This window comes from Streptomyces sp. P9-2B-2, assembly GCF_030406865.1.
In the GTDB taxonomy this organism is placed as follows: Bacteria; Actinomycetota; Actinomycetes; order Streptomycetales; family Streptomycetaceae; genus Streptomyces; species Streptomyces platensis.
This window is the reverse complement of record NZ_CP129126.1, coordinates 1-114295: the sequence shown is the minus strand read 5'-3', so window position 1 is coordinate 114295 and position 114295 is coordinate 1. Positions and strand designations below refer to the sequence as shown.

Here is a 114295-nt window from a genome sequence, read left to right as displayed (position 1 = left end):
TCCTGAACCGCCCCTCCCGCCCCGCCGTCAGCGCCGCGCGCTGTGCGTCGGCCCGGTGCCGCCCGTCGCGGACACCCACGCCGCGTACAGGTCCGCGTACACCCCCGGCCGCCCCGCCAGCTCCTCGTGCGTGCCCTGCTGCACGATGCGGCCCCGGTCGAAGACGAGGACCAGGTCGGCGTGTTGGGCCGTGGAGAGACGGTGCGCCACCGACACCGAGGTCCGGCCGCGTGTCGCACTCTCCAGCGCTTGCTGAAGCCGCACCTCCGTCGCCGGGTCCACCGCCGAGGTCGCCTCGTCGAGGATCAGTAGATCGGGGTCGGCCAGATAGGCGCGGGCGAGCGCGACCAACTGCCGTTCACCGGCCGACAGGGCATCACCGCGCTGCCCGACGCGGGTGCGCAGACCCTCCGGCAGGGACGCGAGCCAGTCGTCCAGCCCCAGATCGGCCAGTGCCCGGCCGATCTCCTCGTCCGAGGCGTCCCGGCGCGCGAAGCGGATGTTGTCGGCAACGGTGGCGTCGAAGAGGAATCCGTCCTGCGGCACCGTCACCACCCGGCGGCGCAGCGACGCGAACCGCACCGTCGTCAAGGGCGTACCGGAGAGCCGGACCTGCCCCGAGGACGGGTCCGACAGCCGCGCCAGCAACTTCACGAACGTCGACTTCCCCGACCCGGTCTCGCCCACGACCGCGACCCGGCTGCGCGGGGCCACCTCGGCCGACACCTCGTGCAGCACCTGGGGCCCGTCCGGATACGCGTAGCTCACCTTGTCGAACCGCACGGACACCGGCCCCTGGGGCAGGTCGGTGCCGCGCTCACCCGGGTCACGGACCTCCACCGGCGCATCCACCACCGACAGCACCCGGCGCCAGCCCGCCAGCGCGTTCTGCAACTCGTTGAGCACCTCATTGGTCATCTGCATCGGACCGATGAACAGCGTCACCAGGAACAGAAACGCCACCAGCTCACCGGCCGTCAGATGGCCGCCGACGCCCAGCAGCACACCCAGCACGACCACCCCGCCGATGGCCGCCGCTGCCGCCACCTCCCCGCCGGAGAGCGTCACCGCCACCAGCCGCTGGGCCCGGCTCTGCGCCCGCCGGTGGCGCTCCACCGCCGTGTCGATCCGCTCCCCGATCAGCTCCTGCGCGTGGTAGGCGTGGATCACCGTTGCGCCCACGACGGCCTCGCCGGTCACCGCCAGCATGTCCCCGGCCCGGTCCCGCACCCGCCCATAGGCGTGCGACAGACGGCGCTGAAGCCGCGGCAGCACCAGCAGCAACGGCAGGAACACCGCCCAGACCGTCAGCGCCAGCACCCACGAGAACGCGAACATCACCACGCTGCCGACCAGCAGCTGACCGAAGCTGATCACGAGCATCCCCGCGAACTGGAGAAAGGAGCTGAACTGGTCGACATCTCCGGTGACCCGCGCCACCAGCCCGCCACGGCGCTCCCCGTCCAGCGACGTCGGGGACAGATCGTGCACCCGCCGGAACGCCTTGGTGCGCAGCGTGGCCAGCCCTCGCTCGACGGTGCGGTACAGGCGGTGGTTCATCGCATAGGTGATCCCTGCGGTGGCCAGTACCGCCACCGCGCACACCGCCGCGGTGACCAGCACCTGCCCCAGCCGCGCCCCGCCCTGTGCCCGGAAACCCTGGTCGATGGTCTGCTGCACGGCGATCGGCACCACCACCCGCCCGGCCGCCGCGAGCAGCGCCAATACCGCCACCGTGCCCAGCCCTTGGCGGAGTTCGGGGGAAACCTGTACGGCTCTCCGCAGCACGGCGGCGCCGGACAACGGCGGGGTGACGGTGGCCTTCATGCGCTCTGTCCTTCCGTGGTGTCCGCGACGGTGATGGTCCCCGCCCGCGGGCCGTCGTCACCGTCGTCGCGACTGTCGTACGCGTTGACCAGCTCCCGGTAGCCGCGGCAGCGCACCAGCATCTCCTCGGGCCGGCCCCGGTCCAGCACCCGGCCGCGTTCGACGTAGACGACCTCGTCGGCCAGCGCGATCGTGGCCCGGCGGTACGCGACGACGAAGACGGTCGAGGGCCGCCGGGCCTCCCGGAGACCCCGCAGGATGCGGGCCTCCACCTGCGGATCCACGCTGGAGGTCGCATCGTCCAGGATCAGCAGTCGCGGCCGGCGTACCAGCGCCCGGGCAAGCGCGATGCGCTGCCGCTGCCCGCCCGACAGGGTCGCTCCCCGCTCCCCGACCCGCGCGTCCAGCTGCTGCGGCAGCCCCCGGACGACATCGTCGGCCTGAGCCAGTTCCAGGGCCTCCCACACCTCCTCGTCGCGGAAGTCGAGGCCCAGGCAGATGTTGCCACGCACCGTGTCGTCGAACAGCAGGGTCTGCTGCGGAACGAAGGCCAGGGCAGAAGCAAGTTCACCGGGGCGCATATGACGGGCGTCGATCCCGTCCATCTGCACGACGCCGGCGTACGGGTCGGCGAGCCGGACCAGCAGGGTGGCCAGTGTCGACTTCCCCGAGCCGGTGGGGCCGACGACGGCCACGGTGTGCCCCGGCGACGCCTCCAGGCTCACCCCGTGCAGCACATCGGTGCCGGAGTAGGCGTAGCTGACCTCCTGCACCCCCAGCCCGATCGGCCCGCCGTCGGCCAACCGCAGCTCACCGTGCGGGAGTTCCTCCCGGGCGTCCAGCACATCGTGCACCCGCTGCCAGCCGACGGCGCTGCGCGGCAGCTCGGCCAGCAGCCACCCGAAGGCCCGCACCGGAAAGGCGATCATGGTGAACAGATAGGCCACCTGCACGATGTCGCCCACGGTCAGAGCGCCGGTCGCCAGCCGCGCGCTGCCCACGGCCAGCACTGTGAGGATGCCCAGATTGGGCAGCGCGTCCAGCACCGGATCGAACGCGCCGCGGGTACGCCCCACCGCGATGTTCGCGTCCCGCAACCGCTGCGCGGCCTCCGCGAACCGCAGGGTCTCGGCATCCTCCTTCCCGAGCGTCTTGACGACCGTCGCCCCGTCGAAACTCTCGTGCGCGATCTCGCTCACCTCGGCGCGCAGCGCCTGCGCACGGGACGCCAACGGCGACAGCCGCCGCTGATAGACGACGTTCAGCAGGCCCACTGCGGGAAAGACACCCACACTGACCAGGGCGATGTACGGATCGACCGTCAGCATCGCGGTCATCGCGGCGAGCAGCATCGCCACCACACCCACCGCGGTCGGCAGCGGAATGACCGGCGCCCAGACCGCCTCCACATCCGCGTTGATGTTGGACAGCAACTGCCCGGCCGGGTGGCGCTGATGCCACGCCAGCGGCAGCCGCAGGTAGCGGTGTGCGACCTTCCGCCGGTAGGCGGCCTGAAGCCGGAACTGCATGATGCCGGCCCCGACGCGCCGCCCGATGACTCCGATGACGCGCAGCATCGCCACACCGAAGATCGCCAGACCGGCTGTGGCCAGCGCCGCGAACCCCGTACGGCCCGCCCGGAACGCCGGCATCACGACGTCTTCGGTCACCCACCCAAGAGTCCACGACGTCGCGACCGGGGCCACGCCGTACAGCAGGCTCGCTGTCAGGGCCCCGCAGAACACCCAGGGTTCCTCCCTGATGGCGACCCGCAGGATGTGCAGCCCTCTTCTCCGCAGGGACGCCCTGCTGCCGGTTGCGGACGTCACATCGGTTGCCACGTCGATCCTTTCGTACGAACAGCGGGCGCGGCTGCCGGCGGCGGCACCCTCACCCGCGGACTGCCAGACGGGTCACTGACGGGCTCCGACCGGCTCGGGCAGTCCGTCCAGCACCCGTAGGTCCTCCGGTGCCAGCCGCACTTCGGACGCCTGCACGTTCTCCTTGAGAAAGGCGGGGTTCTTCGTGCCGGGAATCGGCACCACATACCGCCCGCGCGTCATCACCCAGGCCAGTGCGATCTGCGCGGCGGACGCGCCATGCCGCTCCGCCACCCCCCGAATACGGTCGACCATGGGCAGATTCGCCGCGAACGCCGCATCCTCGAACCGCGGGTTGCCGCGCCGCCAGTCGCCCTCCGGCACATCCTGGGCGCTACGGAACCGGCCGGTGAGGAATCCGCGCCCCAGCGGTGCATACGCGATGCAGGCGATGCCCGACCGTTCCGTGAACGGCAGCAACTGCGTCAGCGCGTCCCGCGTCCACAGGGACAACTCGGTCTGTACCGCCGTCACCGGATGGACCTCGTGCGCGGTGCGCACCTGTTCCGCGGTCACGTCGGACAGCCCCAGCATCCGCACCTTCCCGGCCCGGACCGTCTCCGCCATCGCGCCCCAGGTCTCCGTCAGCGGGACCTCGGGGTCCACGCGGTGCAGCTGGTACAGGTCGATGTGGTCGGTACCCAGGCGTCGCAGGCTGGCGTCGACCGCGGCGCGGATGTGTTCGGGCCGGCCGTCGCGCCGCAGCCGCTGCTCCCCGGCCACAAATCCGACCTTGGTGGCCAGCACGGCTTGTGCACGCCGCCCGGCCAGCGCCTTGCCGACCAGTTCCTCGTTGGTGAACGGGCCGTAGACATCGGCCGTGTCGATCAGGTTCACCCCCAGATCGAGGGCCTGCCTGAGGACCCCGGCCGAGGTGTCCTCATCGCGTCCCGACGGATCGTAGGCCCAGGACATACCCATACAGCCCAGACCGACGGCGCCGACCGCGGGGCCATGGGAACCGAGAGTGACGGTGTGCAGCAAGACGAACCCTTTCGTCGGCGGACGCACCTGGCGTCGGTAAGAGCGGGGAAACAGGGACGGGCCAGGGCCCCGGGCCGGGCCGGTCCCCGCGCCGCCGCGGCGTACGCGGGAACCGGCCCGGGAGCCGCGGGGCACCCGTCAGGCGACAGCGCCCTCGGTCCAGGCCCGGCTGAGGATCTCGTCGACCGTCTCGTCCACGGTCTGCTTCGAGGTGTCCAGCCACAGTCCGATGTCCCGGGGCGTGTCGGCCCGCATCAGCTTGTCCAGGTCCCGCACGGTCCAGTCCGGCCCGTACGCCGTCTTGGGGCGGGACGCCTCGCGCGCCTCGACCGCCGCCGGATCGGGGAGCAGCACGACGACCGCGAGCGGCCTGGTCTTGATGAACCCGGTCATCTCGGCGAGGTACTCACCGATGAGGATGTCCTGCGCGATCACGGTGAAGCCGGCCTGTGCATACTCGTCGGCGCAGTGCGCCGTCAGCCGGTAGCGCAGTTTGAGCTGGGCGACGGCGTGCTTCTCCGCGTCGGGCGTCATATTGATCTGGCCCCGGACGATGTTGCGGCGGAAAGTGTCACCGCGCAGGTGGACGGAGCGGGGCAAGCGCTCGGCGAGCGCCTGGGCCACCGTGGACTTACCAGCTGCCTGGATGCCGGTGATCACCACGACGCCGCCGTCGTTCCACGGTCCCTGCGGTGTCACTCGTCCGGGAGCGTTTGCGGTCATAGTGCGGACTCTGCCTTTCTGCTGTGGGCTGGTCGGAACCGCCCGTGCCACCTCAGGCGCGCTCCAGGACCAGCAGGTCCATGGACGCCGGGCGGGCCGTCGAACTGCTCCAGGTGCCGAGCTGCGGCTCGCGTTCCAGCCGCAGCCCGTGCCGCGCGGCGACCTCCTGGATGTGATCGAGGCGGTAGGCGATGGCGTAGGTCGGTTCCTGTTCCGAGTGAATGAAGTGCGTCCCCCGGGAATGCGTGAAGGTGAAAGCGGTACGCCCTTCCCGCACTCGCTCAGCGACCATATCGTCCACCAGGTACGCCGTCGCAAAGCATTTGCCGCCGGGTCGTAGAACACGAGCAGATTCGGCCACATAGTTGTCCACTTCATCGGGCAGCAGATGGCTGATCAGCCCCACGAGAGCGACCATGTCGAACGCCTGGCCGTCGGCCGGAAAACGGAAGTCCGCAGAGGTGAGGGTCCCTTCCGGGTTATAGATTTCCTGTTTGATGTCGACGTGTGAGAAGCGGAAGTTCGGGTGGCGCGACGTGATGGCCGAATGACACCAGTCGATGGCGTGCGGCACGATGTCGAAGCCCAGATAGCTGCCCTCGGTCAGGTATGAGGTGAGCGGAACGGCGATCCGGCCCACGCCGCAGCCGGCGTCGAGTACGTCGTGCGAGGGCAGCAGCCCCAACTCCGCACGCATGTACTGGGTGATGGACGTGCCGACCTTGGTGAAGTCGCCGTTGCCGATGAAACGGCGGTAGCGGCGCGGGGGCACCATCTTCCGGTCCCGGCCCAGCGCCCGGTCCGCCAGGTCGAGCGCCCGCAGCCCACTGCGGTAGCCCAGCGCGCGTAACCGTTCGATCCCTCCTTCCGTGCGTGCCGAGGAGGTGTATTTCGTCGACCTGAGAGACTTCAGCTCGGACCTGCTTGCTCCCATGGACAATCCTGTTCCTGGAGGTTTCGTCGCGGACACATCGGGCCCGGCCGGTACCCGAATGCAAACGGAAAACGAGCCACAAAGAAATCCCAGCATGACAACCACGGCGGCAGCCGGTCAACGCACCGGACCCCGAACACGTACCCATGCGTTCGGGGTCCGGAATTCCCTTCCTGAACAACCTTGCAAAAGCCCGGAATCCCGTGCGTGATTTCTCCGGCCGCCATCCGGTCGGGCCCGGAACGCATCCGGGCCCGACCGGACAAGGCGAGAAAGGCCGCAGCCTGGCACCACCCGGAGCCCGGCTCAGTGGCCATCACGCCGGATCTCGCCTCGGAGAACGCCCGGGTTGCGTTGTACGGGCTGCCGGTGATCGCCCGGTCGGCCGCACGGATTGTTGGGCCGGGGCCGATCCGGGTACCTGGCCCTGGGGCCGGCCTTCCGGGTCCGCCCGAGCCCGCGATCACGGGGTGCACGACCCGGCGAACTGAAGAACCCAAACCCGCAACCCCCCGCTCCACCCCGCAAACTCCTCACCCCGAATCCCAGGGAGCCGCTGTGAAGTTCGGTGTGTCGACCTTCCTCACCGATCAGGGCATCGCGCCCGCCGCGCTGGGGCGCGCCGTCGAGGAGCGGGGGCTCGACTCCCTGCTCATCGCCGAGCACACCCACATCCCGGTGGACCGCCGCTCGCCCTACCCGGGCGGCGGCGAGCTGCCGAAGATCTACTACCGCACCCTCGACCCGTTCGTCGCGCTCAGCGCGGCCGCCGCGGTGACCGAGCGGATTCTGCTGGGCACCGGCATCGCCCTGGTGGCCCAGCGGGACCCGATCATCACGGCCAAGGAGGTGGCCTCGCTGGACCTTGTCTCCAACGGGCGGGCGGTCTTCGGGATCGGTGTCGGCTGGAACCGGGAGGAGATGGAGAACCACGGCACCGACCCCCGCACCCGCGGCCGTCTCGTGGACGAGCGGCTGCGGGCCATCCGCGAGCTGTGGACGCAGGACAAGGCCGAATTCCACGGGGAGTTCGTCGACTTCGACCCGGTCCACTCCTGGCCGAAGCCGGTCCAGCGGCCGTGGCCGCCGGTCTACGTGGGTGGTGGCGAGGCGGCCTTCGACCGGGTGGCCGCCCTGGGCGACGCCTGGCTCGCGAACAGCCTGCCGAACGGGCGGGTGCCGCAGTGCCGAGGATGACCGGCGAGCGGGCCCGGGAGTGCTTCAGCCGGGCCAGGATCGCCCGCCTCGCCACGCTCGACGACACCGGCCGCCCGCATCTCGTTCCCGCGGTCTTCGCGCTGACGGGTGACACCCTGGTCTTCGCCGTGGACCACAAACCGAAGCGCTCGGCCCACCTCAAGCGGCTGGCCAACATGCGTGCCCACCCCGAGGTCTGTCTCCTCGTCGACGGCTATGACGAGGACTGGGACCGCCTGTGGTGGGCACGCGCCGACGGCACGGCCACCGTCCTGCCACCGGCCGAGCGGGCGGCGGCGTCCGCGCACTACGTAGACCTGCTGACGCGCAAGTACCGGCAATACGCGGACCGCTCCCCGCACGGCCCCGTGGTGGAGATCCAGGTGGCCCGCTGGTCCGGCTGGCACGCCACCTGACCACTCAGGGCCGGTCCGGTGGGTCGGGGGAAGGCCCGCACCCACCCACCGGACGCAGACGGGTGTCAGGCGCCGACCACGCCGGACTTCGCGATGACGATCTTGGCCTTGGTGGCGCCGCCGTGCGAACCGAGGGACTCGATCTTCCGGACGAGGTCCATGCCTTCGGTGACCTCGCCGAACACGACGTGCTTGTTGTCGAGCCAGTCGGTGACGATGGTCGTGATGAAGAACTGCGAGCCGTTGGTGTTCGGACCGGCGTTGGCCATCGAGAGCTGACCGGGCTTGGTGTGCTTGAGCTGGAAGTTCTCGTCCGCGAACTTCTCACCGTAGATGCTCTTGCCACCGGTCCCGTTGCCGGCGGTGAAGTCGCCACCCTGGAGCATGAAGTCGGGGATCACACGGTGGAAGCCGGATCCCTCGTAACCGTAGCCGTTCTGGCCGGTCGCGAGCTCGCGGAAGTTCCTCGCGGTCTTGGGGACCACGTCGTCGAAGAGGGTGAAGACGATCCGGCCCGCCGGGTCGCCGTTGATGGTGATGTCGAAGTACACGTCGTTACTCATGACGGCAATCCTCACATCCGCCGATCACGGGTCGGCACCCAGCCCCGGTTTTCCGGTCACGCAGGGGAGCATCCCCCCTGCTCAAGCGCCTCACGCCTTGATCATTCCAGCCGGGTTCCGCTCCTCGGGCAGCACCGCCTCGCCGCCGCGCTCGGCAGCGCTCCGGTAGGCGGACCAGGGCAGGAAGAACTGGGTGACCGGGCCGACCGCGAGCGCGTACAGCACGGTGCCCACCCCCACGCTCCCGCCGAGCAGTCGGCCCACCACCAGCACGGCGATCTCGATCAGAGTGCGGACCAGCCGGATCGAACGCCCGGTCACGGCGGACGCACCGGTCATCAGCCCGTCCCGGGGCCCGGGGCCGAAGCGCGCGCCGACGTAGACGGCGACGGACAGTCCATTGAGGACGACGCCACCGACGAGCAGGCCGGCCCGGACGGGGAGCCCGAGGTGCTGGGGGAGGAGCCGCAGACCGAGGTCGGATGAGCACGCGAGAACGACGATGTTGGCGACGGTGCCGAGCGTCGGCCGCTGCTTGAGGGGGATCCACCACAGCAGCACGAGTACGCCGATAACGGCGCTGATCATGCCGAAGCTCAGCGAGGTGTGATGCTCCAGTCCCTCGTAGAGAACGCTCCAGGGGTTGACGCCCAACGACGCCCTGACCAGGACCGAGAGACTGAAGCCGTACAGAGCGAGACCGACGAGCAGTTGGGGAAGACGGCGCAGCGGACGTTCACCGACCGGGACGTAGGTGAGCGGGGGCGGCGACGGGCGCGTACGGGACATGCACCGGGCCGACCCGGTGCCCCCACCCGGCACAGCACCCTCGACGCGCTCCTCGCCGCGGCGCCGACGGTGACGCGCATGATGTTCCGTACGGTCCTGCTCCATACCGGTCCCCTCCACGGGTGCGCTCCATGCCTGCTCGCTGCGATGCTGCGCCGCGTGAGCCTCAAGGCCAATGCGGCGAGTCTGTAAGGTGATTGGTCTGGGAAACACGGCCAATCCGGGGAGGGTGGTATGGCGGACGCGCATCCGTTCCGGCCGGTGGACAGAGTGGATCGCACCCAACGGGCCCTGGGAGCACGGCAGTTCGCCGCGATGCTGCCCGACCCGTCGGGGACGCGGCCCGCCTACCGCCACCTGGCCCGGGCGATCAGCGCGCTCATCCTGGACGGCCGTATCGCGCTGCACGTCAGACTCCCCGCCGAACGGGAACTGGCCACGGCCCTCCACACCAGCAGGGCCACCATCACCGCCGTGTACGACCTGCTCCGCGAGAGCGGCTACGCCCACAGCCGCCAGGGCTCCGGCACCTGGACGGCCCTGCCCGACGGCCGCGCTCCCCGCGGCATCACCCGTCTCCTCGGACCCGAGGACACCGCGATCGACCTGGCCAGAGCCGCCCCCGGCCTCCCCGAACAGACGCTCACCGAAGCGCTCGCCCGGATCGCCCCGCAACTGGCCGAGCATGTGCACACACCCGGCTACCACCCCTACGGCCTGCCGGAACTGCGCGCCGCCGTCGCCGAACGCTTCACCCGGCGGGGGCTGGCCACCGTGCCCGAACAGATCCTGGTGACCTCCGGCGCCCAGCACGCACTCACCCTCGTCCTGGGGCTGCTGTGCCGGCCCGGCGACCGGGTCATGGCCGAGAACCCGTCCTACCCGAACGCTCTGGACGCGATGCGCCGCGGCCGGCTGCGCACGGTGTCGGTCCCGGTGACCGCCACCGGCTGGGACATCGAGATCATCGAATCGACCCTGCGTCAGGTGGTGCCTCAACTCGCCTACCTGATACCGGACTTCCACAACCCGACCGGCTGCCTGATGCCCGAGGATGAACGCGTCCGCGTCCTGCACGCCGCGCACCGCTCCGGCACCTGGCTGGTCATCGATGAGACCCTGGCCGACCTCGCGCTCGACGTCCCCGCCCCGCCGCCCTTCGCCACCCACGCCACGCCCGACCGAACCGGCCAGGTCATCACCATCGGCTCGATGAGCAAGACACACTGGGGCGGCCTGCGCATCGGCTGGCTGCGCGCCCCCGCGCGGCTCGTCACCGAACTCGCCGGTCAGCGGGTCGCCACCGACATGGGCGGCTCGGTCCTGGACCAACTGCTGGCCCTCACCCTGCTGACACAGGCCGCCGACCTGCTGCCGCCCCGCCTGGATCAGCTGCGCGGCCGGCGCACCGCCCTGGCCGCGGCGCTCACCGAACACCTGCCGCAGTGGACCTGGCACCTGCCGCCCGGCGGCCTGTCCCTCTGGGTCGACCTCGGCGAACCCATCGCCTCGGCGCTGGCCGAGCGGGTGCTGGACTACGGCGTACGCATCGAGGGCGGCACGCACTTCGCCACCGACCCGGGCCTCTTCGAACAGCGCCTCCGCATCCCGTACACCGTGCCGCCGGACACCCTGCACGAGGCCGTACGGCGCATGGCCACCGCCCTCGCCGACGGCCTGCCGCACCCGCCGACCACCCGACAACAACCGCACTGGGTCGCCTGAGACGGCCCGATTGCGGCTTGCACCTCCCGTAACGGGAGGTCCTACGGTCGAAGACATGAAGATTGTTGTGCATGACACGGCGTCCGCCATGCTCGATCTCCTCCGGCGTCCGCCGGCGGAGCGGCCCGACGCCTTACGGGGAATACTCAGTCCGCTCCAGAGCGCGATGTCCGTGATGGGAGACGTGGATCTGGTCCAGATGCACGAACAGGGCGGTAGTGGCCTCCGCCTCGACCGTGACGACCCGCGCTATGTCCCCGCCCTGCGTCAGATGCAGGACGCGGGCGTGTGGCACCGCATCGAGGAATCCCTCACCTCCGGGTGGGAGCGGATCAGCGGCGCGGTGCCCGGTATCAAGCACGCCGAGACCGTGCATGTCGTCCTGGTGCTCGGCAACCCCGACGACGATCACCTGACGGTCCGCAGCGCCGGCTACTTCGGTGCCGGCGGCTTCCCGGGTGCGATCCACCTGACGATGTGGCCCACCGAGACCTCCCTGGCCAAGATCGGCCACGCCGCCGCGCACGAGCTCCACCACAATGTGCGCTACGCGAATGTGGTCTGGAACCCGGCGACCGTCACGGTGGGGGAGCACGTCGTCGCCGAGGGCCTGGCCGAGGCGTTCGTACGGGAGCTGGCCGGCGAGCAGGCCATGGGCCCGTGGTCGAGGGCGCTGACCGGCGCCGGACTGGACCGCGCCTACGAAAAAATCACCGCCGACATCGACGTCGCCGGGATGCAGAACCTGACCGCGTATGTCCTGGGCGATGCCACCGCACAGCGCTTTGGCCAACAGCCCATTGGTCTGCCGGACTTCGCCGGATACGCCGTCGGACTGCGCATCGTGGACGCCCACTTGGCGGCCTCCGGCCTGACCGCCGCCGAGAGCATCGCTCTGCCGGTGCGCGAGATCCTCACCAACGCGGGCGTGGCGACCAGCGCGTAACGGACTCGGCGACATGACGGGGGCCGGGGCGCGGGAGGCTTGTCCAGGGCGCCCCGGCATGCCCTTTTAAATGGGCATTCGGCGGTCCCGGCCCCCGAAAGGGTTACTGGACGGAAACCTCAGATCTCGCGCAAACCTTGCGGTGCGGCGTTGATCCGCTGGTCGAGCGGTGCCAGGGTTTCGGAAATCACACGTATCCACACAGTGAAGACCTGGAGGCCGTATGGCTGTCCGTCGTGCCGCTGTCGCCGCTGCATCTGCGGCTGCGCTCAGTCTTTCCCTGCTGGCCACCTCCTGCGGTGTCAACGGCACCGCGTCCGCCGCCGAAGCCAAGGACCGGCCGCCGGCGAAGAAGGCCGTGGCCACCGGTAGCGACGGCGCGGTGTCCAGCGTCAATCCGTACGCCTCCCGGGCCGGGATCGAGGTGCTGCGCAAGGGAGGCAACGCCGTGGACGCGGCGGTGGCAACTGCCGCCGCACTAGGCGTGGTTGAGCCCTACTCCGCGGGCGTTGGTGGCGGCGGCTACATGGTCTACTACGACGCCAAGGCCAAGAAGGTGCGCACCATCGACGGCCGGGAGACCGCCCCGCGCCGTATGCGCTCGGACGCCTTCCTCGACCGTTCGACCGGCAAGCCCCTCCCCACCGATGAAGTGATCAACTCCGGTCTGTCGGTCGGCATTCCGGGCACGCCGGCGACGTGGGAGAAGGCACTCAAGAACTGGGGCACGGTCCCGCTGGCGAAGGCCCTGCGCCCGGCCACCCGGATCGCCCGCGACGGCTTCGTGGTCAACGACGAGTTCCGGGCGCAAACGGAGATGAACGAGAAGCGCTTCCGCGACATCAAGTCCACCACCGACCTGTTCCTGCCCAAGGGCAAGCTTCCGGTGGTCGGCTCGCGCTTCCGCAATCCCGATCTCGCCCGGACCTACCAGCAGCTCTCCCGTGAAGGCGTCGGCGCGCTCTACCACGGGGACCTCGGGCGCGATGTGGTGCGGACCGTCCAGAAGCCGCCGATGGCCTCCGGCGCCTCGCACAAGGCCCGCCCCGGACTCATGAAGGCGAAGGACCTCGCCGACTACAAGCCCCTGCACAGGGAGCCGACCCGGACCACGTATCACGGGCTGGACGTCTACTCCATGGCACCGTCCTCGTCCGGCGGCACCACCGTGGGCGAGGCGCTGAACATCCTGGAGAACTTCCATCTCTCCAAGGCCGACAAGGCCCAGGCCCTGCACCACTACCTGGAGGCCAGCCGGATCTCCTTCGCCGACCGCAACCGCTGGGTGGGCGACCCGGCGTTCTCGGACGTGCCCGCCAAGCAGCTGCTCGGCAAGGACTTCGCCAAGGACCGGTCCTGCCTGATCCGCTCCGACAAGGCGCTGACCAGCCCGCTCGCCCCCGCCGACCCACGGCGCCCCGGCTCGGGCTGTGCTCACAAGACCGGCAGCAAGCAGCCGCACGAAGGGCCCTCGACCACCCATCTGGTGACCGCGGACCGCTGGGGCAATGTCGTCTCCTACACCCTGACGATCGAGCAGACCGGCGGCTCGGCCATCACCGTGCCCGGACGCGGCTTCCTGCTCAACAACGAGCTGACCGACTTCGACTTCGCGCCCCTCACCAAGGGGACGCCGGACCCGAACCTGCCCGGCCCCGGCAAGCGCCCGCGCAGCAGCATGTCGCCGACGATCGTCCTGCGGGACGGCAAGCCGATGATCGCGGTGGGTTCACCGGGCGGTGCCACGATCATCACCACGGTGCTCCAGACCCTGGTCAACCGTCTGGATCTCGGTATGTCGCTCCCGGAGGCGGTCGCCGCACCGCGCCTCTCACAGCGCAACCAGACCGCGACCGAAGCCGAACCGGCCTTCCTCTCCTCGCCCGAACGGAAGAAGCTGGACGGCATGGGCCACCACTTCGTCCTCGCCCCGAAGGCCTTCACTCCGTCACCGGAGATCGGGGCGGCGGCCGCCCTGGAATTCCTGCCGGACGGCAAGCTCACGGCGGTGGCCGAGCCCAAGCGCCGTGGCGGGGGATCGGCCATGGTGCTGAAGGAATCCCGCTGAGACCGGGCCTGTGAAGGCCCAGTCGTTGACGGCCTGGCCGTTGAAGGGCCAGGTGTTGAAGGCCCAGCCGCTGAAGGGCCACGAATGATGCCCGTCCAGTAAGGCCGTCCCCCTCCGGGTCATGATCCGGAGGGGGACTGGTCGTTTACGGGGCGGGTGGTCACGAGGCCGCCGACCGCGCCCGTGCTGCCACGTAACCGCACTGCTATACGGTGCGCCGGGTTCGGTGTCTGTGATGCGGCCGGTGGAGGACGCGATGGGTGGCTCGGCGGGATCAGCGGGATCAGCAGGATCGGCGGGCGCGGGGGAGCTGCAACGGCGGCTGGGGGTGCCCGACGCCGTGGTGATCGGCTTGGGGTCGATGATCGGCGCGGGGGTCTTCGCGGCCCTCGCCCCCGCCGCCGCGGCAGCAGGCTCCGCCCTGCTCCTGGGGCTGGCGCTCGCGGCGGTGGTCGCCTTCTGCAACGCCACCTCCTCGGCCCGGCTCGCCGCCCGCTATCCGGCCTCCGGCGGTACCTATGTCTACGGCCGGGAGCGGCTCGGCGACTTCTGGGGCTACCTCGCGGGCTGGGCCTTCATCGTCGGCAAGACCGCCTCCTGCGCGGCGATGGCCCTGACCGTCGGCTCGTACGTCTGGCCCGGCCAGGCCCATGCGGTCGCCGTCGCGGCGGTGGTGGCGCTGACCGCCGTGAACTACGGCGGCGTGCAGAAGTCCGCCTGGCTCACCCGGACGATCGTGGCGGTGGTCCTCGCCGTCCTCGCCGCCGTGGTGCTAGCCGCCCTCACCTCCGGCCAGGCCGACCCCGTACGGCTGGACATCGGCGACGACGCCTCCTTCGCCGGCGTCCTCCAGGCCGCGGGCCTGCTGTTCTTCGCCTTCGCCGGATACGCGCGCATCGCCACCCTCGGCGAGGAGGTCCGCGACCCCGGCCGGACCATTCCCCGCGCCGTCCCGCTCGCCCTGGGAATTACGCTGGTCGTCTACGCGGCGGTCGCCGTCGCCACCCTGCTGGTGCTGGGCCCGCAGCAGTTGGCGCAGGCACCGGCCCCGCTGTCGGACGCCGTACGGGCCGCCGGCGCCGATTGGCTGGCGCCCGCCGTAAGGGCCGGCGCCGCGATCGCTGCCCTAGGTTCCCTCCTCGCCCTGATCCTCGGCGTCTCCCGCACCACCCTGGCCATGGCCCGCGACCGGCATCTGCCGCACGCGCTGGCGGCGGTCCACCCGAAGTTCAAGGTGCCCCATCGCGCCGAACTCGTCGTCGGCGCCGTCGTGGCGGCACTCGCGGCGACGACGGACGTCCGCGGCGCCATCGGCTTCTCCTCCTTCGGCGTGCTGGCCTACTACGCCCTCGCCAACGCCTCCGCCTGGACGCTTTCCCCCACCGAAGGCGCCCCACCCCGGCTCATCCCGGCGGTCGGACTGGCCGGTTGCCTCGTCCTGGCCTTCGCCCTCCCGCTGACGTCGGTGCTCTCGGGCGCCACGGTCCTGGCCTGCGGCGCCGCCGCGTACGGCCTCCGGCGCGCACTCTCCACCCGCAGGCAACGAGGCTCATGAGAAGGGGCGGCTCCGGCTCCACTTCCCCGGCCGGCTCTCCGCAGGCGAACCGCCGGTGGGATCTCGATGAGACCAGGCCATACGCCCCGGCTGCCCGGCAAGCACTCTCACAGCGCCCTCGTCATGAACGTACTGTTCGGGTCGGGCCGGTAGTCCGCGAAGGGCCCGCAGTACTGGAACCCGAACTTCTCGTACAGCCTTCGGGCGGGCAGAAAGAACGCAGCAGCACCGGTCTCCAGACTCAGCCGTGTGAAGCCCATGCCTTGAGCCTCGGCGATGATGTGCTCCAACAGCTGGGAGGCCACTCCACTCCGCTGCCGCGTAGGCCTGGTACGCATCGACTTCAGCTCCGCATGCCCCGCGTCCAGTCTCTTGACCGCGCCACATCCCACCAGTCCGGCACCGTCCGAGGCCGACCAGAACGTGATCTCGGGCTTCCGGAGACTGTCGAGGTCCAGGGCGTGCTTGCTCTCCAACGGCGTGAGCGACCGCATCTGCTGGACATGTTCATCGAGAAAACCGGCGATCTCCGGCCCGGAGAGATCGTCCACCACGACCTTCAACCTGCTCACCATTCCTCCACTCCTGCTCGTCATGGGCGCCACGTCACGTCGGCTGCTGTCGCATGTCTCTGCTGGCGTGCTGGCGTGCGTACTGCCTACCGACACTATGTGGATCTTGACGACCGGACCAGGCCATCGACCTCTCGCAGTGGGCACCACCGACCTGGGCGAACTACCTGAACTTGACCCACTTTCAGGTCTCCACGCCTACGATGTCGCGGATGAACTCTCTGTCCATAGACACCACGTCCGTGAGCTTTGCCCTGGGCGAGGTTTTCGGCGTTCTGCTTGTCGTCGGTGGCGTCCTGACGCTGATCTGGCGCCTGTCCGGCCCTTGGAGACGCGTCTCTGCGCCCCCGCGCCCGCTGCCCGCCTTACAGCTCGCCCAACTGCGCACCAGGCGACGCAACATCGTCGTGGGCGTGCTGGCTCTGATCGCCGCCGGGGGAGTGGTGGCGGCAGTCTCCTCGTACATGACGTGACCCGTTCCCAGCAGGCCGATGGGCGGCCGACTGAGCTGCGGCTATACGAACACCGATCACGGCGAGGCGACCGTCTGTGCATGGAGCGACGCCGCCGCCCTCGGCTTCCTGACTTTGGCAGACGTCGCACGCCTCGTCGATGCCGCCCCGATCGCCGTCGCGTTCCGGACGGCTGCCGAACGGCGGTCCTGAGGAGCCGGCACGGGGGAGCGCTCAAGTCCACCGCAGTCGACGTCGCGCGTCCGAGTCGGATTTTCCGGCCGACCTGACACACGGTCAGAACTCACCGCACCTGCGCAGCGGCAACCTCCGCATCAGGGTGGGATGTGAGCTGATTGCTTAGCCCACCTGGCCCCATGGGGGTGGCGGAGACGCCGTTGACACCACTTCGTCGTGCTTCCATCTCGCCATGGAGGTGCTCACGTGATGACCGCAGACTCATCGCAAGAAAGCTATCCGCAGAGGGGTGCGCCGCGGCGGCGCGTACTGGCCGCAGCTGCTCTGACTCCGATGCTGGCCGGTGCCGCAGCCCCCGCTCGTGCCCTGTCCAGCAGGACGGGCGAGACGAAGAGCCGCGGGCTGGTCCAGCCCGTTCCCACCGCCTTGTCGGACTGGGAGGAGGTGGCCCACGTGCTCGGGCGAAAAGGCGACATGAAGCGAAAGCTGATGTATCACACAGCGCTGCCACGTCACGACCTCCGGGTGCGCTCGCATGGCATCGACGTCAAACCGGCGCTCGCTCTCGGCTCGCATGTGTCCTTCGTCCGGTACGCCGACAAGAGCGCGCTGCTGATGGGTGATGTGGTGGTCACCGAGCAGGAAATGCAGGCGTTCTCCGATGCCCTGCACAAGCACAAGATCGCGCAGACCGCGATCCACAAGCATCTGCTGGCCCAGACTCCCGACATCTGGTGGATCCACGTCCATGCCCACAGCCATCACCCGGTGTCCCTGGCCCGCGGCCTGCGCGCGGCGTTCGACTGTACGGGCACCCCGCCCCCGCGGCCGTCGTCCCAGCGGAAGCCCGGCGACCTGGACACCGCCGGCATCGACGCCGCGCTGGGAGTCAAGGGCTCCGTCGACGACGGCATCTACAAGTGCGTCTTCGTGCGCCGCGAGACCATCACCGACGGTCATCTGGTACTGCCACCGGGCCTGGGCTCGACCAGCGCGTTGAACTTCCAGTCGCTGGGTGACGGGCGGGCCGCGATCAGCGGCGACTGCGCGATGATCGCAAGCGAGGTCCAGGACGTCCTGGTGGCGCTGCGGCGTGCCGGGGCTAGTCTCGTCGAACTGCACAACCACGGCTTGACGGACGAACCTCGCCTGTTCTTCGTCCACTTCTGGGCCGTAGGCGACGGCGTCAGACTCGCCCGCGCCCTGCGCCCGGCGGTGGCCGCCACCAACGTCGTACCGGCCGGCTGACCCCACACGGGCGGTGGGCCCAACGGACCATGACCCGCCTGCCTCAGCTGTGGGCCCACCCTTCCCAGCGCGCTCTCCTCCCGGAGGAGCCCGGCGCCACCTGGTGTCACAGGACGCCTCAAGACCTCAAGACCTCAAGTGTCTTGCCCTATCTCCTCGGCCACCTCGTACTCCTCCTCCAGCGCTTCGGTGACCTTCTCCCACAAGTCGGATTCCATGAGCGGGTCCAGGTCTTCGATCGCTGTGCGGAAGTCCGCCAGCGCCTTCAGCGGCTCCGACCCCTCCAAGCGCTGAGCGAACTGCGTAGCCAGCCCCAGGGCGCCCGCCAGCGTCTTCAGAGAGGAGTGCGCCTCGCCCGCGTAACCCGCCGCGTGGTCCCAGCCGTTGGGGTCGTACAGATCGACGCATCCCCCCACGCCGTCCACCATCAGCGAGAACTCCTGACACTGACCGAACTCGAACGCATACGAGCTGGGCGGCGAATCGTCGTCCGGGGTTCGCCGCCCGAACAGCTCATCCGGATCTTCCGCCCACGGCCCCTTGGTCTTCAGCCTGCTCGAGTCGAAGTCGATGAACTCGAGGAACCCGTCGATCCGCACGGCGGGGAAGCCGACCGTGGTGAGAAACTCCCTCGTCCCCGCATGCTCCAGCCGCTCGGGCAGCTCCGCCTCCGTAGGCCGCCACAGCGACCCCAGCCCGAAACAGGACTCCAGCCACTCCGCCGTGGGGTTCCTGGCTGCCGCCATCCACTCATTCATGCTCACGTGGCTCTCCCGGGCCGCTCTGCTGATCTGACAGCAACAGTGAACCCCAAGGCACTGACAATCGGGCCTGGCGGGTGGCGGGCGGCCCCTCCGCACCGTCTGTCCGTACGCCACTGCTCGGCGACTCGACTTCCGTACGGATGGGGGAGGTTGGGTACATCCCGGACACCGCGGCCGGGGAGGCTGGGGATGGCCACCAGATGGCTCAGTGGCCGGACTGCCGATCAGCGGGCGTCAGGCACTCCGCGAAGGGCGGGTCTCCAGACGCCAGATCACATCAATGCCCGTCTCACTCGGGGCCGCAGGCCCTTCCGGTGTCGGCACGCGCTCCACTTCGGTGAAACCCAAGCGCCGGGCGACGGCCCCGCTGGCGAGGTTCGCCTCGTCATGATGGATCTCGATGCGATCGATGCCATCCATCCGGCGTCCCGCCCGCACCAGGGTGGCAGCAGCCATCGTGGTCAGCCCCTTCCCCGTCCACGCATGGTGGAGCCAATAGCCGATCTCCAGTCCGCCCGGCCCGATCCGACGCATCAGACTGACGCTGCCGACCGCCACACCGTCCGTGGTGATCGCGTAGTAGTACGCCTGCCCCGAGGCCCACTCCTCCTCGCACCGGGCCAGAAAGGCTTCGTCCTGCTCCCGGTCATGGCGGGCCGCAAAGGACATCCAGGGAAGCAAGTGATCACGCGACTCGATCATCAACTGGTGCAGTATCTCGAGGTCTTGGCCACGCCAACGGCGCAGCTCGACCTGATCCGATCGGAGGACTTCAGCGGGATGCTCCATGGCCGAGATCCTGGTGGAGCCACGCCAGTTCGACAACGCAATTACCGGGGTTCAAGAGAGAGGTGGGAGCCCGCAGCGTGATTCAGCCGGTGGATGCTTCCGTGCCGCGTAGCCCTACACAGTCCAGCGCCCAGAAGGCGTCGGAGTAGACGAGGGTGCCGGTCATCCAGGGTTCGTGTGCTGCCAGCCGGACGACTTGGAAGGCGGCAGGCGGGATGCGCAGGGAGGGGGAGTGGAAGCCGAGGGTGTCGGAGCGTTCGAAGCCGCGCGGTGCGTAGTAGTGCGGCGAGCCGGCCGGCGCTCAGCAGCACGTGCCCCACCACTTGCCCGTCAACCGTGGCGACGACGACGGCGGGCCGGCGGGCTGACACTTCGGAAGCCCGCACCCGGGACCGTACGCCGTCAGTCACCTGCCGATGCGGGCAGTTGGCGAGAGGCGTGGGCGGTGGCCAGTCCGTGGATTTCGGTGGCGACGCGGTCCCACGCGCATGGGGGGAATTCGTGGCCGACGCGCGGCAGGAGGACCAGGCGCGAGTCGCGGATCCGTGCGGTGATCGCCTTGCCGGCGCTGGGCTTGATGAGGGGGTCGTCCTCACCGTGGAGGACGAGCGTGGGCCGGGTGATGGCGCTGATCGGCGGTCCGTGCCACTGGGCGCCGATCTGGCGGCTCTGCGCCTGCTGGTCGTGCATACCGCGGTCGGCGTTGCGCGCGGCGGCCTCCCGGGCGGCTCGTTCGTCGAAGGTGCGGTGGGGTGAGGCGAGGAGGCGGGAGACGGCGATGCCGGCTTCGACGGCCCCGTCGGGGGTATCGGGGAACCTCAGGCGGGCGAACTTCGCCAGCGTCCGCATGCGGATGTACCGCATGGTCCGTAGTCCCGAGATGTCTCCGGGGACGGCGGCCATGCAGGTGAGGGTGCGGACACGCCCCGGGTGCCGCAGCGCCACGCGTTGTGCGACGGCTCCGCCGAGGGAGACGCCCAGCAGATGGGCCGACCGCCACCCCAGAGCATTCATGACGGCGACGGCGTCATCTGCCATGTCCTCGGCCGTGTACGCCGTCTCGCGCTTGCCGAAGAGTGCGGAGATCGGGGTACGGGCGGGGGCGGGCGGCAGATGGGTCGACTCCCCGCTGTCGCGCTGGTCGTATCGGGCCACCGCGAAGCCGCGCGCGGCCAGCATCCGGCACAGCCCGTCCGGAATCCACAAACGGTTCACGCCCAGCCCCGTGGCCAGCAGAAGCGGCTCACCGTCGGCCCCTTCGGTCAGCGCATCGAAGGCCAGCCGCACCCCGCCGTTCTCCGCCCAGCGCACGGGGCTCCACAGCATTTCCGGGGCCAAGGACATACGTACCTCCCATAACTGCGACCAATATTAACTGCGACCGTTGTTCGCAGTTTAGAGTAGGGGAGGCATCAGGGGAACGAAGAGGGCAGGTGGGCGAGTGGCTCAGGAACCGGTGACGGTCTGGACGAGGGCTGAACGCGGTACCCGCGGCCCCCTGCCCGCACACAGCCGCGCGGACCTGACCGCGGTCGCCGTCGAGCTGGCGGACCGTGGCGGCCTGTCGGCGGTGTCCATGCGCCAGGTGGCCAAGGAGCTGGGCACCGGCCAGGCCTCCCTCTACCGCTACGTCTCCGGCCGTGAGGACCTCCTCGACCTGATGACGGACGCGGTGGTGGGGGAGATCGACCTCGACGTCCCGTTCCACGGCGATCCCGTTGCGGACCTGGTCGCCCTGGCGGCCCGGGCCAAGGCCGTCCATCTGCGGCACCCCTGGCTGCCCGACATCCCGCCGGAACCTCTGCGGCTGGGGCCGCGGAGCGTGGACTACCTCGAATACGCGCTGCGGGGGATGACGTCCGTACGGCTGCCGGGCCGGACCAAGATGGAAATCGTCGCCCTCATGAGTGCCCTGGTCGCGCAGTTCGCCCGGGCGGAAATCCAGGGCGGCCGCGCGACCACCGACCGTCAGGCGGCACAGGCCGCCTACCTGAGCCAGACGGCCTCACAGGGAGATCATCCCCATGTCGCGGCCGCCATGGCCGATCAGCCCGGAGCGGCCCCCACAGAGGATCCCCAGCAGATGTTCGAGCGGACGATGCACCGGGTGCTGACCGGCCTCGTCGTCGACGACATCACCACGGCCGACGTCGAGGAGGTAGCGCCAGGGGAGGGCGTAGCGACGGGATGGGACGTAGCGCCAGGAGAGGACGTAAAGCCGGTGGGCGGTGGCCACACTCGGTGAGCCGGCTTCTTTGATCGAGGCCCTGCGAGGACCCGCGAGGCCCCGGGCGAGGACCCCTGGCGACCGCCGCGGCCACACCGCCCACGACGCGCACGCCTCCTAGAACACCCGCGACACGCACGGACGCCCACGAAACCAACCGCCGCGACCTCCGCTGCCCGGACGAGCAGCCCCCTGCTGAGCAGGTGGAGGAGCGGTCTGAGCAGGCGGGGAGTCCCCCCCCAGGCCACCACCATCTCGGCTCGGCCCCGCAGGCATTTCTCGAAGCCGCTCCGCCTCGCACCGCCCCGCGCGATGTCGGCTGTTTGGCTGCGGCGGCGGTGTCGTCGCGGACACGTCCGGCGCCACGGGCACACCGAGAGGCATCATGGTCTGATGAGGGTGTTGCCGGTGTGGTCACGGGTGCGCCGTTGGGTTCCGGCCTTGGTGATCGCTCTTGCGGCGTTGGTGGACCTGCTGACGCCTACCTCCGTGTCGTCCGCTCCACTGCTGGCCGTGGCGCCGGTGACGGCGGTTTCACTATTCGGCCCCGTGGGGGTCGTCGGGGTCGGCGTTTCGGCGATGCTGGCGCAGGCAGGTCTGGCCTTCCTCGACGGCTCGTACGACTGGCAGGGCGACGCGGCCGTGCAGATCACGCTGGCGTCCGTCACCGCGCTGGCGGTCGGCCTGAACCGGTCCCTGCGCATGCAGCATGCGAGCGCCAGCCGGGCACGCTACGCGGCGGAGATGGCCCAGCGGGCCGTGCTCCCCAGCCCTCCCAGCCGGCTGGGGGATCTGCGGATCGCCGCCCGCTATGTGCCGGCCGAGGACATGGCGCTGATCGGCGGCGATCTCTATGTGATGCAGGAGACCCCGTTCGGGGTGCGCGCCATGGTCGGCGACGTACGGGGCAAGGGCTTGTCCGCCGTCACGGCCGTCAGCGTCGACATCGGGGTCTTCCGCTACGCCGCCGATCATGAACATGACCTGCCTGCCCTGGTGGCGTGCATGGAGGAGGCCCTGTTGCGCGAAAGCCAGCGGCGGGAGGGCCTGGACGCGACGGAGGGGTTCACCACTGCCCTGATCGTGCAGTTCGCCGATGATCTGAGCCAGATCCACATCGTCAACCGGGGCCATCCCGCCCCTGTGCTGCTGCATGCCGACGGCCGGGCGCGCGTCCTGGAGCCGGTGGAAGAGGCACCGCCCCTGGGCATCTCCGGCCTGGACACCTGGGCCTCCCCGGTGGAGACGCACCCCTTCCCGCCCGGGGCGATGCTGCTGTGCTTCACCGACGGTGTCACCGAGGCGCGCGATCCTGCAGGCGTCTTCTACGACCCCGCGGTCCGGGTGCCGCACATGGTGCAGTCCTACCTGCGCCAGACCAGCCACTTCCCGGAACCTTCGACGGTCCTCGACCTCCTGGCCCGCGACGTCAGCCGCCACAGCGGCGGCTCCCCCCAGGACGATCAGGCCCTCCTCGCGCTGCACCGACCGCTACCGCAACAGGACCTCCTCGCCCGACCGCGCCAGGGGCAGCCACCGGGGGCGGGCGCTCTGTGAAGGGGTCGTGCTAGCGGCCACTCCGCCCGCTCGGCTGTGCGTCCCTGCCTCACCCGATGGGTCTGCATCACGAAGGGACTGAATGTGGAAAGGGCTGAATGGCGAAGGGTCCCTGCCTCACCCGAGGCAGGGACCCTTGTGCGTGGAGCGCCCGGCAGGCCTTGCACCTGCATTTCCCGCCGGCTGGCGGACGTCTTTCCTTGGACCACAGACGCGTGACTCCGAAGTGGTGCGCCGGAGTTGCATCATGATCATAAAGGGTCCGCGGGTCCGCAGTGCAACTCGCTCGTTCCCGCCCCCGCTCCCGCCCCCGCCCTCGACCGCCTCCGGGGCACCGGCCGCTCGTCCTCGCCATCCCGGCGCTCTCCGCCCCGACGCCCAGGCGCTCTCCGCCCTGGCGGCCCGACGTTGACGCCGATGCCCCGGCACTCACCAAGTGCCACTCGTACTCATGCCTTTGGGTCGCTCCCGTCCGCCCCCTCCTCTCTCCCCCCCCCCCCGCGATGGCGGAAGTCCACACAAACTTGTCCGATTGGGAGGTGCCGATTGGCGGCTGTCCGGCTCGGGCATCCTCGCAGTGGCATATGCCGCAACGGTGCGTGCCACCCGTGCAGTGCCGCGCGCGGGCGGCCGTGCGAGCGAACCCGGCTCGCACGGCCACCCAAGCCCGCTCACCGTCGCCCCGGCACCCCGAAAGCAAGATCAGCACCCCGCGCCGCCTGCGTGATCTCTATGCTGACGACATGTTCGACATATCTCTTTCGGCGCTTGAAGTCGCGATGGTCCAAACAGGCGCCCGAGCCGCGGATACCTTGCGCGACACCGCGGCGTTCGCACAGGGACTGGAACGGCTCGGCTACCACCGGATCTGGTACGCCGAGCATCACCATTCACCCGCGATCGGCGCATTCCCGCCGGTGCTGCTGGCCGCGCACGCTGCCGCTCTGACCTCGGCGATCCGTCTCGGTTCGGGCGGAGTGCTGGCCCCCAACCACGCACCCCTCACGCTGGCCGAACAGTTCGGAACCCTGGCCGCCTTGCACCCGGACCGTATCGACCTGGGCATCGGCCGCGGCCCCGGCACCTTCGACGAGTCCATCGCACGGGCCCTGCGCCGCGGAGCCGGACCGACGACGGATGCGGAGTACGAGGACGACGTGTCCGCGACGCTGTCCTTCCTGGTCGACGAGGTCGCCCTCGGCCCGCTGCCGGAGCCGTGGCTGCTGGCCTCCAGTCCCGCAGGTGCCGCTCTCGCCGCGCGACTGGGCCTGCCGGTCGCGGTCGCACACCACATCCGGCCGGACAACACCCCAGCGGTGCTGGAGCGTTACCGGGCGGAGTTCACCCCGTCGCGCTGGTGCGAGCGGCCCCGGGTGCTGTTGTGCGTGGAGACGGTATGCGCCGAGACGTCAGACGAGGCGGCGTGGGGCATCGGCCCGATGGACGTCGTCAAGGCCGGCCTCCTGAAGGGCCTGAGCGAAATCCCCTTCCCCACGCCCGAGGAGGCAGCAGCCCACCCCTTCACGGAGGAGGAGCGCCGCGCACTGGCCGCCTTCCGCGCACAACAGGCCGTCGGCACGCCGGACACGGTCATTCGCCGGCTCACGGAACTGGCCAGCGAGACCGCGGCCGACGAACTGATGCTGACCACACCGGTCTACGACCTCGGTGACCGCATTCGTTCCTACGAGCTCATCAAGAAGTACTCCGGGGCAGCGGCAGCATCCTAGGGGTTGGGGGAGTGCCGGAGTCACTGAGCGCGCTGCCCGACGGCTCATCGAGCACCATCACCACACGGCACGCGGCGCCTCGGCCGCCGCCCGGGAGCGGGTGGAGCGCCTGACGCCGCGCGAGACCGATGTCCTCGGCCTGCTTGCCGGCGGCGCGTCCAACGCCGAGATCGCCACCGGTCTGGGCATGCGGGAGAGCACCGTCAAAGCACACGTCAGCCGCATCCTGGCCGCCCTCGAGGTGGACAACCGGGTGCAGGCGGCACTGTGCGCCAAGGACGCCGGTCTGACACGCTGAATGTGGAGAAGACCCCGCCAGTTGGTCCGGTCCGGCGGGGTTTTCAGAGCGTCAGATCATGAGCAGCAGCCGTGTGTGCGGTACCAGTTTGCGGTTCACGCTGGTGCTCTGCACAAAGATCGTGAAGTCGTCGTTGTGGTCCGGCTTGATACGGACTTCCGTGTCGGGCAGGCCCAGCAGCGCTCGGGCCTGCGGCCCCGTGTACACCCGGTCCGTTTTCTTCTCCAGCACCGCAATCTGCTTCCGCGCCTGGATTTTCTCCGACTTGCTCAGCTGATAGAACGCACAACCGGTCCGGTAAGTGTGCCCGCATTCGATGACCCAGTCCCGGATCGCCGCGTCGCGAGCCACCGGAATCAGCTGGTACTCCGACGCATCCACCGGGGTGAGGCCGGCTGCCTTTATGGTGTCCTTGTTGACGGCTTCGGCGCCCGTGGAGAACACCGCCCGTGATCCCCGGATTCCCTGGGCGCGACCCATCATAAAGTTCTCAGTTGCCTGCTGGATGACCTGCCCGGCTTCCTCCAGGCCCTGTGTGCTCGTGGCGTCCCAGATGGCGATGTTGTCCTTAGGGAAGCCGCACTGCATGGCCTCGCGCTTGCCCATCTGATCCGGCACAAGGACGGCCAGCGTCCAGTTGTCCTCCTGCGTCGCGATCATCTTGGACACAGCCTGCACCAGTTCACGCGGATCCCTTGCGGAAACATCCAGGCAGCGATGACTCGCGTTCTCCTGCCCATCAGTCAGAACGAACGTCAGGAAGCTGTGGTCACCGTAAAGTTGAGCGGTCTGCGCCAGCTCCCGCTGCGACTTCAGCGTGGCCGCCAGCAGAGCAGTCATTCCACCGACCCGATACAGCTGCTTCAAAGACGGCATCCGCAGCACGTCCTTGTCGTAGATGACGCACTCCACCTTGTCCGCGAAGACATACACGGTCACGCGGGTTTCCTGGTCCAGTTCCTTCGACCGGCGGGCCAGATAGGAAATCTGCTGGTCGGCGACTTCGACGACCTTGCGGCTCAGGTGTGACATGGACGAACTGGCATCCAGCACAAGAGCAACGTGATTGATGTAGTTCTGGTTTCCGGACATGACGCTCCCCCTCTTTCGGCCTTTCCGACTCGATGCTCCTACCTTCTCACCCACCACTGACAATCGATCTTGAAGACGAGGTGGGATGCATGCAGGAAGGCCTGCCGGAGCGTCAGCTGACCAGATGCCCTCGTTGGGGTGCTGGCGTGCCAGGCGCCGGCCCGCGTCACAGGCTGGCCTTGGCCAGGACGTATCGGAGACCTGACACCCGAAGCCGCCGGCGAGTGCCCGCACGAGCGAGTCGCCGACGCCGTAGCGGCGGTAGGCAGGCCGATGCCACGGGGCCGTCGTCGCCCTCAACGTCCTCACAGCACGGAACGTGAAGAACCCAGCCATCAATGCGGAACGCCAGCCGGTCGGCGAGCGCGTGGGGCCTGCTGGAGTCGCGGTTGAGTCGACTGCGCACGGCACTTCGACCGTGGCCTCGACGTGCGCGAACGGAACCTACAGGGTGGCCGCAACGCGGGCCGTTGCCCACGAGAAGCCACCCGGGCAGCCGTCGCACCAGACTTGGTCGACCAGCCGCGTCGCGCGCTCTGCCGACACTTCCATGCCGAAAGCGAGCAGCTCGAGGTCGTGTCCGAGCGCGGTCGCGTTCGACCGTGGCGTATCAGCGGAGGCCGGGACGCGGAGCTTCCGTGAGCGGCGACAGCGGCCGAGCATCCCTGGTGAAGAGCCAGAGCGGGCCTGCTCACGGCCGAAAGTCCACTCACCGTGCGATCCGTGCTTGTCCAGCTGCTGCCAAGTCCCGCTACTGGGTGAGGCACCAGAGTCCCGCCGGACGGGGAGGTATCACTGTGCGCGTCCGACTGGTGGGCGACCCGCTCGGTCGCCGTGAGCTGTCGACCGACCGGGCCCGTGGGCCGGGCCTGGCTCGCCGCTGGTGATGCCGATTAGGGTTGAACGTCCACGCGCACGCGAGCCCGTGACCGGCATCGTCCTGGCAATGGCCTGGCCCACCGCGCCACTGGTAGACGCTGACGGCTACGCGGTCCGCATGGCCCCGTCAATTGTCCGGCAGACACATCAGACCCCGGGCTTACGACGGCCCGGGGCCCGCGTGCACCGGCGTGTCCGGACGGCTCAACCACGGGCCGGACCGGGCAGCGTCAGCCCTTCATGGCTGCCCAGAACTCCTCGAAGGACATCTGGCGATCGCCGTTGGTGTCGAGCGAGTCGATCAGCTCCTGGGCCTGCGATTCGCTGATCTCCGAGCCCTCCAACTCCGCCACGACCTTGCGGTATTCGGCCGCGGTGACCAGGCCGTCCCCGTCGATGTCGTACCGCTCAAAGACCTTCCGCGCCGCCGTCTCCATGATGTCTGCCATGTGCTCCACCCTTGTGCGATCTTCGCTGACGGGCCCAGATTATCGTTCGTCCCAAGCAGCACGGGCGCTGCCCAACCTTCCTAGCAGTTGCGCGCCAAGCCCGCTCCAAGGCCCATGACCCCACCTGTCTGGTCGTCGGTGGTGGTCAGATGGGAATGGCTGGATTCGTCCTTTTGTTCTCGCTGTGGGGTGGGTTTCTTGCGGATGGAATGCCGACGTCACATCGGTTCACGCCACACGCCTTGCCCAACGCCGCGGCCGAAGACCTGCGCGCACTGTGCGAAACCCTCGTCACACCCCCCTGCCGCCGCTATCACCGGCTTCGTCACCGACCAGGTGCCCGAACCTCGCAGCGCACTGATCCTCGCCTGCGTCCTGCAATCGACCAACACCGACGACGGCGCGCGCTTTTGGTGGCAGTGCAGTACGTGGCTGGTGCCGGCCAAGGCGCCGCGGCCTACTGCCTCTACCTCCACCACCTCTCCCTCGGCGAGGACGACCCAGTGGTGGCACCACCAGACCGACGACGTCCAACCCCTACCTCACCCCGGCACCGGCACCGGCAAGCGTGAGCGCCTCACCAGCGCCTCCATCGCCAGCGCTCCCATCACCACGATCCTGCGCGTCTGCGCCACCTGGCCAAGCACACCAGCGGCCGCCGCTCCGCCGCGGTCACCGACCTCATGGCCTACATGCGCACCGCCGTAGCGGTCGGCTATCTTGGCGGGTCTGCCATGGAACTGCCCATGCCGGGACCCAGCTTCGCCCGCAGAATCTGCACCCTGCTCACCGCAGCCGACAACTGGCCTGACGTCCCCAGCCGGCTTCCCGCTCGCGTCATGTCTTCGACCCGAGCGAGGCGCGACGCCGCTCGTGACCTACGGCGGTAGCTGATCGACGGCATACGGTGGCGGACTCGGGCTGGGGCGCCGTGGCGGGATGTCCCGGAGAGGTATGGCCCCTGGGGCCGGGTGTACGACCTGTTCCGTCTTTGGCAGCGGGACGGGACCTGGCAGCGGATCTTCACCCAGCTCCAAGCCCAGGCCGACACGAAGAGCCTGATCACCTGGGATATCAATGTCGACTCCACTGTCTGCCGGGCCCACCAGCACGCCGCCGGGGCTAGGAAAAGGGGGACCTGCAAAAGGAACCGCCCGGCGGAATCGTCACCGGGCCGGATGACCATGGCCTTGGGCGCTCGCGCGGCGGCCTGACCACCAAGCTGCATGTGGCCGTCGAGCAGGGGCAGAAGGCCGTGTCGATTGTGATCACGGCCGGGCAGCGCGGAGACTCGCCGCAGTTCGAGCCTGTCCTAAAGGCGATCTGCGTGCCACGCATGGGGCAGGGAAGGCCCCGCACCCGGCCCGACCGCGTGTGCGCTGACAAGGCGTATGCCTCCCGGAAGAACCGTGCCTACCTGCGCCGGCGCGGGATCCGCTGCACCACCTGGACAAGGCCGACCAGGTCCGTAACCGCAAGAAACTCGGCTCTTACGGCGGTCGTCCGCCGAAATTCGACAAGACCGACTACCGCGAGCGCCACGCTGTCGAGTGCGGCATCAATCGCCTCAAGAGGCACTGGGTCGTGGCCACGAGGTACGACCAGCTCGCGGTCCGCTACGAGGCCACCGTCCTCGTAGCGGCCATCAATGAGTGGGTGACCACCGCGCTCGCCGATAATGCCGAGGATGGTGTGATGCGGTCGGCGCGGGCCATGTGATCAGGTGGTGGCCTCCTGTGGCCACGGTCTGTCCAGGCAGCAGTGGATGAAGTCCTGCACGACGGGGTTGGTGTCGTCGGCGCAGGCCCAGGCGACGCCGACCTGACTGGGGCTGACGCCGCTGACGGGGCGGTAGGTGATGCCGGGGCGGGCGTAGAAGCGGGCGGCGGATGCAGGGGCGAGGGCGATGCCGTAGCCGTTGGCGATGGTGCTGAGCCAGTCGTCCGGCTGGTCGGTGACGGCGCCGATGCGGACCGGATGGCCGTCGCGTTCGTCGGTGGCCAGCCAGTGGTCTCGCCACCAGCCTGTTTCACGCGGGGCGGCCACGAACGGCTCACCCCACAGCTCTCGGAAGGGGATCACGTCGCGCGCGGTGAGAGGGTGTTCCTCGGGGAGCGCGACCCAGCGGGGCTCGGTGAACAGCACTGCCGTCCGCAGTGCTTCGTGGCCGGGGAAGGGCAGGCGTAGCAGGGCGACGTCGACGTCCCCGTCAGCGAGCCCGGCACTCGGATTCGACCAGGTGGCCTGCCGCATATCCACCCGCCAGCCCGGCCGACGCCGGGTGAACTCCGCGATGATGCGTGGGGTGGCCTCGTTGGCGGCACTGGCAATGAAGCCGACCCGCAGAATGCGGGCTGCCCGGCTGGCGGCGCTCTTGGTCTCCTGCAGCACCTGGTCCCAGTCGGTCAGTAGGGCGGGCACCCGCTCTGCCAGGGTCAGGCCCGGCTCTGTGAGCGACATGCCGGTGCGGGACCGCGTGAACAGTTGCACTCCGAGCTGGGTCTCCAGTTGCTTGATCTGCTTGGTGAGCGCCGGCTGGGACACGAACAGACGTTCCGCGGCGCGGGTGAGAGTCCCCTCCTCCGCCACAGCGACGAAGTAGCGCAGCAGCCGAGTGTCCACATCCATGCTTTCAGGTTATAGGTGCAGGTATTGGCCGCCGCTCAAGGGCTCGGGGGAGGCTTGTCGAGGTGAGCGAGCTGGGCTCGCCGGACTCACAAATGCGCTCGACTGAAAGACGAGGCACATGTTCACCGCCTACGCGATCATCACCGTCATCGCAATCCTGGCCAACGCCGGAATCGCCATCGCGGACTTCTTGCGGGCCGAGTTCGTCCTCGCCAACTCGGCTGAAGTGGGTCTACCGCCGACCTGGCTCCCGTGGCTCGCTGGGCTCAAGGCCGCTGGGGCCGCCGGTCTCCTGCTCGGGCTTGTGGGTGTCCCGGTCATCGGCGTTGCTGCCGCGACAGGGCTCGTCCTGTTCTTCATCGGCGCCATAGCCGCACACGTCCGTGGTCGCGCCTATGACCACATCGCCTTTCCTGGGGGCTATCTGGCTCTGGCCGCTGCATCCCTCGTCCTCGCCGTAGCCCAATAGACATCAGAGCGCCGCACGAAAGCCATGGCCAACAGCGCCAGCTGAAGTCGCTGTTCCCACAGCACGTCCGTCGACCGATCTACACGGTTCAAGCCACAGTCGCGGGCCGGCCAGATCGCTCGGCCCGCGCTGCTTGACAACCCATGACTTGATCAGCTTTCGGTACCGGCCCTGGGACGGCGCAGTGTCAGGCTCTGGCGCTGTTGTACTCCGGCTCTCCGCTTTCGAGCACACGGAGCAGGAACGCGGTGACGACACGTGTACTACGGCGGATACGCAGCACACGGCATGGGAACTCCCCGCGACGAGCCAGGTCGTACCAAGTCGCACGCGAGAACCCCAACGCCCTGGAAGTATCCTCCGCGTTCCCTAACTTGATCTTTAACCTTGTGTGTCGAACGACCTGTCGTACTTGATCACTCGGACTGGCAACTGCCGTGCACGAGGGCGGCCTTCGGCTGAGCATGTGATCCGACCAAGGAACACACAAGCTCAGCGCGAAGGCCGTGGGGATGAGTCTGTTGGATCACGCTGTCCGGCAGGATCCGTTTGCGGAACTGTCACACTTCCGGGGTGGGGACTGTAAGACGTTCGGTGTAACTCCCGATCATGGAAGATGCATCGATGACGAGTGAGAACGTGTCCGAGTCTGAGGCTGTCGAGTCGGCAGAGGCTGTGTCGGCGAAGGCCGTGGACGACCAGTTGATCGACGAGCTGGTGGGCCGAGCCCGGGCCGAAGGGCTGCAGCTGACCGGGGAGAGCCGGCTTCTGCAGCAGCTGACCAAGCGGCTGCTGGAGTCCGCCCTGGAAGGCGAGATCACCGACCATCTCGGCTATGACAAGCACGACCCGGCCGGCAAGGACGGCGGCAACTCCCGCAACGGCAAACGCTCCAAGACCGTCCTGACCGACGTCGGCCCGGTGGAGATAACCGTGCCCCGCGATCGTGACGGCTCCTTCGAGCCGAAGATCGTCAAGAAGCGGCAGAAGCGTCTGACCGGCGTCGACGAGATGGTCATCTCGCTGGCCGCGAAGGGGCTGACCACCGGCGAAGTGCAGGCCCATCTGGCGGAGGTCTACGGGGCCGAGGTCTCCCAGCAGACCATTTCCACCATCACCGACAGCGATAGTGATACCCGGGTCCCCGGTGGTCGTGGCTCGATCACTGACTGACGTCCTGCTGGACTGTCTTCGCCTTGGTCTGTCCGGTCGCCGGGGCCCGTTCCCGAGGCCCCGGCCGGGTGGATCATGACCTCATAGGAGCCTGGCCAGAGGCCCCATCGCTGTCCTGTCTGCCCCACCCGGCTGGAGCCACCTCCGGTCAGGAAGGCATCTCCAGCATGACAGGAACGGACACCGCAGCAGTCGTCGAACACGTGGTGATCGGTGGGGTGGACTCTCATGCCGACACCGTCCACGTCGCGGTGGTAACCGACCGCGGTGGGCAGATGGCCGATGCCGAGTTCCCCACAACGGCCGCCGGATACACGGCTGCTCTGGCCTTCCTGACTGCTCATGGCACCGTTGCCGAAGTCGGCGTGGAGGGCACGTCGTCCTACGGGTCGGGGTTCACGCATGCGGCCCGCGAGGTCGGCCTGACCGTGGTCGAGGTCAACCGGCCGGACAAGGCCGAGCGCCGCAGGATCGGCAAGTCCGATCCTATCGACGCCTATGCCGCAGCTCGTGCGGTCGTATCCGGCCGGGCCACCAGTGCCCCCAAAGGCGACGCCGTCGCCGGGATCCGGGCTCTGCACAACGCGGCACGCTCCGCGATCAAGGCTCGTACGGCCGCGCTGAACCAGATCGGACACATCCTGATCACCGCGCCCGACAGTATCCGCGCGAAGTATGAAGTGCTGCGGGGCGACAAGCGTATTGAGGCCCTGGGCCGGCTCCGGGTCGGCAACGACCCCGTCCATGTCCCGATCCTGACCGCCCTGCGCACGCTCGCGCGACGCGTCCAGAATCTTACCACTGAACACGCCGCACTGACCGCTGAGTTGGACGCGTTGGTCACGCGGCTCAACCCCGGCCTGCGCGCCGCCTACGGCGTCGGACCCGACACCGCTACGCAACTGCTGATCACCGCTGGCGACAACCCCGCCCGCCTACGCACCGAAGCGTCCTTCGCCGCCCTGTGCGGTGTCGCCCCGGTTCCGGCCTCCAGCGGCAAGACCAACCGTCACCGGCTCTCGCGCGGCGGTGACCGCGCGGCGAACGGGGCCCTCTACCGCATCGCGCTCGTCCGCATGCGCCGTGACCAGCGCACCCGTGACTATGTGGAGCGTCAAACCAAGGCCGGCCGGACGAAGAAGGAGATCATCCGGCTGCTCAAACGCGCCATCGCCCGGGAGGTCTTCCGTCTCTTGACCACCGCAGTCGAAGTTCCCGCGATCGCGGACCTCAGGCCCACCCGCCAGGCCAAGAACATCACGCTCACCGCCGCAGCGAACCACTTCGGAGTCTGGCCCGCCGTCATCTCCAACATCGAACGGGGACTCCGCCGCGATGACCCTTTCGCCGACGCCTATCGCGGCTGGCTCGCTGCCGCTTGACCAACGATAGGAGCATCAAGGTCCTCGAGGGCATGGCCGAATGGCAGAGCCGCCCCCTCGACGCCGTCTATCCGGTGGTCTTCATCGACGCAATCCACGTGAAGATCCGCGACGGCGCGGTCGCCAACCGGCCTGTCTATGTGGCCCTGGCGGTCACCACGGAGGGCCGGCGGGAGATCCTGGGCCTGTGGGCCGGGGACGGCGGTGAGGGTGCCAAGCACTGGTTGCACATCCTCACCGAGATCAAGAACCGTGGTGTCAACGACGTGCTGATGCTGGTCTGCGATGGGCTCAAGGGCCTGCCCGAGGCAGTGGAGACGGTCTGGCCCAGGACGATCGTGCAGACGTGCGTGGTCCACCTGCTGCGGAACTCGTTCCGCTATGCCGCCCGCCAGGACTGGGACAAGATCGCCAAGCTCCTCAAGCCGGTCTACACGGCACCGACCGAGGAGGCCGCCCTGGACCGGTTCGCGGAGTTTGCCGATGCCTGGGGCAGGAAGTATCCGGCGATCGTGAAACTGTGGGAGAACGCCTGGGAGGAGTTCACTCCGTTTCTGCGGTTCGATACCGAGATCCGGCGCATCGTCTGCACGACGAATGCGATCGAGTCGGTCAACGCGCGGATCCGGCGAGCGGTCAAAGCCCGCGGACACTTCCCCAACGAGCAGGCCGCGTTGAAGTGCGTCTACATGGCGATCATGTCACTCGATCCCACCGGCAAGGGCCAGGCCCGCTGGACCATGCGCTGGAAGACCGCGCTGAACGCTTTCGACATCACCTTCGACGGCCGCCTCTCAGCAGCCCGTCAGTAACCAACAACCCCATTTACACCGCTCGTTTGACAGACCCTCAAGTAACACCCCGGCCCTCAGGAGCTGTCACAGGGGCGTGGCATCCTTCCCGCCACGCCCCTGTGGCGTTGAAGGGAGTACTGCATGGAGGGGAACATGAGCGGCCCGGTCCGTCACGAGACGAAGTTCTACGCCTGCTACAGCCAGTACTGGATGATCGGAACGCTCGACAGTGACGACGAGGTTCCTGAGCCGGAAGATGTGTCTGCCGAGCGTCGGGTCGATGTGACGCACAAGGGGCGCGCCGCGAAGGTCGAGACGCATGCCCAGCACGGCGATGTGAACCTCGTGTTCGAATTCCACGAGCAGGAGCCGGCGTGGGCGCCAGGGGAGTGGCAGGAGGTCGTCGAGAACAGCATGCGCCTGGCGAACGAGGTGTTCTTGCTGAACATGGATGAGGAATCCGGCACGATCCCTGTCCCGGGAGAGCCGGTGGAGCTCGCGTGGTGGCGGGTGCGGCTGCACGTCCGGCTGGAGAGGGATGCTGCGGGTGTTCACCCGGTGGGACATGACGAGGTTCGTGAGACGCATGTGGTTCAGTTGTGGCCCGCCGCGAAGAGCGACTCGGAGATCCTGGTTCAGGCGACGGAAAAGGTGGGGGACGTCTGGGAGGAGCTGGGGATTGTCGCCTTGGAGTCGATCGGGTTCGATGAGCCGTCGGAGAGCCTCGTGCTTCACCTGGGCGATTCGGTGCCGGAGTTCACCGGCGAGGGGGTCCAGGTGTCTGCAGACGGCCGCGGAGTGCGCGTCCTGACTTCTGGGTGGGGTGAGAAGGATCTGCGCGGGGTCGGGGTCTCCTTCAACCGGTCCTTCCCGCCTGAGGCGTCGGGGTGGGAGAAGGAAGCAGAGGTCACGCTGACCGGGCCGGGACAGGTTCTCCGGATGCTGCCGAACAGCGATAGCGAGTGGGCTGCCGAACTCCCCCTGCCCGAAGGCGAATCCGGGCCGTGGCATGTCGTCGTCTACGCGAGGGGTCGGAACCCGGAACGTGAGGAAGGCGAATACCACGTCACGGTGTGGCCTGAGGGCCGCTAGACGGCGACACGCGGTGCGGCGATAGAGGCCAGGACGTGCTGGGCTGACGAGGCGGCGGGCAGGTGAGGGGCAGATCCGGGTTGACGCCCGGGCGGCATCGACGTGACGTTCCTTCCTTGGTTCCGCTTTCCTTCATCCCATTGCGACGATCGCAGCTGCCTTTACGGCGCGCGATTGCACTGGGCCGCGGCACGCCCGAACGGGTTGGCCGAGGCGCGTGGCCCACGACCAGGCGCAGCATGACGAAGGGGCGGTCAGCCAGTAGCTGGCTGACCGCCCCTTCTGCCCCGCGGCTACACAGCCCACTCCAGTCCCAGGTCTGCCAGCTGCTGGAGCTTGTCCGTGGTGAGTTTGCCGCGCCTCGATTTTGCGTTCGAGAGGAATACGCCGAGCTTGATCGCGTGTTCCTGGTCGTCGATCACAACGGTCTCAGTGTGGGCCCGGGGGACCTTCACGTGCCCTTCGCGGGCCTTGTACTGCGCCAGAGCTCGGGAAACCCTGGCTCAGCTGGCTGGAAGTTTGGCGATGGCCGCTTCGATATGCCGGTCGACGAGGGCGGGCGCGCCCACGAGCATCAGCAGTACGTTGCTGCGGCGGACGGCGGCCGTCTTCAGCACCTGCGACCCTCCTGGGCCGGTGAGCGTGGTCGTGTAGGCGTAGGCGTCTGGCCCAGGGCTGGGTGCGTCGTCCTTGCGCACGGTCACGGTGAGAGGGGTGCTGCCGGAGGTCATGGTGTAGGTGGGGCAGGACGTCTGAGCATGCATGAGCCTGCGCAGCCCTGTGGAGAGTTTGGATGGTGCGTCGCTGTGCAGTTCCTCGCCCAGCGTTGAATCCGCGCCGAATGTGAAGCCGGCGGAGGTCTTCGCCGCGAACTGCACTTCGTCGCTGTGTTTGCCCAGCTCCTTCAGAGCGGGACAGCCGCTCACACCCATGTCGTCGTAGCGGTGAGGGTCGGCGGCCTTCTTGTCGTCGGGGGTCTCGGTCTGCGTGTATCCCGGTCCCAAGTCGTCAGCGGTCAGCAGGTAGTGACGCAACTGCTGGCCCTGGACGGGCTTGAGGTCTGCAGGGGAAGCAGAAGCGGAGGCAGATCCGGGAGCTGTTGCCCTGGAACCTGTTGGCTTGGCCTCGTGCTTTCCATCGGCGGGCGTGCTGCCGCAGCCGGCCGCCAGTGCCAGGATCCCGAAGGCAGCCACTGCCGCCACCCCGTTGGTTCGACGCTGCTTGCCCGGCATCAGTCAACCCCCGCTATCGGCAAAGGACATAACCCTATCGACAGCCGGTCATCCAAGGTCGCGAAGTCTCGCGGGTTGACGTGATCTTTTCCCTCTAGCTTGCCGAGGTCGAAGTCGAGACAGGCACGCACCGCGGCTACGCAGCCCAGTCCAGGCCGAGGTCTGCCAGCTGCTGGCGCTGGTCGGCGGTGAGCTTGTCGCGCCTGCTCTTGGTGTTCGACAGAAATACACCCAGTTTCACCGTGTGCTCCTGGTCGTCGACCACAACGGTCTCGACGTGGGCTCTTGCGACCTTCACGTGCCCCTCCCGGGCCTTGTACTGGGCCAGGGCCGTCACGCCGCGCTGGAAGGCCGCTGACGCCTTCCCTGAGGCCTTGCCGTCCTTGGTGGCCGGTGCCGGAGCGGGCCGTTCATCGGGCTTCACACCCAGCTCGGACAGCCGCCGCTGCTGTTCTTCCGACAGCTCCGCCCAGAAGTTCGCCTGCCGCTGGAGCCACCGCCCGAGGTCGTCGCCTTCGAAGAGCACGCCGGGCTGGATGTCGGGCAGGAAACCGTGGGGTTCGTCGGCGGCGAGGTCGCTCAGGATGCGGTAGTGGCGCTGCCAGTCCAACGGCCACGGGCAGTCCCAGTCCGGGTCGATCTGGGCGAGCTGAGCGGCACGGGCCGCGGCGCGCTCGGGATCCTTGCCGAGGCCGCCCTTGCGGCGGAGGTTGGCCATGTGCTGTCCGATGGGCACCATCGCCTCGCCCTCGCCCCACACCGCGTCCTGACGCGGCGCGAGGTGCCCGGTCGCCCGCCGGTACGAGCGCAGCGCGGCGAGTTTGTTCTCCCATGCCTCTTCACCCGGCTCCCAGACCATCCCGGCCTCCGGCGCGTCGAGCAGGGTCTTGCGCCGCTCCTCCAGCTCCCCAGCCCGCTGTGCCTTGCGCTGCTGGTGCACCCACCGCCCGAGGGGGAAGTCCTTGGTGACGCCGACCTCGACCTCAACGTCATAGGGCACGGCGTAGACACCGGTGATCTCGTTTTCCGCCCGCCACCGGATGAGGGCCTGGTAGCCCTCCAGCCACACCAGCGACTCCGGCCGGTACACCCGGGTCCGCAGAAACGCCGCGATCGTCGCCGCGTCGCGCGGGCTGGAGAAGTGCAGCAGCGCCGACTCGGCAGCCGCGTCGGTATCCTCCTGCTCCTGGTCCTCGCCGTCGCCCTCGCCGCCGGCCCCGACGATTCGCCCGTCCTGATCGCGCTGGATGTGGACCTTGCGCTTGCCGCTGGTGAGTGCGCGGGAGGCGAGCTGCTCGACCAGGCGCTCATCATGGCTGCGCAGGCCCTGGAGCACGGCCACGAGCGGCTTGAAGCTAGCGGAGGCGACCATGTCGGTCGGATCCTCGCCGGGCTCCAGAAAGACCGGCACGATGATCCTGGCGACCTTCGTGGAGCCGCCCTTGTTGAGCCGGAGCGCCCGGCCGATGTTCTGCACGATCTCGACCTGGGAGCCGCGGGTGTCGGCGAAGCACACGGCCTCCACGCCCACCTCGCCGGTGATGTCGACGCCTTCCCCGAGCACCCGTACGGAGGCGAGGAAGGCACGGTTGACCCGGTGCCCGGCCGCATCCAGGCCATTGGCGAACTGCCGCAGAACCTCGCGCCGTTCGCTGACGAGATGGTCGCCGCACAGCCACGCCGACCACACCCGGTGCGGCGGGACGTGGCGGCCGGCCTCCAACTCGTACGGCGTGGCGTCGATGGACGATGCCGGCATCTGTTCGGCCTGCGCCAGGGCCTCGTCGTCGGCCTCCGTGGCGTACAGCTCCGCCGCTGTCTGAGGCAGCTTCTCCGCGAACACCGCGGCTTCCTCGACCCGCTGGTGGAACGTCATGACGGTGCGCAGGTTCCACCTTGCGGAGTGCTCCAGCAGCGCCGTCTGCAACAACGCCAGGCGCCGGCCGCGCAACGCCTCCTCCGACAACCCCAGAGCGGGGGAGGGGTCGCGGATCTCCAGCACGTCGATCTCGAAACCGGCGAGGATGCCCCGCTCGATCGCCTCCGAAAGCCCGAGCTCGGCCCCAGGCAGCCAGGCACCGAATGTCCCGTCTGGATCGTCGGCCATGCTCGCGATCTCCACCTCGCGGCCGCCGCCCTTCTGCGGCTGAGCCGCGCCCAGGATGCGCGGGGTGGCGGTGAGGTAGAGCCGGAAGTCCGCCGGAATGCGCTCGTTGTCATGGATTGCCGCCCACGGCCGACCGAGATCACCGGCGGTTCCGCGCGCCTCGTCCGTTTTACCGGACGTTGAGCTGAGCGTATGGGGGCTGACATGGCGTTTTATGTGTCGGACATGTGCGTGATGCGTGGCATGGGTTCGATCTGTCGGTTGCAGCGGCTGGGTTAGCTGTCGATGTCGTCGAAGGTGCTCCGGTGACGCTCTCGCGCGCTGGCGCAGCACGCCGAAGCACAGAACGAAGCGATGCCATGGCTGACGGGACGGCAGAATACTGTTGGGAAGTCACCTGACAATGAGTCCGTTGTGCGGGGCCGCTCAGGGGAGATCGATGACGACACACAATGGCCTGGACGGTGAGGCACTGGAGCGGCTGCGCATCCTGACCGAGCAGAACGTCGTGGGCATCTGGGCTGGCGAGGCTTTCTGCGGGACCGGGTTTTTGGTGACGCCTGACACCGCTCTCACGTGTGCGCACGTGGTGGCCGGGCGCGAGGAGGGCAGCGTGACGGCGACGGTCGGGGGGCGCACCCTCGCGATCGAGGTCATGAGTCTTATGCCCGAGGCGAAGGGCGCAGGAAGCACCTACGGCTTTCCGGATCTCGCCGAAGTGCGGCTGAGCGAGCCCGCACACGATTTGCAGGGGGTGTGGCTTGGCAGCGCGGGTCCGACGCAGGCGGCGTCTGTGTCCATCCACGGATTCAGCGGGCACACGTTGGAACCGGGCGTCCAGCCCGACACCCTGCACCTCACGGTGGCCGGTCGGAGCGGGCGCTTCGTGCGGCTTCAGTGGGACCAGGTGGTCCAGGGATTCAGCGGCGGTCCGGTGCTCGATACGACGACGGGGCGTGTGTGCGGGGTGCTCAAGGCGTCACGCCACGAGAAGGGAATGTCGGGGGGATGGCTGATTCCCGTCGACGCCGTGGAGGAATGCTTGCCGGGGCTGCTGGAACGTAACCATGCCGCGCACCGGCCCGGGACCGTCTGGTTCGATCTCGCCCGCAACCGCAGGGGACGGCAGGCAGACCTCTTCGGTCCCGAGCCCGGCGGTCCGAGTTCGGGGAACACGCCAGCGCAGATGCTGGCACGCGGAGCAATGCCGTTCGTGGACCGCCCAGAACTGAGCGAGCTCCGGAACTGGTGCTATGAACTCGACGATCAGTTGCTGCGCCTGTTGTACGCGCCGGGCGGTTCGGGCAAGACCCGCCTGTCCGCCGAACTGTGCTACCGACTGCGGCACATGGGCTGGATCGCCGGATTCGCAGACAGGGAGTTGCTCGGCAACCCTCTGCGCCGACCCCAGTGGCTGGAAGGCCTCACCGCCGCGCTCGGCGCGGGTTTCCCCTGCTTGGTGGTGTTCGACTATGCCCAAGCACGGCTCGGCGACATCAGCGCTCTCATGGCGCATATCCACCGGCACCGACCTGATGGCATCACCCTGCGCGTGCTGCTGCTGGCACGTTCCGAGGAGCCGTTGTGGCATGCGCTGAAGGAGGAGTTCGAAGCACACTACATCGAGGACTGGGCTTTGCGGGGTGCGAGCTCACAGAGGCTGCCCAACACGCTGAGCGCCAAGGATCCCGGCACCCTGGTCACCGAGGCGTTCGGGGAGTTCGCGCGCCTGCTGGAATGCCCGTGGGTGTTCATGCCGCCGTCTCTCGCGCGCCGGGCCGGCCAGCAGGACTCGGTTCTGGGAGTTCTTGCGGCTGCCCTCGACGCCGTCCTTACCCTGCGCCAGGGCGAGGAGTGGAAGGAAAGCGACGATCCGCTGGCACGGATCTGTCGGCATGAGATCACGGGATGGTACACGCTGCTGGAGGACCGTCTCGGTACGGGCGGTGTCCTGGCGGGGCGTACCGGACGGCTGATGGCAGAAGGCCTGTTGCTGGTGCCGACCCTGGCCCAGCGGCGAGACTGGGGTGAGCTGACCGCGCTGCTGACGTCCGTGCGCAGGACTGCCTTCCCCGGGCAGCTGCCTGTCAACGCCCCTGCAGTGCATTCCTGCTTACGCGCGCTGTATCCCGCAACGGAAGTTGACCACGTCGCGCCCCTTGAGCCTGACCGGCTGGGCGAGATCCTGGTGCGGCGTGTGCTGGCGGAGCCCGAGAGTTCAGGCGACGTCGTCGCCTACCTCGGGGCTGTTCTGGATGCATCCGCGCTTCGGAACAAGCAGGCGCGGACCAGGGCCGTGTTGGAGACACTCGACGTCCTGGCTCGGGCCCGTGGCTGCACGACCGTGGGCCGGGTTGCGGACCATCCTGCCCACGCGGTCCTCGACCGGGCGCTTGCGCAGGTCGTGCGTGACAATCCCCGAGTCCTGGTGCCGGCCCTCGTGACCGTCGGTGCCCGCGTGCCGCACGCCGAGCCCCTGGTGGACCTGATCCAACCAGTGCTGGAGACCTGCGAGATCGACCTGCTCTGCCTTGTCGAACCCCGTCTTCCCGGCTATCCGTCCGGCCTTTCCGCCTTGTCGGCGCTCGTGCTCCAGCGGCTGCTCCAATTGCCTGACGCGGGGAGCGACGACACCAGTCGGCACGTCCGTCTGAGGCGTCTGCGTAGGTACAGCCTGCGGCTGGAGGAGAGCGGACACCGGGAGGATGCCGTGCGGGCAGCCGATGAGGCGGTCCTGCTCAGCCGCGATCTTGTCCGCAGGTCCGCGCAGTATCGGTCCGACTACGCCGCGGCGTTGCACAACCTGAGTCTGCTGCGGCACCGGTGTGGGGAGACGGAGTCGGCGTTGGGGCTCAGCGTCGAGGCTGTGTCCCTGTACCGGCAGCTCATCGGGAGCAGTCCTGAAATGCGGCATCGCACCCTCATGGACATGGCGGGTGCGCTGAGCACGCTGGCCTTGCTGCGGCTTGCAGATGCACAGGTCAACGGCGCGGCCCGCGATGCCGCCGAGGGCGTCATGCGGTGCGAACAGGTTCCGGAAGGAGCTCGTGATGACGAGGTGTACCTCGCCTGCCTGGAAACCCTGGCCGAGTGCCGCCATCGCATAGGCAAGACCGAGGAGGCCCTCACCTCCAGCATGCAGGCGGTCGAGCGGTTGGAGGAGCTGCTCAGGCTCCGGCCCGGCCGCTATCTCGCCCGGCTGCCCGAGACCCTGCAACGCCATGGCTTCGGGCTGATCCGGGCCGGGCGTTTCAGCGAGGCCTACCAGGCGCTGAGCCGGGCGGCGACGGAGCGCGCGGTGCTACCGTTGCGTACCTCGCCGCGACTGCGTGAGCAGCAGGCGCTGGTGCTGCAGGTGCTGCTCCAACTCAGTGACGAATTCGACGAATTCAGACACGAACGTTCATCATGGGTGCAGATGAAGACTGTGCTGGACGGTCGCACGAGCTGAGAGGAGTCCGGCGCCGATGGACAACGAAGCGTCTGCCCACGCCGAACCCCCACCCATTCTGCGGCAGCGGGCAGTGGAGGTCTTCCGTAACCGCTTCGGCGCGCTGTTCAACGATGAAGTGCTCTCGCCGTCGGGCAAGCAGGGTCGCTATTTGCGCTGGCAGTGGTCCCACTGCGGAGTGGTGATCGTCCCCATAGGGCCAGACGGCCTCGCGTTCGTTCCCACGTACCGCTACCCGATCGGCGAGGTCTCCCTGGAATTCCCCCGGGGCGGTTGCGAAACGGATGAGGATCCAGCAGTGGCGGCCGTACGGGAACTACGGGAGGAGACCGGCTTCGACTGCGCCCCGTCCGCACTGCGCCCACTGGGCGTCATTCACGCCGAGACAGGCCTGATCGAATCGGACGTGCACGTTTTCGCCGCCGAAGTCCACCCCACCGGATCGGCAGGCGCCCCGTCGGCCGCCGAGCCGGAGGCCATGGAGTCGGTGGCCGAGCCGCTCTGGGCCTCGCGTACGGAGGTGGTGAAGTGGCTGCAGAGCGGCAGCGTCACCTGTGGCGTGACGCTGGCTGCCCTGGCGCTTGCCATCGCAGATGGCTGCGGCACCGGCTCCGGGTCGCCGATGTGAGCGGCATTCGGCTCAGCCGACATACGCACCCGTGATCACGCGCTGCCGCATCTGCCGTGCGTCGAGTTCTCCGATGTCGGCCGCGCCGTCTGCAGCCGGCACACTCCGGTCGACGACCTGCAGGTCGAGGTAGTCTTCGTCCTCGTCGGCCGCCGGCACATCGAGTCCGGCGCCGAGTGCGCCGGTCAGCGAGTCCTGGGAGATGGCAAAGCGCATCAAGTTCTGGTTGCCGTCCAGGACCGCCCGCGCGCGTTCATCGGTATCGCGGAAGACACGGACGAAGGCCTCCTGCATCCACGTGCTGAACTCGGCCATGGCCTCCACCAACTGGGACAGGTCTGGTTGGCTGCCTCGACGCAGCAAGCCCAGTTGGCGAACGAGGACGCTGCGGGACGGCTGCTCGGTGGCCTCCAGGAACACCTCGACCGGCAGTCTGCCCAGCAAGAAACCGTCGAGAATGCCGGCGGATAGCGTGGTGCGCTCCAGGACCGTGCGGGCGGCAGTGGTGGCGGGTAGTTCGACGCTGCGCGGGGCAGCGGTCCCGGCTCCCAGCACATGGGGGAGTGCCTGGCGGTACGACTCGCCCGCGGCACGGTCCACGGCGGCCAGGGCGAGCACGACTGCCGTGCTTCCCGACGAGCCGGTCCGGAAGGACTCCTCCCAGTCTCTGAGGGTTTTGAAGTACAACGGCTCCTGCCCCCTCACGAACTCCAGCGCGGCTTCAACCGTTGCGCGCGTCTCTCCCCCGGCGTTTTGCGTCTGCTCCTCCAGCAGCCGGATCACTCCAGACTTGAAGGCAGCCGATACGGCGTCAAGGCGGTAGGTGACCGCGTGCGCATGCGTCATGAGGTCCAGCAGCTCCGCGTATGCGGCACTGGGCACGTGTTCGACTTGCCGCAGCTTTTGAGCATCTCGGACGGCCGTCAGCGTCTGCCCGTCCCGGCACGCGACCCGGATACGGCCGCTGTCCAGGAGCGGCGCGAGATCCGATCTTACGGCGTGGCCGACGGCTTCCTGAGAGGACACCAGAGCACGGAAGAGGGGCGTGTTGAGCGACTGCGAATCGCCAACGAGCAGAGTGTCGGACAGTAGAACGTGGAATAGCACGCGTGCCCGGAGATCCTCGGCGCTTGCGATAGGGGACTGCCGATGGATCTCTACGTCGGAGAGGTAGACCCTCTCTGACGACAACCAGGCATGCTGGTCGACCATGACCACTCCCCTCCGTAACCGTTAGGTGATTGTAGGTGACCTGTCGCCGGACGTCCTGGAAACGGGCATCCTCTCCCAAGAGAGTCGACGAGCCAAACAGGAGGAGGGCACGTGTCCGATGCGGTCCAGGCAGTCATGCCGGACGGAACCTCGATCTGGGTGCGCGTCAACGACGAAGACGAGGGACCCCGGGACACCGGCTTCGGTGACCGCCTATCACGGCAGCTCGGTGATCTCCCCCAGACCCTGGAGACCGTCACGCGCAGCGTCAGGTCCGGACTGCGGCGCGCGGCCCCGGACGAAGTGACGCTCGAATTCGGCATCGAAATCGCAGCCAAGAGCGGCCAGCTGGTGAGCGTCGTGACGGAGGCCGGAGGCAAGGCCACCCTCAAGGTGACAGTTACCTGGCGCAAAGGGCAGCCCGCAGTGAGCGCCGTGACGGAAACACCCCGCGGGGATCCCGATGAGGACCCCGAATAACAGGCCCGCGCTGCTCCTGCCCGTGCGGTACGCCGATGGCGCTCCGCGCCCGGCGTACCATCGACGCCCTCCTCCACCATCTCCGATGTGAAGAACGGTCCGGCGTCGCAGCCGCCAGCAAGCTGGCGCTGTCGCGGGCCATCCGATAGTCATTGCCGCCGCGCAGTTGCCCGTCTGCAACCTCGTCCAGAACCGGAGCCGCTGGTGTCCTCGGCTGATCTTTCACGGCCGCTCCCGGAGCGGCTGCACGCCCTCGTCGCCGATGCTCGAGGTGGATCTGCGGCGTTACTTCGGGATCGGTCTGCCGCCCGGCGCGGTGGCGTTTACCGGGAGCCGGTTCGAGCATCTGGCGGGTGGGGGAGACAGGTCGGAAGTCGCCGACCGGATCACGGCGCAGGACCTGGTCGCGGTGCAGACCTTGTCGGTCACCGTTCCCGCGCCTGTCGCGCTGGACATTCTGGAGGGCCCTCTCGGCGTGCGGCTGTCCGGCTGCTGCACGCCATTCCCAGGGACATCGATATGGCTGATGCCCAAGCGGCTGTTGTAGCCGACGGCCCCGACGACGCCACCGCCGACTACCTCCACACCGTCTTCTGGTGCAGACACCAAAAATCCTCTCGTCGCTTGAAAAGCGACGAGAGTGGACCGACTACAGTCTTCCGTGCCCCATCGCGTCGCTTCAGCCAGCCGCAGTAACAGGAAATGGGGAATACGTCTTCTGGGTGACCGAACCTAAAAGCAATCCAGACCTATGGAAAATCGCAATAAACGAGGCAAGAGGGAACGGTTGGTTCACATTTGACGGCACCATCACCGCATTCCTGAGAAGGCTCTGCGAGGGCACCCTCGACGTGCCGTTTTTCCCTGACGACCTTCTCGACAGCTCGCCCTCTTTCCATCCATCCAGATGCACCCCTGAAGACCGGCGACGCGCTCACGCGATCAATACTGCCCCAGCCAGCGAACCGACGAATTCGGAGGACGTCCGTGAATGGGCCCGGCGCCAGGGCTACGACGTAGCACCACGCGGGCGGATCCCCGGCGCCATCAGAGACGCCTACGAGCAGGCGCACGGATAAGTACATTGCCGAGGGACGCCCTGAATGAGGCGATTCACCAGGCGAATTCGCCGCGTTCCAATGCGGCCTCGCGTGAGTCGACAGCGAGCTGAAACAGGTCGTGCTGAACTCCAACATCCCTCACCGCACGGTGACAGTGCTGGCCGCCGCTGCGGTGACGGCGCTGTGCCTTTCCGGCTGCTCCCCTGCCTCCCTGCCGAAGCAATCGGAACGCCTGTAGGAGGTTGCTGGCTTTACCACGTTCTTCGCTGCTGAAGGCTTGCCATGTCGCCAGGGGTACAGCGCGACTTGATCGCTGCCGGGCCGGCTGTCCTCGCTCCCGCCTATCGAGCAATGGCCGCTACGAGGGCCCGCAACGGTCCAACGAGTTCGGAAAGGGTAAGTACCACATCTACGGAGAGATATCATGAGTGACGATCACCCGCCGAAAGACGGCGGGACTCCCCGGGGGCCGTTGTCGGAGGACGTGCACCTCACGCTTGTGGGCGGCCCCGAGGAATACGGCAGGAGTCCAGTCGGACCCGTTCGGTACATCGCGTACTGCAATCCCGCGGGCGCCATCGGTTACTTGTGGATGGCGGCGGACGGCTCTGACAACGCCGGTTGTATTCCGAGCCGCGAGCAGGGGTATCGCGCCATCAACGCGCTTGGCTTCTGGATCGAGCGGATGCGGGAGGCGAAGGCGCGCGGTTTGACGCCAGAGCAGGCACTGAACTGGCTGTTGGACTCCCAGGTGGGAGGTATGCCTTTCCCGGGCCGAGTTCTCCCCAGGTCGGGCGGAGAGGTGGAGAGCCTGGATACACTCCGTGCCCAGATCAAGGCGCTGCCGGAGGTCAAAGAGCCGCCGTATCTGTGCACTTACGCCTATTCGAGGCGGATTGTCGAATCGGACGGACGGCAAAGGCTGCTCGTACCGAAGATCACCGACGACATGCGGAAGTCGACCGTGCTCGCTCCGGGCAAGCGGATGATCGCCATCGATCCGGAGTACCCACTCTTCAGTAGCGTCCCCGTCCCCCGCGAAGGGATCGTCGGGGACTGGCAGATCGACCAGGACGGCGGGTTCGGCGACTTCGTCCGTAACCGGCACTACCGCCCCACCCCGACGGCGGTCGGAATGCTTCGGGCAGAGAACACGGTGGAGCGGGCCGTCCAGCTCAGGCTGCTCGGCCGCATTACGGAGGACGAACTTCTGAAGGAGCTGCGCTCCGCTCAGGTCCTGGTCCCCGTGGAGGACGACGGCAGTACGCCGCGCCTCCGGGAGCGCGGCTCCGGAGAGCGCCCATTCTTGCTGATGTACACCGGAGCGCGCCACGCACCGCAGGGCGGGGAGCATTGCCGCTGGATGAACGCCGCGGAGGTGGCGGGTCGCATGATTAATCTCGACATCGAGATCGACGAGGGGAGCGCGGCATGCCTCGACATTGCGGCTTCCAAGGTGGCGGTGAGCCCTTTCGGCTGACCCTGAGACGCTATCCGCTTACCGAACGTGATCCTTCGATTCGGCTTGGGCGGGCATGAACTCCGGCTGGCGGCGGGGGAGATAGGGCGGTTCGTCCCGACCGGGTTCCGTCCCAGTGTCCCGTCGTACCCGCACATCGCACACGCGAAGGCATAGGCGCGCAGTACTTCTTCGGCGAATCCTGACCTAGGGCATGGCACTGACAGTGGGGCCGACGCACCGGCTGAGTAAGGTGAGCGATCACGGGAGCAGCCGGAGTGGAGGGGGTGGTAGCGCCATGCTGGAGCAAGGACTGGGGACGCCGGATCCGTTCGTCTCGATGCCCGCGCCGAGTGTGAAAGGGCGTCTCTTCGGCGGCCTCTTCTTCTTTCTGGCGCTCCTCTGTGCCGGCTTCTCGCTGTACAACTCGACGCACGCAGCGGGCCTCGTCGGTCGTCACGGCACGCTCACGGTCGAGCGCTGCTGGATCGACCACGGAAGCCGTCACCACAGCGACAAGACGGTGTGCGCCGGCACCTTCCGCGCAGACGACGGAACGACCGTCGATCACGAGGCGACCATCACGGCAGACCGCGAACGGGGCGACCGCGTCCCCGTCCAGCAGACCGTGAGCGGCTACCTCGCCACCGGCTTCGGCGAGATCTGGCGCTGGTGCGCGCTGTTCTTCCTCGGCTGGATCGTCGCCGCGCTGGGGATCCCGTTCGCCGCGACCGGCATCATGCCGAGCAGGGGACGGGCCGTGGCCGTGGGCCGGTTGATCGCCGGAACCCGCGCGAGTGCCTGGATGAAGCGGCTGGTCCTGGGCGGCGCCGGTGGTGCGGCGCTCAGCCTCTACCTGGCCTGGATCTTCTGAGCCGGAAGGCTCCGACCACGCGACCGATCGACGCAATGACCATGAGTACAACCATCAAGTGAGGGAACCGGCTTGAACAGTCAGTCGTGGGGCGACATCGTCGCCCGCCGTGCCCGTGTCCGTGGCTGTCTTCTGGGCGGGGCGATAGGCGACGCCCTGGGATACCCGATCGAGTTCCAGCCGCTGGCCTCGATCCGCAACGGCTACGGGCCGTCCGGGGTCACCGGCTTCCTGCCGGTCGGCGGCGTCGTCCTCGGCCAGGTCTCCGATGACACCCAGATGACCCTCTTCACCGCGGAAGGCCTCATCCGCGCCTACGCCCGCTACGGCCCCGCCACCGGCAACGGCATCAGCTCCGCCGGGCCCGTCCTCGTGCGGAACGCCTATCTGCGCTGGCTCGACACCCAGAACCACCCCGCGCCCCCGCCGCCGGCCGAACTCGCCTACGACCGCACCGGCTGGCTGCGCCAGCAGACCTGGCTCTACGCCCGCCGTGCCCCCGGCAACGCCTGCGTCTCCGGCCTCCGCTACGAGCACATCCCCGACACGCTCGGCGAGCTCGGAGCGCCGGGGCCGGTCAACCCCGACTCCAAGGGCTGCGGCACGGTCATGCGCTCGGCTCCCTTCGGCCTCACCGGCATGCCCGTTCGCCGAGCCTTCGAATTCGCCGCCCGCTGCGCCCAGATCACCCATGGCCATCCCACCGGCTACTACGCGGCCGGTGCCTTCGCCGCCATGATCGGACACCTACTGGACGGCGACTCCCTCGAAGGCGCCGTGCTGCGCTCGATGGAACTCCTCGCCCGCTATCCCGGCCACGAGGAGACGACGGCCGCCCTCCGCAAGGCGGTCGACCTGGCTGCCGACGGCACAGCGACCCCCGAGAAGGTCGAAACCCTCGGCGGAGGCTGGATCGCCGAGGAGGCCCTGGCCATCGCCGTCTACTGTGCCCTCGCCCGCCCCGCCGACCCGGCACCCCGGCGCACGCGCGTTGAGTCAGCCTTCCTGCTCTCCGTCAACCACTCCGGTGACAGCGACTCCACGGGATCCATCTGCGGCAACCTCCTCGGCGCCCACCACGGCGACCTCGCCCTCCCCCCGTCCTGGCTCACCGCCGTCGAGGGCCGTGGCACGATCACCGAGCTGGCCGACGACTTCTCGGCGGCGTTCCACCCCCTCACCCACCAGCCGTACAACGAGTCGTTCTTCGCCCCCGGGCGCTACCCGCGCAGCTGACGCCGCTCGGCCACGGGCGCCCACCCGGCACCGTACGGCAGTGCCCGGGCATGATGGAGGGGTACGGCTGGAAGCGATCTCCTGGGAGCGGCTGACCGATGCGCGCGCTGACCGGATCGGAAAGCTGACGGCGGCGGACGGCGGTCCGTGGCTGCGCGTCGCGATCGACGGGGCGCCGACCGCCCATCCGGAAGGGCTGGCGGCGCGCTTGGCGGATGTCCTGCGGATCCGCGGACGCTCGGTGCAGACCGTCGGGACGGGCGGCTTCCTGCGACCCGCCTCGCTCCGGTACGAATTCGGGCCCGAGGACCCCGACGCGTACTACGACCAATGGCTCGATACGGGTGCGCTGTGGCGCGAGGTCTTCAACCCCCTGTAGGCGGACGGCAGCGGGCGCATCCTGCCCGACCTGTGGGACAGGCCCGCATCGAGATCGGATAGAAGCTCCGCGATCCAGCTGGCGAGCACGTCGTCTGCAACATCGAGCGGCTGCACACAGGGGGCCTCTGGGAAGAACAAAGCCACGGCCTCGCCCTCGGAGCAACTCTGCTGCCAGAGCAGTACAGATGGGAGTAAGACCGTGTCCTATGTGGTGAGGCGGAGGTATCGCTTGTAGCAGCAGATGGCGGCGGCGAGTCCGAGAAAGGCCAGGTAGTTGCGGTGGTCGCGTTCGTAGCGGGGGCTGAGTCTGCGGTAGCCCGACAGCCACGACATGGTGCGCTCGATCACCCATCTACGCTGCCCTAACCGTTCGCTGGACTCGATGCCTTTGCGGGCGATCCGCACTCCAATCCGCTTACCACGCAGCCATTTCCGCAGGTCGGGCCGGTCATATGCCTTGTCGGCGTGCAGGCGCTGAGGTTTGAAGTGCCGGCCGCGGTGAGGGTCGTGTCTCGTTTGGTGACCCTCGATCATCGGCTTCAGCCCTTGGCTGTCGTGGGTGTTCCCAGCTGAGACGCCGACGGCCAGGGGCAGTCCGTTCGCGTCCGACAGGACGTGCATTTTGGAACCCGGCTTGCCTCGGTCCACGGGGCTCGGACCTGTGTGTTCGCCCCCTTTTTAGCCCTCACGTGGGCGGAGTCGAGGACGACGCGGGTGACGTCGATGAGGCCGGCGTCGTCGAGCCGGTGCAGCACGGCCTCGTGCAAACGGCCCCAGACGCCGGCTCTGGACCAGATCAGAAACCGTCGGTGGGCGGTTGACTTCGAGATGCCGAAGCAGGGCGGCAGAGCCCGCCAGGCGCACCCGCTGACCAGGACGTAGATGATGGCCGCGAACAGCGTCTCATCAGGCGTGTCCTGCGTTCCCCCGCCCTGAGGCCGCACCTTCGACGGCGGAATCAGCGGTTTCGCGATCGCCCACAACCCGTCCGGAACAATCCAACTCCATGTACCCCGCCCCATACCGAGGTCAACGAAGCCTCACCACATAGGACACGGTCTTAGTCGTCAGGAGTGCTGTTGAGAGCACCGCACGACCAGCATTCCCACTCGCTGGGAAGTTCGTAGTGCGTTGGGGACGCACCCAAAGCCGTCATCGCATTAGTCCTGGATTTGGCGACTACGAAGCAGCACGCCCGCTGTCGAAGGACTCGGCAGGCTCCAGGGGTGCATTCAGCGGGCATCGGGGAGGCTTTGGCTGTGCTTGGCCACCTCGTCAAGCGCATTCCTGGCCATGCCAAGAAAGGCCCAGCGCTGCGCTATGAATTTCATGCCGGCCTCGTGCACGGCGTTGCCCCGATCTGTAAGGCCCTCGGCCGCGGCTTCCTCCGCGTACTCCCGAACGTCCTGGACCAGAGAAGCAAACTGAACGACGAGGTTGTGCGCTGCGTCCGCGACGGTCTCGGGACCTTCCAAGATCACCACGAGTCCCGAGCTCTCAGCGTCCTTGAACTTCAGCCTGATCGCGGCGATCCGCGCCTCGTCGAGCGGTGCCGGCGAGCGTCTGGCCTGCAGCTCGCGGAAGAACGCTTGGTTGTCTCGGTCAGCGGTCCCCAGCGCTTCGAGGAAGGAGAGGTAGGCAGCTTGTCGGCTTTCACGGACCCAGCGCTGGTGCTCGACCCGCAGTTCATTTAACTGCACCCGGTTCTGTGTCGCTTCTCTGCGCTGTTCCGCACGCGCTGCAACGAAGGCGGTGAGAGCGGCTCCCATGACGGTGCCCAGCACGCCCACGACTGATACGAGGATGGCGGTCATACCCTCGTGCCTTCCCCACGGAGTCCGCGTGCACCCTGGCATGGCTCAAGGTGCGCTTCGGCCGGCAGGTGAGGGGGATCCACAAACCCCGCCGGGGCGAAACTCAGCCGACCCAGACCAGCGTGTGCCCTTCCCGCCAACGAGCCTGGTCAACAGCCTTCTCAGGGAACTCTGCGCCTGCGCGAAGAACTCGGCAGATGACGGCCATCGCCTACGAAGAGCACCTCGCGTAGATGGGCGAGGTTTACCTCCACGGTGCGGGGAGCAGATGAGGTCGAGCATGCTCGCGAGGTCCCATGCGGGGCCGTCCCCGCGGGCGCGGGGAGCAGTCACCAGTTCGGGAGGCGGTCGAGCGCGAGCAAGGACCATCCCCGCGGGCGCGGGGAGCGGTTCGCGCGTCGTCCTCCCGCGGGAGGACCGTGGGGACCATCCCCGCGGGCGCGGGGAGCGGGCACCGGCAAGGGCGGATACCAAGCCGTACCAGGGACCATCCCCGCGGGCGCGGGGAGCGGCTCCCGGCAATACCGGCATTGACCACACCAAGGGGGACCATCCCCGCGGGCGCGGGGAGCGGACTTCGTGACCTGCATCGTTACACGCGCACGGCACAGTTTTGAACCACTTCCACCAACTCCGGCATTCACGACATCCATGCCTGTCCGGTCCAGTTGGGCGTCTGAAACTGTGGGCCGCCGACGCGCTGCTAGCCCGGCGGTACATCTACCGCCTCGGTGACTGCCGGCCATCCCTGCAGGGGCGAGGGAGAGGGTATCCCCCAACGTGCGGCGAGGCTCGCGCTCACCACCCTCCGGAACTTCCCAAACTGCGACAATCCTGTCACCATCGTCGCCCTGCTGGCCCCTCCCGAGGCCGCACGACCCACCATTCCAGCAGCAAGCCTGGATGTGATCCGCATGCGCAGAAACTGACACCACCCAAGGGGAATTGGCACGACACGATCACCCACCGTTCACTACTGTCACCGGGGAAAGGACGTGGACATGGCACTGGTCAAAAAGGGATCGCGGCTCATCACCGTTGATGGCACCACCTACCGATGGCGCCTACGCGGACGACCGACCTACGACCAGGGACTGGTGCAGTCACCCCTCACCTACGCGGTCGAACACGCCGACACCCCCGGCACCACACTGGTCATTACCACCGACCAACCGCACCCGAGCAACTGGCTCGGAACCCAAGGCAGCCCGGTCCTGCCCGCCCAGGTGGCTGACAGCATCCGCGCCTCCCTTACCGACGGCTGGACGCCAGCGAGCCCCGGCTCACCGTTCCACCTCGACCAATCAGAGGGCTCCGTCTCGTCCCACTGAACTCAGCCCGCGCACAAGGACTCACCGGCCAAGCGATCGATGAGTCCTTCTGATTTCCGCGCCCCCATCCCCCAGTTGGTTCGCTCCATGAACCAACTGGGGCGAAGAGCAGCAGTGAGGTAAATCCGAGATAGGCATCACCTGATGGGGACCGTTGAAAACGGCCGGGGCTGCTCTTCGCCCCACTTGCTTGGTCTTTGAACTGTCTGGGGAAGATGGGGAGCGGGGAGCGGTCCTTGATCACCAAAATGCCTGCACGGCCCCGGTAGTGAGTGTGGGATCCGAGCCGTTGGCTTGATCGGTCCGCGAACCTTGATCACTTCCGCGCCTGCTGATTAGTTGGTCGGCATGACTGAACTCGGACCCGTCGCCTGGCCACCTGCCCCGATCAAGACCGAGAGGCTCGTGCTCCGTGCGCCCGAGGCCCGGGACCGTGCGGCTTTCATCGAGCTGCTCGCCTCGCCAGAGGTGCACACCTACCTCGGCGGCCCCCGGCCGCGTGACGAGCTTGAGGGCGAGACGCCTGAGGTGCCCGAGCGGTGGCCCGGGAGCTTCGTCGTTGAACTCGACGGGGCGATGATCGGCCAGATCCTGCTCAGGAGAGCATCGGGGCACCATCGTCCGGCTGCCGCGGGGAAGGCCGATCTTGGCTACCTGTTCCTGCCTCGGGCGTGGGGATTCGGGTATGCCGCCGAGGCGTGCGCGGCGGCACTCGGCTGGTTCGACGGCGTCCTTCCCGGCGAGCCGGTGGTGCTCGCCACCCAGACCGCCAACGTCGCCTCGATGCGCCTCGCGGCAAAGCTTGGGTTCACCGAGGTAGAACGGTTCGAGGCATGGGACGCCGAGCAGTGGCTCGGCCTGCGGTCCCCGGTCACGCCGTCCGCTTGAGCTCGTGCTCGACGGCGCGGAGCCCCAACGCGACAGGCACTGCTAGGACGGAGCTCAACGCGGCCGAAACTTGTGGACGAAGCTGCGTTGTGGGCCCGCCGACCGTCAGGTCGGCGGGCCCGGTGATCGGTGGCGGTCAGCCGATGCTCACTGGAGGCGTCTGAGCGGGACGATGTCGGTGACGCGGTTGGTGATCGTGGGGCGGGCGGCTTCCTGGGTGGCGAGCAGGGCGACGATCGTGACGGGCTGGTCGCAGTGAGGACAGTTCCGGACGGCCGTCGGTGCCAGGGGGGCGATGGTTCCGGGGGCCGCCGGCTGCGGGGCGGGCGGAAGGGCTCGGGGGTGTTCGCCGAGGCGTCGTGCTCGTTCTTCGTCGCGGGTCCGGTTGCGTTGTCTTTCCGACTCGCGACGGCATTCCGGCGAGCAGTAGATCTGGCGGAGTCGGGGGTTCGCGGTGAAGATGCCCTCGCAGACCGGGCAGGTGTGGGCAGCCAGGCCGGCGGGAGCGCGTCGGTGGGCGGCGCTCTTGCAGCGGGGAGAGCAGTAGATCTGTCTCGGGCTCGGGATGAACTCGCCTTCGCAGACTGGGCAGTTGGCGGGTCTGGGGGCGAGTTGGTCGTCGTTGTGGGTGGGGTCAGGAGACACGTGCGTTGACTCCCTTGCGCATGGCGTCGGCCTGGTTCTGGTGGCCGCGAAGTCGGTAGGAGGGTCCGTCGATGCCGGCGACGGCAGCTCGGTGCAGGAGCCGGTCGAGCATGGTGGCGGCGACGGTGGCGTCGCCGAAGGCTCCGGCCCAGTCGGCGATCCCGACGTTGGTCGTGAGGATCGTGCTGGACTTGAGATACCTCTGATTGATCACCTGGAACAGGGCCGAGGCGCCGTCCTCGGGCAGTGGCAGGTAGCCGAGCTCGTCGATGATCAAAAGCTTCGGGCCTGCGAAGAGGCGCATGCAGGTCTTCCAGCGGCCTTCGAGGGCGGCCTTGTGGCACTTGGCGGCGAGTTCGGCGGCGGTGGTGAAGTAGACGCGGTGGCCGGCGTCGACGGCCGCTCGTCCAAGGGCGACGGACAGCATGGTCTTGCCCACTCCGGGCGGGCCGACGAACAGCACGTTGGAGGCGTCGTCGAGGAAGCGGAGGGTGGCCAGGTCGCGGATCAGCTTCTCGTCGACGCCTGGCTGGGCGGCGAAGTCGAAGTCGGCCAGGTCCAGGGCTCGGGCAGGCAGGCGAACCGTTCCCGGGCGGCGAGTTTGCGGGCTTCGGTGGCCTCGACCTCGATCTCGAGGAGCCGTTCCAGGGCTGCGGTCAGTGACATCCGCTCGGTGCGGGCCTGGTCCAGGACCCTGTTCAACGCCTCAGCTGCGTCGTTGAGTTTGAGGTAGGACAGGTGGCCTCTGAGCTGCTGGAATCGGCGGGCTTCGCTCACCTGCATCGGTGACGTACTCACTCCGGACTCTCCTCCTGCTTCGGTGAGGGGACACTCCGCAGCCGTTCGACCACGGCGGCATAGTGGGTCAGGTCGATCACGACCCGTTCGGCTGAACTGCCGGTGGCCGGCCCTTCGCGCAGGCGCTCGGCTTCGGCCAGGGCTGCGGGTGACGGCGGTTTGCGGACCTTGGTCTTGCAGGGAGCCCGGTCGGTCGGGGCTTTGCGGTCCTCGTCCTCGGCGGGACGGGCGCTGATGGGCACCATGCCCCGAATGACGCCTCGCCCGGTGGCCGGCGGGCGGCCTAGGCTGGCGCGGACGCGGCCCGGTAGGGCGGATTTTCCCCGCTGCGATCCGATGCCGCGGTATCTCTTCGCGTTGCCGCCGGTTGGATCAAGATGTTCGAGTGCCAGCTGTCCGGCCGGGCTTTGAGCCCGAACCGCTACTGCTCGATAGGGCACTGGGGCCGCGCCTGGCCCCGGTGCGCCTCAATGAGCTCCACAGGCCGGTGCCGGACGACCGTGACTGAGTGGGGACCTCACATCGGTGTACCGTTTTCATTGTGGGCGACGGCGAGAGCGCGGAGACGGTCGGCAGCCGGTCCTGCCTCGGCGGCTCCTATACGTTGATAGATCTCTACGGCCTTCCCTAGGTCGTTGAGGGCGTCGTTCCGGCCGTCCGCCGTGCCGCTTCTGCAGTGGGCGGAGCCTTCCAGTGCCCGTGCTTCTTCCAGGGGACTGCCGATCTGGCGCGCCAGTTGGGCGGCCTGTTCGTGCAGTGCGAGGGCTTCCCTCGGCCTGGCGGATTTGGCGGCGAGCGTGGCGCCCAGGTCGTTGAGTGCTTCGGCCTCGCCTTGTCGGTTGCCGAGTTGCTGATGGATGTGCAGCGCACGTTCATGGAGGCTTGCCGCGGTTGCGTAGTCGTGGGTCAGTCGTCGTACGCGTCCCAGGTCGTTGAGTGCGTATGCCTCACCTTGCTGGTTGTCGAGTTCCCGGTGGAGGCGCAGTGCGTGTTCGTGGAGTGTCGCTGCTTGGTCGTGGTCTGCGGTGAGTTGCCGTACGCGTCCCAGGTCGTTGGAGGCGTGGGCGTCCCCGTAGACGTTGCCGAGCCGTCGGTAGATGTGCAGCGCGCGTTCGTGCAGCTTCGCCGCGTTCGCGTAGTTGCCGGTCAGTCTGTGCACTCTTCCCAGGTCGTTGAGGGCATGTGCCTCACCCAGTTCGCTGCTGAATTCTTGGTGGATGTGCAGGGCCCGCTCATGGAGGGCTGTCGCTCCCACGTAGTCTCCGGTCCGCCGTCGTAGGCGGCCCAGGTTGTTGAGCGCTTGGGTCTCGCCCAGACGGTTGCCGAGTTCCTGGTAGAGGCGCAGGGCCCGCTCATGGTGGGTTGTCGCTGCCCTGTGATTTCCCGTCAGTCGTCGTATCCGGCCGAGTTCGTTGTGCACGATGGCCTCGCCCAACCGGTCGCCGAGCTGGCGGGCTGCCGTGGCCGCGGCCTCGTGGAGTACCAGGGCCCGTAGCCACGGGCCTTTGAAACGGAGCGTGATGGCCATGGAGGCCGCCAAACGGATCACGCGTGCGGGGTGGCCCATGGCATGTGCCTGGTCGGCGCAGGCGAAGAGGTTGAGGTGTTCGGTACGCATCCAGGCCGTCGCCTGGGCTCTGGAGGTGAGATCGGGGATGGCGGCCGGGGCGGGGAGAGCGGGGCGGGGGCGGCGAGCCAGTTGGTGATCGGCCGTTGCGGCGGCGTACTGGTAGTAGTCGAGGAGCCGTTCCATGGCGCGCTCGCGGTCGGCAGTCGGATCGTTGGCGGCAAGGGTGCTCGCGTACTCGCGGATGAGGTCATGCAGACGGTACCGGCCGGGGCCGACCTCGTCGACGAGATGGTCGGTGTAGAGGACGTCCATTTCACGGCGTGCCCTTGCCACCGGATGCACGCCGGTGAGGGCGGCGACGGCGTAGGCGTCCATGTCAGGTCCGGGGTGCAGGGCCAGATGACGGAAGAGGCTCTGCTGGTCCTGGTGCAGGTTGCGGTAGGACATTTCGAAGGCGGCGGCCGTTGCGCGGCTGCCGGAGGCGAGCTCGGCGAGCCGGTCCCGGGTGGCGGTAAAGTCTTCGGCGAACCGGGAGACGGACCAGGCGGGGTGGTGGGCGAGGCGGCCGGCGAGCAGGACGATGGCCAGCGGCAGGTAGCCGCACCGCTGTACGATCCGGGCGACCGTGTCGGCCTCAGCGCCGTCGGGGCCGCGGCGGGCGAGGCGCGTGAAAAGCTGTGCGGCCTGGCCCGGCGGCAAGACATCCAGGGGAAGCGGCTCCGCACCGTCCAGGGCGACCATCCGGCGGCGGCTCGTCACCAGGACGAGGCAGCTGCCGCTGCCGGGGAGCAGCGGTTCGATCTGATCTTGATCCGCGGCGTCGTCGAGTACCAGGAGCACCTTTTTGCCCGCCAGCTGGTCGCGCCACATGCTGGAGCGTCCCTCCAGGGTCGGGGGAATGCGCTGGGGGGCGATTCCCCTACCGGTCAGAAGGGTGTCCAAGACATCTGCGGGGTCCGCGGGGGACCGTCCGCGCGTGTGAGACTCCAACGAGACCATGAGCTGCCCGTCGGGAAACCGTTCGGCGAGCAGATGGGCAGCTCTGACGGCCAAGACGGTCTTGCCCACTCCCGGCATGCCGTCGATCGTACGGATTCCCGTTGTTCCGGCGGTGTCCAGAAGCTGACGCAGTTCGGCGTCGCGCCCAGTGAAGGAAGAAACATCGCGGGGCAGGGTGCGTGTCACGATGACCGGAGCCGGCGGCCCCGCCCCGGCATGGCTGATGACGTGGAGGTCACCGGCGGCTTGATACACCTGCCCCTGTTCCAGGGCACGTCCGTCCATACGCGCCGCAGGTTCCGTCCAAGCTGCGGCTGGGGGCGTTTCCCCGCTGCGAGAACTCATGAGCGATGGATTCGCTGATCCCGGCCGGCCTGGTATGCCAGCGCACTCCCGCGGGCGTCGGTCCTCATGACGAACGTTCGAATCCGGTCCTGTTCACTCTCGTTCGGAACCGGCACGAGACATTCCGCAGGCAGTTCCCGCAATTCGGCCGCCAACCCGGTGCTCCCCTCCGGTAGTTGTGGCAACTTCAGGCGCCGGGTGCCTCCAGCACCTGCCCGGTGTCTTCGTCCTGGCGCTCCCGGGCGGACAGGACCTGGGCTCGCACGGCCTCCAGTTCGCCGGCGGTGGCTTCGGCCGCCTCCGGTCGAGCGCCGCGCCGGCATACCATCACCACGGGCTTCGGTCCGCCGCCACCCACCGGTGACCACCGCTCCACCGGTGACCACTGTTCCCACCGGTGACGCCCCGCCCGCCAGCGCGATCGAACTCATTCCGCGCCCCCTCTGTCCGCCCCGCGCCGGGACACCTTCCCAGTACAACTCCACGAGCCGACGGTCGGCAAGACCCACGCGACCACGGCGGTGGCGGCCGGCGATGCTGGACATCACGAGCCCGTCCGGGCTGGCGTGGGCGTGCTGCGGACTGATCGATATACACGTGCCCGACCTGCAGCCGGGGAAGTTCGGCAGGCTCCGGCGAGTGCGCGATGTCGATGATGACCTGACCTGCCGTAGTGCTCAGTCCCGTGGCCGATGCGAGCTCTCCTGCCGCTTCCAGATCAGCGTTTTCGGCACGGCGCGATAGCTCGGCTTCTGCCTCGCTGTCCCCGGACTGAAGAAGCGCACCCAGCATGGTGGCGGACAGTAGTGACCCGTCCTGGGCAAGCGCCGCAGCGCGGATTTGATTAGGCCATGTCTCTTCGATCATGAGCGGAGCCAGATGATGACGGCCGCGAAGGTCACGGTGCCCAGGAACACGTGCCCTCGTTTGTCATAGCGGGTCGCCACGGCTCGGAAGCCCTTGAGCTTGTTGATCGCCCGCTCGACGACGTTGCGCTTCTTGTACCGCTCCCTGTCGAAACCGGGAGGCCGGCCGCCACGCGAGCCACGCTTGATGCGGTTGGCCGCCTGGTCGGCCTTCTCCGGAATGACGTGCCGAATACCTCGTTTGCGCAGGTAGGCCCGCGCGCGGCGGTTGCTGTAAGCCTTGTCGGCGCTGACGCTGTCCGGGCGGGTACGGGGCCTCCCGACACCGACCCGCGGGACGTGCATCTTCTCCATGACCGGCTCGAACTGGGTGCATTCCGCCCGCTGTCCGGGCGTGACCACCAGGGACAGCGGGCGGCACCGGCCGTCGGCGCTCAGGTGGACCTTGGTGGTGTTGTGTCCTGAACATGAAAGGGAGTTGGTTGTAGGGCCGCTTCTGGAAATGGTGCTGTGCGAAAGATGAAGGTATGGCCCTTCAGAGTCGCCCTGCGGGGGGAGGCTCTAAACCGCCTCATGCTGCGTTGGCTGAAGACCGTCGTGGTGAGCGATGAGGAAAAGGCGTCGTGAGAGGCGTCAGGTGGGGATCGGCAAGGCGAACGTAAGTGAATCGCTGCTGACGTGTCGAAAAAGATAAAGACGACATCGAAACCGGGGTGTCACCACTACCCCGGGATGAGCCTGGCGGGTGCCCGTTTATTGGCCAGGCGGTGTCCGGCATGTAGGCGACGCGAGTCCGGTCTGCTGCTTTCGTATGGAACAGGAGAAGGCAGGTCCCGATACGGCCCGAGGGGTAATGGGCGAGAGGGAGTACCCCGAGCAGCGGAAACTGTGAGGGGCAGAGTACCGACGCGGGGCCTGCTGGCGGACCGGTCCGTAGTAGTGATGAAGCCTCTGTAACGGAGGTGGAGCGAAGGGGCCGGGTCGTTCGTGACTGAGTTGATCGCATCAACCGGACAGTGTCCGGGAGGAGTTCGGTGAGCCAGTTGAAATCTCAGATCAAGTCGTTTGATATCTCGAAGTGGGAAGTTAAGGAGGCTTGGGAGGAAGTCAAGGCGAATAGAGGCGCACCCGGCGTAGACGGCCAGAGCATCGATGAGTTCGCGAAAGATCTGAAAGGCAATCTGTACAAGGTCTGGAACCGGATGTCATCGGGCTCCTACTTCCCGCCTCCGGTGCGTGCGGTCGCTATTCCCAAGTCGCACGGAAGTGGAACGCGAGTGCTCGGCATTCCCGCCGTCTCCGACCGTGTGGCTCAGACCGTTGTGGCACGACATCTGATGCGGAGGGTGGAGCCTGTCTTCCACCCAGACAGCTATGGATATCGGCCAGGACGGTCCGCTTTAGACGCGGTAGGGAAGTGCCGGGAACGCTGTTGGAAGCGGGACTGGGTGGTGGAGTTCGACATCACCAAGTTCTTCGACAGCGTGCCTTGGGACCTGCTGGTCAAGGCGGTGGAAGCACACACCGACGCCGTTTGGGTGAACTTATATGTTCGGCGGGGGCTCAAGGCCCCGCTCGCCATGCCCGACGGCGCTCTGCTGCAACGGGAACGCGGAACCCCACAAGGGGCGCCAGTTTCCCCTGTCTTGGCGAACCTGTTCCTCCACTATGCGTTCGACACCTGGATGGCACGGGAGTTCCCGAACATCTGGTTCGAGCGGTATGCGGACGATGCAGTCTTGCACTGCGTCACCGAGCGCCAGGCCCGGACGGTGCTGGCCGCGCTCGTAAACAGGATGGCGGAGGTCGGGCTGCACCTGCACCCGGACAAAACCCGGATTGTGTATTGCAGGGATGGCAAACGCCAGGGCTCATTCGAGCACACGGCGTTCACCTTCCTGGGATACACATTCCGAGCCAGGCAGAACCAGGATCGATACGGCAAATCTTTCCAGTCGTTCGACCCTGCTGTCAGCAAGGACGCTCTGAAGAAGATGGGCCGGGAAGTGCGCTCTTGGCGCTTGCACACCCGGTCCGACCTGTCCTTCCGAGAGCTTGCCCGCAGGATCAACCCTGTCGTGGCCGGCTGGATCAACTACTATGGACGTTTCAGACCGTGGGAGATGAATCCCTTCTTGATGCGCATCAACGCCTACCTGGTGCGCTGGATCCGCCAGAAGTACAAACGGCTTACGGCTGAACGGAAAGCCATCGCGAAGATGATGGAGATCGCCCAGCGATATCCCCGCATGTTCGCACAGTGGCGCTACACGGTCGCAGCCGTAATGACCTGACGATCAGAACGACAAGAGCCGTGTAACGGGAGACTGTTACGCACGGTTCTGTGAGAGCCGGGAGGTGAGATCCCTCCCGGCTACTCGGCAACCCGCCGCGCGAGCGGCCCAGGCCCTCACCTGCAGCACCACCTCCTCCAGGTGGCCGAGCAGGCCCGCCGACACCGGATCGATCTGATGTTCCGTCGTCATCCCCCCTTTTGAGACGGCCGGCGGCGGGGCCTTGCGGGCGCCGGCGGCATGCTGGTGGGCACGCATCACCGTGGAGTCGACCGAGACGTCCCAGTCAATGGATCCCTCGGCGTCCGCGACGGCCTGGCCCTGCTGCAGGAGTCGCTCCCACGTGCCGTCCGCCGACCACTGCAAATGCCGCTTGTGCACGGTCTTCCACGGACCGAACCGCTCGGGCAGCTCACGCCACTGCACCCCGGTCCGCACCCGGTGCAGAACCCCGTTGATCACCTGCCGGTGATCCCGCCACCTGCCACAACGCCCGTTGCTCACCGGCAGAAGCGGCTCCAAGCGAGCCCACTCCTCGTCCGTCAGATCACCGCGACCAGTCATACCAGGCTAACGAGTCAGCTGATCGGAGAAGCATGGCCTAAGCCGACGTGGTTCACCGTCCCGTCGGGGTCCATGCGGCAAGCTCGTTGCCACCCGGCTCGCGGAAATGGAACCGCCTGCCGCCGGGGAAGTCGAACGCCTCGACCGTGATGGTGCCGCCCGCCTTGAGTACCGCGCTTCGCGTCGCCTCCAGATCGTTCACCTGGATCACGGCGAGTGGCCCGGCCGGAGCTTCTGAGTGGTCCTGTTGGAAGCCGAGGCTGACTCCGCCGCCGCAGTCCACATCGGTGTACTCCGGGCCGTACGGCGTCGCCGCCCAGCCGAAAACAGACCCGAAGAACTCTGCGGATTCCTGAGCCGAGGTGGTGGGGAACTCGACCATCGTGAAGCTGTTCATACCCTCGATCATATGAAGGGCTGTTGAGGCCGTGTCAGTACGACCTGGTGGCAACTCCGGGCCGTGGCCACCGCTATGACGTGGCGGCTAGGTCTGTCACGGCACGGTCACCGCAGCCGCACTGCTTATCTGGCTCTGCTCATGATCGAGGAGACACTACCTAACCGACGGCGCCTACCACGAGGTGGACTCCTCCGACTACGGCTACCGGATAGCGGGGCAAGAGGCCGGCCGGGTAGCCCTCATCAGCGCAGGACTACTACCACCATGCGAGGCCGAAACGCTGCGCTGGGCACACTGGCCGACAAAACCACGAGCGCGGCGACGCCACCCCTCCCAGCTACCACGGCACTGACACTCCACTCTCGCCCCGGCCCCGCCGACACCCGGCAGTCCGGCCCGCACGCGGCCCTGCGCATGCTCCTAGTCACCGCGATTGGAGGGCATCCCAGCGGGTGCGGGGAGCAGAATTCCAGCACCACGATCATCGCGGACGTCGAGGGACCATCCCCGCGGGCGCGGGGAGCAGCGGGTTCGTGCAGGGACGACGACCTGTGTGGCGGGGCCATCCCGGGATGGGGAGCATTTGGTGGCGTCCTGGTGGCGCGCCATAGCCGGCACCACAGGGGCATCGGGGGAGTGTCACCTGAAGTGGGGAAACCCGCGCATGCAAGTTATGGCATGGCAGCGCGTTGCTTGGTCACGACAGCGTTCGCCCAGCGCTATACGGGACGAAGAACAGGATCGATCTCTGCCAGGACCTCGTGCAATTGACGAGCCCCCAGTGCAACACGGTCGTTGGTGTCCCGCGACATCTCCTCGCACAGCCGCATCGCATTGTCCCGGTCGTCGGAGAAGACGCTGAATACGTCGACGATTGCGGTGTGGATCCAATCGCTGTGATTCGAGTTGGCGACTGCCAGTGCGGACGCGACTATTGTCAGACCGGCCCTGTCCTTTCGCCGAAGCAATGCTTCCGCGGTCCGCCGGGTGACGAAGGTGTCACCCGGGTCGAGCACAAGCTCCAGCAGCGGTCCGAGGGCCTCCTGCATCTCGGCGAACGCCGCCAAGCCGTGACCGGCATCCGCCCGGTCACGGTGGTCATGACTTCGCCTGAGCTCGCCCAGTGCCACGACAGCCGCACGCCGCAGGTCAGTGTCCACCTGGTTGCCCTCCCTCCCACGATTCCGGTCAAAGTACCGTCGAGGCACCCTACGGGGAGATCGCCAGGACAGGGCCTAAGCAGCGGGGGAGGGGCCAGCCCCCGGCGAGCGCGGGGAGCCGGCGTCTGGGCCCGCTTCGTCGGCCTGAGCACGGGCCGCTCCCTGCGCGTGCAGGGAACAGCTCCAGCCCTCACCGCGGGGCCACCCCCCCATGTGCAGGGAGCTGGCCACCTCGTCTTCTTCGATGCTCAGAAGATCGGGGCCATCCCCGCAGGCGCGGGGAGCAGTCCCCTTTGAGGGGTCGATAGCCCGTCAGATAGGGATCATCCCCGCGGGTGCGAGGGCAGGGCCGCCGGCCTGAGCCGGGCCGAGCGCTTCCCCCGGCTGGCAGGAGCCGCCTCATGAAGGCCGAGTCCGCTCACCTGCCCATTCCCGCCAGGAGAAGCTGGCTTTCCTTGGGGTGAGCTCGATCCGGTCGATCAGGCTCTCGCGGGCCGCTCGGCCAGAACCGGGCGCGCGGTGGGGAACCTGGCCGGGATGCCGGGTGCCGTCCTGGGGCCGTTCACTCGGTGGCGGGTCCGGCGTCCTCGTCGGGCCCTGTGTCCTGCCGCGTCGATGTCGGCGGGGTTCCTGTGCTGTCCGGCTCGCCGTCAGCCTTGGTGCCGTGCTCGGCTGCCGGGGTGCGGTCGTCGAGGGTGATGGTGACCGGCTCACCGCCGGGGCTGAGGCCGGTCAGGCTCTCCTCGATCCGCTTGTACAAGGTGGCTGCGAGTTCACGGTCGCCGTCGCCGTCGGCAGCGGTGCGCTCGAGGGAGTGCAAGCTGATCAGCAAGGCGATCAGGGAGCGGCCTGACAGCGCGGCGCGGATGCGCTCGTCCCCCTCAGCGGCGACCTGCGGCGGTACACGGAAGTGCGGGTGCCGGCCGGCGTGGGCGGTGATGAACTCCCAGATGTCACGGTGGCACAGCAGGCTTGCGGAGGAGGCGCGGGCTGCCGTCTTGAGCAGAGCGCTGTGCTCCTCGTTCTCTTCGGCGGCTGTGGTGGTGGCGTCGGGCTGGGGCAGCAGCTTTTCCATGGTGGTGCGCAGGTCTGCGAGTTCCGCCTGTACGGAGGCGATCGAAGCCCGGGCTTCTTCCCGGGCGGTGTCGATCTCCGCCTTGACCTCACCGAGGGCTTCGAGCAGCCCGGCCGGTGCGTTCTGCTGGTCGCTGTGGCTGTCAGGGGCGGTGAGCAAGGCGAGCACGGGAGCGAGTTCCTCGGTGAAGATCTCGCGGACGGCCTGGCGGACCTCGTCGGCCGACAATGCCGGAGTGGGCGGGGCGTCCTGGCCGGCGGTGCGCTGCGCCGGGATCGCTGTGTGGAGGGCCGCCTCTTCCGCGACCTCGTCGGTCTCGGTGACGGTAGTGACTGGCGAGGCCTGGAGGCCGGTGCGGTCTTCCTGGGTTCCGGAAGCTTCCCGAAGGAGAGGGGCGGGGGCTGGCGGGGCGAAGTCTGCGAGCACGTCACGGACCTCCCGCAGCTCGGTGCGCAGCTGGGCGACGACCTCGTGGACGGCGCTGTTGCGTGTGTCCCCGCTGGCGTTCAGCTTGTTGTGGACATCGCGGAAGTTCGCGCGCATCCGGCCGAGCTCGTCCACGACCTCCTTGGTCGCCTTGTCATGGGCGGCCTGGCCGGCCGACTCCAGCTTCTCCACGCTCTTGTCGAGCGCGTCCCGGAGATTCTTGTCCGTGTTCATGACGGCGGTGTGCAGCATCGTCAGTGTGGTACTGAGGTCCGGGCGTGCCATCATCCCCCATTTCGTCGCGGTGAGTAGTTGATCGAGTTCATTGCGTATGCTGCCCGAGGTGGAGCTACCCGCCGGGGCAGATCGGGTCAACTGGCTTGATCGCCCCTCGTCCAGGCTGAAACCGACCCGGCAGGGCCGCGGTGACCAGCCCGTGGGGGTGTTTGTGCTTTCGGTCCGCCGCTGACCACGAGCGGTACCGCGCCCAAGCCGACTGGCGTCTGTGCCCAGCCGGTCGACTGGAGCACCCACGAGACGGCAGACTTGCAACAGACGGAAGGGGCCGACCGATGAGTGCACAGCCGATCCACCCACACGAGCCGGACCGGGTACCGCGCAACGCCGACGGCATCGGCGCCGCGCTGTCCGGCGAGAGGCGGATGGAGTTCTACCGCGAGCTGCTAGCGGCCGCCCCCGAGAACGCCGAAGCACTGCTGCGCCGCTGGTGGTGCGAGGCGATGCTCGACACCTCCCCGGACGGCGACCAGCTCACCGAGGCCGCGCTCACCGGGACACTGGCGACGACGTCCGTCGCCGAGGTCATCGCCCGCCGCCAGGAAGCCGGGCTGCCTGTTGAGTGAGCCGTACGACGAAGAGCCCGAGGGCTGGCAGTGCGTGTTATCCGAAGAGGTCACCGAGCTCCTCATGGACAAGAGGCTGCCCGGTGACGTGTTCGGCGCGATCGTGGCCGCCACGGTGGTCATCAACGAGACCAGAGGCGTCGTCCCGGGCAGCACGGCCTCGGCGAAGTGGCCCCAGCAGCGGCGCCTGGCGCTCGGCGCGGGCGGCTCGCTCGGCGTCGCCGAGTACGTCATCGTCGCCGACGCGGACCCACCGCACATCGTCCTCACCCGCGTCCAGCTCTACTGACGGCGGCCAGGCACGTTGCCGGCCCTGTGCCCGCCGGACGTCCCGGGGGCGGGAGACGAGGCACAGGGCCGCCGGCCGGTGACGGGCGGTGATCACGCCGATCGTGCCGACGAACATGACGCACCAGCCGATCGACTGCCAGACCGATTCGTGGCGCACCACGTACGGCGTGAACACCAAGTGCGGACAGCCAGAAGAACCTCATCACATCCTCCTAGGGGGCGAGCACTGGTGGGGCTCAGGCAGCGGAGTGCGCTCCGCGCCCTGCGATATCTCCGAAGCACGACACGGCGAGGGCCGTGGTGATCCCGATGATGGCGGACATGGAGAAGCTGGCGTTGCCCAGGATCGCTGCCGTCAACTGCAGACCAGCGAGGACCAGCCCCGTACCCCACATGCCCGCCGGAGGCAGAACAGGAGACCGGTCGGCGCACGGCAGTGTGTGTCAGGGTGGCGGGCATGGATTGGCAGCTCGAGAGCCCGGAACTCTGGGCGTTCCTGGGGTCGCTGCACTGCGGCGAGATCCTGTCCGGAACCGTCGCGGCGATCGAACGGTTCGGGGTTTTCGTGGCCCTGGACGACGGACCTGGCCATCCCACGCTGCCCGGCGTCGGATTCATCACCATCCCCGAACTGTCCTGGCGACACATCGACGCTCCCACCGATGTCGTCAAGGTCGGACAACGCGTCTCATGCGAGTTCCTTCAGTTCGACACCCGCAACGCCGAGGCCAGACTGTCCTTCCGCGCACTGCAACCCGACCCCTTTCAAGCCTTCGCCGACCGCACGGTGGTGGGTCAGACACTGCACGGGACGGTCGATAAGGTGCTCCCCTTCGGCATCTTCGTCGACATCGGGGATGGCGTCATCGGGCTGGTGCCCTTCAAGGAGGTCCACGGCCAGTCTCCTGCCGGTCCGCCAGAGGAATTCCAGACCGGCGACGAGATATCCGTCGTCATCACGGTCATCGAGCGGCCGCAGCACAGGGTGTTCCTCGCGAGGCCAGAGGACGCCCAGCATGCAGATGTTCAGCCAGCCAGGTGACTTCCCCATTCCCGGGCCGTTGGTGCGGGAATGGGACGGGAGACCTGACGGATGCCGAGCTGGTCGTGCTTCTCCTTCCAGAGGGGCTCTCCCCGCGGGCCCGGAAGCAGCTGCCCGGGCCGTGCCCCTCGATCTCCGGCAACCAGCTCGCCGGTTCACCTCCGCCTGCGCGGAGAGCACGAGGAAACCGGGAAAACCGGACGCTCGTCAGCGGTGCTCTCCGCGGGAGCGGAGGTGAGCCGCCGCTCCTCGACTGGCTCAACTGTCCTGTCTCATCGGACCTTGACCGGTCTCACCGAAGTTTGACGACCGTCCTGTTCGTCTCATCGATGCTTGATCACCGTGAGGGGTGTCTTGTAGATCAGGCCGCGTATCCTCGGCTCCGTGCCCCGCCATCCGAAGAAGCCCCGCCGGCTGGTCGCCGACGGGCGCGCGTACCTGTGGACGCTCCGCCACAGCCACTGCGTGCTGGACAGCGGCCGGGCCGCGGACTGCCGCGAGACCCTGACGCTGTACCCGCAGCCGGCCGGCACCGGCGGCCCGCTGCGCATCGTCTTCGTCGAGGGCCCGGGCCGGTACGTCCCGGGAGGGTTCCCCATGGGCTCCGGGGACGTGGGGTATGTCCGGGGCGGCTCCCTTAACCTGCACGAACCGGGTGCCGTCCGGGCCCTGCTCGACGCGGCTGCGGCTCGCGGGTGGCAGCCGGGGGAGCGGCGGGCGGTGGAGGTCGACGGCTGGCCCCTGCTGGAGGCGGCGGCCGCCGCGCGAGCCGGGGACGCCGGCCCCGCGGGCCCGTAGGGGGTGACTCCGACCTCCCCTCGGACCGGCCCACCACGCCGCGATCAAACTTCGGTGAGACTGGTCAAACTCGGTTGAGACGGGGCATCAACGCCGGCGGTCAGTGCTCTCCGTGGGAGCGGAGGTGAGCCGCCCAAACCGGGGGATGGATGTGATGGACGCACCAGTACAACGAACGACCGGCTACGACGGTCACGCAGGGGTGTTGGCGGTCGAGGTGCTGTGGCGCGTGCTGGCCGGGGTGCGGCCCAGTGGTGCGGGCGTGGTCACCACACATGCCACGGCGGTACCGCCGGCGGCACCTGGCGCGGTACGTCCTGGCGTCCGGCCAGCGCGTCGAGCCGCTCCACCAACCTGCGCAGCTCGGCTGCGCTGCGGGCCGGGAGGGCGTTCACCATGCCCTCCAGAAGATCCCTGGCGTGGAATGGATTGCCGCAGCAGTCCCAGTGCAGTTCGTCACCCCACTCCCAGTCTGTCCACAACTGGCGCTTGGGGAGCCGCACATGGGCCTTCCATAGCCGCACCGCCGCTACAGTCTGCCCCGGTTCCAGGTAGGTGCGAGTGCGCTCGATCCGCCGGATCTCGGACATGGTCCGCGCGGATAGGCCGTCGATGTCGGCCACGACATCACGGTCCGGTCGGCGGGCGGGGAACCCGGCCCGGACGTTGTGCGGGGGCCTACGCGGCATGGGTCCCGTGGTAGTTCGGCATGCCGCATATCCTGCCATGCCGGGCGCGGACGGGCCAGGGAGCTGCGTCCCGCCGCCGCAGTGGGCAATGGTCCACGAGTCAGAAGCACTCACATCCTGCGTTCGGCGAATGCCTCCCCGAGCACCACGCCAAGGCGGACGAACCTGCGAGTTAAAGCGTTCCAGGAGAAGGTCCGTCTCGCGACGCCAGGCGCGCGCTGCTCGCATTCGTCGTCAGGCGCTCGTTGTCCGGCGTACCAGAGGAGGGATGGTCAGCGCGCCTGCGACCACTGCCAGCGCCCACGGCCAGCCAAAGAGGAAGCCCACTGCGACCACGAGCAGGACCATCCCGACCGGGACCCAGGGGATGTTGCGCTCGGGCCCGTGGAACACGATGGCCACCATGTCGCCGGAGGCGCCGATGTGGCTGCGGGCGGGGCCATCCCCGCGGGCGCGGGGAGCACGGACCTACGCTGCGCACGCTCGGCTGACCGCCCCAGGCCGAGACCGAGGCCCGCAGCGCGCATGCGCTGAGGAGTGAGGGCGCCTGACCGGTGAGCTCGCTGGGGGAGTAGTGGTGCATCGACAGTCGAGGTGTGGTTGTGAACGAGCGGCCCTGGGCTACTTTCGATACACGCCCTAACTTGAGTTTTAACCTCTGACTACGTGTTGAGAGTTGCTGCGCGGCACGAATGGGCACGTCGCATTGCTCTCCCTCCCGGTTCTTCCCCCTCGACGAGGGTTTCGGGACACCGGCGGTGGGACGCAAGGTCTGCCGGTGTTCCATAACGCCCATCCCGGCTCATGGGACGCGGCCACTATGGCCGACCGCTCCTCGCGGACCGGCGGGCGTCTAATGATCTGCGTGCTGCCCGTGCTAGGTCTCGGGCTGCCGTATCCACGCGGCCAGCAGCCGAAGCGCCTCTTCGGAGCTGGAGCCTGCCTCGGCGGTGTAGACACTCAGCCGCTGGTCCGGGTCGGCGGGCAGGGTGAGGGACTCGTAATTGAGGGTGAGCGGGCCGACGACCGGGTGGTGGAAGTGTTTGCTGCCATGCGTGTGCCGATACACGTTCTGGTCGGCCCACCAGCGGCGGAAGTCCTCATCCGTGATCGAGAGTTCGCCGACGAGTTCGGCCAGCAGTGGATCGTGGGGATGGCGTCCGGCGTCGCGCCGGAGCGAGGCGACAATGTCCTGGGCGTGGGTGTCCCAGTGGGTATACAGCGAGCGGGCGGTCTCGTCGCAGAACATGAACCGCACCAGGTTCCGCTCGCGGTGCGGCAGCGCGTCGAAGTCGGTGAGCAGCGCACGTGCCATCTGGTTGGACGCAAGTACGTCCAGTCGCCGCCCCAGCACAAGGGCGGGGGTGTGCTCGAGGATCCGGAGCAGGTCGCGCAGCCCCGGGCGGACCGGCTGCGGACGCGTCGCCGTGCGGCGGGGCCTGCCTGCGGCGGGCTTGGCGAGCTGGAACAGATGGGTGCGTTCGACGGGATCGAGGCGTAGCGCGCGGGAGATGGCGTCCAGCACGGAGTCGGAGACGTTCAGTCGGCGTCCGCGTTCCAGGCGTACGTAGTAGTCGACACTCACGCCCGCCAGTTGCGCGATCTCTTCGCGGCGCAGTCCTGGCACTCGCCGAGAGCCGCCGTCGTCGGACAGGCCCGCCTGGCGCGGGGTGATCCGTGCCCGCCGAGAGCGGAGGAACTCACCGAGAGCTGTGTTGCGGTCCATGCCGTTCACGATAGGGCCCAAGTTCGCCCCGACGGCCCGCGAAAGGGGGACTGGCAGTCCCCCGGTCCGGCTGTCCCCGGGGCGAAGCGGACCCCCCGGAAGCCGATCAGCAGCCGATTCCGGTGCTGAAGTGGAACGTGTCGAGAGCGACCGGGGCCTCATCGCCCCGGTCGGCCTCTGTTCGCATCGCACGAAGGGAACTCCTGTGTCGGACACCAAGACATTCCTGATCACCGGCGTCAGCACCGGCCTGGGCCGCGCACTCGCCCGCGCGGCGTTGGCCGCGGGCCACCGGGTGGTGGGCACCGTGCGCACGCCCGCCGACGCACGGGCCTTTGAGGCGCTCGCCGGCGACGCGCACGCCCGCATCCTGGACGTGACCGACCATGACGCGGTGGACACGGTCGTGGACGAGACCGAGCGCGACCTGGGCCCGGTCGACGTACTCGTCGCCAACGCCGGGTACGGCCATGACGGCCTCTTCGAGGAGTCGTCGATGGATGACCTTCGCCGTCAGTTCGAGGTGAACGTCTACGGAACCGTGGCGGTGATCAAGGCCGTGCTGCCGCACATGCGGGGGCGCCGTTCGGGCCACATCATCGCCGTCACCTCGATGGGCGGGCTGATCACCATGCCGGGCCTCAGCTTCTACCACGGCAGCAAGTTCGCGGTGGAGGGCATCCTCGAAACGCTCGGCAAGGAGGTCGCCGATTTCGGCATCCATGTCACCGCCGTCGAGCCGGGCAGTTTCCGGACCGACTGGTCCGGCCGCTCGATGATCCGCGCACCCCGTGTGATCGCCGACTACGACGAGCTGTTCGAGCCGCTGCGCGCCCGGCGCATCCACGGCAGCGGGCACCAGCCGGGCGACCCGGACAAGGCCGCGGCCGCGGTGCTGCGCATCGTGGCGGCCGACCAGCCGCCGACGCGCCTGCTGCTCGGCACCGACGCGCTTCAGCTCGTCCAGGCCGGACGCGACGCCTTCGAGCGCGACATGCTGGCATGGGCCGAACTGTCGGCCTCCACCGACTTCGACGACGTCAGCCGGTCCGCCTGACGTCACTCGCTGTCGGGCCCCCAGCGCGGGGCCTCGACGGCGGCCGTCATCACCAAGCCGGCCGCTCTTGGTCCACCACAGCCGGACCTGCCCGTAGCCGTTCACGCCACCCAGCGCCTCCTGGTAACCGGGTGGAGGTTAAAACTCAAGTTAACCCTCCGCACCACGCGCCCCGACGTCCCCACCCCGGTGGGGGGCTACAAACGGTGGCCGAAAAAACTGATGGTCATGGCCCGGACCTGGCGAGATAAGATCTTCATGACCTCGGGGGGAACCGGCGGCTCCGGTGCCCGGGGGGAGATCACGGTGAAGCTGGGCACCCAGCGCAAGAACGACGACATCACCGCCTGGCCCCTCTGGTTCGGCTGCAAGAAGACGCGGAACGGATACGCGGCGCTGAGCAAGACCCACGAGCTCGACTCCGACAACTGCATCCGCGGCGTCATGGACTACAAGGGCAAGACCTATGTCACGAAGTGGCGCTGCCCCTGATCTGCTCCGTAGGCTGAGCGCCCCTTGCCGCAGGGCGCTCAGCTTTTGCACGCCACGCGGCGTTGCGTCAACAGGGAAGACTCATGTGGCAAGTCGTTCTGTACATCAGCCCCGTCACCGTCACGCTGTTCATAGCGGCGATGGCCGGGCTGTCAGGTGCCGGGGCATGGTGGTATCAGCGCGAGAACGGGGGGCGAGCGCTACGGGCTGCACGGGTTCTGCTGGTGGCCTGGACAACGCTCGTGCTACTCGCCACCCTCATGCCGACCCAGCCGCTGGGCACCGGAGGCCACGACATCTCGTGGATTCCGGGTGAGGGCATGTGGGAGGCGAGCGGCAGCAACGGCGGCCTGTTCCCGGAAGAACAGGACATGATCTTCCGCCTCCAGATCGCCAACGCAGCCATGTTCGTCCCCCTGGCCTCGCTGCTCGCCTTCGCCATCCGGTGCCGATCGGTCCTCGTCGTGACAGGCGTCTGCCTGCTCACCAGCGTGCTGATCGAGATGGTGCAGTTCATCATGGCCGCCGGCCGGACCGTGGACGTCGACGACGTACTCTTCAACAGCCTCGGCGCCGCCCTGGGCGCGCTGGCCGCCACCGTGTCGCTCCGCCTGGCCGAGCGCCCAGGACCAACTGCAGCACGGCATGCATCACGTAACTTCACCCGACCCGGCAGCCCTGCCGCCCCAGCTTCCGACGAGTACTGACCCACTACAGATACCGGACCCCCACGACTCCGGGATGCAGCGCCTGGCCACCGACCCGTACGGGCATCGCTCCACCCCGGTCAAGGCCGACGCCGACCGGCGCGAGGCCACCGTCAGCGGGGTCGTGGTCCGCTACTACGTCAGCAACGCCGTGCTGACCGTCACCGTCGTCCGCGTCGTCTACGTCTAGGCAGCGGCCGCGTCCCGCCCGCACGTTCCGCACCGGCATCCGCCCGGACGGATGCTGACGGGCGGCGGCCCGGTCGGCCCATGCGTACCGTCGAAGCCATGCGATCGCTCTGGCAGGGCACGGTCTCCTTCGGCCTGGTCGCACTACCCGTGGACATCTACGCAGCCACTGAAGACCACGGGCCCGGTCTCCATCTCGTGCATGCCGCCGACGGCGGCCGCGTCCGCCACCGGCGGGTGTGCGAACTGGACGGCCGTGAGGTCAGGCCGGAGGAGACCGCCCGCGGCTGGGAGGCACCCGACGGCCGCACGGTGGTCATCCAAGATGCCGACCTCGAAGCCCTCCCGCTGCCCACAAAGCGCGTGATCGATGTCCTGGGCTTCGTCGACGAAGCCCAGGTCGACCCGCTGCTGTATGCCCGCCCGTACTGGGTGGGCGCCCACGGCCCCGGGGCCCAGCGACCGTATGCACTGCTGGTGGAAGCCCTGGCGCGGTCCGGTCGGCTCGCAGTGTGCAAGGTGGCCCTGAGGTCGCGGGAGAGGCTGGCCGTCCTGCGGCCGAGGCACGGAATCCTCGTGTTGCACACGCTGCACTGGCCCGAGGAGATCCGTGACCCCGGCGACCTGTCCAGCCCGGCACCGACCACCGACCGGGAGCTGGAGATCGCCGAGCTGCTGATGACCGAGATGGCGGGCGTGGACATCACCGACCTGCACGACGACTACGCCCAGGCCCTGAACCTCCTTGTCGACACCCTCGCCGCCGGCCGCACGGCAGCACCGCCGATTGAGCCGCAGCCGCCGGTGGACCTGATGGCCGCGCTGGAGGAATCCATGCGCGACGCCCGGCGTGCCCGTGCCGAGCACCGCAGTTGACGGCCTCCTGTGGCGCGTATCTGGGGCATAGCCCTACCGACCTGGGATTGCCCGCTCTTGCCCGTGGTGGGCGCAGCCGCCTGCGGGCCTCGGAACTGCCGGGCCCGCAGGCGGCGTCGGTCAGGCGTGGGCTGTCAGCTCCTCAATGCGCTCGGCGAAGCCCGCGGTCGGCAGTGGGAGCTCAACGTCATCGACGTATTCGATGGCTGTCGGCACGTAGCTGACCACCGCAGCAGCGGCCTGGGGAAGGACCATGTGCTTCCAGGTGACCGTGGCCGTGGGCGGGCTGTCCTCCAGCCCGATGGCCATCATGGTCCAGGTGGCTGAAGACCACGGGACGCCCTCCCACCCCGGGCCCGCGGGCTCGGGCACTCCCGGTGCGGGGTCTACGGAACTGTCGGCCATCATCTGGGTGCGCCACCAGTCGGCTTCGGGGGTCTCTCCCAGGGAGAGGTGGTGCAGGTAGAGGCAGCAGGCTGCGGACATCTCGCCCGCGCCGGCAGCGAACTGCCACCAGAAGCGGGCACTGTCATCGCGCGCGGCCAGCTGCAGGACGCAGCCGAGGATGACGGCCCCGTCGGGGTCGAGGATGCGGTGTCCGACGAACGTGGCCATCTGATGGAGCGCGTCGGCCTGGCCTACCAGGCTCCGGCACAGGGCACGCAGGGCGCCGGCTGCGTCGTTCCGCAGTTTCTCCTCCGGCTGCCAGGCCGCGCAGCCAGGACTGGGCGTCCGTACGGTCTGGGCGCGGGCCGGCTTCATGGCATCGTCGAAGGACAAGGCGCCGTGCAGCAGCCGGTCGGCGACGCGGGTGGCGATGCGTCGCTCGGCCGCCTCGATGTCCTCAGGGCTGTACGTGCTGTCCTCCAGTCGCGCCTTGGCCAGGACCCTTTCAATCGGTGACGGGCTCATCGTGGCTCCTTTCATCCGGCCTTGGGGACCAACCGAACAGCCATTAACGCCAAGCAGTCGATCTTGGTTCGGAGCGGTGGTCTATGAGGGCGGCGTCGTGTCGGCGTCACCCGCAGCGGCCACACCCTGTCGGCACCGTGACGTCCGCCCGGCGTCCGGGAAGCGGCGGGAAGGTATGGCCGAGGAGCGGCTTTGCCCGTGAGGCATTCGTCTACAGCATGGCGGTGTGTCTCACACCATGGTCACCCCCTCGCCCGTCCTCTCCCTCTCAAATGACGTGCTGACCGAGCGCGACCGGTTCGGCTGGTACGTCGACCGGGTGCGGGAGGGCATCGCGCCCTTCACGCTCACCAGTCCGCACGCGCGGGACTTCCCCGCCCGGGTGATGAGCGCCGATCTCGGCACCGCGCAGTTGGCAACCTTCTCCTTCCCGCCCCTGGGTGCCGTCCGCACCTCGCGGCACATCCGGCGCGACGATCCCGAGACGTATCATCTGGCGCTGATCCGGAGGGGTCTGGTACTCGTCCACCAGCGGCGCCACGAAGCGGTGGTTCAGGCCGGCGGGATGGTTCTATTCGACAGTTCGCATCCACTGGACGCGGAGTTCCAGGACGCTCGGGGCACTCCGATGGTCACGATGCTGCGGCTGCCCCGGGCCGCCCTGGCGCTGCCGCAGGACCAAGCTGACCGGCTGCTGTCCCGCCCGCTCTCCCCGTGCGGTGCCACCGGCTCGCTGCTGCGGCAACTGCTCTATTCGACGCTGGGGCGGTTGGCCGGCCAGGACCAGGCCGAGAGCTACCGGCTCGGCACGATCGCGGTCGATCTGGTGGCGGCGTTCCTCGCTGGTCACCTGGACGCGGCTGGTGCGCTGCCGGCAGAGACCCGGCGGCGGGAACTTATGGCGCAGATCGGCGGCTTCATCGAGGCGAACCTCGGCGATCCGGGGCTCTGCCCGGCCGTGATCGCCGCCCGGCACCATGTTTCGGTCCGCACCCTGCACGAGCTGTTCCGGACCGAGCCGGAGGCGGTGATGGCCACGGTCCGGCGGCACCGACTGGAACGCTGCCGGGCCGATCTCGCCGACCCGGTGCTGCGGGCGCGCCCGATCGCCGCGCTAGCGGCGCGCTGGGGGTTCCTGAGCCCGGCGGAGTTCAGCCGGGTGTTTCGCAGGACGTACGGGGCAACGCCCAGCCAGTTCCGCTACGAGGTGTCCGCGATGCACGATCCGCACTGAGTGCCAAGCGATCCCGCGCTCATCCTCAACTCCCCGGGCCTTGCGGGGCCCACGATGGGCAGACCGCAGCGGCAGCACCGGGCTGAGCGGACGCCGGTGCGGTGGCAGCGGTCTTCGAGTGACGTCGAGCGAACCGAAAAGGAGACATCCGCCCATGAAGAGAGTCGCTTTCATCGCCGCGAGCGCCGCCCTGCTGCTGGCGTCCGCAGTAGGCAGCGCTTCCGCCCAGAACAGTACGACCACTGCCCCTTCCGCCGCGAGCGCTCCGGTGCTCCGCGCGATTCCTGTGCCGTTCGGGGCGCAGGGGTGGGACAACTGCCAGCATGGTCAGGCGTGTCTGTTCCAGAACAGCAACGGCGGCGGGACCATGTACGTCGTGCCGTCCTGCGGCCGGATCTACAACCTCGACTCCAGCATCAACAACCGGACCAGCTCGCTGTGGAACCGCGCGGGCAGCCCACTGAGCGTCTACGACGGCACCGGCGGGAGTGGCCTGCTGGCCGCGTACGGCGCCTTCGGTCCGACGATCAACGTTCCGAGCAACTTCAACGACAAAATCAGCTCGGTCTACGCCCCCTGCTGACCATGTCGGACCGGCCCCGCTCACCGGTCGCCGATCCGACGAAGGCCGGGTGCCGCCCCCACCTAAGAGGACGGCACCCGGCCCAGTTGCTAGTGGACCGGTGCGACTGTGCGTTTGGTCCATTCCACCGGCATGCACGGAACGTAGACAGGCCCTGCCAGTGATCGACGATCTTCGATCGAACCCACATACCGGACCGATCGCCTGTGCTAAAGACCCAAGATCAAGTGCTTAGCGTTAACGGCTGTACCGCTGGTCCCCAAGGCCGGTGGCGCTCGCGTGCGCATCAGCCACACTCCTCCCATATCGGGCGCTCTCCCGACATGGCAGCACACCCCACGCGTGCGCCCAAGAGGTGCCGACCAGGCTATGACGCTCTTGTTATGACCTTCGATGAGCGTTTCGCCGTTATGGTCCTGCCATCTGGCCGCCGAGTAAGCGTCCCGCCCTACAGCACCCCGTGCAGGGCGTTCTCCTTGAACGCCTCGTCTTCCTCGCGGTAGCGGCGCATGACCTTGGACCCGGGGGCCCATCCGCCCTGTTGCTCCATGACGGCGTCGGGGTTGCCGGCGCGGGAGGACTCGGTGACCAGGCCGCGGCGGGGGCTGTGGCCGGTGGGTCGGATGTCGAGCTTGGCGCGGGCGCCGATGCGGGTGAGGATGTCGCCGACTGTCTCGGGGTCGAGTCCGCCCTGCAGCACGGTGTGCCACCGGTTGTGGAGCGGGCGGAAGGCGAATGAATCCGGGTCGACGTCGGGGCCCAGTTCCTGCCGCCAGCGTCGCCAGGCGCGGACGGGGCAGAGGTGGGCCCGCGACCCGAACGGGACCGCGACCACGCGGGGGGCCACCTTGGATACCCGGACGTCCACGATCAGGCCCCGGCCCTCGGGGTCCTCGGTGATGTCCCGCACCCGGAGCCAGGCCAGTTCGTGTTCGCGTCCGGCGATGGCGAAGTGCAGGGTCATCAGGCTGAGGTCGCGCACGCCGAACCGATTACGGGGCAGGGTGGCGGCGACCTTCTCCATGTGCCGTACGAGCAGGGCGGGGGCGGGTCCGCGGCCGCGCTGCTCCTTGGTCTTCTCCATCGCCTTGACCTTCGCCTTCAGCAGGGCGCGGGCCTCCTCAGCGATGTCCTCGGCCAGCTGCAGCTTGAGCCGACGGCGGCCGGTGACGACAACGCCGGAGATCCGGCGGTCGATGGTGGAGGGGCGGTGAGCTTGCCGGTCGGGCGGCCGGGCTTCGGCGGCCGGGCGGGCTGGAGCCAGCACCACTCGACGAACGCGACCAGGGTGCCGGTGCGGACGGCGGCAGCTCGCGCTCGGCGCAGAACCTGAGCCAGGCGCGCCAGTCGGCGCCGTAGCCGTTCTTCGTCTTCTCGGGCCGGTTGTCCTCGACGTGCTGGGTCGCGTCGCGGTCGAGCTGGGCCAGGCGGGCCTCGGTGGCGGCGTCGAACGGAGCAGGGGCGATGAGGGCCGGCGGGCGTGGGGTGCTGCTCACTGTGACCGACAGATCCGCGTTCGTCATGCTCTCCCCTGAATACCCGTCAAGCCGCTTTTTCCGTACCAGGTGTTGTGTCGACTGGATCCCGGATATGTGAGCTTCTCCGGAGTCCATGAACTGGCGGGCCCCGGCGGTTCACCGCACCCTCCCTCGGCGGGGGAGGCAGCAGAGATCCGCCGGAGCGGCCGGCGGGGAAGTCGCTCAGTCGTTCTTGTCTTCTGCTCCGATGGCGTCGCGCGCCGCGTCCAGAAAGGCGACGCGGGCTTCCATGAATGCGGCCTGGCTGTCGCCAACGTCAGTGCGCGCTGTGTCTATCCGCTGGGTGAGGACGTCCACGATGATCGCGTTGATCTGGTTGAGCTGTCCCTGCATCTGGGGGAGGTGGGCGTTGACGGCCTGAGTGAGTGCCGGAAAGCCGGCCCCCCAGACGGTGATCGCGGCGAAGGGGTCGACCTGACCGGCAGCGGCAGCGGCGGCGAGGTCGTTTCCGGTGGCCAGGTACTGGGTCGCTTGTTCCATGAGCTGGGTGATGGGCTCGGTATCAGGGGCGTGGGCGGTGATCCGTTCGTAGTAGTTCCGGAAGTCGGGGTCGTCGAGAAGTTCCTGATCGGTCGACATGCCGGTCCACAGCTCTCCGGCCTGGGCCAAGATCCTGCCCATCTCGGGAAGCGCCGCCTGGAGCGAACGCAGCACCTCATCCGGGTGTGCCTGTTGGTAGGCCGGGTCGGAAGTCGCGGCCAACAGCTCGATCACGGGCCTGAAGGCCCGCATCGCTTCGGTCACATCGAGAAGGTCAGGGTCTTCAGGTGTGAGGTCCTCCAGTTCCTGCAGGAGGTCCAGCACGACAGATCGGGGAACTGTGAGATCGGAATTGGCTTCCGTGAATCGATGCACGGCTGAGATCACAGCTGCGCGTTCCAGGCTGTCGGCGACATCGGTGGTGAAATTTGGCAGCCCGAGCGGTGCCGCGAGCCTGATGTAGGCGGTGTCGAGGTCTTCGAGGGCAGCTTCGGTGCGGTGTTGGGAGGTCCTGTCGAGGCCGACCTGGGCTTTCGTGACGGCGCGTTCGACGATCGCGGCATCGAGGTAAAGGAGGTCGTGAACGGCCTTGAGCGCTGCGGTGTACAGGTCCTCTCCTGCTTCGGTCACGTTGCTCGGGCCGTGGAGAGCGACCGTGGCGAGTGCGGCGTGCATGGCTCGGAGGGCGTTCTTCGGGGGTTCGTACAGGGCGGGGTCCAGACGCTTGCGTGAGGTGATGTCGCGTCGCCGGGTGTGTGCGTAGTCGGGCCGCTCTACCTGCTCGCGGACCAGGACGAGCGTTTCTATGCACTCCGTGGCGGCGTCGGCCACGGCCTGGGCGGCAGTCCGTCGTTCCGCGCGTAACCATTGCTCGTGCGCGTCAGCCGCCTGTCGTCGGGCGACTCCGCGGCCTACGGGGTATGCGATCGCGGCGACGATCACGCTGGTGGGCACTCCCACCAGGGCGGCTATCACTTCGGCTTCCATGCGCGAATCCTTGCGCACGGGAACGACACGTTGGGTCGAACCGGCCAGATCAGGAAGGGAGCCCGGCGTTCGGGTCCTGAGCACGGGACAGGCCCCGCCTGGGAAAAGTCGCTGGTCGTGAGCGTTGCACGGCTAGCGGCCCGGAATGTATGCGCGTGCGCGGACGGGGGCTTACGGGCCTACGTCCGGCCTGTGCATGAGCCTCCGGCTGGCCGGTGACTAGCAGCGCTGCGGGACGGGTTCAAATCCCCGCGAAAATGGGGCACTCAGCAGCCCTTCGCTCCCCATTCAACTCCCTGTGCCGACAAAGTCGCAGGTCAGAGGCATGAATGGGCCGTGGTGAACACGGCATGCTCATCACGTATCGCAGCGGCTCCGCCAAATTCGCGAAAACTCGAATCGGGCGCCGACGCGGTGCAGTCTCCTCCGTGTCCGGGGGCGCCACCGGACACCAGCAACGGACTTGCAGGGCTAACTGCCCTGCAGTCCAAGGTCGTTCCATCGTCCCGCGAGTTCTGTGCGGGGCCCGTCCTCTGCCTACGCACGGTCTGGTTCCGTGCGCCCGAAACGGAGTTGTCCACCTATGTCCACCTACCTGCCCGTCGCGCTGGTCCTCGTCTGCATCGGCTGCTTCGGGATGTTCACCTTCATCGCCTGCACCGCTCTGCGTCGGGCCCAGCCCCACGCGGTGCCCGACGTCCTGCGGGCGCTGGTGCCGCTGATCCGGGCAATGCTCCGTCGCCGGTCGTAGCCGGCTGCTGCGTCCCGCCAGCTGACTTAGTCCTCCGGCGGGGCGCCCCATACGTCCGGGCCGCCCCCTCGCCATTCAATGAGGTTCGCGTCGGACAGATCCACCAGGTCGGGCTCAAGGCCAGCGCGGCGTAGGAACTCCAAGAGATCAGCGACTTTAGCGATCAGGCTTCTGACCGCCTGGTGCCCGACCTGGGCTTTAGCGTCGCTTAGACCGTGTCCTATGTGGTGAGGCGGACGTATCGCTTGTAGCAGCAGATGGCGGCGGCGAGTCCGAGAAAGGCCAGGTAGTTGCGGTGGTCGCGTTCGTAGCGGGGGCTGAGTCTGCGGTAGCCCGACAGCCACGACATGGTGCGCTCGATCACCCATCGACGGCGTCCTAACCGTTCGCTGGACTCGATGCCCTTGCGGGCGATCCGCACTCCAATCCGCTTACCACGCAGCCATTTCCGCAGGTCGGGCCGGTCATATGCCTTGTCGGCGTGCAGGCGCTGAGGTTTGCAGTACCGGCCGCGGTGAGGGTCGTGTCTCGTTTGGTGACCCTCGATCATCGGCTTCAGCCCTTGGCTGTCGTGGGTGTTCCCAGCTGAGACGCCGACGGCCAGGGGCAGTCCGTTCGCGTCCGACAGGACGTGCATTTTGGAACCCGGCTTGCCTCGGTCCACGGGGCTCGGACCTGTGTGTTCGCCCCCTTTTTAGCCCTCACGTGGGCGGAGTCGAGGACGACGCGGGTGACGTCGATGAGGCCGGCGTCGTCGAGCCGGTGCAGCACGGCCTCGTGCAAACGGCCCCAGACGCCGGCTCTGGACCAGATCAGAAACCGTCGGTGGGCGGTTGACTTCGAGATGCCGAAGCAGGGCGGCAGAGCCCGCCAGGCGCACCCGCTGACCAGGACGTAGATGATGGCCGCGAACAGCGTCTCATCAGGCGTGTCCTGCGTTCCCCCGCCCTGAGGCCGCACCTTCGACGGCGGAATCAGCGGTTTCGCGATCGCCCACAACCCGTCCGGAACAATCCAACTCCATGTACCCCGCCCCATACCGAGGTCAACGAAGCCTCACCACATAGGACACGGTCTAAGGCGCGAGGCCATGACAACCTCCCTGAAGGGGGCAAATGATCGGATACGGGCAGACTAGCGCGGGCCGCTGACAACAGCCTGCCGCGCGCGACTGCATGACCCGTTCACCAACCGTCTGTGAACGTGGCGGGTGAGATTTCGCCAGGCGTGCGGCGGGGCTGTTTGTCGGTTACGGCCTGGGCAAGAACGGCAAGAGCGTCTTGCTCGAATGTGTTCGGGATGAAGGAGGGGAGGAAGGCGCCGGGACGTCCCTCAGCAGCGGACGTCCCGGGCCGCCTTCTCGTCGTCACGGCGCCGTCTTCACCCACCGCCCTTGGCGAAGGGCGGGCACACTGACGAGGAGCGCCAGGACGGGGACCACGGCATACCAGCCAAGGCCGCTGCTCGGCCCGAACGCGTCCATCAGTTGGCCCAGTGCGAGGTAGCCGCAGCCGATCAGTAGGGATTCGACGAACGTAATGATGGAGAGCAGGCTCGCTCGGTAGCGGGAGGGGACGCCTTCGTTGAAGACGTTGTCCACGACCACCGCGGTGGTGTCGGGCACACCGACGGCGAGCAGGAAGACCCCGATCGTCAGCCAGGCCAGGCCGAGGCTGCTGAGTCCGAGGGCGGCGACGAGGACGAGCAGGGTCAGCGGTACCAGCAGGTGTACGCCCAGTCGCCGGTCGGCCTGGTCCGCGAGAAGGGGAGCGAAGCCGCCGATGAGGAAGCCGGCGGACATCACCACGCTCACCAGTGTGGTGGCGATGCCCTGATCGCTCAGGGCCTCCTGGGCGAAGATGAGGTACGGGGTCATCGTGGCGTGCATCAGTCCGGACACCACGACCAGGGACGCCAGCCGGGGCGTCAGGCTGCGGAGTACGGCGGCTTTTCCGGCTGTTTCGCCCCCCGTGGCAGCGGCCTCCGGTGCGTCGAGTGCGGCCGCGTCCTGTCCACGGACCTCTGACACCCGGGTCAGCAGGACGGCCGTGGCGAGTAGCAGCGACCCGGCGGAGGCCAGATATACCAGCTCCCAGGAGACCTTCTGCAGGCTGCCGCCCAATGCGATGGCCAGTGCCATGGTCGTAGCGGCGAACGTCGCGTACCGGGACTTCACCTTCACGTAGTGGGTCTCGGCACCGCGGCGGCGGAGCAGGTCGTACAGCAGGGCGGTGTCGGCGCCGGAGACGCAGGCCATACCGATGCCCTGCAGCGCGAAGAGCGCGACGAACGACGGGAAACCGGAGAGTGTCACCTGGCCCACCAGGCAGCTCGCGATCAGCACCTGGCCGATCATGATGCTGGCCCGCCGGCCCACCCGGTCCGCGATGATTCCGGTGGGGATCTCGGCCAGCGCGCTGATGATGTAGAGGAGCGTCTGCAGCAGCGCGATCTGGGCGGCGGAGAAGCCCTGATGGGCCAGGTAGAGGACGAACACGCCGCGCTGGAAGAGGGAGTTGGCGAGTACGGCGTATGCGTAGAAGGGGAGGGCCACGCGCCGAGCCACCCGTGGGGACGGGGTGGCGGCCTCACCCGGGGCATCCGCCGTCGGTTGTCCGCTCTCGCCCCGTACGATGTCGCTCGAATCCGTGGTCAACGCGTCGTCTCCAGTTCCGATGTGGCCCCGCGGTTGCCGAGCAGCGCTTTCACCCTGAGGTATGCGGCACGGTCCGGCCCATTCTCGCTGAACGCACCCGCGACCAGGAACGGCACGATGTCGGGGGACAGGCCGTGCGGCGAGCCGAGATCCTCGTACATGTGCGCCGCGCCCGAGCTGAAGAGTGCCGGCACCGCCTGGTGCCGCCAGAGCCGCGGCAGGACGAGGGATGCTTCGAAACCGGTGCACGCCCCCTGGTACGCGGTCTCCGCGGCGCTCTCGGCCGCGGTGAACACGCTGATGGGGCGGCGGTGTGGGAGGAAGGGGTGCACGTACGGCTCGGCGCCGAGTATGCCGTCAGCCATGATCCGGGCGATTAGCGGGCTGTTGTGGAAGCCGTCCCGGTAGGTCCCGGTTGCGATGTGGAGCTGGTCGAGGGGCCCGGGGCCGAGCAGGGGGAAGGTGTCGAGGGACACCGGACGGTTGCCTACGCGCCATTCGTCGATCTCGGCGAATGCGAAGTCGTTGTTCAGCTGGTCGATGGCGCACTGCAGGAGGAAGTGGCTGAGTCCTGCCGAGGGGCGTGTCCTCGGGGTGGCGAAGACGACGTTGGTCGCGCCGACGTAGTCGCGGCCCTGTGGGAACGGAACGGCGTGCAGGCCGCAGGAGCCGGCGCGGTTGACGGTCCGCACGACATGGCAGAACTGTTCGGCCTCGGTGCGGCGGGTGACCGTGGAGATACCGGTCCCGGAGAACACCGGCTGGACGTCGTCGGGGGCGAGCACCGTGTCGAGGAGGGGGGTGGTGAACGCGCCCGCGGCCACCAGGACCACGTTTGCACGGACACGTTCGCCGTTCGCGAGTGTCGCGCCGGTCGCCCGGTCACCATCGCGCGACAGTGCGCTGACAGCCTGGGGGACGAACTGGACGCCGCGCGCCACGAGGGCCGCCCGGACCGCCTCGTACAGGGCTCCGCTGTCGACGGCGCCCTCTTCGGGGAAGTACAGGGCACGCAGGGGCCGCGAAGAGGGTGTGGGGTCCAGGCCGGTGATTCCACGCGGGCTGATGAGCTCGTGGTTCTCGCCGTACTTGGCGGCCGCCTCCAGCATTGCGTCGAAGTTCTCCGAGTCCAGGTCGCCGGAGACGGTGTTCTCGATGACGACGGTGCCGGAAACATTGTGCGGCCGGTCGTGGCCTGACACGTCGCAGACCAGATCCAGCCAGTCGGGCCAGAGGGACAGCGCGTCCCGGCACATCTCAAACTTGGCGCGTGAGGCATCGGAGTGCAGCGTGTACTTGGTGACTTCGGCGAAGCAGTTGAGCATGGCGCCGGAAGCCGGTGTAGCCGCGCCTGCCTGGCTGTCCGGGCCGATGACGGCGACCGACAGGGACCCGTCCCGGCCCGTCAGCTCGAAGGCCGTGGACAGGGCGAGGATGCCGTTGCCCACGATGGCAATATCCACGTTGATCACGTCTGCATGTCTCCTCGGTTCGGACTCACGGTGGAGCCGGTCGTACGGTGTGACGGCTGCTGCCTGGTCACGGATTCACCGGTTTATTCGGACGGTTGGAGGGTCACCCCGGTCACCAGTACGGTGGGACCGCCGTCACCCACCGGAACCTCCTGTCCGTACTTGGCGCAGGAGGCGGGGCTCCCCATGGCGAAGTCGGTACCGATGCCTTGGATGCCCATGAGGACGGCCGCCACCTCTCCGGTGACGACAGCGTCGGCCATCGGCTCGGCCGGCACGCCGTTGCGGATGCGGCGGATATCCACCGCGCCCAGGGAAAAGGTGCCGTCCTCCCGCACCGCCCCGCCGCCCAGCCGGGAGACCTGGTAGCCGTGGGCGACGGAGGCGGTCAGGGCGGCCGGATCGTCCCGGCCGTTCTCGAGGCGCACATTGCTCATCCGGCACAACGGCAGGTGCCGGAACGACTGCCTGCGCTGCCGTCCCGCACCCTCGATGAGCGCCACGACCACACCGTCCCGGACGAGCTGCCGGGGGTGGGCGGGGGCACCTTCGTCGTCGTACGCGTAGCTGCCCCAACCACCCGCGAACCCCGGATCGTCGATCACGTTCAGCCCGGCTGGGCCGATCCGGTCGCCCTTCCGCCAGTCCACGCCCGCCAGCCCGTGCGCGACGACGTCCCCCTCCAGCGGATGCCCCAGCAGTTCGTGGGCGAGCACGCCGCTCGCGCCGGCTCCGATGACGAGCGTGGCATTCCGCTCGTCAACCGCCTCTGCTCCCCTCTTGGCCAGGGCGGCACGGCCGGCCTCGCGTCCGATGCCGATGATGTCGTGGCCGGATGCCCACGCGTCGAGCTCCCGGACACCGGCCTTCCGGTATCCGACGGCGGCTCCACCGGCGCCGTCCGCGATGGCCCGGCAGGAGACGAGGTACCGCTGCTGCGCCCCCTCCAGGTGGGACCTGGCGGGGGCGAGGCGTACGAAGTCCCGCGCCACCCCGGAGTACGAGGTGGCGACCGAGGCAAGGCGGGCGCAGCCGCGTGGCGCGTGCCGGGCCGCCGCGTGGGCCGCCCGGAGAGGCTCCACCATCCAGGCCGGTCCGGGCGCTTGCCCGGTCCTCGCGGCGGGCGACGGCCCCCATGGTTGGACAGCCTGGTGCAGGGCGGCTGTCAGACGGCCCGTGGGCAACCCGTCGGCAGCGGCCCGGCCGGCGGCGGTCTCGATGACGTGTCTGATGCCGTCGCGGGAGAGGCTGTTGGCGGCGGCGTGGCCTGTGCCTTTGCTGTGCCGAACGCTCACCGAGAAGCCCGTCTGCTGGAAGGACTCGCCAACGGCGGGTGCGTCGTCCAGGATGAAGCACTCGTCGCCGCGTGCCCGCTCGATGAAGAGGTCGATCCGGATGGCGGTTGACGCCTGTATCTCCTCCAGCAGCCCGGCGATTCCGGTCATGGCGGACGGGTCCACTCCGAGTGGCGGTCTCTGCTGGTCAGCCGCGGCCGGCCGGGAGCATGCTGCTGTCCTCAGAGGTTCCATGTGCTCTCACACGCCATCCATGTTCGGGGGACCACGTCCGGACGAACCCGGCCATCCTGAAGGGGGTCGCCGTCTCCACCATCACTGCCAGGGACTCCGCGTCGGCGGAGTGTGCCGCTTCGGACGAGGCCCGGCTCACGAAGTCCAGGTCCGCTGACCGCACTTCGATGCCGGACAGTCCCGCCAGGAAGACGATCTGCCGCCGGGTGGCGACGTCGAAAGCCGCCGCGGCCGCGGCCCGGATCTCCGCGAGCGCGCTCTCGGTCACGCTCCTCAGAGCTCCGGCGATGGCCTTGGTCGAGTTCGGGTTGATGCCGTGGTCGTGCCGGCGCAGTGCGGTGACCAGGTCCAGCTGCTCCTGGGTGGGGGACTCCGAGGGGTGTGCAACACGCCGGTAGCCGGCATGGAGATGGAAAGGGAAGAGTCGGCCCAGTGCGGACTGCGCGAAGAGAATCCTCCGCCCCGGCGCGCCCCCCGGCCACATCCGCGCGTTCAGTGACAGCCCGCGGAAGGCCGGGTGCACGATGACGCGTTCCTGGCAGAGCACGGCCTCGTTGATCGCGCGAAGCGTGGGTAGCGCCTCGAACTCACGGGGAAAGGGGCGGCAGAAGACTTTGACGGCGGCGAGCAGGCTGCCCACACGGATGGTGCGCACCTCGGTGACGAGATTCTCCCAGTCGATCCAGCGCTCATCCTCCGCGCGGTAGTGGTAGCCGGCCAGCCGCTCGTAGTCGGAGCGGTCTCCCGCGGACTCGGTGAACTCCTCGTCGATCCACTCCTCGATGCGTTCACCCGGTGTGTAGCCGCCCGAGGTCGTGCGGACGGTACTGTCGAAGTCCAGCCGGACGTGTTCATCCGGGCAGAGAAAGTCGTGCAGGTCGTCGTGGGCGGTGGCGACGACGGCGTGCAGGTTCAGAGAGCGGCAGGCCCGCTGGAAGTTGTGGGCGATGACCTTGGCCGTGGCACGGTCCAGGTTCGAGCAGAATTCGTCCACTGCCATCAGGCCGCTCCCGCTATGAGCCAGCCTGGCCAGGGTGAGCCGGTGGTACTGCCCGTCGGAGAGATGCTCCGGCCGCGACATCATCAGCCGCGGTTCGCCGAGGCCGAACCGGCCCAGCATGGAGACGGTCTCTTCGACCTCGCCGTCGAACAGGTCGATGACCCGGTCCGTGGGGCCGATGGTGATGATCTGCGGGTTTTTGTCGGTGGTAGTTCGGCGTTGTGATGTCAGTGGGTAAGTAACGAACTCTCTGCCGTTCAGTGGGTTGTCGTGGGCGGCTCGACTGCTGTCATGGATGCCGAGCTGGTGCTGACGTTTTTGGTGATTATGCAGGTCAGTTGGTTGCCGATCGGTACAGCGTGGGGTGTGTAATCGCTGGTCAGGGCTGTGGTGGCAGGTGCTGGGTGCCGAGAGTTGGGGGCGGGGCGGACGGTGTCGCCTTCTACGGTGTGGGCTTCAGGTTGTAGCGGATTCCTGTTGCGGTGAGGCGGAGTTGTTCGCCGTCTTGGACCGTGATGAGCGGGAAGAGCGGGCTGTCTGGGGCACGGTCCTTGAGCTGTCCGTGAATGCCTGCCGCGCGTATGAGGCGGCGTGTCCAGGTGGGTAGTGGGTAGACCTGGCATCTGCGGTGGGCTGTGCTGTCGTGGACTTTGACGGTGGTCGCTGTTTCGTTGATGTCGATACCGCGGATAAGCGCGAGCCGGCTGATGTCTGCCCCAGTGACCGCGTGGATGGTCAGGGCTGTCGCGTGGAGCGGGTGCGCCACTGTGGTCAGCCGGGCGGCGAGGACGTCTGCTGGTATGCGGTCATGTCCTCGCGCGGCCGGTGCGTCGCTCATCGTGAGGGCGAGCTCGGGTGCGCCTTGGCACCGGGCACGTTTCGGACGGTCTGTCACTTCACCGTCCGACGGTGCCGGGGAGGTGATCCACTGCCCGGCGTCCTGGCAAGGGGCTGGTTCGGCGGGTCGCTTCTGTCCGGCGCTTGGTGTGCCGGTAGGTGAGTGTTCCGTCCGGTCCAGAGCGATACGGGCCTGGGGGAGGCTGTCGATGAGGTGGTGTGGGGTTTCTTCGAGGAGCGTTTTCAGGGCGGGGGTGACCGGTCGGTGCCAGAGGAGGGTGAGGCGGGTGCCGCAGCGCTCCCGCAGGGCGAGTAGTTGTCTCTGGCGGGCGGTGGTGAGGCGGTCGGTGCGGCAGATGATGAGGTGCCCGATGTGGTGGGTGAGTATCCAGGCGGCGACTGCGTCCCAGGCGGGGCGCTGGGAGTCGGCCCACGTTCCGTACGTTTCTCCGCCCGAGGGGAGTCGTTTGCCCAGGGCGTAGAGCAGGTCGTGGGCGAGGGCGGCGGGTGCGCCGTTGGCGGGGCTGGGGTCGATGGTCAGACGGCCCAGGTCCGGATCGTGTGCGGCGTGTGCGGCAGCTGTCCAGGCGGGGTGGTCGCCCTGGTCGATGATGGCGGTGACCGGGGTAGCGCTGCTGACCTTCACTACATGCCGCCGATCTTGCTGTAGACCCAGCGCACGAGGTCTTCGTCGACCTGTTTGAGGTTGAGTTTCTTCATGCCGGTCAGGATGTGGGTGGTGATGTTGGCCCAGTTGCGGAAGCTGCCGTGGGCGGCCTGTTTGTCGATCGCGTCGATCAGCGCGGTGTCGACGTCCGCCCAGACGGGGTGGAAGGCGGGGATCGTGGCCCGTACCTCGTCCTTGGACATGCGGGCGAACTCCTGCCAGATGAAGATCCTGGAGGCCAGCATGGGCTCGCGGCGCAGGACTTTGTAGCAGCCGTCGCCCCCGGCGAAGATCACCGCGATGTTGGTGCGTTTGTCGTCCCACAGGTGGCGCCAGAACTCGAACCCGGTCTTCTTCATCCACTGTGCCTCGTCACAGACCAGGACCCGGAACTCCTCGGCGAGCGCCTCCTTGAGGAGGGTGTCGAACTCGATCGGGCGGGCCGGCGGCTCTCCCGGCAGCCCCAGCGCCTGGAAGAGACCATGGCGGATGTCGCGCGGGGTCGGTCCGGCCCGCAGTTCCAGGCGGTGCGTGATGTCCGGGGCGAGGTGGCGCAGGGCCGAGTTCACCGACATCGTCTTGCCGGATCCGGCCGGCCCGTAGACGCACATCATGGCCTTGGCCTCGATGACGGCCTCGATGTTGTCCCGCGTGGTGAGCAGTGTGTCGGTGCCGACCAGCTGCGCCTGCTCCAGGCCCAGGAAGTGGTCTTCGCTCTCGTCGGGCAGCAGTCCGTAGTCCAGATCGGCGATCATCAGCGGTGGTCCTCATCAGGAGTAGGTGTGCGCGGGGGCCTGGGGCGGGCCCAGGTATCGGGCGCGGGGCCGTGCGGAATGAAGTCGGGACGGGCCAGCGCACGGCGGTCCGTCTGCGCAGCCGCGCCCAGCTCCTCTTCGGCTTGGGCGGAGGTCGAGGAGGTGAGAGGCCTGGGCGGGGCGGCGGTGGTGGAGGCTTCGAAGCGCCGGCGGCGCAGCTTCTCCGCGGCCTTCAGATCGGCCTTGAGACGGCGGGCAGCCGCGGTCCGTGCCGCCTGGACGGCACGGATCTGCTCACGGCTCGCCGCAGTGGCCAGGAACGCCGAACCAAGGTGGCGGCCGGTCGTAGCGTCGAAGACTTCGATGGTGTCGTCGTGATGGGGCAGATGCCGTACCGACACCTTGGTGCCGGTACGGCCGTTCATCCACGGGGCGAGGTAATCGCGGCGCCGCCACCGCACCCCGCTGGTACTGATCGTGTAAGTACGACCGTCGTCCTCCAGAGCGAACGTCGCCAGCTGCCCCGCGGACACATCAGTAAGCGGCGTCGCATCGGCCTGCCACGCCTCGACGGGGCTTTTCCCGTTCAACGCGGACGGGTGGTGGCGGGTGTTCCACCAGGCCACCCAGTCCAGCAGCAGCCCCACGAATGCCTCATAGGCCAGCGGCGGGGCATCGGGGTCGGCGATCCGGCCACCGGTGAGTTTCTGTCGGCCGGTGTAGCGGGGGAGGGAGACGAGGAACATCTCCTCCACCGCGTCGTTCAACGCCTCGATGGTGCCCTTCAAGTGCGGTGTATAGGCGGGCAGATCGGTGACGGGGACGGCGAGCGCGCCCATGGCCGCGGTGACCGTTGCGCACAGGAACTCCTTGCCGCGGTCGACCCGGATCTGACCGGGCAGCCCGCCCACGGGTCCGAATGGCTCGGTGCGGGTGATCGCGATCCGCAGGGACGCCAGCACCGCGTCGCGGCTCGGCGCGTGCGCGGTGACCGCGACCCCGGTGATCGCTTTGGTGGCGCAGTCGATGAACCAGGTCACCCACGGCGTGGCCAGCTCACCTTCCACGTCGACCTCGACGGGCACGTGCTTGTGGTCGCCCTCCCACGCCGCGTTGCGGTGCGTCGGCGGACGCTGCCCGAAGACGTCGTGAGCACGGCGGGCGGCTTCCCCGCTCTTGAGTCCGGCCCGCTCACCGCGGGTCAGGTCCCGGCGGATCGCCCGGTGCAACGTCGACAGGGACGGCACCGCGGGCGCGTTCGGATCTTCGGCCGCCCGCTGCACCAGCTCGGCGTGGACCCGGGAGGCGTTACCGCCCCACAGTGCCAGCAGCCGCCGGACTTCTGTGGTGACCGTGAAATGGGACGCCTCCACCCGGGCGAGGCGATGATCCTCCCGGGCGGCGGCCAGCCACCGCCATACCGTCCGCTCTGACTTCCCCAACGCCTGGGCTACCAGACGTACGTGCGCGGATGCCAGTTCACCGCGCCCGTCGAGGTCCAGCAGCCGGGGCATCGCCGCTGCCCGCCCCAACTCGGGCGGGAACACGCTCGCGGGGCCGCCCACGGGATCCTCGCCACGGCTTCCCGGCATGTGCGGCCCCTCTCCGCCGAGTACGGGACAGCACGGTCTGCCGTCCGGGTTCCAGGTATCCCAGCCTTTTGGCACCCAACTGACCGGAATCGGCATACGACTGACAGCAACCGCCGCCATCCGGTACAGCCGTGTCCGCGCACGAAGCCCTGCCTGGTGGTGGTGTTCGTCGTGGAGCTGGGAGGCCGACCTGGGAGGCCGTGTCCCCGCGCGGCCTGTCTGCCGGGGCTACGGCCCGTCAGGCGGGTGGTCCAGGACGAACACACCGACGGCGGTTTTGGTGCTGGGTGCGGCGGAGGTGGCGGTGCTCGCGGTGGTTGGTCCACCAGGTGAGCCGGTCGGGGGAGTCCTGCGGGAAGAGCGTCTGCATCGACGTGGCGGCGAGGGCGAGGACGAGGCAGATCACGACGCCCCACCAGGGTGCGCCGGCCATGACGGTCGCCAGGCCGGAGACGGCGGTGACGGACGCGGGCACGAGGTTCGGCGAGACGGGCATGGTCAGGCCTCGCTTCCTGTGTCGTGGGTGCGCCCCGGGCGGGGGTGGTGGGTCATGGCGGGCCTCCTGCGGGCAACCGGGCACCTCGGGGGTGCGGGTTCAGGCCAGGGCGAGGACGAAACGGCCCATGCCGTTTCAACCAGCCCTGCGACGTGCTGAGTTGGCCCTACAGTGACCGCTGGGCCTGGTGGTGGGCGACTGCGCCAGACCAACTGTTTCCGTGCCGGGCGGCACCGGATTCTGGTGAGGGGGAGCACAGGTGGCACACAGTGGTGACGGCGGCGGGGAGGACGGGATCCTCGCGCGTCGGCAGGCGCGTGAGGAGAAGGACCGGTTGAAAGCCGAGTTCGGCGCCCGGCTGAAGGTCCTGCTGGACCTCACGGGCCTGAGCTCGCGCGAGTTCGCGGCCCGGTTCCCCGCATACAAGGACTCCACGGTCCGCAAGTACACCCTGGGCACGAACCTGCCGCCGTGGGACTTCCTCCACGACCTGCTCACCGAAGTCGCCCGCCGCACCGACGACCCCGCCGCCCCTCAACGCCACACGGAACTCTTCACCGCCTACCGCACCGTCCTCGTCGACACCGGCGCCGACGTCCGCGGCAGCGACCAGAACTCCCTCCTGCTGCGCCTCCTGGACGGCGAGGAGGCGCTGCGCCGGCTCCGCGACGATCTGGCCGAGGTCCGTGCGCGGGAGAACCAGCTCCGTCTGGACCTGGAGGAGGAGACCCGCCGGGTCCAGGCCTCGCCCGGTGCCGGGGGCCAGGAACGCCGGCACCGGCTCGAGGAGGAGAGCCGGGCCCTGGCGCAACGCAGGGACGAGCTCGTCCACCGCCGCGGTGCCCTGGTCACGGAGCTGGACGACTGCCGGGGTCGTCTGGCGGTGGTGGAGGCGGCCGAGGGCTCGGGCGACCTGGTGCCGGCGGGAACCGGGGCCGGTGCGGGAGTGCACCAGGCGTCGGTGCCGCCCCTGCCTCCCGAGCCGCCCACGGTGCCGGAGCCGTCGAAGTCCGGCGGCGGCCGGCGGGCTCCTGTGCTGATCGGCGTCGCGGTGGCCGTCGTGCTCCTGGCGGGCGGCGGCGCCGCGGTCGGCATCTGGGCGACCGGTACCAACGACGCGAACAACCGGGCCGCGTCGCCGGTGTCGGCCACGCCCGGCACCACCAGGTCCTCCGCGCCAATGCCCTCCCGCACGGCTCCCTCGGCCAGCGCGACGCCGAGTACGCCCGCGCCGGAGCAGCACAGCTGGTCGCTGATCGAGGATCTGGTGCCGATGGACGTCTACCCGGAGGGCACCAAGCGCTCGTTCACTGCCGGCGCCCTGACCGTCAATACTCGCGAATACCCCAAGACCTGTACGCGTTCGAGGCCGAACGCACCTGGCAGCTCAACCGCGAGTACTCGACCTTCACCGCCAGCGCCGGTGTCTCGGACAGCACGCCTTCCGGCGACGTCATCACCTTCACCGTGCAGGTCGACGACGTCATCGTCAAAGAGTTCACGATGGCCCCCGGGGACACCGTGAAGAAGGTGACCATCGACATCAGCGAAGCCTTCCGCATCAAGCTCACCACCCTGGAGTCCTTCAGCACCCATGAGGGCTACGGAGCGTGGATCGACCCCACCGTCACCAAATAGCTGCGCTGAGGACGGCGGCAACCCCACCTCCCAGTTGCCGTGGAACGCCGCCGCCGATCAGCGCCTGCCGTTCCCCGTGCCCGACCCCCGGGCCCATCACTTCGTCACCCAGTACGCTGACATGCACGACGTCGTCGCCGGGTTGACGGTGCCCTCCGGTATCCCGCAGTCCGCGGCAACGGTGCTGCACACCTCCCGCGAGCTCCTGCGCCACTCGTACTTCTGCTACGAGTTCTCCGCCGTGGCCCTCCTGCACGCCCTGATCGCGATGGAGATCGTCCTCCGGGCCAAGATCCCTGACTCCGGCACGAAGCCGCTCCACGCTCTCATCAAGCAGGGCAAGGAGAGTGGCCTCCTGACCGAGCGGCAGACGGAGTTCCTCCACGAGGGGCGCAAGCTCCGCAACCGCATCGCCCACGGCCAGAGGGCTCATTCCGTCATGCCCCCACGCTGGGGGGCCGGAATGCTCACTACGTCCTTCACCTTGATCAGCGAGGTATGGGCGGCCCAGTCGACGCCACCGGCCACAACTGACACAGATGAGGGCACAGGTATCTGAGATGAACGAGCTCGTCGCGGGGCCTGGTTCCTCCGACGGCGAGCCGTCCGTGGTGGGGCAGCGCCTGCACGTCGTTCTGGATGCGGAGCGGGTGGTGGACGACCTGCGCCGCTACTTCGGGATCGGTCTGCCCCCGGGTGCCGGCGCGTTCACGGGGGGCCGGTTCGAGCACCTGGCGGGCGGGGGTGACCGTCGGCAGGTCGCGGACAGGTTCACCGCAGAGGACCTGGTGGCGGTGCAGACCCTGTCGGTGACCGTCCCCGCGCCCGTCGCCCTCGACCTGCTGGAAGGCCCGCTGGGCACCCAACTGTCCGAACTGCTGCGAGGCATCCCTTCCGACACTGATCTGTCCGACGCCGATGCCTCGGTCGTCGCGGACGGCTCGCCAGCGTACCGGGCCTGGTGCTTGTTGGAGGACCAGTACAAGATTGGGTGGGTGATCGCCGGGAAGCTCTTAGCCCGTAAGCGGCCGCGGCTGCTGCCGGTCTACGACCGGGTCGTGCGCTGTGCGCTCGGCCACCCGCCGTCGTTCTGGACCGATCTGCGCACCGCCCTGCGCGAGGACGACGCGGCCTTGCACCACCGACTCCTTGGCCTGCGGCAGAGTGCGGGCCTGCCCGAGACGGTCAGCGCGCTACGGGTCGCCGATGTCGCGGTATGGATGGCCCACCCCGCCCCGGGCCACCGCTGCCCCTGAGGACCCGCCGCAGGGATGGTCAAATGCTGACGCTCGGAGGGGCTTGTTGGTGCGTGGGGTGCCGGCTGGCCTGGTGTGTTGTGGGTTTCGGCTCCCAGTCCTACGCCGACGTCGTCCGCGACCGAGTCACCGCCGACCCCCGCGACGCCGTGCTCCTGGTGGTCGTTCTCCCTGGCGCTTCGACGTGTCGTAGGACGCTGCGTCTGACCGTGTGAGCTGGGGTTCTTCCTCGCATCTCTGGAGCTGTCGTGATCGTTGCGACACGTTGCAGATGGAGTGGAGGAAACCTTGCGGGCGTTTCGTGTGCAGCTGCCCTCGGGTGCCGGGTACTGGACGGTGCTGGACGAGGAACTGGCCGTGGTGCCGGCGGCGGACGCATTCTTGCGGTACGTACGGTTCGGCAGGGACCAGGCGGAGCTGACGACGCGTACGTACGCCGGGCACATCGCGCTGTACCTGCGCTGGTGCGCCCGGACCGGCCGCGACTGGCGGACCGCCGCAGTGGACCTCGGGCTGTTCACCGTGTGGCTGAAGTACGGGACACCTGAGGCCACCGGGATCGAGCGGCCGGTCGCAGGCCGCGGGGTGGTGATGGCCGGGCCCGGGACGGAGCCCCGCCGGCAGCCAGGCCGGATCGGGAACGTGCTGACCGGCGTGCGGCAGTTCCTGCTGCACGGCATCACCGCGAAGACCGTGCCCTCGGAGGTCCTGGTCCAGCTTTACGAGGTGGCCGAGGACTGGGACCTGCCCGAGGAGGCCCGCGGCGAGGGGATGAGCTACCGGCTCAAGGCCCGCCACCGCGTGCAGGTCCCGCGCAAGCGCCGGGACCGGGCCACGGACGCCGAAGCGGTCGCGCTGTTCGTGGCCTGCCGCAACGCCCGGGACCGCTTCATCGTGCTGCTGCTCGCCCGGGCCGGACTGCGCCGCGGCACCGCGGCGGGCCTGCGGCGCGAGGACATGCACTTCATGCCGGACTCCACCGCGCTGGGCTGCCGGGTGACCGGCTCCCACTTGCACGTCCTGCGGCGGGAGAACGCCAACGGGGCGTGGGCCAAGCGCCAGCGGTCCGCTTGGCCGGGGAAGGCCAAACCGGTCGACTTCCTGGTGGTCCAGGCCCACGACCAGTACGTGATCGAGCGGATGGCGCTACAGCACGGGGCGGCGAGCGACTTCGTGCTGGTGAACCTGTTCGCCGAGCCGCTGGGCGCCCCGATGACCCCGGACGGCATCACCGAGCTGCTTCAGCGGCTGTCGAAGCGGGCAGGGCTGTCGAGGATCGTGACCCCGCACATGCTCCGGCACGCGATGGCCAGCAACGTCGCGGACGCCGGCGGCAGCCTGGACGAGGTGGCCGCCCTGCTCGATCACGAGCGGCTGTCCAGCGCCGAGCCGTATCTGCACCCGGACCCGGACCGGCTGCGCCGGGCCGTGGAGCGGGTGCCTTCGCCGCGCGACCTGGCTGGAGGAGAGCGATGACCGCGGCGGTGACGCTGCCGGCGGCGCCGCCGGCCCCGGGCGCCGGCGAGGAGGAGCGGGCGGCGTTCTTGTGGTCGCTGATCGAGCCGAAGTTCTTCGCAGAGGTCGGCTGGGACGCTGGGCGCCGCGTCCTGAGCGCGCCGGTCGACCATCCCATGCTGGGCATGCGGGCCTGCCCGGTGCCGGAGTGTGATCTGCCGTCGAAGGGCCGTGGTCTGTGCCGGACATGCCAGGACCAGCACCGAAAGTCGGGACTGCCGCTGGAGGAGTTCGTCACGCTCCCGCGCACGGCCCCGCGGGTGGGTCCGGGCGCGTGCCGGGTCGGCGGATGCGAGCGAACCTGGATCAACTCCCGCAGCCAGCCGCTGTGTCGCTCGCACTGGCACCATTACCAGCAGTTCGGCGGCACACTGACGGAGTTCCTCGCCAGCCCCGCGGCCCTGGCCCTGCCGCGTCTGGGTGATTGCGGCGTGCTCGCCTGCACCCGGCAGGCCGTGACCGCCGTGGGCCACCGGCTCTGCCATCCACACGGCAAGCAGCTCAACCACCTCCGCAAGACAGAGGCGGACCTCGACGAGCAGCTGTGGCTGCGGACCGTGCCGTCAGGATGCAGCGGCTCCGAGATCAGCTTCCGGGGCCTGGCGGACCTGGTCGTCGCGCAGCTGCTGTTCGGGTTGCAGCACCGCTGCCGGCGCGGTGCAAAGACCGACATCGGCGGGCTGCGCTCGCTCATCGACCGCACCATCCGTCCCTCCCTGGCAGGCTGCCTGGAGGACGTCCCCGGGCTGGAGGCGAACAGCACCGCGAAGGTGCTGCTCAACCGCCTGACCGCATACGCGCTGCGGGCGTTCAAGTCCCCGGAAGGCGAGTACGGCAAGGACATCTGGGACCTGGCCGTCTTCGGGCACCGCGGATCGGTGGAGTTCACCGACATCCACCAGCCCTGGCTGAAGGAGACCGCCAAGCGCTGGGCCCGCGACTACCTGACCCGCGCTCGCTCGCGCAGCACGTCCTCCCACGCCCGCCAGCACCTGACCGGACTGGCCTTCCTGTCCCGGAGCCTCTACGCCCGCCAGGACCACGGCATGGACACGGCGGCGCTCGGGCGGTCTGACATCGAGAACCATCTGAACCGCATGACGTTCCTGGAGGCCAATGGCCGCATCGCCGCCGACACCCGCACCACCTACGTCAGAGCCGCCCGCAACGTCCTCCGGCAGGCACGCGTGATGGGCCTGACCAGGGCAGCCGGGCCCATGGCCGGGCTGCCGGACGACTTCGTGATCACCCGGCACGACGTCCCGAAACCACCAGAGCCCTCGGAGGAGAGCCAGGACCTGCCGCCGGAGGTGATGCGGCAGCTCTGCGCGCACCTGGACCTGTTCGAGGAGATGACGTGCCGGGAGCTGCGCGTCGCGGTGGAGCTGATGATGGACACCGGCCGGCGCCCGGAGGAGATCTGCAAGCTGGAATTCCACTGCCTGAACCGGGACCGGCAGGGCAAGCCCGTCCTGGTCTACAACAACTGGAAGGAACAGCGGATCCGCCGTGAGCTGCCGATCCACGAACCCACCGCACAGGTGATCCGCGAGCAGCAAGAACGCGTCCGCCTCCTCTACCCGAGCCAGCCGCTGTCCCAGCTGGCTCTGCTGCCGTCATCGGTGATGAACCAGCTCGGGGCCAAGGGCATCGACTCCACCCACTTCAGCGGGGTGCACCGTGAATGGGTCACCGCCCTACCGGAGTTCCGACTCGACGACGGCACGGTCTTCGACAAGGAGAAGATCTTCCCCTACACCTACCGGCACTCCTTCGCCCAGCGCCACGCGGACGCCGGCGTCCCTATCGAGGTCCTCTCACCCCTGATGGACCACGACTCCTACCAGTCGACCCGCTGCTACTACAACCCTCGGGAATTGCATCAGACGGGCGAGAAACCGCAGGTCGCGTGGTCGATGCGGGAAGTGGAACGAGTTCGTGGGGTCTATGGACTGGCCGCCTGAGCAGGCGTGTTGCCGAGTTGATCCCTTCTGATGCATGATCTGCCCTCCAGAAGGGAGGGTCTGGAGTGGTGCATCAGCGCAAGGTGGCCCTGGCCGGGTCGGCTCAACTGGAGCTCGTCTCCGGGGTGGTCCAGCTGCGTCCCGAGGACGCGATGTTCGACGCGATGTTGCGGGGCTGGCGTGCTCAGCAGAAGTCGCGAGGCCTGAAGGACGACACGATTGACCCGAGGGAACGGCTAATTCGCCGGTTTCTGGACTTCACGAACGAGTACCCGTGGCGATGGACGCCCGCCCACCTGGACGAGTGGTCGGCGTCGTTGACGAGCGAGAGACACTTGGCGCCGTCCACGGTCCGCAGCTACCAGGGCATCGTCCGGTTGTTCACCGAGCTCCTCATTGACGCCCGCTACGGCTGGGTCCCGGCCTGCGAGGAAGCCTTCGGCACCTTCCCGGTGGCGATCTGCCACGAGTGGAATACCCTGCCTCACCTGCAGGATTACGAAGGAGACCCGGAGGCGAGGCCCTTCACGCGGGAAGAGCTGCAGCTCTTCCTCGACTACGCCGACGACCAAGTGGAACGAGCGGTCCGGGCGAAACGCAAGGGAGCCCTGGCGGCCTACCGCGACGCCACGTTGTTCAAGGTGATCTACGGGTGGGGACTTCGCCGGACCGAGACGTCCAAGCTCGATGTGGTCGACTTCGGGCGCAACCCACAGGCCCGCCAGTTCGGCCGATACGGCACGCTCAACGTCCGCTACGGCAAGGCGAAGAAGGGCCAGTCGCCGCGTCGGCGGAACGTGCTGTCGGTGATGGACTGGGCCGTCGAGGCGGTCGCCGACTACGTCGAGAACGTCCGGCCGCGCTTCGGGTTCCCCGATCACTCTGCTCTGTGGATCACCGAGCGCGGGGGCCGCCTGCAGCCCGGCTCGATCAACGACCGGTTCGAGGCATACCGGGACGCTCTCGGGCTGACGAAAGAGCTGACTCCGCACAGTCTTCGGCATTCGTACGTCACGCACCTGACCGAGGACGGGGTGGACCGGCGCTTCATCCAGCAGCAGGTCGGCCACGAGTGCGACAGCTCCCTGGCCATCTACACGCACGTCAGCGACGACTTCATGAACACTTCCCTGCACAAGGCACTGGCCCCGGCGTTCGCCGGGGCCTGACAGGAGGGATCCGGCGATGGCCGCCAAGCTCGACTACCACTGGCACCTGCGCAAAGTCATGGCCGACCGCGGGATGTTCTCCACCACCGACCTCCTCCCGCCGCTGAAGGAGCGCGGCATCACGCTGTCCACGAGCCAGGTCTACCGGCTCGTCGTCGAGCGACCGGAGCGACTGAGCCTGAAGATCCTCATGGCCCTGCTCGACATCCTCGACTGCACCATGGACGACCTCATCGAGCCGATCGTGGCGGCCGGGGCCGTGAAGAAGCCGAAGAAGGCAGCCGCCGGCGGCTCGGCACCCGATGCGGAGGGACTCGGCGGACTGCGTCCAAAGCGTGCTCGGATCAGAGGAGTTGACCGGTCTTGACCACGGCTGACCAGCTTGATCGCGCCGTCACGGACCCGATCGGCCTGATCACAGACCTCGTCACCGATGTCGAGAAGGAACTCGGCGCCGAGAGGATCCGGGCCGTGGTCACCGCGGTCGCGGGCGGCCGAGCGAAGTCGCGCCAGGTGGCCAAGGCCTTGGCGATGCGGTCCGCCGTCCTGACCGACGGCCGGTCCCCGGCACCCCGGGCGATCGGCGATCTGCTCATCGAGCTCCGCAAGGCCGGCGCCTCGGCGATCGCGGCACCGGTCTGCGCGGAGTGCGGCAAGCAGCTGCGAACCCTCCAGCGCAAGGGCCAGGACTGGTACTGCTCGGTCTGCGGGCAGGAGAGAGCCGAGTGCACCGCCTGCGGAAACGTCCGACGTGTCAGCTTCCGGGACCGCAAGGGCCTGCCGCGCTGTTCGATGTGTCCCGACAACGACGATCGTGATCCAGCCGCGGTCGTCCACGAACTGATCACCACGATCGCCCCGGGCGTCGACCGTGATGCGGTCGCTGAGGCCCTCCGCCGGTCGGCGCCCCACCGTCCTCACTATCGCCAGAGAGTGGTCTGGGCCCTGGAGGACAACCCTCGTCTGCTGACCGGGGAGGGTTATCTGGCGCCGCATCGTGCCATCCTGCGGTTCATCGACTTGCTACACGAGGCCGGTGTCGCCGGGATCGTCCGGCCCGCATGCCCTCGCTGCCACCGGGTGGTCCGCATCGACAAGCCGCTCGACGGGCAGCGGGTCTGCCGCAACTGCATCGCCAAGTCCCGCTTCGAAGAATGCGTACGCTGTGGTGCCCGGCGCGAGCCGGCCACCCGCGACGCCGAGAGGCGACCGCTGTGTCCGAGCTGCCTGGTCAAGGACCCGGCGAACCTGGAGACCTGCATCGTCTGCGGCGAGTCACGCATGGTCAGCAGCCGCACCGCAGACGGGCCGATCTGCCCGAACTGCCGTCCCCTGCCCATCCTGCTCTGCTCGATCTGCGGCCGCACCGCACCCTGCATGCTCTCGAAGCTCACCGGCCTGCCCCGCTGCGGCGGCTGTGACAGGCGCCAAGCTCACTGCACCGTCTGCGGACGAATGCGCGGCATTCACTCCGGCACCGCCGACGCCCCCGTCTGCGGCCCCTGCACCACGCCGGACGCCGAGCTCTGGCGCCCCTGTCCCACCTGCGGACAAGCCGAACGGCTGCACGCGCCGGGACCGTGCCCCCGCTGCACCCTCAAGCAGCGGCTCCACGAACTCCTCGCCGATGAAACCGGCTCCATAAACCCGAAGCTACAGTCCCTTCACGACGCCCTGGCCGACACCGAACGGGCCGGCACCGCGATGCGCTGGCTCTCCAAGGGCATCGTCGCCACCGTCCTGTCCGATCTTGGTTCTGGTCATCGGCCTCTCACCCATGAGGCCCTGGACGTGCTCCCCGAAGGCAAGGTCGTCGAGCACATCCGCAGCGTTCTCGTCGCCACCGGAGTCCTGCCCCGGCGGGACGAGCAGATGGTCCGTCTCGAACGGCACGTGAAGGACCTCGTCGCCTCCCATGCGACGGCCGAGGGCCGGAAAATGCTGCACCGGTACGCGACTTGGCATCTCCTGCGTCGGCTTCGCCGACGCAGCCGCGGCAAGGAGATTACGCACTACCAGCTCGCGGGCGCACGGCAACATCTGCGGGCGGCAGTTCATCTCCTGGACTGGCTCGAGGAGCAGAATCTGACCCTTTCAACCTGCCGTCAGGCCGACCTTGAACGCTGGATGACCAGCGACGATGTCCGCCATCGCCGGGAGGCAGGACACTTCGTGCGCTGGGCCCTTTCCCAGAAGATCGCCCGCGATCTCAGCTTCCCTGCCGAGCGATGGAACGGCCCCTCCCAGGCGATGGACGACGAGGCCCGCTGGGACACAGCCCGTCGCCTGCTGCACGACGACACTCTCAAACCTGAAGACCGCCTGGCCGGACTGCTGTTGCTCCTCTATGCCCAGTGGCCCGCGGCGATCTCTCGCCTCACCATCGGCCACATCGAGGAGACGGACGGAGCCGTTCGCATCCGCCTCGGCGCCGTTCCGGTCGAGCTTCCCGCACCCGTCGCTGACCTGGCCCGACAGCAGGTCGCGGCCCGCCGCAGCCATGCCGTCCTCGGCCGGACAGAGTCACCCTGGCTCTTCCCTGGCGGCCAACCCGGCCGCCCGATCAGTGCCTGGGCTATGGGCGAACGGCTCCGCAAACTCGGCATCCGCCTCGCCGAGACCCGCTCAACCGCTCTCTTCCAACTCGCCACGGAGCTGCCTGCTGCGGTCCTCGCCCGGACCCTCGGCATCGACATCACCGTCGCCGTCAAATGGCAGCGAGCCGCAGCCGGAGACTGGGCCGCCTATGCCGCCGACGTCAGCCAACGCCCACGCGGGGCTCCCGTCCGATCATGACTTTCCGCGCAGGCACTCGCCAAGGCGGTCCGGCGAGACACCGCCCCCGGGCGCCCTGGCCTGACCCGAGCGAGGCGCGGCCTACCTTGACAGTCCCATATCGTTTATCGATAGTATCGAATAGCGATATGTAACTGGCTGAGCAAGGGGGATCCTCATGTCCGAAACATCGCCCTGGTGGGTGCGGGCCAACAATCATGTGTTGGAGACGGCCCTGGGGTTGGGGTTGCTACTGGTGGGCCTGTTCAAGGTCGTGTTCCCGATCCTCGGGGTCGTCGGCCCGCTCCCACCCATCACCGACACCCGCGCGGTCAGCGTCGCCGCAGCCGCGCCCGACGCGACGGCCTCGGGGCCGGTGACACTGCGTGGGACCGGCCAGGCCGACCTCGCCTTCCATGACCCGGGCCTTGGAGATCGGCTGCTACTGATCCTGCCCGGCCTGACGGGCGCGGTCCTACTGGTCGTGATCTTCTACGTCCTCCTCCTCATGGCCCGCACCTTCCACGCAGGGGACTTCTTCGTCCCGCAGAACACGCGCCGCCTGCTCGTCATTGCCGGGGCCCTTCTCCTGGTCGGTACGCTCCCCCCGGCCCTGGATGTCCTGACGACGAAACTCCTGGTCGAGGGCTCGCCGGTGGAACAGGCTGTCCTCACTCCCTATGCCATGAGCACCGCAGCAGTGTTCGGGGCCCTGCTGACCGCAGCCGCGGCTGCGGCTTTCCGCCGGGGGGCGCGACTGCGCGAAGACACGGAGGGACTGGTCTGATGCCCCCGGAGGACCCGCACGAAATCCACTGCCACCTGGACCGACTGCTGGCCGACCACGGCATGACCCTCGCCGAACTCGCGGGACGCGTCGGAGTGACGGTTGCGAACCTGTCCATTCTCAAGAACGACCGCGCCAAGGCGATCCGCTTCAGCACCCTCAGCGCGATCTGCCGCGAACTCCACTGCCAACCCGGAGACGTCCTCACATTCGGCACCAAGTGAGGCGATTCGACAGCCGGCCCGGGCGATGGGGTCCGCAGCGGCTGAGGCATTCGGACGGTTCCAATACCCGACTCCACCATTACGGGTCAAGGAAGTAAGGCTGCGCGAGGCCGTCGACAAGGTCACCGCGATGCAGTTCGACCGCCATGGACAGCGCGTCTGGGGAGCGGTCACCACCTTGCTGGACGCCGAACGTGTCCGCCTGGCGATCGGGTCGGTCCAGGTCCCATTCGGCACCTGCTCTGAGCCCTCCAATGTCGCCGCCGGAGGCGGCGCCTGCCCCCTGCGGTTCCGCTGCATGGGCTGCGACCACTACTCCACCGACGTCTCCCACCTCCCCGAACTAGCCGCCTACCTCGACGGTCTGCTGCGGCAGCGTGAACGGCTGCGGTCGATGACCGAGGCCGACGACTGGGCCCGCGCCGAGGCCACTCCGTCGGAGGAAGAGATCTCCCGCGTCCGGCGGCTGATTCGTCGCGTTACCGAAGAGGTCGACCAGCTCACCGACGCCGAACGCGCCGAGATCCAGCAGGCCGCGGCCATGGTCCGCAAGACCCGCCAGGGCTTCCTCGGCATGCCCCGCGTTCCCCAGCCCCTGCCCGACCTACGACCGGAGCGACCCGCATGACCCCACCCGACCCCGCCGTCCAGGCCATGCTGGAAGGCCGCCGGGCTGACACCGGCCGACGCCGTCAGCGCGTCCTCGCGGCCCTGGCCGAGGCCGCGAAGGACGGATCTGAGACCAGCGTCGCGGCGATCGCCCGCCGCGCGGGCGTCGACCGCACCTTCCTCTACCGCCACCGCGACCTGCTCGGCCAGATCCACGCGCAGGCCGCTGAGCCGCCCACCGTCCCCGGCGGCCGGGGACCGGCCGTCAGCCGGGCCTCGCTGCAGACCGACCTGGCAGCAGCTGACGCCCGCACCGCCCGGCTTGCCGCACACATCCGGCGCCTCGAAGGCCGGCTCAGCGAGGTGCTGGGCGAACAGGTCTGGCGCGAGTCGGGCATCGGCGGCCCCGACGACACCGAACAGCTCCAGGCCCGGATCACCACCCTCGAACAGCAGGTCGTCGACCTGGAACTGAAGCTCCAAGACCGCGACGACGACCTCGCCGCTGCCCGCGCCGCCAACCGCGAGCTGATGGCCCAGCTCAACCGCGGGGCCGAGCTAACCGGCAAAGGCCGGTGAAACCTCTGGCTCCGGCTTTGGCGTCACACAGGCACGCCCAAGAGCCTGGCGATCGGCGCGGCGATTGTTGTTGAACTTGCGAGAAAGGTGAGTACCCGCTGGCCACGGTCGCCCAAGGTAGTAATCCATTTCTTCCAACCCGCCAATGGCTCTTCTTGAGCCTGATGCTGGGCTGCAGCATCCGCCAATGCTGACAAGTGATACGCCCCCTCAAGACGTTCACTTAGCCCAAGACCCTCGATCTTGCGAGACGCGATTAGCTCGGCCAGATGTGAAACTGCAGGAGAATCCGAGGGGGTCAGCTCGCTACCGGACAAAGCCGACCTAGCATCCTGGAAGAATACATTGTCGTGTGCGACCGCATGGGAACCGACGGCGCCGATTGTACTCCCGCTAATGTTATGAGTCTCGTGTGTCACAACTCCTCCATTGCCAATGACGAGCAATCCGTGATGCTCAACTGTGGGGCCCTTCTCCCCGCTGCGGGAGAGTTGGTTGGTGCGGGAGCTGGCGCGCTCTATGATATTTTCCAAAGTGCAACCATCGCGGATTGCTTGTACTACGGTTTTCATGACCTCAACTATGCCGATGTGGTCAAGATCGCGCAGTGGGAGCGTGCCGCTGGCCTCTATTTGCTCCTCCCATAGTAGAAGAGCAGGCAATGCGTCGACCCTGAGTTGCAGGCTGCGGAAGTGATTCGCTATTTCGTAGCCGCTTGTCCGGCGGGTGAGATCACTTTGACTATAGTAGATGTCGATGTCATCGCCGGTGAGATGGTGAAGGTCGCGCCAGTGATCGCTAATGAATCTCGGAAAGTCTCCCGAAGATAGAAACATAAAGAGCCCATGGAAGCGGATCGCCGCATATCTATCCAAAGGGTTTGGGGAGCCTGTCCTGCTGCGGCCTCCATCTGTGCCGAGGAATCTGGCGATACGCCGAGTTATCTTCTTCGACCCTGCGCCCGAAAGCCAGCGTTGAGCCTCTTTGGAGAAAGTCAGCCCGTTGGTGTAGCCGCGGTTTTCGCAGAACTTCTGGGCGAGATCCTCCAGTTCTTCGTGGGGAATATTGCCTGGTGGAGTGAGCTCGGGCGCCCGTTGATGCAGCCAGTTTAGGAACTCCAGAATCTGGGCAGCGTTATCGGCAGAACCGTCGCCTATCGCAGCTACCATGTGTGCGAAATGGGAATCTTTGGCTATCTGTTCATCGTAGAAGCCATCCTGGATCGCGATTTGCGCAGACGCGGAGAGTCTTTGAGCGAAGGAGCGAAGAGATTCATTGTCTCCGATATCAATGGTTGGATCTTTCCGGCGCTCCTCCGCATCGGAACTTGGCGGGCATGCTCGATTAGATCCCGAGCGCCAAGATTCATAGTTCTCTACTAGTCCGGGGTTCGCCATCCGGACCTCGGATAGGTAGTCCTGGAATTCTTGGCGAAGATCGGACCCAATTTCATACTGGATAATCTGACGGAACGAGGGCGGCCGCTCCCTCTGGAAGCGGCGGTGAGGAGAGTTCCAATCTGCGGCAACATCAAGGGCCGTTCCCGCCATTCGGTCAACGAATCCAGACAAGAAGGGGTGTAGGTTCTGGTGATTTGTTGCACGCTGTCGAAGGAATGACTCCGCTGGGCGATCCTCGAAGCTCTCTTCGTGGAGCATCTCAATGCATCGGCCGCAACCAGAAAAGTGATCCATCTGGGCTTCGACCGTGGGTTCGCTGAGAACAGGACACGTCTGGAAGAGGATCATTATGCCGACCATGCCATTACGGCCGCCGCTCCGAAGGAACTCCAGGGCGAGATGGTCAAGCTGGTCTATGCTTGCTCTCTGAGTAGAGAATTTCCGTTGGTGGAGCCAATCGAGGAACGGAATTAGCTGATAGCTCGGAAGGGGCTGCATCGGCATGTCCGATCGATATCTATGGTCTAGTCTCCGATAGATCTCTCTTGGTTCGAACGCTGGTGATGAAAGACTCTCTACCGATACTTCCAGCGTGAACCTGCGAAGTGCATACCGCAACGCGTCACTGGGTGCTGCCTGCGCAAGCTCCAGGCACCCTGATCCGAGCGGGAATCGACTCCACCAGGATCTGTCGCTCATTTTTGCGGCCCTTCGCCCAGAACAGGGAGAACAGCAAGCCGTCCAGAGCCAGATGCGGCCTGCCGCCTGCCGAGTGATCCTTGAAGCGAGTCCGTGCACCACAGGTGTTGCACCCGCTATTGTCGTCCCGACCGCTTCTGAGCTGCGTGAACTCGAACCGCACGCTCGCAGCGCCCCGGAGAAATGTCGGCGACTTCGACTGCTCGGGCGAGGACATCGAGCGGGACTGGGTGGAGCGCACCGGCTGCTGGAGCTCGGTGACCCGGGTGCTGCTCACCTACGAGCAGATGCGCGCGTACGGGCTCCCGGCGACCGAGGGCAAGCGCGGCGACCCGGGGTGGCCGGCCTTCGCCCGCCGCTACGGCTTCGACATTGAGCGCCCGGTGCAGTGGGAGGTGGAGGCGCTGGAGCCTGACGAACTCCGGCACCGACTCCTACCGCCTCGCGTCCACGCGGGCCCGGGCCGAGGAACCCGCCAAGGCTGGCTGAGCAGGTCGGGGACTGGCGCCGTGGCTGATGCTCCGCCTCCAGTCCCCGGCCCTAATTGGTCGCTGCTCAACAAGGTGTCCTGACCCAGGGCTTCGAAGAGCCCGGGACAGTAGTACCAACGGGTGATGCCTGCTGACACAGGCACTAGTGACAACCGAGTGGGAGATGACCGGTCTTCGACCGTGAGATGGCGCGGCCCCCGGCGGGCCGTCACGCCTCCAGCATGCCGGTGACCAGCAGCCGTAGCGACACCGCAAGCCGTTGAGCCTCTCCCTGCCCCAGCAGACGCACGATCGGTCCGTTCTGCAGAGCACCGAGCAGGATATGGGCCAGCAACTCGGCGTCCAGGTCAGAGCGTTCCTCGGTGATCAGCTCGCTGATGTGGCCGTGCCAGAACCCGTAGACCGAGTGCTGTTCGCGCGAGTCCTCCTGGGCGTCGCGGGGGGCTGTCGCTGCCTGCCCGAGAGCGGCCAGCAGACCTTTGTTCCGCCCGACCACGTCCACGACCGCGTCGAGGAAGGCCAGCAGCCGCTGCCGGGGAGGGGCCCCCGGGCCCAGAGGCGGTGGGCCTTCCGTGACCGATTCACGCAGGGCGTGGGCTCGTTCCAGCATCAGCTCTCGCATCAGGCCCGCGCGGCTGCCGAAGCGGTGGAACACCGTGCCCTTCCCGACCCCGGCCGCGGCAGCGATGCGCTCCATCGAGACCTGCTCTGGAGGGTGTTCGGAGAGGAGGCTCTCGGTGGCCTTCAGGATCGCGTGCCGATTGCGTGCCGCGTCGGCGCGTTCACGACGGACTTCCGCCATCAGCTAGCTCCTCACCCAGGACCATGATCCGTAGACAACTGGACCGACGGTCCAGTACGGTCGAATTGGACCGCCAGTCCAGTTTAGAGCACCCTCTTGTTGAAGGAGATCTGCCATGCGACGAATCCGTTACCACTCCTACGGTGGCCCCGAAGTCCTCACCCTGGAACAAGTCCCCGTTCCCGTCCCAGAGGCGGGGCAGGTGCTCATCCGGGCCGAAGCGATCGGCGCCAACTTCGTGGACACCCAGCTCCGGCGCGGCATGGCCCAGACCGAGCTCTACCCGCGGCCCTTACCCAGGTCCCTCACCGGCGACGTGGTGGGCACGGTCGAGGCGGTCGGGCCGGACACGGATCCGGCCCTGATCGGGCAGCAGGTCGCCACGGCCTCCGAGGACGCGTTCTGCGACCTCATCCTCGCGGACGCACAGTGGCTCGTCCCGGTACCTGACGGGCTCGACGCGGGCACGGCCAGCGCGCTCCCGATGGTGGCACCGGTGGCCCTGGGCGTGCTGCACGCCGGGCGGCTGGCGCACGGCGAGACCGTACTGGTTCACTCCGCCGCGGGCGCCATCGGCCACCTCGCCGTACAGCTCGCGAAGGTACTCGGTGCGGGTACGGTCATCGCCACGGCCAGTACGCCCGCCAAGCTGGACTTCGCCCGCGCCCACGGCGCCGACATCGGCGTCAACTACACCGATGAGGACTGGCCCGAGCAGGTCCGCACGGCCGTGCCCGGCGGCGTGGACGTCGTCCTCGACGCGGCCGGCGGCAACATCCTGCGCCGCAGCCTGGACGTACTGGCCCCGTACGGACGGCTCGTGACGTATGGAGCCGCGAGCGGCGAGCTCGGCAGCATCCCCGTCACCGACCTGTTCGCGCTGAGGTCCGTCATGGGGTTCTCCCTCATAGCCGCGCATGCGGCCGACGCCGAGCGCGCCGTGAAGGACCTGGCTGAACTTACCGAGTACGCGGCCCAGGGGTTGCTACGCACAGCGGTCCACGCCCGGCTGCCGCTGACCGAGACCACCGAGGTGCACCGGCTGCTGGAGAGCCGTGCACAGCTGGGCCGCATACTGGTCGTCCCGTAGGACGGCCAGGCCGGTCCGAACGCTCGTTGCTACGGCTGACAAACAGCGAGTACCAAGCTCAGCTCCACGCAGGCGTGCATCAGGGAAGTCCGAGTGCTCTCGCGTACCGCCGACACTATCCCCCACATTCGAACATGCCCCGCGCAGACCGATCGTGGAGGAACCTTCCTATCAGTCACAGTAAGTGACAGATCAGGGGTGCAGACACAGGCTCTGACACCTGCCGCTACCTGCCACCGACGGTCAGCCGCCTGACGGGCGACTGGCCGTCCCGCGTTTGCCGCCACGTCAGTCCATCATTTCTCATCGACATTCACGGGCCCACTGATCATTAAGTGACTCCGGAACTTGTCGAGAAACGCTGTTCCTAGAGAGCAACGAAGCCACAAGGTGAACGGGCAGGGTGGAATCGTGTCCGGGCATCGCTCATCATCAGGGGATGGGGGAACAGATGGACATGGCGCTGCTGCGGAGGCTGATCGACGGCGTGCTCCTCACGCTGTACACGCGCTACACCGCGAAGGAACTGCCGGCGCTGTGCGAGCGCCTCGGCCTTCCCGTGCCCAGCGAGGGCAACACCAAGCACGAGCGCCTGGTGGCCAGCCTGAACGCCTGCCCCGACGACCGCCTGCCAGACGTCGCCGACGCGGTTCTTGAGCAGGAGAAGCTGGCCCAGGCCGAACGAATGGCGCTGCAGGATGCTCTGTGGCTCGGCCGCCACCACGTGCAGATCCCGAGCCGGACCAGGCGCGAGCTGGCCAGAGACTTCGATCTAGCCGACCACCTCGGCTACCCGGACCGCTTCATGGCTCTGCTGAGCCGACTATGGCACCTGGACAACGATCCACTCGGCGGTTGGACCACCACGACCAACAGCCTGCGCAGCCAGATCGAACGCCACGTGATCCGGTTCCCGGACGACTGGACAACCGAGCACTTCTTCGAGCAGCTCGGTGCCTTCGAAGCCCCGCACCCCCGCTTCGGACACTTCCTCGAGGGCCTGGCATCCCCCGCTGTCCTGCCCGACGAGCCCGCGCAGCGCCGCTTCGTCGAGCTGGCCAACCGGCACCTGAACCCCGCGGGCGCCCAGCTGAGCCAGCACGCAGAGGCGGACGGCTACCCCCAGTTCCAGCTCGTCGAGCACGGCCGCGGAACCGCACGCCGACCCCGCAACCTCATCTTCGCCACCCTGGGCAAGCCCGACATCCGCTTCACCAGCGCCCTCGACAACGACATCGAGGTAGCCGAACGCGCCGACGAGGTGCTGGTCTACGACCGCCCCATCGGCAAAGAGGGACTGCTCTGGCGGCACCTCCTGTCCTGGTGGCAGGAATCCCGGAATATCACTGACCAGGAGCAGGCGGCGCGGGCCCTCTACAGCCGCATGGAGGCTTCACTGCCACCAAAGTCCCCAGGACAGAAGAACCTGTTCTGGCACTACCACCACGCCAACCGGGACCACTTGAACGACGTTCCCGCCCTGCTGCCGGAGATATGGCTGCACTGGGACCCCAAGACCCTCCGCGAACGCGGCGCGCACGCCATGCAGAACCTGCGCATGGACTTCCTCATGCTGCTCCCAGGCACCCGGCGCGTGGTGCTGGAAGTCGACGGCATGCAGCACTACACCCGCAACGAAGGAACCGAGCCCGACAGCGCGAAATACGCCGCCACCATGGCCGGCGACCGCGACCTGAAGCTTCGCGGCTACGAGGTGTTCCGGTTCGGCCACGACGAACTCCGCGACCGCGACCGCGCCCAGCCCCTGCTCGCCAGCTTCTTCGCCACGCTCCTTGACCGGCCACCCGCCGGTCCGCCTCAAGTGCCGCAGCCAGCCCAAGGCTGATCCGGGCTCCACTGTTCTGGTCAAGGCGCCGCCGACGACCACCGGGGGGCATCACTGGGGGAGAGGTCGGAGCGCGCCCGGTGCCACCGTGCATGACGAAGGCCCCGGGGGTCACGACGTTCCGGGGCCTCCACTTCGCTGACCTCCCAGCTCAACGACGAGCGAGGTGGCGTGTCACGCCCAGTCCACGCCCAGCTTCGCGAGGGCGGCGAGCTGGTCGGCAGTGAGCTTGTCACGCCGGCTCTTGGTGTTGGAGACCCATACGCCCAGCTTCACGACCACCGGCTCCGCCTCGCCCTCGACTGCGATCTCCTCGCCGTGGGCCCTAGGGACCGGTCGGTCCGCGCCTTCCCGCGCGACCCACTGGGTGCGATGTGCCGGTTTGGTGTCAGTGGATGAGTGTCAGTGACGGCATGTCAGTTTCGTGTGTCGGTGCTGGTGGAGTGGTTCCTGGGGAGTCAGGTCACTGACCCGGGGTGGTGTGTGCGGTGGGCGGGGCTGTCATGGGGCCGATACACCTTGCCGTGTTCCGCTGTCATGGGAACGGCACTTCTGGCCCCGCCCATGAGTTCAGCGCCGCCTGACGACCTCGGTGCCGGGCAGGACGGCCCTGCCCGGCTGCGGTGGCTACTCCCAGGGCCTCGGTAGCGCGTGCCACAGGGCTCTGAGCCAGTCGGGCGGGTTGGTGAGGAACTTGTCCACCAGCCGGGCCGTGATGGACCGGGCGGCACCTTGTGCGGCGCCCTGTGCTATCGCGGCGGTCAGGCTGGCACCGGCAGCGGGCTGCTGCGGGACGGGCGCGGGGCTGGGCGGCTGGACGGGCACGGGAACGTTGTCCCGGGTCATGATGCTGCAGATAGCCGGCCGCGAGTGCGGCGGCGCGGTGACGACGACGCCCATCACGACCACCGCATCCCGACTTCGGACAACTGCTCCACCCGCTCCGGCGACAGCGACGCGGCCCGGGACCGCTGGTTGCTCACGAACGCACCAAGTCGGATGTCCTGTTGCTCCTGGTCATCGCCGCCGACCCGGTCCACCACGACCGACTCGATGTGCTTGCGGGGTACCTGGAGGTGCCCCTCGCGCTCGAAGAACTGTCGGGCGGCTGCGAGGTTGGCGGCCCACTTGTCGGCCTGGCTGGTCCGCGGCTTCGGCTTCTCGTCCTCCGTCGCGGGTTCGATGCCGAGAACCTGCTCACACATCCACTGCTGCACGCCTGTGAGCTTGTCCCAGCCGAGCCGGACCGACGTCACCCACCGCCCCAGATCCTCGCCCTGGCGCACGACGTCGCCTGCGGCGGTGGGCAGGGTCCCGCCCTCGTCCAGGTGCAGTCGGACGAGGTGGAAGCACCGCTGCCAGGTCACCGGCCAGGCCGGGCACCAGGAGGCGTCGATCTCCTCCAGCTGCTCACGCCGTTCCTGCGACATGGCCCCGGCCGACGTCTCCACCGGCAGCCCCTCGGCACGCCGCTGCTCGATCTCCACGGCCTTCCTCGCTGCGGCCCGCGCGTTCTTCAGCCAGATGCCCACTGCCGCGCCCTGGAACGTGGCGTCCAGCGGGGCCAGGAGGTGCCCGTGTTCGGCGGCCCATCCACGGGCGGCGGTCAGGCCCTCTTCCCATGCGACGTCGAAGTGGGACCAGATCATGCCGAGTTTCTCCAGCTGCTCGACGCGGTCTTCGTCCATGTCGCCGCGGGCGTAGAAGCGGCGGGCGTCGGCGGTCCACTGCCCCAGCGGGAACTGCGCAAGCGAGGCCGGCCAGCCTTCCGCCTCTGCGTCCTCCCGGGCCGGGACGCGGTACGTGAACGGCACACGCAGGTCGCCGTGCTCGCGGGCGTAGATGACGGCGGCCTCAACACCGCGCCGCCAGTGCTCGTGCTCGGGGTTGAGGACACGCAGGTTGATGAACGTGGCCAATTGCGCCGGGTCGCGCGGCGTGGAGAACTTCAACAGAGCCTTCGCCGGTGCGGACGGACCGCCGAAGCCGTCCCCGCCCCCGCTCTTCTCCTTGGCTTCGACGTCCTTCTGGACGGGCTTGTAGCGGCTCGGCGCCTGCTGCTCGGCCAACGCCTCCACCACCCTGGCGTCGTGCGCCCTGAGCGCCTCCAAAAGCTTCGCCAACCCGCCGAACGCCCGGGACGTCAGCATGTTGTCCGCCGTCTCGCCTGGCCCGAGCAGCACCGGCACGACCAGGCTGGCCAGCTTGCCCTCGCCCGGCTGCATCCGCAGCGCGCGCCCCACCGCCTGGACCAGGTCCGGCATCGAGCCCCGGACGTCGGCCCAGTACACGGAGTCGCAGTCGCGGGTGTCGACGCCCTCTCCCAGTACCTTCACCGAGCTCAGGTATCCCTTCTCCACCACGGTGCCGTCCGTCGCGATCCCGTCGGCGAACTCCCCGAGGACGCGGCGGCGGTGGAGCGGCTTGTGATCCCCGCACAGCCAGTCCGCCCAGATCGTGGCCGGATACAGCTCGGGATCGGCGTCGTGCAGCTGGGCGGCGACGACAGGGAGGCCAGCCGCGAAAGCTTCGGCTTCCCGCACCTGGTGGTGGAAGACGAGCGTCCTGCGGAAGCTCTCCTCCGAGGACGCCTTCACCAGCGCGGTCTGCAGGGCAGCGAGCCGGGCCCCGCGGACCTGCTCGGAACGGCCCTCCGCACCCAGGAGCTGCGCCGCCTGGAGCTGGGTGTCGGTGACATCCACGCATACGACCTGGTAAGGGGCACAAATTCCCCTGTCGATGGCCTCCGAGAGTGTCAAAGTGAACGCCCTGCTGCCGAAGGGAGAGTCGGGGTCGTCTTCCATGCTCGCGACCAACTCTCCGGGCGCCCCGGCGTCGTCGTCCTCCCCGAGCTGCCACAGCCGGGGCGTGGCCGTCATGTACAGCCGCCGCAGGGACGGGATCTTCTGGTTGTCGTGCACGACCGCCCACGGCTTCCCGATGCGGCCCGAAACCCTGTGGGCTTCGTCCACGACGATCAGGTCCCAAGCCGCAAGGCCGGCAGCGTGCGCCCGCTCCAGCGTGCCCAGGCCCAGGCTGGCGTACGTGGCGTACACGGTGACCTGGTCTAGGCCCCGCGTCCACTCCACCAGCTCGTCCACGTCGGTGGTGTTGGGGAAGGACGCCTCCTCAGCTCGCAGCGAGGACACCCCGATCATCGGGCCCCGGCGGCCTCCCTCGCGCCATGCGGCCTCGGTCTGGGCCAGGAGGTCCAAGCTGGGCACGAGCACCAGCACACGGCCCGCGTGGAGCTCCTCCGCGCTGCGGACCGCGACCCGGGTCTTCCCGGAACCGGTCGCCATGATCACCTGAGTCCGGAGCCCTCGCTCAGGCACAAGAGATCTTGCAGGCAATTCGAGAGCACGGAGAACCGCATCAATGGCTTCTCGCTGGGCGGCCTCGCGCTGATCAGGGCGGTTGGTGGTCGGCATGTCCGTCTGCCTTTTCCTGGGTGCTACCCGGTTGGGTCGGATGCTGGGAAGCGGGAAACCCGCATGTAGAGGAGCCGCGAGGGCTACGGTCGGGTTGGTGTGGCTGGGTGACTGCTCCGGCTGATCGCTACGCTGACGGGGCCTGCGAGGAGCTGGCTAAAGCCCTGGAGCGCTCCGACGGCGGGGTGCTCTGAATCCAGAGTCTATCCAGAAATAAAAAATGATGCAGATGAAGCCGAGCTTCACCCTCACACTCCGTTCGTGCATGATGAAGAGTGGTCAGTTGAAAAACCGCTCCTCAAACTCTTGCTCCGCCAAGTCCAGTTCCTCGCCAGACAGGGCGACCGGGATGAAGTTGCGCCTCCGCGCATGTTCGATAAATTCTTCGGGAACCTCCACCCCGTACTCCTTCACGAAGTATCCCCAGTATGTGGGCCATACCCATTCCCCGTCGGTGCAGTACCCGAAGGGAACAGCTGCACCCTCGTCTGCACTCATCAGATCCTGCACATTTCCGGCCGCAAGGAGAGGGTGTGAGCCGGACAAGTACTGCGCCAACGGCACACGCAGGGAAGGATCTAGATGCCCAGCCAGTTTCTTGATGGAGGCGCGTTGGAACGAATCTTGGTTTTCTGCTGGAATTTCTTCCAGAATCGGAAGCATCTTCATAGGGTGCCTTGATCTACGCAAATGGGCAGCCCCAGTCAGGCCGCTCCAACTTCTCCACGGTACCGTCTGGTGGTAATGGCCCCCCTTCCGCTGGGTTGCGGGCCCGCGCTCTCCGCGCCCGCCCGACCACCCGTCACCACCCCTCTCCTGTAGTCGGCTTGGCCCGTAGGGCCGTGCCCGCCCCCGCTGGGGCAGTGGTTGTCGATGGCGCGGTGCAGGGGAGCGGCTGGAGCGGAGCGGAGGCCGTCGGGCCGTGCAGAGCGCGGCTCCGCTCCGCAACGCGAGCCGTGTGCACTGCGGTTGGCCCTGGAGCGGAGCGGATGGGCCGGCCCGGCTTTGCCGGGCGCGGTGCGCGAAGCGCACTGTTCCTGCTCCCGCGGAGCGGGAGCGCAACTACCGGGCGAAGCCCGGTAGTTCGCTTGCATAGCGCGCAGCG

The 114295-nt window shown here is 68.2% G+C and carries 105 protein-coding genes and 8 pseudogenes (1 of these 113 cut by a window edge); 62 read left to right on the top strand and 51 right to left on the bottom strand.

The window, feature by feature from the left end:
- On the top strand, window positions 1-6 hold the end of the coding sequence (locus tag QT196_RS00555; protein ID WP_266738763.1) for an oligopeptide:H+ symporter. The gene continues 1491 nt to the left of window position 1, outside the view; the window shows 6 of its 1497 coding nt (coding positions 1492-1497); its start codon lies off the left edge, out of view; the stop codon is at window positions 4-6.
- A gap of 21 nt (window positions 7-27) precedes the next feature.
- On the opposite strand, the gene QT196_RS00550 is transcribed toward QT196_RS00555, so the two are convergent.
- From QT196_RS00550 to QT196_RS00530, 5 genes are all read right to left on the bottom strand, one after another.
- Complete coding sequence (locus QT196_RS00550; protein WP_168476436.1) at window positions 28-1827, bottom strand: ABC transporter ATP-binding protein; 1800 nt, start codon at window positions 1825-1827, stop codon at window positions 28-30.
- A complete protein-coding gene (locus QT196_RS00545) occupies window positions 1824-3656 on the bottom strand; it encodes an ABC transporter ATP-binding protein (RefSeq protein ID WP_282189789.1) in 1833 nt (610 codons plus the stop codon). Before QT196_RS00545 ends, QT196_RS00550 begins: the two co-directional genes overlap by 4 nt.
- Window positions 3657-3740: 84 nt before the next feature.
- A complete protein-coding gene (locus QT196_RS00540) occupies window positions 3741-4688 on the bottom strand; it encodes an aldo/keto reductase (protein WP_211117535.1) in 948 nt (315 codons plus the stop codon).
- A 141-nt stretch (window positions 4689-4829) separates the two neighbouring features.
- Window positions 4830-5414, bottom strand: coding sequence for an AAA family ATPase (locus tag QT196_RS00535; RefSeq protein WP_168476434.1), 585 nt, complete (start codon window positions 5412-5414; stop codon window positions 4830-4832).
- 52 nt (window positions 5415-5466) lie between these two features.
- Window positions 5467-6348, bottom strand: coding sequence for a class I SAM-dependent methyltransferase (locus QT196_RS00530; RefSeq protein ID WP_168476433.1), 882 nt, complete (start codon window positions 6346-6348; stop codon window positions 5467-5469).
- A 558-nt stretch (window positions 6349-6906) separates the two neighbouring features.
- Between QT196_RS00530 and QT196_RS00525 the strand changes: the two are divergent.
- Both QT196_RS00525 and QT196_RS00520 read left to right on the top strand, forming a co-directional pair.
- A pseudogene (locus QT196_RS00525) lies at window positions 6907-7515 on the top strand (LLM class F420-dependent oxidoreductase); the annotation flags it as partial.
- Between the two features lie 17 nt (window positions 7516-7532).
- Window positions 7533-7961 (top strand): TIGR03668 family PPOX class F420-dependent oxidoreductase, encoded by a 429-nt coding sequence (locus QT196_RS00520; RefSeq protein WP_290354085.1) that lies wholly within the window; start codon window positions 7533-7535, stop codon window positions 7959-7961.
- Window positions 7962-8026: 65 nt separating this feature from the next.
- Here QT196_RS00520 and QT196_RS00515 read toward each other — a convergent pair whose 3' ends face one another.
- Together QT196_RS00515 and QT196_RS00510 are read right to left on the bottom strand one after the other, a co-directional pair.
- Window positions 8027-8524 (bottom strand): peptidylprolyl isomerase, encoded by a 498-nt coding sequence (locus tag QT196_RS00515; RefSeq protein WP_168476431.1) that lies wholly within the window; start codon window positions 8522-8524, stop codon window positions 8027-8029.
- Between the two features lie 90 nt (window positions 8525-8614).
- Window positions 8615-9313, bottom strand: coding sequence for a hypothetical protein (locus QT196_RS00510; protein WP_290354084.1), 699 nt, complete (start codon window positions 9311-9313; stop codon window positions 8615-8617).
- Between the two features lie 234 nt (window positions 9314-9547).
- Between QT196_RS00510 and QT196_RS00505 the strand changes: the two genes are divergently transcribed.
- The 4 genes from QT196_RS00505 (at window position 9548) to QT196_RS00490 (ending at window position 15607) form a co-directional block, all read left to right on the top strand.
- On the top strand, window positions 9548-11038 hold the full coding sequence (locus QT196_RS00505) for a PLP-dependent aminotransferase family protein (RefSeq protein WP_290354083.1): 1491 nt from the start codon (window positions 9548-9550) through the stop codon (window positions 11036-11038).
- 55 nt (window positions 11039-11093) lie between these two features.
- Window positions 11094-11984, top strand: a complete 891-nt coding sequence (locus QT196_RS00500; RefSeq protein WP_168476429.1) for a DUF2268 domain-containing putative Zn-dependent protease — start codon at window positions 11094-11096, stop codon at window positions 11982-11984.
- 223 nt (window positions 11985-12207) lie between these two features.
- Complete coding sequence (gene ggt / locus QT196_RS00495; RefSeq protein WP_290354082.1) at window positions 12208-14052, top strand: gamma-glutamyltransferase; 1845 nt, start codon at window positions 12208-12210, stop codon at window positions 14050-14052.
- A gap of 256 nt (window positions 14053-14308) precedes the next feature.
- On the top strand, window positions 14309-15607 hold the full coding sequence (locus tag QT196_RS00490; RefSeq protein ID WP_290356592.1) for an APC family permease: 1299 nt from the start codon (window positions 14309-14311) through the stop codon (window positions 15605-15607).
- A gap of 107 nt (window positions 15608-15714) precedes the next feature.
- On the opposite strand, the gene QT196_RS00485 is transcribed toward QT196_RS00490, so the two are convergent.
- Entirely contained in the window at window positions 15715-16170 is a 456-nt protein-coding gene (locus tag QT196_RS00485; protein ID WP_168483445.1) for a GNAT family N-acetyltransferase, read from the bottom strand.
- Window positions 16171-16391: 221 nt separating this feature from the next.
- Between QT196_RS00485 and QT196_RS00480 the strand changes: the two genes are divergently transcribed.
- The 3 genes from QT196_RS00480 to QT196_RS00470 all read left to right on the top strand — a co-directional run bounded on the left by QT196_RS00480 (window position 16392) and on the right by QT196_RS00470 (window position 18077).
- Window positions 16392-16652 (top strand): hypothetical protein, encoded by a 261-nt coding sequence (locus tag QT196_RS00480; protein WP_168476427.1) that lies wholly within the window; start codon window positions 16392-16394, stop codon window positions 16650-16652.
- Window positions 16653-16670: 18 nt separating this feature from the next.
- On the top strand, window positions 16671-16844 hold the full coding sequence (locus QT196_RS00475; RefSeq protein WP_168476426.1) for a hypothetical protein: 174 nt from the start codon (window positions 16671-16673) through the stop codon (window positions 16842-16844).
- Between the two features lie 234 nt (window positions 16845-17078).
- Window positions 17079-18077 carry a DUF1259 domain-containing protein gene (locus tag QT196_RS00470; RefSeq protein ID WP_290354081.1) on the top strand — a complete coding sequence of 333 codons (999 nt, stop codon included), beginning with the start codon at window positions 17079-17081 and terminating at the stop codon, window positions 18075-18077.
- Window positions 18078-18211: 134 nt separating this feature from the next.
- On the opposite strand, the gene QT196_RS00465 is transcribed toward QT196_RS00470, so the two are convergent.
- The 3 genes from QT196_RS00465 to QT196_RS00455 form a co-directional block, all read right to left on the bottom strand.
- Window positions 18212-18835, bottom strand: a complete 624-nt coding sequence (locus QT196_RS00465; protein WP_290356591.1) for an SUKH-4 family immunity protein — start codon at window positions 18833-18835, stop codon at window positions 18212-18214.
- 240 nt (window positions 18836-19075) lie between these two features.
- A complete protein-coding gene (locus QT196_RS00460) occupies window positions 19076-19630 on the bottom strand; it encodes a GNAT family N-acetyltransferase (RefSeq protein ID WP_168476424.1) in 555 nt (184 codons plus the stop codon).
- A gap of 402 nt (window positions 19631-20032) precedes the next feature.
- Window positions 20033-20974 carry an alpha/beta hydrolase gene (locus QT196_RS00455; RefSeq protein WP_290354080.1) on the bottom strand — a complete coding sequence of 314 codons (942 nt, stop codon included), beginning with the start codon at window positions 20972-20974 and terminating at the stop codon, window positions 20033-20035.
- Between the two features lie 97 nt (window positions 20975-21071).
- Here QT196_RS00455 and QT196_RS00450 point away from each other — a divergent pair, with 97 nt between their 5' ends.
- The 4 genes and pseudogenes from QT196_RS00450 to QT196_RS00435 form a co-directional block, all read left to right on the top strand.
- Complete coding sequence (locus QT196_RS00450) at window positions 21072-21875, top strand: TetR/AcrR family transcriptional regulator (protein ID WP_290354079.1); 804 nt, start codon at window positions 21072-21074, stop codon at window positions 21873-21875.
- 426 nt (window positions 21876-22301) lie between these two features.
- On the top strand, window positions 22302-23414 hold the full coding sequence (locus QT196_RS00445; protein WP_323139206.1) for a PP2C family protein-serine/threonine phosphatase: 1113 nt from the start codon (window positions 22302-22304) through the stop codon (window positions 23412-23414).
- Window positions 23415-24157: 743 nt separating this feature from the next.
- On the top strand, window positions 24158-25144 hold the full coding sequence (locus tag QT196_RS00440) for an MsnO8 family LLM class oxidoreductase (protein ID WP_290354078.1): 987 nt from the start codon (window positions 24158-24160) through the stop codon (window positions 25142-25144).
- A gap of 31 nt (window positions 25145-25175) precedes the next feature.
- Window positions 25176-25442 (top strand): annotated as a pseudogene (locus QT196_RS00435) (LuxR C-terminal-related transcriptional regulator); the annotation flags it as partial.
- A 51-nt stretch (window positions 25443-25493) separates the two neighbouring features.
- Here the strand turns inward: QT196_RS00435 and QT196_RS00430 are convergent.
- Entirely contained in the window at window positions 25494-26534 is a 1041-nt protein-coding gene (locus QT196_RS00430; RefSeq protein WP_290354077.1) for a vWA domain-containing protein, read from the bottom strand.
- 1109 nt (window positions 26535-27643) lie between these two features.
- A complete protein-coding gene (locus QT196_RS00425) occupies window positions 27644-27862 on the bottom strand; it encodes an EF-hand domain-containing protein (protein WP_190143184.1) in 219 nt (72 codons plus the stop codon).
- A gap of 890 nt (window positions 27863-28752) precedes the next feature.
- Between QT196_RS00425 and QT196_RS00420 the strand changes: the two genes are divergently transcribed.
- The 3 genes from QT196_RS00420 to QT196_RS00410 are packed head-to-tail and all read left to right on the top strand — an operon-like array spanning window position 28753 to window position 29581.
- Window positions 28753-29076 (top strand): transposase, encoded by a 324-nt coding sequence (locus QT196_RS00420; protein ID WP_356948497.1) that lies wholly within the window; start codon window positions 28753-28755, stop codon window positions 29074-29076.
- 14 nt (window positions 29077-29090) lie between these two features.
- Window positions 29091-29501, top strand: coding sequence for a transposase (locus QT196_RS00415; protein ID WP_290354076.1), 411 nt, complete (start codon window positions 29091-29093; stop codon window positions 29499-29501).
- Window positions 29447-29581: a hypothetical protein gene (locus QT196_RS00410; RefSeq protein WP_290356814.1), complete on the top strand. Its 135-nt coding sequence runs from the start codon at window positions 29447-29449 to the stop codon at window positions 29579-29581. The genes QT196_RS00415 and QT196_RS00410 overlap by 55 nt, the downstream gene beginning before the upstream one ends.
- Here the strand turns inward: QT196_RS00410 and QT196_RS00405 are convergent, their stop codons facing one another.
- The gene (locus tag QT196_RS00405; protein ID WP_290354075.1) at window positions 29582-30490 is read right to left on the bottom strand and encodes a LysR family transcriptional regulator; all 909 of its coding nucleotides are present in this window, start codon (window positions 30488-30490) and stop codon (window positions 29582-29584) included. It lies immediately after the preceding gene.
- Between the two features lie 118 nt (window positions 30491-30608).
- Here QT196_RS00405 and QT196_RS00400 point away from each other — a divergent pair, with 118 nt between their 5' ends.
- From QT196_RS00400 to QT196_RS00380, 5 genes and pseudogenes are all read left to right on the top strand, one after another.
- The gene (locus QT196_RS00400) at window positions 30609-30959 is read left to right on the top strand and encodes a DoxX family protein (protein WP_290354074.1); all 351 of its coding nucleotides are present in this window, start codon (window positions 30609-30611) and stop codon (window positions 30957-30959) included.
- A 624-nt stretch (window positions 30960-31583) separates the two neighbouring features.
- Window positions 31584-32081 (top strand): annotated as a pseudogene (locus QT196_RS00395) (transposase); the annotation flags it as partial.
- A 218-nt stretch (window positions 32082-32299) separates the two neighbouring features.
- Entirely contained in the window at window positions 32300-33514 is a 1215-nt protein-coding gene (locus QT196_RS00390; protein ID WP_290354073.1) for an IS110 family transposase, read from the top strand.
- A pseudogene (locus QT196_RS00385) lies at window positions 33508-34326 on the top strand (IS256 family transposase); the annotation flags it as partial. The gene QT196_RS00390 and the pseudogene QT196_RS00385, both read left to right, overlap by 7 nt.
- 135 nt (window positions 34327-34461) lie before the next feature.
- Complete coding sequence (locus tag QT196_RS00380) at window positions 34462-35400, top strand: hypothetical protein (RefSeq protein WP_290354072.1); 939 nt, start codon at window positions 34462-34464, stop codon at window positions 35398-35400.
- 293 nt (window positions 35401-35693) lie between these two features.
- Here the strand turns inward: QT196_RS00380 and QT196_RS00375 are convergent, their stop codons facing one another.
- The 3 genes and pseudogenes from QT196_RS00375 to QT196_RS00365 all read right to left on the bottom strand — a co-directional run.
- A complete protein-coding gene (locus tag QT196_RS00375; protein ID WP_356948496.1) occupies window positions 35694-35885 on the bottom strand; it encodes a helicase associated domain-containing protein in 192 nt (63 codons plus the stop codon).
- An 18-nt stretch (window positions 35886-35903) separates the two neighbouring features.
- The gene (locus tag QT196_RS00370; protein ID WP_290354071.1) at window positions 35904-36632 is read right to left on the bottom strand and encodes a hypothetical protein; all 729 of its coding nucleotides are present in this window, start codon (window positions 36630-36632) and stop codon (window positions 35904-35906) included.
- Window positions 36633-36768: 136 nt separating this feature from the next.
- Window positions 36769-38904: pseudogene (locus QT196_RS00365) on the bottom strand (Helicase associated domain protein); the annotation flags it as partial.
- Window positions 38905-39178: 274 nt separating this feature from the next.
- Between QT196_RS00365 and QT196_RS00360 the strand changes: the two are divergent.
- The 7 genes from QT196_RS00360 (at window position 39179) to QT196_RS00335 (ending at window position 47051) form a co-directional block, all read left to right on the top strand.
- Window positions 39179-42190: a trypsin-like peptidase domain-containing protein gene (locus tag QT196_RS00360; RefSeq protein ID WP_290354070.1), complete on the top strand. Its 3012-nt coding sequence runs from the start codon at window positions 39179-39181 to the stop codon at window positions 42188-42190.
- Window positions 42191-42206: 16 nt separating this feature from the next.
- Complete coding sequence (locus tag QT196_RS00355) at window positions 42207-42818, top strand: NUDIX hydrolase (RefSeq protein WP_168476379.1); 612 nt, start codon at window positions 42207-42209, stop codon at window positions 42816-42818.
- Window positions 42819-42839: 21 nt separating this feature from the next.
- Entirely contained in the window at window positions 42840-43289 is a 450-nt protein-coding gene (locus tag QT196_RS39315) for a tRNA pseudouridine(55) synthase TruB (protein WP_168483438.1), read from the top strand.
- Between the two features lie 852 nt (window positions 43290-44141).
- Window positions 44142-44510 carry a CU044_2847 family protein gene (locus QT196_RS00345; protein WP_290354069.1) on the top strand — a complete coding sequence of 123 codons (369 nt, stop codon included), beginning with the start codon at window positions 44142-44144 and terminating at the stop codon, window positions 44508-44510.
- 262 nt (window positions 44511-44772) lie between these two features.
- On the top strand, window positions 44773-45057 hold the full coding sequence (locus QT196_RS00340) for a DUF6308 family protein (protein ID WP_290354068.1): 285 nt from the start codon (window positions 44773-44775) through the stop codon (window positions 45055-45057).
- A 49-nt stretch (window positions 45058-45106) separates the two neighbouring features.
- Window positions 45107-45589, top strand: a complete 483-nt coding sequence (locus QT196_RS39310) for a histone-like nucleoid-structuring protein Lsr2 (RefSeq protein WP_356948455.1) — start codon at window positions 45107-45109, stop codon at window positions 45587-45589.
- Between the two features lie 406 nt (window positions 45590-45995).
- Entirely contained in the window at window positions 45996-47051 is a 1056-nt protein-coding gene (locus QT196_RS00335) for a hypothetical protein (protein WP_290354067.1), read from the top strand.
- Window positions 47052-47146: 95 nt separating this feature from the next.
- On the opposite strand, the pseudogene QT196_RS39305 reads toward QT196_RS00335, so the two are convergent.
- A pseudogene (locus QT196_RS39305) lies at window positions 47147-47239 on the bottom strand (restriction endonuclease); the annotation flags it as partial.
- 89 nt (window positions 47240-47328) lie between these two features.
- On the opposite strand from QT196_RS39305, the gene QT196_RS00330 reads away from it, so the two are divergent.
- The 3 genes and pseudogenes from QT196_RS00330 to QT196_RS00320 all read left to right on the top strand — a co-directional run.
- Window positions 47329-47904, top strand: a complete 576-nt coding sequence (locus QT196_RS00330; protein ID WP_290354066.1) for a hypothetical protein — start codon at window positions 47329-47331, stop codon at window positions 47902-47904.
- Window positions 47905-47976: 72 nt separating this feature from the next.
- On the top strand, window positions 47977-49140 hold the full coding sequence (locus QT196_RS00325; protein WP_168481827.1) for an ADP-ribosylglycohydrolase family protein: 1164 nt from the start codon (window positions 47977-47979) through the stop codon (window positions 49138-49140).
- Between the two features lie 67 nt (window positions 49141-49207).
- Window positions 49208-49600: pseudogene (locus QT196_RS00320) on the top strand (uridine kinase); the annotation flags it as partial.
- Window positions 49601-49725: 125 nt separating this feature from the next.
- Here the strand turns inward: QT196_RS00320 and QT196_RS00315 are convergent.
- Both QT196_RS00315 and QT196_RS00310 read right to left on the bottom strand, forming a co-directional pair.
- Window positions 49726-50543 (bottom strand): IS5 family transposase gene (locus QT196_RS00315; protein ID WP_290354065.1). Its coding sequence is split into 2 segments (ribosomal slippage): window positions 49726-50201 and window positions 50201-50543, totalling 819 coding nucleotides; the frame shifts between segments, so codons are not numbered across the junction.
- 210 nt (window positions 50544-50753) lie between these two features.
- Complete coding sequence (locus QT196_RS00310; RefSeq protein ID WP_290354064.1) at window positions 50754-51335, bottom strand: hypothetical protein; 582 nt, start codon at window positions 51333-51335, stop codon at window positions 50754-50756.
- Window positions 51336-52336: 1001 nt separating this feature from the next.
- Between QT196_RS00310 and QT196_RS00305 the strand changes: the two genes are divergently transcribed.
- Complete coding sequence (locus tag QT196_RS00305; RefSeq protein ID WP_290354063.1) at window positions 52337-52666, top strand: hypothetical protein; 330 nt, start codon at window positions 52337-52339, stop codon at window positions 52664-52666.
- 348 nt (window positions 52667-53014) lie between these two features.
- Window positions 53015-53554 carry a GNAT family N-acetyltransferase gene (locus QT196_RS00300; protein WP_290354062.1) on the top strand — a complete coding sequence of 180 codons (540 nt, stop codon included), beginning with the start codon at window positions 53015-53017 and terminating at the stop codon, window positions 53552-53554.
- A gap of 147 nt (window positions 53555-53701) precedes the next feature.
- Here QT196_RS00300 and QT196_RS00295 read toward each other — a convergent pair whose 3' ends face one another.
- From QT196_RS00295 to QT196_RS00265, 7 genes are all read right to left on the bottom strand, one after another.
- Entirely contained in the window at window positions 53702-54199 is a 498-nt protein-coding gene (locus QT196_RS00295; RefSeq protein ID WP_290354061.1) for a hypothetical protein, read from the bottom strand.
- The gene (istB, locus tag QT196_RS00290) at window positions 54189-54755 is read right to left on the bottom strand and encodes an IS21-like element helper ATPase IstB (protein ID WP_290356589.1); all 567 of its coding nucleotides are present in this window, start codon (window positions 54753-54755) and stop codon (window positions 54189-54191) included. Before istB ends, QT196_RS00295 begins: the two co-directional genes overlap by 11 nt.
- Window positions 54707-54997, bottom strand: a complete 291-nt coding sequence (locus tag QT196_RS00285; protein ID WP_290354060.1) for a hypothetical protein — start codon at window positions 54995-54997, stop codon at window positions 54707-54709. The genes istB and QT196_RS00285 overlap by 49 nt, the downstream gene beginning before the upstream one ends.
- Window positions 54994-55242, bottom strand: coding sequence for a hypothetical protein (locus QT196_RS00280; protein WP_290354059.1), 249 nt, complete (start codon window positions 55240-55242; stop codon window positions 54994-54996). Before QT196_RS00280 ends, QT196_RS00285 begins: the two co-directional genes overlap by 4 nt.
- Window positions 55243-55514: 272 nt before the next feature.
- A complete protein-coding gene (locus QT196_RS00275) occupies window positions 55515-57851 on the bottom strand; it encodes a tetratricopeptide repeat protein (RefSeq protein WP_290354058.1) in 2337 nt (778 codons plus the stop codon).
- A gap of 247 nt (window positions 57852-58098) precedes the next feature.
- Complete coding sequence (locus tag QT196_RS00270; protein ID WP_290354057.1) at window positions 58099-58245, bottom strand: hypothetical protein; 147 nt, start codon at window positions 58243-58245, stop codon at window positions 58099-58101.
- A gap of 529 nt (window positions 58246-58774) precedes the next feature.
- On the bottom strand, window positions 58775-59281 hold the full coding sequence (locus QT196_RS00265; RefSeq protein ID WP_290356588.1) for an IS5 family transposase: 507 nt from the start codon (window positions 59279-59281) through the stop codon (window positions 58775-58777).
- A gap of 530 nt (window positions 59282-59811) precedes the next feature.
- Between QT196_RS00265 and ltrA the strand changes: the two genes are divergently transcribed.
- Entirely contained in the window at window positions 59812-61071 is a 1260-nt protein-coding gene (ltrA, locus tag QT196_RS00260; RefSeq protein ID WP_290354056.1) for a group II intron reverse transcriptase/maturase, read from the top strand.
- A 180-nt stretch (window positions 61072-61251) separates the two neighbouring features.
- Here ltrA and QT196_RS00255 read toward each other — a convergent pair.
- From QT196_RS00255 to QT196_RS00240, 4 genes and pseudogenes are all read right to left on the bottom strand, one after another.
- Window positions 61252-61635, bottom strand: a pseudogene (locus QT196_RS00255) (IS5 family transposase); the annotation flags it as partial.
- A 52-nt stretch (window positions 61636-61687) separates the two neighbouring features.
- Entirely contained in the window at window positions 61688-62032 is a 345-nt protein-coding gene (locus QT196_RS00250) for a VOC family protein (RefSeq protein WP_290354055.1), read from the bottom strand.
- 722 nt (window positions 62033-62754) lie between these two features.
- The gene (locus QT196_RS00245) at window positions 62755-63195 is read right to left on the bottom strand and encodes a hypothetical protein (protein ID WP_290354054.1); all 441 of its coding nucleotides are present in this window, start codon (window positions 63193-63195) and stop codon (window positions 62755-62757) included.
- 562 nt (window positions 63196-63757) lie between these two features.
- Window positions 63758-64948, bottom strand: a complete 1191-nt coding sequence (locus QT196_RS00240; RefSeq protein WP_290354053.1) for a hypothetical protein — start codon at window positions 64946-64948, stop codon at window positions 63758-63760.
- A 320-nt stretch (window positions 64949-65268) separates the two neighbouring features.
- Between QT196_RS00240 and QT196_RS00235 the strand changes: the two genes are divergently transcribed.
- From QT196_RS00235 to QT196_RS00220, 4 genes are all read left to right on the top strand, one after another.
- The gene (locus QT196_RS00235) at window positions 65269-65559 is read left to right on the top strand and encodes a hypothetical protein (protein WP_290354052.1); all 291 of its coding nucleotides are present in this window, start codon (window positions 65269-65271) and stop codon (window positions 65557-65559) included.
- Window positions 65552-65848, top strand: coding sequence for a hypothetical protein (locus QT196_RS00230; RefSeq protein WP_290354051.1), 297 nt, complete (start codon window positions 65552-65554; stop codon window positions 65846-65848). Before QT196_RS00235 ends, QT196_RS00230 begins: the two co-directional genes overlap by 8 nt.
- A 459-nt stretch (window positions 65849-66307) precedes the next feature.
- Window positions 66308-66892 (top strand): S1 RNA-binding domain-containing protein, encoded by a 585-nt coding sequence (locus QT196_RS00225; RefSeq protein WP_290354050.1) that lies wholly within the window; start codon window positions 66308-66310, stop codon window positions 66890-66892.
- Between the two features lie 384 nt (window positions 66893-67276).
- Window positions 67277-67690: a hypothetical protein gene (locus tag QT196_RS00220; RefSeq protein WP_290354049.1), complete on the top strand. Its 414-nt coding sequence runs from the start codon at window positions 67277-67279 to the stop codon at window positions 67688-67690.
- 266 nt (window positions 67691-67956) lie between these two features.
- On the opposite strand, the gene QT196_RS00215 is transcribed toward QT196_RS00220, so the two are convergent.
- Window positions 67957-68379: a hypothetical protein gene (locus QT196_RS00215; protein ID WP_290354048.1), complete on the bottom strand. Its 423-nt coding sequence runs from the start codon at window positions 68377-68379 to the stop codon at window positions 67957-67959.
- An 877-nt stretch (window positions 68380-69256) separates the two neighbouring features.
- A complete protein-coding gene (locus tag QT196_RS00210; protein ID WP_290354047.1) occupies window positions 69257-70105 on the bottom strand; it encodes a helix-turn-helix transcriptional regulator in 849 nt (282 codons plus the stop codon).
- Window positions 70106-70310: 205 nt separating this feature from the next.
- Here QT196_RS00210 and QT196_RS00205 point away from each other — a divergent pair, with 205 nt between their 5' ends.
- The 5 genes from QT196_RS00205 to QT196_RS00185 all read left to right on the top strand — a co-directional run bounded on the left by QT196_RS00205 (window position 70311) and on the right by QT196_RS00185 (window position 73426).
- Entirely contained in the window at window positions 70311-71162 is an 852-nt protein-coding gene (locus tag QT196_RS00205) for an oxidoreductase (protein WP_290354046.1), read from the top strand.
- A gap of 258 nt (window positions 71163-71420) precedes the next feature.
- The gene (locus tag QT196_RS00200; RefSeq protein ID WP_290354045.1) at window positions 71421-71654 is read left to right on the top strand and encodes a hypothetical protein; all 234 of its coding nucleotides are present in this window, start codon (window positions 71421-71423) and stop codon (window positions 71652-71654) included.
- An 83-nt stretch (window positions 71655-71737) separates the two neighbouring features.
- Window positions 71738-72361 carry a VanZ family protein gene (locus QT196_RS00195; RefSeq protein WP_290354044.1) on the top strand — a complete coding sequence of 208 codons (624 nt, stop codon included), beginning with the start codon at window positions 71738-71740 and terminating at the stop codon, window positions 72359-72361.
- A gap of 34 nt (window positions 72362-72395) precedes the next feature.
- Entirely contained in the window at window positions 72396-72551 is a 156-nt protein-coding gene (locus QT196_RS00190; protein WP_290354043.1) for a hypothetical protein, read from the top strand.
- 98 nt (window positions 72552-72649) lie between these two features.
- Window positions 72650-73426: a Ku protein gene (locus tag QT196_RS00185; RefSeq protein WP_290354042.1), complete on the top strand. Its 777-nt coding sequence runs from the start codon at window positions 72650-72652 to the stop codon at window positions 73424-73426.
- 120 nt (window positions 73427-73546) lie between these two features.
- Here QT196_RS00185 and QT196_RS00180 read toward each other — a convergent pair whose 3' ends face one another.
- Window positions 73547-74338: a hypothetical protein gene (locus QT196_RS00180; RefSeq protein ID WP_290354041.1), complete on the bottom strand. Its 792-nt coding sequence runs from the start codon at window positions 74336-74338 to the stop codon at window positions 73547-73549.
- Between the two features lie 226 nt (window positions 74339-74564).
- Between QT196_RS00180 and QT196_RS00175 the strand changes: the two genes are divergently transcribed.
- On the top strand, window positions 74565-75572 hold the full coding sequence (locus QT196_RS00175) for a helix-turn-helix domain-containing protein (protein ID WP_168476386.1): 1008 nt from the start codon (window positions 74565-74567) through the stop codon (window positions 75570-75572).
- Between the two features lie 154 nt (window positions 75573-75726).
- Window positions 75727-76155 (top strand): peptidase inhibitor family I36 protein, encoded by a 429-nt coding sequence (locus QT196_RS00170; protein ID WP_168476385.1) that lies wholly within the window; start codon window positions 75727-75729, stop codon window positions 76153-76155.
- 448 nt (window positions 76156-76603) lie between these two features.
- Here the strand turns inward: QT196_RS00170 and QT196_RS00165 are convergent, their stop codons facing one another.
- Together QT196_RS00165 and QT196_RS00160 are read right to left on the bottom strand one after the other, a co-directional pair.
- Entirely contained in the window at window positions 76604-77425 is an 822-nt protein-coding gene (locus tag QT196_RS00165; protein WP_248000906.1) for a tyrosine-type recombinase/integrase, read from the bottom strand.
- A 430-nt stretch (window positions 77426-77855) separates the two neighbouring features.
- Entirely contained in the window at window positions 77856-79160 is a 1305-nt protein-coding gene (locus QT196_RS00160) for a hypothetical protein (protein ID WP_290354040.1), read from the bottom strand.
- Between the two features lie 583 nt (window positions 79161-79743).
- Here QT196_RS00160 and QT196_RS00155 point away from each other — a divergent pair.
- Window positions 79744-79911: a hypothetical protein gene (locus QT196_RS00155; RefSeq protein ID WP_168476383.1), complete on the top strand. Its 168-nt coding sequence runs from the start codon at window positions 79744-79746 to the stop codon at window positions 79909-79911.
- Window positions 79912-80131: 220 nt separating this feature from the next.
- Here the strand turns inward: QT196_RS00155 and QT196_RS00150 are convergent.
- The 9 genes from QT196_RS00150 to QT196_RS00110 form a co-directional block, all read right to left on the bottom strand.
- Window positions 80132-80949, bottom strand: a protein-coding gene (locus QT196_RS00150) for an IS5 family transposase (RefSeq protein WP_290354039.1) whose coding sequence is annotated in 2 segments (ribosomal slippage) — window positions 80132-80607 and window positions 80607-80949 — 819 coding nt in all. Because the reading frame shifts where the segments join, the coding sequence is not laid out codon by codon here.
- A gap of 328 nt (window positions 80950-81277) precedes the next feature.
- A complete protein-coding gene (locus QT196_RS00145) occupies window positions 81278-82465 on the bottom strand; it encodes an MFS transporter (protein ID WP_168483439.1) in 1188 nt (395 codons plus the stop codon).
- A gap of 98 nt (window positions 82466-82563) precedes the next feature.
- Window positions 82564-84039, bottom strand: a complete 1476-nt coding sequence (locus tag QT196_RS00140) for an FAD-dependent oxidoreductase (RefSeq protein ID WP_290354038.1) — start codon at window positions 84037-84039, stop codon at window positions 82564-82566.
- 83 nt (window positions 84040-84122) lie between these two features.
- Window positions 84123-85484, bottom strand: coding sequence for a TldD/PmbA family protein (locus QT196_RS00135; protein ID WP_290354037.1), 1362 nt, complete (start codon window positions 85482-85484; stop codon window positions 84123-84125).
- 37 nt (window positions 85485-85521) lie between these two features.
- Entirely contained in the window at window positions 85522-86688 is a 1167-nt protein-coding gene (locus tag QT196_RS00130) for a hypothetical protein (protein ID WP_290354036.1), read from the bottom strand.
- Window positions 86689-87010: 322 nt separating this feature from the next.
- Window positions 87011-88051, bottom strand: coding sequence for a hypothetical protein (locus QT196_RS00125; protein ID WP_290354035.1), 1041 nt, complete (start codon window positions 88049-88051; stop codon window positions 87011-87013).
- Window positions 88051-88827: an ATP-binding protein gene (locus tag QT196_RS00120; RefSeq protein ID WP_290354034.1), complete on the bottom strand. Its 777-nt coding sequence runs from the start codon at window positions 88825-88827 to the stop codon at window positions 88051-88053. The genes QT196_RS00125 and QT196_RS00120 overlap by 1 nt, the downstream gene beginning before the upstream one ends.
- Window positions 88827-90419, bottom strand: a complete 1593-nt coding sequence (locus QT196_RS00115; RefSeq protein WP_290354033.1) for a transposase family protein — start codon at window positions 90417-90419, stop codon at window positions 88827-88829. Before QT196_RS00115 ends, QT196_RS00120 begins: the two co-directional genes overlap by 1 nt.
- A gap of 238 nt (window positions 90420-90657) precedes the next feature.
- The gene (locus QT196_RS00110; RefSeq protein WP_290354032.1) at window positions 90658-90915 is read right to left on the bottom strand and encodes a hypothetical protein; all 258 of its coding nucleotides are present in this window, start codon (window positions 90913-90915) and stop codon (window positions 90658-90660) included.
- A gap of 471 nt (window positions 90916-91386) precedes the next feature.
- Between QT196_RS00110 and QT196_RS00105 the strand changes: the two genes are divergently transcribed.
- The 12 genes from QT196_RS00105 (at window position 91387) to QT196_RS00050 (ending at window position 103431) form a co-directional block, all read left to right on the top strand.
- Window positions 91387-92553 (top strand): NPCBM/NEW2 domain-containing protein, encoded by a 1167-nt coding sequence (locus tag QT196_RS00105; protein ID WP_290356587.1) that lies wholly within the window; start codon window positions 91387-91389, stop codon window positions 92551-92553.
- A 121-nt stretch (window positions 92554-92674) separates the two neighbouring features.
- Window positions 92675-93112 (top strand): hypothetical protein, encoded by a 438-nt coding sequence (locus QT196_RS00100; RefSeq protein WP_290354031.1) that lies wholly within the window; start codon window positions 92675-92677, stop codon window positions 93110-93112.
- 1 nt (window position 93113) lies between these two features.
- Window positions 93114-93809 (top strand): DUF6308 family protein, encoded by a 696-nt coding sequence (locus tag QT196_RS00095; RefSeq protein ID WP_290354030.1) that lies wholly within the window; start codon window positions 93114-93116, stop codon window positions 93807-93809.
- 288 nt (window positions 93810-94097) lie between these two features.
- On the top strand, window positions 94098-95285 hold the full coding sequence (locus QT196_RS00090) for a tyrosine-type recombinase/integrase (protein WP_290354029.1): 1188 nt from the start codon (window positions 94098-94100) through the stop codon (window positions 95283-95285).
- Window positions 95282-97288, top strand: coding sequence for a site-specific integrase (locus QT196_RS00085; RefSeq protein ID WP_290354028.1), 2007 nt, complete (start codon window positions 95282-95284; stop codon window positions 97286-97288). Before QT196_RS00090 ends, QT196_RS00085 begins: the two co-directional genes overlap by 4 nt.
- A 65-nt stretch (window positions 97289-97353) precedes the next feature.
- Complete coding sequence (locus tag QT196_RS00080; protein ID WP_290354027.1) at window positions 97354-98457, top strand: tyrosine-type recombinase/integrase; 1104 nt, start codon at window positions 97354-97356, stop codon at window positions 98455-98457.
- 16 nt (window positions 98458-98473) lie between these two features.
- Complete coding sequence (locus QT196_RS00075; protein WP_290354025.1) at window positions 98474-98824, top strand: helix-turn-helix transcriptional regulator; 351 nt, start codon at window positions 98474-98476, stop codon at window positions 98822-98824.
- Entirely contained in the window at window positions 98821-101253 is a 2433-nt protein-coding gene (locus QT196_RS00070; RefSeq protein ID WP_290354024.1) for a site-specific integrase, read from the top strand. Before QT196_RS00075 ends, QT196_RS00070 begins: the two co-directional genes overlap by 4 nt.
- Before the next feature lie 157 nt (window positions 101254-101410).
- On the top strand, window positions 101411-102019 hold the full coding sequence (locus QT196_RS00065) for a DUF2975 domain-containing protein (RefSeq protein WP_290354023.1): 609 nt from the start codon (window positions 101411-101413) through the stop codon (window positions 102017-102019).
- The gene (locus QT196_RS00060) at window positions 102019-102243 is read left to right on the top strand and encodes a helix-turn-helix transcriptional regulator (RefSeq protein ID WP_263268854.1); all 225 of its coding nucleotides are present in this window, start codon (window positions 102019-102021) and stop codon (window positions 102241-102243) included. The genes QT196_RS00065 and QT196_RS00060 overlap by 1 nt, the downstream gene beginning before the upstream one ends.
- Window positions 102244-102373: 130 nt before the next feature.
- Window positions 102374-102871, top strand: coding sequence for a hypothetical protein (locus tag QT196_RS00055; RefSeq protein ID WP_290354021.1), 498 nt, complete (start codon window positions 102374-102376; stop codon window positions 102869-102871).
- Window positions 102868-103431: a hypothetical protein gene (locus QT196_RS00050; protein WP_290354020.1), complete on the top strand. Its 564-nt coding sequence runs from the start codon at window positions 102868-102870 to the stop codon at window positions 103429-103431. The genes QT196_RS00055 and QT196_RS00050 overlap by 4 nt, the downstream gene beginning before the upstream one ends.
- 23 nt (window positions 103432-103454) lie before the next feature.
- Here QT196_RS00050 and QT196_RS00045 read toward each other — a convergent pair whose 3' ends face one another.
- Window positions 103455-105335 carry a hypothetical protein gene (locus QT196_RS00045; protein WP_290354019.1) on the bottom strand — a complete coding sequence of 627 codons (1881 nt, stop codon included), beginning with the start codon at window positions 105333-105335 and terminating at the stop codon, window positions 103455-103457.
- A 341-nt stretch (window positions 105336-105676) separates the two neighbouring features.
- On the opposite strand from QT196_RS00045, the gene QT196_RS00040 reads away from it, so the two are divergent.
- Window positions 105677-106102, top strand: a complete 426-nt coding sequence (locus QT196_RS00040; RefSeq protein ID WP_290354018.1) for a hypothetical protein — start codon at window positions 105677-105679, stop codon at window positions 106100-106102.
- Window positions 106103-106229: 127 nt separating this feature from the next.
- On the opposite strand, the gene QT196_RS00035 is transcribed toward QT196_RS00040, so the two are convergent.
- Window positions 106230-106823 (bottom strand): TetR/AcrR family transcriptional regulator, encoded by a 594-nt coding sequence (locus QT196_RS00035; RefSeq protein ID WP_290354017.1) that lies wholly within the window; start codon window positions 106821-106823, stop codon window positions 106230-106232.
- A 115-nt stretch (window positions 106824-106938) separates the two neighbouring features.
- Here QT196_RS00035 and QT196_RS00030 point away from each other — a divergent pair, with 115 nt between their 5' ends.
- Window positions 106939-107913 carry a zinc-binding dehydrogenase gene (locus QT196_RS00030; protein ID WP_290354016.1) on the top strand — a complete coding sequence of 325 codons (975 nt, stop codon included), beginning with the start codon at window positions 106939-106941 and terminating at the stop codon, window positions 107911-107913.
- A gap of 439 nt (window positions 107914-108352) precedes the next feature.
- On the top strand, window positions 108353-109759 hold the full coding sequence (locus tag QT196_RS00025; RefSeq protein WP_290354015.1) for a hypothetical protein: 1407 nt from the start codon (window positions 108353-108355) through the stop codon (window positions 109757-109759).
- Window positions 109760-109933: 174 nt separating this feature from the next.
- Here the strand turns inward: QT196_RS00025 and QT196_RS00020 are convergent, their stop codons facing one another.
- The 4 genes from QT196_RS00020 to QT196_RS00005 all read right to left on the bottom strand — a co-directional run bounded on the left by QT196_RS00020 (window position 109934) and on the right by QT196_RS00005 (window position 113853).
- Entirely contained in the window at window positions 109934-110041 is a 108-nt protein-coding gene (locus QT196_RS00020; RefSeq protein WP_290354014.1) for a helicase associated domain-containing protein, read from the bottom strand.
- A gap of 345 nt (window positions 110042-110386) precedes the next feature.
- On the bottom strand, window positions 110387-110605 hold the full coding sequence (locus tag QT196_RS00015; protein ID WP_290354013.1) for a hypothetical protein: 219 nt from the start codon (window positions 110603-110605) through the stop codon (window positions 110387-110389).
- Window positions 110606-110658: 53 nt separating this feature from the next.
- Window positions 110659-113190, bottom strand: coding sequence for a DEAD/DEAH box helicase (locus QT196_RS00010; protein ID WP_290354012.1), 2532 nt, complete (start codon window positions 113188-113190; stop codon window positions 110659-110661).
- A gap of 279 nt (window positions 113191-113469) precedes the next feature.
- Window positions 113470-113853 carry a hypothetical protein gene (locus tag QT196_RS00005; protein ID WP_290354011.1) on the bottom strand — a complete coding sequence of 128 codons (384 nt, stop codon included), beginning with the start codon at window positions 113851-113853 and terminating at the stop codon, window positions 113470-113472.
- Window positions 113854-114295 lie beyond the last annotated feature (442 nt).

What these genes read in the sequence shown, in the direction of transcription:
- QT196_RS00465 (WP_290356591.1), bottom strand. Translation starts at nt 18,835, where the DNA reads ATGAATGAGTGGATGGCGGCAGCCAGGAACCCCACGGCGGAGTGGCTG.
- QT196_RS00060 (WP_263268854.1), top strand. Translation starts at nt 102,019, where the DNA reads ATGCCCCCGGAGGACCCGCACGAAATCCACTGCCACCTGGACCGACTG.
- QT196_RS00130 (WP_290354036.1), bottom strand. Translation starts at nt 86,688, where the DNA reads ATGCTGGGCCGGTTCGGCCTCGGCGAACCGCGGCTGATGATGTCGCGG.
- QT196_RS00225 (WP_290354050.1), top strand. Translation starts at nt 66,308, where the DNA reads ATGGATTGGCAGCTCGAGAGCCCGGAACTCTGGGCGTTCCTGGGGTCG.
- QT196_RS00405 (WP_290354075.1), bottom strand. Translation starts at nt 30,490, where the DNA reads ATGGATGTGGACACTCGGCTGCTGCGCTACTTCGTCGCTGTGGCGGAG.
- QT196_RS00170 (WP_168476385.1), top strand. Translation starts at nt 75,727, where the DNA reads ATGAAGAGAGTCGCTTTCATCGCCGCGAGCGCCGCCCTGCTGCTGGCG.
- QT196_RS00010 (WP_290354012.1), bottom strand. Translation starts at nt 113,190, where the DNA reads ATGCCGACCACCAACCGCCCTGATCAGCGCGAGGCCGCCCAGCGAGAA.
- QT196_RS00470 (WP_290354081.1), top strand. Translation starts at nt 17,079, where the DNA reads ATGACCGCAGACTCATCGCAAGAAAGCTATCCGCAGAGGGGTGCGCCG.
- QT196_RS00330 (WP_290354066.1), top strand. Translation starts at nt 47,329, where the DNA reads ATGCTGGAGCAAGGACTGGGGACGCCGGATCCGTTCGTCTCGATGCCC.
- QT196_RS00390 (WP_290354073.1), top strand. Translation starts at nt 32,300, where the DNA reads ATGACAGGAACGGACACCGCAGCAGTCGTCGAACACGTGGTGATCGGT.
- QT196_RS00360 (WP_290354070.1), top strand. Translation starts at nt 39,179, where the DNA reads ATGACGACACACAATGGCCTGGACGGTGAGGCACTGGAGCGGCTGCGC.
- QT196_RS00045 (WP_290354019.1), bottom strand. Translation starts at nt 105,335, where the DNA reads ATGCCGATGCAGCCCCTTCCGAGCTATCAGCTAATTCCGTTCCTCGAT.
- QT196_RS00535 (WP_168476434.1), bottom strand. Translation starts at nt 5,414, where the DNA reads ATGACCGCAAACGCTCCCGGACGAGTGACACCGCAGGGACCGTGGAAC.
- QT196_RS00095 (WP_290354030.1), top strand. Translation starts at nt 93,114, where the DNA reads ATGAACGAGCTCGTCGCGGGGCCTGGTTCCTCCGACGGCGAGCCGTCC.
- QT196_RS00120 (WP_290354034.1), bottom strand. Translation starts at nt 88,827, where the DNA reads ATGATCGCCGATCTGGACTACGGACTGCTGCCCGACGAGAGCGAAGAC.
- QT196_RS00275 (WP_290354058.1), bottom strand. Translation starts at nt 57,851, where the DNA reads ATGGACGGACGTGCCCTGGAACAGGGGCAGGTGTATCAAGCCGCCGGT.
- QT196_RS00480 (WP_168476427.1), top strand. Translation starts at nt 16,392, where the DNA reads ATGAACTCTCTGTCCATAGACACCACGTCCGTGAGCTTTGCCCTGGGC.
- QT196_RS00500 (WP_168476429.1), top strand. Translation starts at nt 11,094, where the DNA reads ATGAAGATTGTTGTGCATGACACGGCGTCCGCCATGCTCGATCTCCTC.
- QT196_RS00510 (WP_290354084.1), bottom strand. Translation starts at nt 9,313, where the DNA reads ATGTCCCGTACGCGCCCGTCGCCGCCCCCGCTCACCTACGTCCCGGTC.
- QT196_RS00380 (WP_290354072.1), top strand. Translation starts at nt 34,462, where the DNA reads ATGAGCGGCCCGGTCCGTCACGAGACGAAGTTCTACGCCTGCTACAGC.
- QT196_RS00110 (WP_290354032.1), bottom strand. Translation starts at nt 90,915, where the DNA reads ATGCCCGTCTCGCCGAACCTCGTGCCCGCGTCCGTCACCGCCGTCTCC.
- QT196_RS00400 (WP_290354074.1), top strand. Translation starts at nt 30,609, where the DNA reads ATGTTCACCGCCTACGCGATCATCACCGTCATCGCAATCCTGGCCAAC.
- QT196_RS00515 (WP_168476431.1), bottom strand. Translation starts at nt 8,524, where the DNA reads ATGAGTAACGACGTGTACTTCGACATCACCATCAACGGCGACCCGGCG.
- QT196_RS00065 (WP_290354023.1), top strand. Translation starts at nt 101,411, where the DNA reads ATGTCCGAAACATCGCCCTGGTGGGTGCGGGCCAACAATCATGTGTTG.
- QT196_RS00200 (WP_290354045.1), top strand. Translation starts at nt 71,421, where the DNA reads ATGACCTCGGGGGGAACCGGCGGCTCCGGTGCCCGGGGGGAGATCACG.
- QT196_RS00305 (WP_290354063.1), top strand. Translation starts at nt 52,337, where the DNA reads ATGGCACTGGTCAAAAAGGGATCGCGGCTCATCACCGTTGATGGCACC.
- QT196_RS00015 (WP_290354013.1), bottom strand. Translation starts at nt 110,605, where the DNA reads ATGACCCGGGACAACGTTCCCGTGCCCGTCCAGCCGCCCAGCCCCGCG.
- QT196_RS00460 (WP_168476424.1), bottom strand. Translation starts at nt 19,630, where the DNA reads ATGGAGCATCCCGCTGAAGTCCTCCGATCGGATCAGGTCGAGCTGCGC.
- QT196_RS00440 (WP_290354078.1), top strand. Translation starts at nt 24,158, where the DNA reads ATGTTCGACATATCTCTTTCGGCGCTTGAAGTCGCGATGGTCCAAACA.
- QT196_RS00340 (WP_290354068.1), top strand. Translation starts at nt 44,773, where the DNA reads ATGCTCGAGGTGGATCTGCGGCGTTACTTCGGGATCGGTCTGCCGCCC.
- QT196_RS00235 (WP_290354052.1), top strand. Translation starts at nt 65,269, where the DNA reads ATGAGTGCACAGCCGATCCACCCACACGAGCCGGACCGGGTACCGCGC.
- QT196_RS00455 (WP_290354080.1), bottom strand. Translation starts at nt 20,974, where the DNA reads ATGTCCTTGGCCCCGGAAATGCTGTGGAGCCCCGTGCGCTGGGCGGAG.
- QT196_RS00335 (WP_290354067.1), top strand. Translation starts at nt 45,996, where the DNA reads ATGAGTGACGATCACCCGCCGAAAGACGGCGGGACTCCCCGGGGGCCG.
- QT196_RS00475 (WP_168476426.1), top strand. Translation starts at nt 16,671, where the DNA reads ATGGGCGGCCGACTGAGCTGCGGCTATACGAACACCGATCACGGCGAG.
- QT196_RS00160 (WP_290354040.1), bottom strand. Translation starts at nt 79,160, where the DNA reads ATGGAAGCCGAAGTGATAGCCGCCCTGGTGGGAGTGCCCACCAGCGTG.
- QT196_RS00005 (WP_290354011.1), bottom strand. Translation starts at nt 113,853, where the DNA reads ATGCTTCCGATTCTGGAAGAAATTCCAGCAGAAAACCAAGATTCGTTC.
- QT196_RS00085 (WP_290354028.1), top strand. Translation starts at nt 95,282, where the DNA reads ATGACCGCGGCGGTGACGCTGCCGGCGGCGCCGCCGGCCCCGGGCGCC.
- QT196_RS00155 (WP_168476383.1), top strand. Translation starts at nt 79,744, where the DNA reads ATGTCCACCTACCTGCCCGTCGCGCTGGTCCTCGTCTGCATCGGCTGC.
- QT196_RS00075 (WP_290354025.1), top strand. Translation starts at nt 98,474, where the DNA reads ATGGCCGCCAAGCTCGACTACCACTGGCACCTGCGCAAAGTCATGGCC.
- QT196_RS00505 (WP_290354083.1), top strand. Translation starts at nt 9,548, where the DNA reads ATGGCGGACGCGCATCCGTTCCGGCCGGTGGACAGAGTGGATCGCACC.
- QT196_RS00195 (WP_290354044.1), top strand. Translation starts at nt 71,738, where the DNA reads ATGTGGCAAGTCGTTCTGTACATCAGCCCCGTCACCGTCACGCTGTTC.
- QT196_RS00055 (WP_290354021.1), top strand. Translation starts at nt 102,374, where the DNA reads ATGCAGTTCGACCGCCATGGACAGCGCGTCTGGGGAGCGGTCACCACC.
- QT196_RS00550 (WP_168476436.1), bottom strand. Translation starts at nt 1,827, where the DNA reads ATGAAGGCCACCGTCACCCCGCCGTTGTCCGGCGCCGCCGTGCTGCGG.
- QT196_RS00210 (WP_290354047.1), bottom strand. Translation starts at nt 70,105, where the DNA reads ATGGACCGCAACACAGCTCTCGGTGAGTTCCTCCGCTCTCGGCGGGCA.
- QT196_RS00300 (WP_290354062.1), top strand. Translation starts at nt 53,015, where the DNA reads ATGACTGAACTCGGACCCGTCGCCTGGCCACCTGCCCCGATCAAGACC.
- QT196_RS00190 (WP_290354043.1), top strand. Translation starts at nt 72,396, where the DNA reads ATGCAGCGCCTGGCCACCGACCCGTACGGGCATCGCTCCACCCCGGTC.
- QT196_RS00240 (WP_290354053.1), bottom strand. Translation starts at nt 64,948, where the DNA reads ATGCTGCACACCGCCGTCATGAACACGGACAAGAATCTCCGGGACGCG.
- QT196_RS00250 (WP_290354055.1), bottom strand. Translation starts at nt 62,032, where the DNA reads ATGAACAGCTTCACGATGGTCGAGTTCCCCACCACCTCGGCTCAGGAA.
- QT196_RS00115 (WP_290354033.1), bottom strand. Translation starts at nt 90,419, where the DNA reads ATGCCGGGAAGCCGTGGCGAGGATCCCGTGGGCGGCCCCGCGAGCGTG.
- QT196_RS00050 (WP_290354020.1), top strand. Translation starts at nt 102,868, where the DNA reads ATGACCCCACCCGACCCCGCCGTCCAGGCCATGCTGGAAGGCCGCCGG.
- QT196_RS00280 (WP_290354059.1), bottom strand. Translation starts at nt 55,242, where the DNA reads ATGGTGCCCATCAGCGCCCGTCCCGCCGAGGACGAGGACCGCAAAGCC.
- QT196_RS00355 (WP_168476379.1), top strand. Translation starts at nt 42,207, where the DNA reads ATGGACAACGAAGCGTCTGCCCACGCCGAACCCCCACCCATTCTGCGG.
- QT196_RS00310 (WP_290354064.1), bottom strand. Translation starts at nt 51,335, where the DNA reads ATGACCGCCATCCTCGTATCAGTCGTGGGCGTGCTGGGCACCGTCATG.
- QT196_RS00035 (WP_290354017.1), bottom strand. Translation starts at nt 106,823, where the DNA reads ATGGCGGAAGTCCGTCGTGAACGCGCCGACGCGGCACGCAATCGGCAC.
- QT196_RS00490 (WP_290356592.1), top strand. Translation starts at nt 14,309, where the DNA reads ATGGGTGGCTCGGCGGGATCAGCGGGATCAGCAGGATCGGCGGGCGCG.
- QT196_RS00425 (WP_190143184.1), bottom strand. Translation starts at nt 27,862, where the DNA reads ATGGCAGACATCATGGAGACGGCGGCGCGGAAGGTCTTTGAGCGGTAC.
- ggt (WP_290354082.1), top strand. Translation starts at nt 12,208, where the DNA reads ATGGCTGTCCGTCGTGCCGCTGTCGCCGCTGCATCTGCGGCTGCGCTC.
- QT196_RS00430 (WP_290354077.1), bottom strand. Translation starts at nt 26,534, where the DNA reads ATGTCCGGAAACCAGAACTACATCAATCACGTTGCTCTTGTGCTGGAT.
- QT196_RS00030 (WP_290354016.1), top strand. Translation starts at nt 106,939, where the DNA reads ATGCGACGAATCCGTTACCACTCCTACGGTGGCCCCGAAGTCCTCACC.
- QT196_RS00185 (WP_290354042.1), top strand. Translation starts at nt 72,650, where the DNA reads ATGCGATCGCTCTGGCAGGGCACGGTCTCCTTCGGCCTGGTCGCACTA.
- QT196_RS00135 (WP_290354037.1), bottom strand. Translation starts at nt 85,484, where the DNA reads ATGACCGGAATCGCCGGGCTGCTGGAGGAGATACAGGCGTCAACCGCC.
- QT196_RS00025 (WP_290354015.1), top strand. Translation starts at nt 108,353, where the DNA reads ATGGGGGAACAGATGGACATGGCGCTGCTGCGGAGGCTGATCGACGGC.
- QT196_RS00215 (WP_290354048.1), bottom strand. Translation starts at nt 68,379, where the DNA reads ATGCCGCGTAGGCCCCCGCACAACGTCCGGGCCGGGTTCCCCGCCCGC.
- QT196_RS00530 (WP_168476433.1), bottom strand. Translation starts at nt 6,348, where the DNA reads ATGGGAGCAAGCAGGTCCGAGCTGAAGTCTCTCAGGTCGACGAAATAC.
- QT196_RS00100 (WP_290354031.1), top strand. Translation starts at nt 92,675, where the DNA reads ATGCACGACGTCGTCGCCGGGTTGACGGTGCCCTCCGGTATCCCGCAG.
- QT196_RS00370 (WP_290354071.1), bottom strand. Translation starts at nt 36,632, where the DNA reads ATGCCGGGCAAGCAGCGTCGAACCAACGGGGTGGCGGCAGTGGCTGCC.
- QT196_RS00180 (WP_290354041.1), bottom strand. Translation starts at nt 74,338, where the DNA reads ATGAGCCCGTCACCGATTGAAAGGGTCCTGGCCAAGGCGCGACTGGAG.